At 47.4% G+C, this 115343-nt stretch carries 109 protein-coding genes (1 of these 109 running past the window's edge); 69 read left to right on the forward strand and 40 right to left on the reverse strand.

Translation table 11 applies throughout. The features are described from left to right. Positions 1-221 precede the first annotated feature (221 nt). The 7 genes from KNO87_RS09435 to dnaA all read right to left on the reverse strand — a co-directional run bounded on the left by KNO87_RS09435 (position 222) and on the right by dnaA (position 10017). Positions 222-1211 (reverse strand): HD-GYP domain-containing protein, encoded by a 990-nt coding sequence (locus KNO87_RS09435; protein WP_214795767.1) that lies wholly within the window; start codon positions 1209-1211, stop codon positions 222-224. A 57-nt stretch (positions 1212-1268) separates the two neighbouring features. Beyond that, positions 1269-3839: a DNA gyrase subunit A gene (gyrA, locus tag KNO87_RS09440; RefSeq protein WP_214795769.1), complete on the reverse strand. Its 2571-nt coding sequence runs from the start codon at positions 3837-3839 to the stop codon at positions 1269-1271. A gap of 22 nt (positions 3840-3861) precedes the next feature. Beyond that, positions 3862-5790, reverse strand: a complete 1929-nt coding sequence (gene gyrB / locus KNO87_RS09445; RefSeq protein ID WP_214789921.1) for a DNA topoisomerase (ATP-hydrolyzing) subunit B — start codon at positions 5788-5790, stop codon at positions 3862-3864. 49 nt (positions 5791-5839) lie between these two features. After that, positions 5840-6958 (reverse strand): DNA replication/repair protein RecF, encoded by a 1119-nt coding sequence (gene recF, locus KNO87_RS09450; protein ID WP_074034078.1) that lies wholly within the window; start codon positions 6956-6958, stop codon positions 5840-5842. A gap of 1 nt (position 6959) precedes the next feature. Further along, positions 6960-7175: a S4 domain-containing protein YaaA gene (gene yaaA, locus KNO87_RS09455; RefSeq protein ID WP_015880213.1), complete on the reverse strand. Its 216-nt coding sequence runs from the start codon at positions 7173-7175 to the stop codon at positions 6960-6962. Positions 7176-7300: 125 nt separating this feature from the next. After that, positions 7301-8440, reverse strand: coding sequence for a DNA polymerase III subunit beta (dnaN, locus tag KNO87_RS09460; protein WP_026824743.1), 1140 nt, complete (start codon positions 8438-8440; stop codon positions 7301-7303). Between the two features lie 197 nt (positions 8441-8637). Beyond that, positions 8638-10017 (reverse strand): chromosomal replication initiator protein DnaA, encoded by a 1380-nt coding sequence (gene dnaA / locus KNO87_RS09465; protein WP_214789923.1) that lies wholly within the window; start codon positions 10015-10017, stop codon positions 8638-8640. Between the two features lie 764 nt (positions 10018-10781). Here dnaA and rpmH point away from each other — a divergent pair. The 4 genes from rpmH (at position 10782) to KNO87_RS09485 (ending at position 13028) form a co-directional block, all read left to right on the forward strand. Next, the gene (rpmH, locus tag KNO87_RS09470; protein WP_015880216.1) at positions 10782-10916 is read left to right on the forward strand and encodes a 50S ribosomal protein L34; all 135 of its coding nucleotides are present in this window, start codon (positions 10782-10784) and stop codon (positions 10914-10916) included. 154 nt (positions 10917-11070) lie between these two features. Then, positions 11071-11415 (forward strand): ribonuclease P protein component, encoded by a 345-nt coding sequence (gene rnpA, locus KNO87_RS09475; RefSeq protein ID WP_214700767.1) that lies wholly within the window; start codon positions 11071-11073, stop codon positions 11413-11415. A gap of 105 nt (positions 11416-11520) precedes the next feature. Next, the gene (gene yidC, locus KNO87_RS09480) at positions 11521-12381 is read left to right on the forward strand and encodes a membrane protein insertase YidC (protein ID WP_214696490.1); all 861 of its coding nucleotides are present in this window, start codon (positions 11521-11523) and stop codon (positions 12379-12381) included. A gap of 101 nt (positions 12382-12482) precedes the next feature. Further along, a complete protein-coding gene (locus KNO87_RS09485; protein WP_214795771.1) occupies positions 12483-13028 on the forward strand; it encodes an HdeD family acid-resistance protein in 546 nt (181 codons plus the stop codon). 17 nt (positions 13029-13045) lie between these two features. On the opposite strand, the gene KNO87_RS09490 is transcribed toward KNO87_RS09485, so the two are convergent. Further along, positions 13046-13798: a nucleotidyltransferase domain-containing protein gene (locus tag KNO87_RS09490; protein ID WP_214795773.1), complete on the reverse strand. Its 753-nt coding sequence runs from the start codon at positions 13796-13798 to the stop codon at positions 13046-13048. 171 nt (positions 13799-13969) lie between these two features. Here KNO87_RS09490 and mnmE point away from each other — a divergent pair, with 171 nt between their 5' ends. The 5 genes from mnmE (at position 13970) to KNO87_RS09515 (ending at position 19756) form a co-directional block, all read left to right on the forward strand. Beyond that, entirely contained in the window at positions 13970-15349 is a 1380-nt protein-coding gene (gene mnmE / locus KNO87_RS09495; RefSeq protein ID WP_214789931.1) for a tRNA uridine-5-carboxymethylaminomethyl(34) synthesis GTPase MnmE, read from the forward strand. A gap of 15 nt (positions 15350-15364) precedes the next feature. Beyond that, a complete protein-coding gene (mnmG, locus tag KNO87_RS09500) occupies positions 15365-17251 on the forward strand; it encodes a tRNA uridine-5-carboxymethylaminomethyl(34) synthesis enzyme MnmG (RefSeq protein ID WP_214795775.1) in 1887 nt (628 codons plus the stop codon). Between the two features lie 4 nt (positions 17252-17255). After that, positions 17256-17972, forward strand: a complete 717-nt coding sequence (gene rsmG / locus KNO87_RS09505; RefSeq protein WP_214795777.1) for a 16S rRNA (guanine(527)-N(7))-methyltransferase RsmG — start codon at positions 17256-17258, stop codon at positions 17970-17972. 80 nt (positions 17973-18052) lie between these two features. Further along, entirely contained in the window at positions 18053-18937 is an 885-nt protein-coding gene (gene noc, locus KNO87_RS09510) for a nucleoid occlusion protein (RefSeq protein ID WP_074034050.1), read from the forward strand. A 36-nt stretch (positions 18938-18973) separates the two neighbouring features. Continuing rightward, positions 18974-19756, forward strand: coding sequence for a ParB/RepB/Spo0J family partition protein (locus KNO87_RS09515; RefSeq protein ID WP_074034048.1), 783 nt, complete (start codon positions 18974-18976; stop codon positions 19754-19756). Here the strand turns inward: KNO87_RS09515 and yyaC are convergent. After that, entirely contained in the window at positions 19729-20355 is a 627-nt protein-coding gene (yyaC, locus tag KNO87_RS09520) for a spore protease YyaC (protein WP_214795779.1), read from the reverse strand. The genes KNO87_RS09515 and yyaC overlap by 28 nt on opposite strands. 170 nt (positions 20356-20525) lie before the next feature. Between yyaC and KNO87_RS09525 the strand changes: the two genes are divergently transcribed. From KNO87_RS09525 to KNO87_RS09615, 19 genes are all read left to right on the forward strand, one after another. Next, positions 20526-21467 carry a mechanosensitive ion channel family protein gene (locus KNO87_RS09525; protein ID WP_214789939.1) on the forward strand — a complete coding sequence of 314 codons (942 nt, stop codon included), beginning with the start codon at positions 20526-20528 and terminating at the stop codon, positions 21465-21467. Next, the gene (locus tag KNO87_RS09530; protein WP_214696523.1) at positions 21457-21660 is read left to right on the forward strand and encodes a DUF951 domain-containing protein; all 204 of its coding nucleotides are present in this window, start codon (positions 21457-21459) and stop codon (positions 21658-21660) included. The genes KNO87_RS09525 and KNO87_RS09530 overlap by 11 nt, the downstream gene beginning before the upstream one ends. Before the next feature lie 153 nt (positions 21661-21813). Beyond that, positions 21814-22914: a redox-regulated ATPase YchF gene (gene ychF, locus KNO87_RS09535; protein ID WP_214795781.1), complete on the forward strand. Its 1101-nt coding sequence runs from the start codon at positions 21814-21816 to the stop codon at positions 22912-22914. A gap of 131 nt (positions 22915-23045) precedes the next feature. Continuing rightward, the gene (rpsF, locus tag KNO87_RS09540; RefSeq protein WP_074034039.1) at positions 23046-23333 is read left to right on the forward strand and encodes a 30S ribosomal protein S6; all 288 of its coding nucleotides are present in this window, start codon (positions 23046-23048) and stop codon (positions 23331-23333) included. A 37-nt stretch (positions 23334-23370) separates the two neighbouring features. Further along, entirely contained in the window at positions 23371-23880 is a 510-nt protein-coding gene (gene ssb / locus KNO87_RS09545; protein ID WP_015880231.1) for a single-stranded DNA-binding protein, read from the forward strand. A 43-nt stretch (positions 23881-23923) separates the two neighbouring features. Continuing rightward, positions 23924-24154 (forward strand): 30S ribosomal protein S18, encoded by a 231-nt coding sequence (gene rpsR / locus KNO87_RS09550; protein WP_015880232.1) that lies wholly within the window; start codon positions 23924-23926, stop codon positions 24152-24154. Between the two features lie 151 nt (positions 24155-24305). Continuing rightward, positions 24306-26297 (forward strand): DHH family phosphoesterase, encoded by a 1992-nt coding sequence (locus tag KNO87_RS09555; protein WP_214789944.1) that lies wholly within the window; start codon positions 24306-24308, stop codon positions 26295-26297. Continuing rightward, on the forward strand, positions 26294-26737 hold the full coding sequence (gene rplI, locus KNO87_RS09560) for a 50S ribosomal protein L9 (protein WP_214696532.1): 444 nt from the start codon (positions 26294-26296) through the stop codon (positions 26735-26737). The genes KNO87_RS09555 and rplI overlap by 4 nt, the downstream gene beginning before the upstream one ends. A gap of 17 nt (positions 26738-26754) precedes the next feature. Continuing rightward, the gene (gene dnaB, locus KNO87_RS09565; protein ID WP_015880235.1) at positions 26755-28107 is read left to right on the forward strand and encodes a replicative DNA helicase; all 1353 of its coding nucleotides are present in this window, start codon (positions 26755-26757) and stop codon (positions 28105-28107) included. Positions 28108-28265: 158 nt separating this feature from the next. Further along, positions 28266-29555, forward strand: coding sequence for an adenylosuccinate synthase (locus KNO87_RS09570; protein WP_214789946.1), 1290 nt, complete (start codon positions 28266-28268; stop codon positions 29553-29555). A gap of 121 nt (positions 29556-29676) precedes the next feature. Further along, positions 29677-30387 carry a response regulator YycF gene (yycF, locus tag KNO87_RS09575; RefSeq protein ID WP_214696534.1) on the forward strand — a complete coding sequence of 237 codons (711 nt, stop codon included), beginning with the start codon at positions 29677-29679 and terminating at the stop codon, positions 30385-30387. Positions 30388-30390: 3 nt separating this feature from the next. Beyond that, a complete protein-coding gene (walK, locus tag KNO87_RS09580) occupies positions 30391-32232 on the forward strand; it encodes a cell wall metabolism sensor histidine kinase WalK (protein WP_214795789.1) in 1842 nt (613 codons plus the stop codon). Next, positions 32232-33614 carry a two-component system activity regulator YycH gene (yycH, locus tag KNO87_RS09585; protein ID WP_214795791.1) on the forward strand — a complete coding sequence of 461 codons (1383 nt, stop codon included), beginning with the start codon at positions 32232-32234 and terminating at the stop codon, positions 33612-33614. The genes walK and yycH overlap by 1 nt, the downstream gene beginning before the upstream one ends. Beyond that, positions 33601-34425: a two-component system regulatory protein YycI gene (locus KNO87_RS09590; RefSeq protein WP_214795793.1), complete on the forward strand. Its 825-nt coding sequence runs from the start codon at positions 33601-33603 to the stop codon at positions 34423-34425. Before yycH ends, KNO87_RS09590 begins: the two co-directional genes overlap by 14 nt. A gap of 13 nt (positions 34426-34438) precedes the next feature. Then, positions 34439-35230 (forward strand): MBL fold metallo-hydrolase, encoded by a 792-nt coding sequence (locus KNO87_RS09595; protein ID WP_214795795.1) that lies wholly within the window; start codon positions 34439-34441, stop codon positions 35228-35230. 51 nt (positions 35231-35281) lie between these two features. After that, positions 35282-36541, forward strand: a complete 1260-nt coding sequence (locus tag KNO87_RS09600; protein WP_214795797.1) for a S1C family serine protease — start codon at positions 35282-35284, stop codon at positions 36539-36541. 37 nt (positions 36542-36578) lie between these two features. Further along, positions 36579-36740: a CxxH/CxxC protein gene (locus KNO87_RS09605; RefSeq protein WP_214789962.1), complete on the forward strand. Its 162-nt coding sequence runs from the start codon at positions 36579-36581 to the stop codon at positions 36738-36740. 83 nt (positions 36741-36823) lie between these two features. After that, complete coding sequence (gene rlmH, locus KNO87_RS09610) at positions 36824-37303, forward strand: 23S rRNA (pseudouridine(1915)-N(3))-methyltransferase RlmH (RefSeq protein WP_015880244.1); 480 nt, start codon at positions 36824-36826, stop codon at positions 37301-37303. A 73-nt stretch (positions 37304-37376) separates the two neighbouring features. Next, complete coding sequence (locus KNO87_RS09615; protein ID WP_214795799.1) at positions 37377-38144, forward strand: hypothetical protein; 768 nt, start codon at positions 37377-37379, stop codon at positions 38142-38144. A 241-nt stretch (positions 38145-38385) separates the two neighbouring features. Here the strand turns inward: KNO87_RS09615 and KNO87_RS09620 are convergent, their stop codons facing one another. Then, complete coding sequence (locus KNO87_RS09620) at positions 38386-38964, reverse strand: NAD(P)H-dependent oxidoreductase (protein ID WP_214696558.1); 579 nt, start codon at positions 38962-38964, stop codon at positions 38386-38388. Between the two features lie 178 nt (positions 38965-39142). On the opposite strand from KNO87_RS09620, the gene KNO87_RS09625 reads away from it, so the two are divergent. The 6 genes from KNO87_RS09625 (at position 39143) to KNO87_RS09650 (ending at position 44588) form a co-directional block, all read left to right on the forward strand. Then, positions 39143-39685: a TetR/AcrR family transcriptional regulator gene (locus KNO87_RS09625; RefSeq protein WP_214789964.1), complete on the forward strand. Its 543-nt coding sequence runs from the start codon at positions 39143-39145 to the stop codon at positions 39683-39685. Between the two features lie 91 nt (positions 39686-39776). After that, complete coding sequence (locus KNO87_RS09630) at positions 39777-40331, forward strand: GNAT family N-acetyltransferase (RefSeq protein WP_214795801.1); 555 nt, start codon at positions 39777-39779, stop codon at positions 40329-40331. A 171-nt stretch (positions 40332-40502) separates the two neighbouring features. Then, positions 40503-40748 (forward strand): acyl carrier protein, encoded by a 246-nt coding sequence (locus tag KNO87_RS09635; RefSeq protein WP_214795803.1) that lies wholly within the window; start codon positions 40503-40505, stop codon positions 40746-40748. Then, entirely contained in the window at positions 40745-42151 is a 1407-nt protein-coding gene (locus KNO87_RS09640) for an AMP-binding protein (protein ID WP_214795805.1), read from the forward strand. Before KNO87_RS09635 ends, KNO87_RS09640 begins: the two co-directional genes overlap by 4 nt. A gap of 49 nt (positions 42152-42200) precedes the next feature. Next, positions 42201-43652, forward strand: coding sequence for an MBOAT family O-acyltransferase (locus tag KNO87_RS09645; RefSeq protein ID WP_214795807.1), 1452 nt, complete (start codon positions 42201-42203; stop codon positions 43650-43652). Positions 43653-43673: 21 nt separating this feature from the next. After that, positions 43674-44588: a hypothetical protein gene (locus KNO87_RS09650; protein ID WP_214795809.1), complete on the forward strand. Its 915-nt coding sequence runs from the start codon at positions 43674-43676 to the stop codon at positions 44586-44588. Positions 44589-44596: 8 nt separating this feature from the next. On the opposite strand, the gene KNO87_RS09655 is transcribed toward KNO87_RS09650, so the two are convergent. Then, positions 44597-44854: a hypothetical protein gene (locus KNO87_RS09655; RefSeq protein ID WP_214795811.1), complete on the reverse strand. Its 258-nt coding sequence runs from the start codon at positions 44852-44854 to the stop codon at positions 44597-44599. Between the two features lie 73 nt (positions 44855-44927). On the opposite strand from KNO87_RS09655, the gene KNO87_RS09660 reads away from it, so the two are divergent. After that, positions 44928-45422, forward strand: a complete 495-nt coding sequence (locus KNO87_RS09660; protein WP_214796183.1) for a peptide-methionine (S)-S-oxide reductase — start codon at positions 44928-44930, stop codon at positions 45420-45422. A 19-nt stretch (positions 45423-45441) separates the two neighbouring features. Here the strand turns inward: KNO87_RS09660 and KNO87_RS09665 are convergent, their stop codons facing one another. Both KNO87_RS09665 and KNO87_RS09670 read right to left on the reverse strand, forming a co-directional pair. Next, a complete protein-coding gene (locus KNO87_RS09665) occupies positions 45442-45684 on the reverse strand; it encodes a hypothetical protein (protein ID WP_214795813.1) in 243 nt (80 codons plus the stop codon). Between the two features lie 20 nt (positions 45685-45704). Beyond that, a complete protein-coding gene (locus tag KNO87_RS09670; protein ID WP_214795815.1) occupies positions 45705-46337 on the reverse strand; it encodes an HNH endonuclease family protein in 633 nt (210 codons plus the stop codon). A 281-nt stretch (positions 46338-46618) separates the two neighbouring features. Between KNO87_RS09670 and KNO87_RS09675 the strand changes: the two genes are divergently transcribed. The 3 genes from KNO87_RS09675 (at position 46619) to KNO87_RS09685 (ending at position 49519) form a co-directional block, all read left to right on the forward strand. Beyond that, a complete protein-coding gene (locus KNO87_RS09675; RefSeq protein ID WP_214795816.1) occupies positions 46619-47812 on the forward strand; it encodes a DUF4317 domain-containing protein in 1194 nt (397 codons plus the stop codon). A 14-nt stretch (positions 47813-47826) separates the two neighbouring features. After that, on the forward strand, positions 47827-48255 hold the full coding sequence (locus KNO87_RS09680; protein ID WP_214795818.1) for a hypothetical protein: 429 nt from the start codon (positions 47827-47829) through the stop codon (positions 48253-48255). Positions 48256-48436: 181 nt separating this feature from the next. Next, positions 48437-49519, forward strand: coding sequence for a prenyltransferase/squalene oxidase repeat-containing protein (locus KNO87_RS09685; protein ID WP_214795820.1), 1083 nt, complete (start codon positions 48437-48439; stop codon positions 49517-49519). 54 nt (positions 49520-49573) lie between these two features. Here KNO87_RS09685 and KNO87_RS09690 read toward each other — a convergent pair whose 3' ends face one another. Then, positions 49574-51019 carry a DEAD/DEAH box helicase gene (locus tag KNO87_RS09690; protein WP_214795822.1) on the reverse strand — a complete coding sequence of 482 codons (1446 nt, stop codon included), beginning with the start codon at positions 51017-51019 and terminating at the stop codon, positions 49574-49576. A gap of 150 nt (positions 51020-51169) precedes the next feature. Between KNO87_RS09690 and KNO87_RS09695 the strand changes: the two genes are divergently transcribed. From KNO87_RS09695 to KNO87_RS09725, 7 genes are all read left to right on the forward strand, one after another. After that, a complete protein-coding gene (locus KNO87_RS09695; RefSeq protein ID WP_214795824.1) occupies positions 51170-52243 on the forward strand; it encodes an alpha/beta hydrolase in 1074 nt (357 codons plus the stop codon). Beyond that, a complete protein-coding gene (locus KNO87_RS09700; RefSeq protein ID WP_214795826.1) occupies positions 52240-55014 on the forward strand; it encodes a glycoside hydrolase family 3 protein in 2775 nt (924 codons plus the stop codon). The genes KNO87_RS09695 and KNO87_RS09700 overlap by 4 nt, the downstream gene beginning before the upstream one ends. A 136-nt stretch (positions 55015-55150) precedes the next feature. Then, positions 55151-56521, forward strand: coding sequence for an alkaline phosphatase (locus KNO87_RS09705; protein WP_214795834.1), 1371 nt, complete (start codon positions 55151-55153; stop codon positions 56519-56521). Between the two features lie 108 nt (positions 56522-56629). Then, positions 56630-57295, forward strand: a complete 666-nt coding sequence (locus tag KNO87_RS09710) for an HAD family hydrolase (RefSeq protein ID WP_214795836.1) — start codon at positions 56630-56632, stop codon at positions 57293-57295. A 61-nt stretch (positions 57296-57356) separates the two neighbouring features. Then, complete coding sequence (locus tag KNO87_RS09715) at positions 57357-57851, forward strand: LURP-one-related/scramblase family protein (protein ID WP_214795838.1); 495 nt, start codon at positions 57357-57359, stop codon at positions 57849-57851. A gap of 13 nt (positions 57852-57864) precedes the next feature. After that, positions 57865-58407 carry an NUDIX hydrolase gene (locus KNO87_RS09720; RefSeq protein ID WP_214795840.1) on the forward strand — a complete coding sequence of 181 codons (543 nt, stop codon included), beginning with the start codon at positions 57865-57867 and terminating at the stop codon, positions 58405-58407. A 182-nt stretch (positions 58408-58589) separates the two neighbouring features. Next, positions 58590-60980 (forward strand): carbohydrate binding domain-containing protein, encoded by a 2391-nt coding sequence (locus KNO87_RS09725; protein ID WP_214795842.1) that lies wholly within the window; start codon positions 58590-58592, stop codon positions 60978-60980. A 47-nt stretch (positions 60981-61027) separates the two neighbouring features. On the opposite strand, the gene mprF is transcribed toward KNO87_RS09725, so the two are convergent. After that, positions 61028-63520, reverse strand: coding sequence for a bifunctional lysylphosphatidylglycerol flippase/synthetase MprF (gene mprF / locus KNO87_RS09730; protein ID WP_214795844.1), 2493 nt, complete (start codon positions 63518-63520; stop codon positions 61028-61030). Between the two features lie 171 nt (positions 63521-63691). Here mprF and KNO87_RS09735 point away from each other — a divergent pair, with 171 nt between their 5' ends. The 4 genes from KNO87_RS09735 (at position 63692) to KNO87_RS09750 (ending at position 66578) form a co-directional block, all read left to right on the forward strand. Next, positions 63692-64240 (forward strand): bifunctional transcriptional activator/DNA repair enzyme AdaA, encoded by a 549-nt coding sequence (locus KNO87_RS09735; protein ID WP_214790016.1) that lies wholly within the window; start codon positions 63692-63694, stop codon positions 64238-64240. After that, entirely contained in the window at positions 64237-65130 is an 894-nt protein-coding gene (locus KNO87_RS09740) for a DNA-3-methyladenine glycosylase family protein (protein ID WP_214795846.1), read from the forward strand. The genes KNO87_RS09735 and KNO87_RS09740 overlap by 4 nt, the downstream gene beginning before the upstream one ends. After that, a complete protein-coding gene (locus tag KNO87_RS09745; RefSeq protein ID WP_214795848.1) occupies positions 65117-65599 on the forward strand; it encodes a methylated-DNA--[protein]-cysteine S-methyltransferase in 483 nt (160 codons plus the stop codon). The genes KNO87_RS09740 and KNO87_RS09745 overlap by 14 nt, the downstream gene beginning before the upstream one ends. Before the next feature lie 115 nt (positions 65600-65714). Then, positions 65715-66578 carry a DegV family protein gene (locus tag KNO87_RS09750; protein ID WP_214795850.1) on the forward strand — a complete coding sequence of 288 codons (864 nt, stop codon included), beginning with the start codon at positions 65715-65717 and terminating at the stop codon, positions 66576-66578. A 26-nt stretch (positions 66579-66604) separates the two neighbouring features. Here KNO87_RS09750 and KNO87_RS09755 read toward each other — a convergent pair whose 3' ends face one another. Further along, positions 66605-67147 (reverse strand): histidine phosphatase family protein, encoded by a 543-nt coding sequence (locus tag KNO87_RS09755; protein ID WP_214795852.1) that lies wholly within the window; start codon positions 67145-67147, stop codon positions 66605-66607. Positions 67148-67175: 28 nt separating this feature from the next. Then, positions 67176-67637 (reverse strand): DUF2691 family protein, encoded by a 462-nt coding sequence (locus KNO87_RS09760; protein WP_214795854.1) that lies wholly within the window; start codon positions 67635-67637, stop codon positions 67176-67178. Between the two features lie 193 nt (positions 67638-67830). On the opposite strand from KNO87_RS09760, the gene KNO87_RS09765 reads away from it, so the two are divergent. From KNO87_RS09765 to KNO87_RS09775, 3 genes are all read left to right on the forward strand, one after another. Then, the gene (locus KNO87_RS09765) at positions 67831-69330 is read left to right on the forward strand and encodes a malate:quinone oxidoreductase (RefSeq protein WP_214795856.1); all 1500 of its coding nucleotides are present in this window, start codon (positions 67831-67833) and stop codon (positions 69328-69330) included. A gap of 239 nt (positions 69331-69569) precedes the next feature. After that, positions 69570-69932, forward strand: a complete 363-nt coding sequence (locus tag KNO87_RS09770; protein WP_214795858.1) for a hypothetical protein — start codon at positions 69570-69572, stop codon at positions 69930-69932. 13 nt (positions 69933-69945) lie between these two features. Next, positions 69946-70659, forward strand: coding sequence for a hypothetical protein (locus tag KNO87_RS09775; protein WP_214795860.1), 714 nt, complete (start codon positions 69946-69948; stop codon positions 70657-70659). Positions 70660-70720: 61 nt separating this feature from the next. Here KNO87_RS09775 and KNO87_RS09780 read toward each other — a convergent pair whose 3' ends face one another. The 4 genes from KNO87_RS09780 to adhP all read right to left on the reverse strand — a co-directional run bounded on the left by KNO87_RS09780 (position 70721) and on the right by adhP (position 73954). Continuing rightward, positions 70721-71635, reverse strand: a complete 915-nt coding sequence (locus tag KNO87_RS09780) for a methyl-accepting chemotaxis protein (RefSeq protein ID WP_214795862.1) — start codon at positions 71633-71635, stop codon at positions 70721-70723. Positions 71636-71748: 113 nt separating this feature from the next. Then, complete coding sequence (locus KNO87_RS09785; protein ID WP_260569981.1) at positions 71749-72276, reverse strand: CarD family transcriptional regulator; 528 nt, start codon at positions 72274-72276, stop codon at positions 71749-71751. A 108-nt stretch (positions 72277-72384) separates the two neighbouring features. Then, entirely contained in the window at positions 72385-72810 is a 426-nt protein-coding gene (locus KNO87_RS09790) for a MarR family winged helix-turn-helix transcriptional regulator (RefSeq protein WP_214790032.1), read from the reverse strand. Between the two features lie 112 nt (positions 72811-72922). Then, positions 72923-73954 (reverse strand): alcohol dehydrogenase AdhP, encoded by a 1032-nt coding sequence (gene adhP, locus KNO87_RS09795; RefSeq protein WP_214790034.1) that lies wholly within the window; start codon positions 73952-73954, stop codon positions 72923-72925. A gap of 194 nt (positions 73955-74148) precedes the next feature. On the opposite strand from adhP, the gene KNO87_RS09800 reads away from it, so the two are divergent. The 4 genes from KNO87_RS09800 to KNO87_RS09815 all read left to right on the forward strand — a co-directional run bounded on the left by KNO87_RS09800 (position 74149) and on the right by KNO87_RS09815 (position 77236). Beyond that, positions 74149-74889, forward strand: coding sequence for a hypothetical protein (locus KNO87_RS09800; RefSeq protein WP_214795864.1), 741 nt, complete (start codon positions 74149-74151; stop codon positions 74887-74889). 109 nt (positions 74890-74998) lie between these two features. After that, positions 74999-75745 (forward strand): methionine ABC transporter ATP-binding protein, encoded by a 747-nt coding sequence (locus KNO87_RS09805; protein WP_214790038.1) that lies wholly within the window; start codon positions 74999-75001, stop codon positions 75743-75745. Continuing rightward, complete coding sequence (locus KNO87_RS09810; protein WP_214790040.1) at positions 75738-76400, forward strand: methionine ABC transporter permease; 663 nt, start codon at positions 75738-75740, stop codon at positions 76398-76400. The genes KNO87_RS09805 and KNO87_RS09810 overlap by 8 nt, the downstream gene beginning before the upstream one ends. 20 nt (positions 76401-76420) lie before the next feature. Beyond that, a complete protein-coding gene (locus KNO87_RS09815; protein ID WP_214795866.1) occupies positions 76421-77236 on the forward strand; it encodes a MetQ/NlpA family ABC transporter substrate-binding protein in 816 nt (271 codons plus the stop codon). Between the two features lie 31 nt (positions 77237-77267). Here the strand turns inward: KNO87_RS09815 and KNO87_RS09820 are convergent, their stop codons facing one another. The 3 genes from KNO87_RS09820 to KNO87_RS09830 all read right to left on the reverse strand — a co-directional run bounded on the left by KNO87_RS09820 (position 77268) and on the right by KNO87_RS09830 (position 79479). Further along, positions 77268-78104, reverse strand: a complete 837-nt coding sequence (locus KNO87_RS09820) for an aldo/keto reductase (protein WP_214795868.1) — start codon at positions 78102-78104, stop codon at positions 77268-77270. A gap of 78 nt (positions 78105-78182) precedes the next feature. Further along, positions 78183-79145: an HAAS signaling domain-containing protein gene (locus tag KNO87_RS09825; RefSeq protein ID WP_214795870.1), complete on the reverse strand. Its 963-nt coding sequence runs from the start codon at positions 79143-79145 to the stop codon at positions 78183-78185. After that, positions 79132-79479 (reverse strand): PadR family transcriptional regulator, encoded by a 348-nt coding sequence (locus tag KNO87_RS09830; RefSeq protein WP_214790047.1) that lies wholly within the window; start codon positions 79477-79479, stop codon positions 79132-79134. The genes KNO87_RS09825 and KNO87_RS09830 overlap by 14 nt, the downstream gene beginning before the upstream one ends. Positions 79480-79607: 128 nt before the next feature. On the opposite strand from KNO87_RS09830, the gene KNO87_RS09835 reads away from it, so the two are divergent. After that, on the forward strand, positions 79608-80009 hold the full coding sequence (locus tag KNO87_RS09835) for a hypothetical protein (RefSeq protein ID WP_214795872.1): 402 nt from the start codon (positions 79608-79610) through the stop codon (positions 80007-80009). Positions 80010-80047: 38 nt separating this feature from the next. On the opposite strand, the gene ahpF is transcribed toward KNO87_RS09835, so the two are convergent. The 4 genes from ahpF to KNO87_RS09855 form a co-directional block, all read right to left on the reverse strand. Then, on the reverse strand, positions 80048-81571 hold the full coding sequence (ahpF, locus tag KNO87_RS09840; RefSeq protein WP_214795874.1) for an alkyl hydroperoxide reductase subunit F: 1524 nt from the start codon (positions 81569-81571) through the stop codon (positions 80048-80050). 11 nt (positions 81572-81582) lie between these two features. Then, positions 81583-82146, reverse strand: a complete 564-nt coding sequence (ahpC, locus tag KNO87_RS09845; protein ID WP_015880295.1) for an alkyl hydroperoxide reductase subunit C — start codon at positions 82144-82146, stop codon at positions 81583-81585. A 328-nt stretch (positions 82147-82474) separates the two neighbouring features. After that, entirely contained in the window at positions 82475-82891 is a 417-nt protein-coding gene (locus tag KNO87_RS09850; protein WP_214795876.1) for a very short patch repair endonuclease, read from the reverse strand. Between the two features lie 17 nt (positions 82892-82908). After that, positions 82909-83946, reverse strand: coding sequence for a PDDEXK family nuclease (locus KNO87_RS09855; RefSeq protein ID WP_214795878.1), 1038 nt, complete (start codon positions 83944-83946; stop codon positions 82909-82911). A gap of 104 nt (positions 83947-84050) precedes the next feature. Here KNO87_RS09855 and KNO87_RS09860 point away from each other — a divergent pair, with 104 nt between their 5' ends. Further along, positions 84051-85205: a DNA cytosine methyltransferase gene (locus KNO87_RS09860; protein ID WP_214795880.1), complete on the forward strand. Its 1155-nt coding sequence runs from the start codon at positions 84051-84053 to the stop codon at positions 85203-85205. Positions 85206-85295: 90 nt separating this feature from the next. On the opposite strand, the gene htpG is transcribed toward KNO87_RS09860, so the two are convergent. Beyond that, on the reverse strand, positions 85296-87164 hold the full coding sequence (gene htpG, locus KNO87_RS09865) for a molecular chaperone HtpG (RefSeq protein ID WP_214795882.1): 1869 nt from the start codon (positions 87162-87164) through the stop codon (positions 85296-85298). Positions 87165-87442: 278 nt separating this feature from the next. Between htpG and gloA2 the strand changes: the two genes are divergently transcribed. Next, complete coding sequence (gene gloA2, locus KNO87_RS09870; protein ID WP_214795884.1) at positions 87443-87823, forward strand: SMU1112c/YaeR family gloxylase I-like metalloprotein; 381 nt, start codon at positions 87443-87445, stop codon at positions 87821-87823. A 25-nt stretch (positions 87824-87848) separates the two neighbouring features. On the opposite strand, the gene KNO87_RS09875 is transcribed toward gloA2, so the two are convergent. Next, a complete protein-coding gene (locus KNO87_RS09875; protein ID WP_214795886.1) occupies positions 87849-88475 on the reverse strand; it encodes a TetR/AcrR family transcriptional regulator in 627 nt (208 codons plus the stop codon). A 123-nt stretch (positions 88476-88598) separates the two neighbouring features. Here KNO87_RS09875 and KNO87_RS09880 point away from each other — a divergent pair, with 123 nt between their 5' ends. Beyond that, positions 88599-89348, forward strand: a complete 750-nt coding sequence (locus tag KNO87_RS09880; RefSeq protein ID WP_214785485.1) for an SDR family NAD(P)-dependent oxidoreductase — start codon at positions 88599-88601, stop codon at positions 89346-89348. 32 nt (positions 89349-89380) lie between these two features. Here the strand turns inward: KNO87_RS09880 and rluF are convergent, their stop codons facing one another. Then, positions 89381-90091: a 23S rRNA pseudouridine(2604) synthase RluF gene (gene rluF / locus KNO87_RS09885; protein WP_015880301.1), complete on the reverse strand. Its 711-nt coding sequence runs from the start codon at positions 90089-90091 to the stop codon at positions 89381-89383. Positions 90092-90183: 92 nt separating this feature from the next. Here rluF and KNO87_RS09890 point away from each other — a divergent pair, with 92 nt between their 5' ends. Continuing rightward, the gene (locus KNO87_RS09890; RefSeq protein ID WP_214795888.1) at positions 90184-91008 is read left to right on the forward strand and encodes a hypothetical protein; all 825 of its coding nucleotides are present in this window, start codon (positions 90184-90186) and stop codon (positions 91006-91008) included. On the opposite strand, the gene KNO87_RS09895 is transcribed toward KNO87_RS09890, so the two are convergent. Further along, entirely contained in the window at positions 90974-91624 is a 651-nt protein-coding gene (locus KNO87_RS09895) for a C39 family peptidase (protein ID WP_214795890.1), read from the reverse strand. The two genes, KNO87_RS09890 and KNO87_RS09895, sit on opposite strands and share 35 nt — an antisense overlap. Before the next feature lie 73 nt (positions 91625-91697). Further along, positions 91698-93071: a YjiH family protein gene (locus KNO87_RS09900; RefSeq protein WP_214795892.1), complete on the reverse strand. Its 1374-nt coding sequence runs from the start codon at positions 93069-93071 to the stop codon at positions 91698-91700. Between the two features lie 260 nt (positions 93072-93331). On the opposite strand from KNO87_RS09900, the gene KNO87_RS09905 reads away from it, so the two are divergent. From KNO87_RS09905 to KNO87_RS09925, 5 genes are all read left to right on the forward strand, one after another. Beyond that, complete coding sequence (locus KNO87_RS09905; protein ID WP_214795894.1) at positions 93332-94324, forward strand: LLM class flavin-dependent oxidoreductase; 993 nt, start codon at positions 93332-93334, stop codon at positions 94322-94324. Positions 94325-94463: 139 nt separating this feature from the next. Then, positions 94464-97634: an EAL domain-containing protein gene (locus KNO87_RS09910; RefSeq protein ID WP_214795896.1), complete on the forward strand. Its 3171-nt coding sequence runs from the start codon at positions 94464-94466 to the stop codon at positions 97632-97634. 2 nt (positions 97635-97636) lie between these two features. Continuing rightward, positions 97637-98392: a P-loop NTPase family protein gene (locus KNO87_RS09915; RefSeq protein ID WP_214795898.1), complete on the forward strand. Its 756-nt coding sequence runs from the start codon at positions 97637-97639 to the stop codon at positions 98390-98392. Further along, on the forward strand, positions 98380-99231 hold the full coding sequence (locus KNO87_RS09920; RefSeq protein WP_214795906.1) for an MBL fold metallo-hydrolase: 852 nt from the start codon (positions 98380-98382) through the stop codon (positions 99229-99231). The genes KNO87_RS09915 and KNO87_RS09920 overlap by 13 nt, the downstream gene beginning before the upstream one ends. Before the next feature lie 5 nt (positions 99232-99236). Beyond that, positions 99237-99668: a GNAT family N-acetyltransferase gene (locus KNO87_RS09925; RefSeq protein ID WP_214795908.1), complete on the forward strand. Its 432-nt coding sequence runs from the start codon at positions 99237-99239 to the stop codon at positions 99666-99668. 25 nt (positions 99669-99693) lie between these two features. Here the strand turns inward: KNO87_RS09925 and guaC are convergent, their stop codons facing one another. From guaC to KNO87_RS09960, 7 genes are all read right to left on the reverse strand, one after another. Beyond that, positions 99694-100677, reverse strand: a complete 984-nt coding sequence (guaC, locus tag KNO87_RS09930) for a GMP reductase (protein ID WP_214795910.1) — start codon at positions 100675-100677, stop codon at positions 99694-99696. A gap of 200 nt (positions 100678-100877) precedes the next feature. Then, on the reverse strand, positions 100878-102938 hold the full coding sequence (locus KNO87_RS09935) for a PAS domain S-box protein (protein ID WP_214795912.1): 2061 nt from the start codon (positions 102936-102938) through the stop codon (positions 100878-100880). A gap of 112 nt (positions 102939-103050) precedes the next feature. After that, positions 103051-104235, reverse strand: coding sequence for an MFS transporter (locus KNO87_RS09940; protein ID WP_214795914.1), 1185 nt, complete (start codon positions 104233-104235; stop codon positions 103051-103053). Positions 104236-104389: 154 nt separating this feature from the next. Further along, entirely contained in the window at positions 104390-106399 is a 2010-nt protein-coding gene (locus KNO87_RS09945; RefSeq protein WP_214795916.1) for a catalase, read from the reverse strand. A 132-nt stretch (positions 106400-106531) separates the two neighbouring features. Further along, positions 106532-107185, reverse strand: a complete 654-nt coding sequence (locus KNO87_RS09950) for a hypothetical protein (RefSeq protein WP_214795918.1) — start codon at positions 107183-107185, stop codon at positions 106532-106534. A gap of 45 nt (positions 107186-107230) precedes the next feature. After that, the gene (locus KNO87_RS09955; RefSeq protein WP_214795920.1) at positions 107231-108433 is read right to left on the reverse strand and encodes an NAD(P)/FAD-dependent oxidoreductase; all 1203 of its coding nucleotides are present in this window, start codon (positions 108431-108433) and stop codon (positions 107231-107233) included. A gap of 99 nt (positions 108434-108532) precedes the next feature. After that, entirely contained in the window at positions 108533-112039 is a 3507-nt protein-coding gene (locus KNO87_RS09960) for a lamin tail domain-containing protein (protein ID WP_214795922.1), read from the reverse strand. Between the two features lie 373 nt (positions 112040-112412). On the opposite strand from KNO87_RS09960, the gene KNO87_RS09965 reads away from it, so the two are divergent. The 3 genes from KNO87_RS09965 to KNO87_RS09975 all read left to right on the forward strand — a co-directional run. Next, positions 112413-113174 (forward strand): alpha/beta hydrolase, encoded by a 762-nt coding sequence (locus KNO87_RS09965; protein ID WP_214795924.1) that lies wholly within the window; start codon positions 112413-112415, stop codon positions 113172-113174. 129 nt (positions 113175-113303) lie between these two features. Beyond that, positions 113304-114959: a glycoside hydrolase family 13 protein gene (locus KNO87_RS09970; protein WP_214796185.1), complete on the forward strand. Its 1656-nt coding sequence runs from the start codon at positions 113304-113306 to the stop codon at positions 114957-114959. 54 nt (positions 114960-115013) lie between these two features. Beyond that, positions 115014-115343 carry the 5' portion of a hypothetical protein gene (locus KNO87_RS09975; protein ID WP_214790099.1) on the forward strand. It continues 9 nt past the right edge of the window, so only the first 330 of its 339 coding nucleotides appear in the window; it begins with the start codon at positions 115014-115016; the stop codon falls past the right edge of the window.

The raw sequence follows: 115343 nt of genomic DNA on the forward strand, positions 1-115343 counted from the left end.
GATATAGCTCTTAAATTGACGAAGCTTGCGCTTCATTCAAAAATTGTAAAACTTATTTTTGCCTCATCGTTCAGTTTTCAAAGTTCGTCTTCCGCTCTTAGCGACTCATTTATAATAGCACCTGACTTTATATCCGTCAACTATAAAAATAAAGTTTTTTAAAAAAGAATAAATAAAGACGATTCCTATTATTTTCGATGCAAGGAATCGCCAGTTATCTCTTATTGAAACGATATAATTTTTACTTCGGCCAACCGTGATAAATCATATTCTATCCTGTCTGTATCTTCTATAATGACAGGTCGCTCAATACGATTCGTGTAGGCGTGAATTTTCCCCCGCACTCCACTACTTAATAAAACGGGTCGACCGATTTCATAAAACCCGAGCAATGTAGCGAGAAGCGTCAAAGCTTCTTCATCATAGGCTTTGTTTTGCCACATATAGAAGTACGCCTCTTCTGGTGAAAGTGGTTTCCGAAACGTTCGGGGTGCCGTTAACTGACAAAAACGGTCCGCGACAATAAATAAAGGCGACGCGGGATTCAACTCACGCTCGGTTAGACGGTTTGGGAACCCAGACCCATCTAAACGTTCGTGATGCTCGGTGATCAATTGATAGACACGTCCCCGTAATGTTTGATTACTCGGAAGCATGGCAGCTGAGACGAGTGGATGTTGGTATAGTAGTTCGCGTTCCATTTTCGTGAAATAACGCATATGAGACCATTTTCTAATTTTAGCGTAACTCGCATCTGCAAAATAAGAAGCAATTCCATAATCAAATTGAAGTTGATGTTCATCGCCTCGGTACTTTGATAATGTGCGAGCAACGAGTGCTCGATAGATCGCATGGTAGATGACATGGTTTTTTCGCAATGGTTGATGCGTAAAAAAATGTACGACTGCCGAAAGCGGCAGTTCTTGACGAAATAGTTGATGAACGAACTCTAGACCTTCATATGGGTTCGGGGCGATTCGCTCTTCCCACTGATTATAATGTTTCTCATATTGAAGAACCTGTTCACAAAGACGCCTTTCCTCTATAGAAGTAAAGATTGTTTGTTCAACTGGTGCGACATCAATGGCTTCAATCTTTAAGAAACGGAGTAAACGCAAATGTTCATTTGTTAAATGAATTCCTGCCTCTAAGGAAGAAACGGGTGACAATAACGTCATGCCAACATGTACAGCGGATAAGTTCAAACGCACGCGAATCCCTCCTATATATGAAAAAGGTCGAACGGAAACACCGTTCGACCTTTCGTCTTACTCATTCACATCAGACGATTCGTCGGTTTCAGGTGCTTCATCCTCAAACCCATTCTCCAAATCGACTGCTGATTCCTCTTCTAACTCATCTTTTTTCAATTTTGCGATTGTCGCTAAACGATCGCCATCTTCAATGTTCATCACTTTCACACCACGTGTGCTACGGCCCATCTGAGAGATGGTTTGCGAATCGATACGAATGGCAACGCCATGTTCAGTCATCAACATGATGTCATCATCTTCATCAACGACACGCATTCCCACGACCGTTCCGCGATCTGTTTTAATTCCGATGATTCCGGAACCACCACGACCTTGTGTACGGAACTGCTCCATGGCTGTACGTTTTCCAAATCCTTTTTCCGTGATGATCAAGACGTCTTGCGTCGTACGAACGATTTCCATTGAGACGACCAAATCATCGTCTTTCTTCAAACGAATCGCGCGCACACCACGTGCCGTACGTCCCATCGATCGAACTTCTCCTTCGAGAGGGAAACGGATTGACATTCCTTGGCGTGTGACAATCAACATTTCATCATCGCTCTTCGCCAAGCGGACGGTAACGAGCTCATCTGTTTCATTCAAGCTGATGGCACGAAGACCATTTTTGTTGATTCGGGCGTATGCCGAGAGTGGCGAACGCTTAATCAAACCTTCTTTCGTAATGAAGACGAGAGACAATTGTTCGTCTGCCACTTCTTCTTCCGATTCGTTCTGCGCATCTTCTGCTACCGTTTGGTTTGCCAGGTAACTGTTGAAATCGACAGGAATCATCGTTTCGACTTTTTCACCTTTATCAATTTGAAGCAAGTTGATGATTGGCATTCCTTTTGCGGTACGACTCATCTCAGGAATTTCGTATCCTTTGAGGCGGAAGACACGTCCAAAGTTCGTAAAGAAGAGAATCGTGTCATGTGTTGACGCGGACAGCAAACGAAGTACGAAGTCTTCATCGTTCGTCCCCATCCCTTGTTTTCCACGTCCACCACGACGCTGTGCGCGATATGAATCGGATGGAATTGATTTAATGTATCCTTCACTCGTAAGCGTGATCATCATGTCGCGAACTGGGATCAAATCCTCATCCTCAAGTTCAATGATATCCGTACGAATCACGGTACGACGTGCATCACCATATCGCTCTTTGATTTCAAGCAACTCGTTACGAATGATATCAAGGAGTAATTCCTCATCACCAAGAATCGCACGGAGTTCCTCAATCAATGCTTTCACTTCGCGATATTCGCCTTCGATTTTTTCGCGTTCCAAACCAGTCAATCGTTGAAGACGCATATCTAAAATCGCTTGCGTTTGCTCAGTAGAAAGTCCGAAGCGGGCAATCAACTTCTCACGCGCCTCGTCACCAGTACGTGTACTACGGATGATAGCGATGACTTCATCCAAGTGATCAAGTGCAACACGAAGTCCTTCCAAAATGTGAGCACGTGCCTCTGCTTTATCCAAATCAAATTGTGTACGACGACGTACGACTTCTTTTTGGTGTTCGATATAATAGTAGATTGCTTGTTTAATGTTCAACGTTTTCGGACGACCGCCTACGAGTGCAAGCATGTTCACCCCAAATGTCGTCTGCATCGGTGTTTGCTTATACAAGTTGTTTAAAATCACACTCGCATTCGCATCTCGACGAACTTCGATAACGACACGCATTCCGTTACGATCGGATTCATCACGTAAGTCTGTGATTCCTTCGATTTTTTTATCACGTACCAAATCCGCAATTTTCTCAACGAGACGTGCCTTGTTGACTTGATATGGGATTTCATGAACGAGGATTCGTTCACGGCCGTTTTTCAACGTTTCGATTTCGGCTTTCGCACGCATCGTAATCGATCCACGTCCAGTCTCATACGCACGACGAATTCCACTACGTCCCAAAATCTCTCCCGCTGTCGGGAAGTCAGGACCTGGGATGTGCTGCATCAATTCGGCGATGGTGATGTCCGGGTTATGAGAAAGAGCCAACACTCCATCGATGACTTCATTCAAGTTATGTGGAGGCACGTTCGTTGCCATCCCGACTGCAATCCCGCTCGTCCCGTTGACAAGGAAGTTCGGGAAGCGAGCCGGAAGAACGACCGGCTCTTTTTCTTCACCATCGAAGTTCGGTTGGTAATCGATTGTGTTTTTGCCGATGTCTCGTACGAGTTCCATTGCAATTTTAGACATACGTGCCTCGGTATAACGCATCGCAGCGGCCGAGTCGCCATCGACTGAACCGAAGTTCCCGTGACCGTCGACTAATTCATAACGATAACTGAAGTCTTGAGCCATACGAACCATCGTTTCGTAAACGGCTGAGTCACCGTGTGGGTGATACTTACCGATAACGTCCCCGACGACACGCGCCGACTTCTTATGTGGCTTGTCCGCGCGAATCCCGAGCTCGTTCATCGCATACAAAATACGACGGTGAACCGGCTTCAAACCATCTCGCACGTCCGGAAGGGCACGTGATACGATGACGCTCATCGCATAGTCCATGAACGACGTTCGCATCTCTTGGCTAATATTTATATCCTTGATATTTTCTTGTTCTGCCATTCGTTATTGCCTACCCTTCTTATTAAATATCGAGGTTCTTCACGTAATGGGCGTGAGATTGAATAAAGTCACGGCGTGGTTCGACGTTGTCACCCATGAGCGTTTCAAAGATCTCATCTGCCTCAATCGCATCTTGAAGATCGACGCGAAGCATCGAACGCGTTTCTGGGTTCATTGTCGTATTCCATAACTGTTCAGGATCCATCTCTCCAAGACCCTTGTAACGTTGAACGCTATAACGTGCATTTTCAGGAAGTTGTGCAAGTGTCGCTTGCAACTCTCGCTCGTTTTGAACATAGATCGTTTCTTTACCGTGCTTCACACCATAGAGCGGTGGTTGAGCGATATAGACGTATCCACTTTCCACAAGTGGACGCATATAGCGATAGAAGAACGTCAACAACAGCGTACGAATGTGCGCTCCGTCGACATCGGCATCGGTCATGATGATCAGTTTATGGTAACGCGCTTTTGATAAATCGAACTCATCTGCAATCCCTGTTCCGAGAGCCGTGATGATCGTCCGAACTTCTTGGTTAGCCAAAATCTTATCAAGACGTGCTTTCTCGACGTTGATGATTTTTCCTCGAATCGGCAAGATTGCTTGGAAGTGACGATCACGACCAGATTTCGCCGAACCACCCGCTGAGTCACCCTCAACGATGTATAGTTCAGATTTCGAAGCGTCTTTCGACGAACAGTCAGCCAATTTCCCTGGTAATGAACTGACTTCGAGAATACCTTTACGACGTGTCATCTCACGTGCGCGTTTCGCAGCAAGGCGTGCGCGTGCTGCCATCAATCCTTTGTCGACGATAAGACGACCGACTGATGGGTTCTCGAGCAAGAATTGTTCGAACGTGTCACTGAATAACGTATCTGTCGCCGTACGAGCATCGGCATTTCCCAGTTTCGTCTTCGTCTGTCCTTCAAATTGAGGAGACGGGTGTTTGACGGAGACAATCGCCGTCAATCCTTCACGGACATCATCTCCTGAAAGACTGCCGTCGGCCTCTTTCATCAATCCGAACCGCTTCGCATAATCATTGATTGAACGTGTGAGCGCTGTTTTAAATCCAGTCTCGTGCGTTCCACCTTCATGTGTCGGGATGTTGTTCGTGAATGAGTAGATGTTGCTTGCGAAACCTTCGTTGTACTGAAGGGCAATCTCTACTTCAATCCCGTCTTTTGTACCATGTACATACACAGGCTCTTCATGAATCGATGCTTTTGAACGGTTCAAATGCTCTACGTAGGACTTGATTCCACCCTCGTAGTGATAATTGCGTTCAATCGTCTCATCGCTACGATCATCTTTTGCGACAATCCGTAGCCCTTTGTTTAAGAAGGCAAGCTCACGAAGACGTGTTGCCAACAAATCGAAGTCATACTCGAGCGTTTCTTGGAAGATATCGCCGTCCGGGAAGAAGCGGACAGTCGTTCCTGTCGTATCTGTCGTCCCGACGATTTCGAGTTCGCCTTGCGGAACGCCACGTTTGAACGATTGATAGTACACATTTCCGTCGCGACGAACGAACACTTCAAGTTTCGTCGATAGTGCGTTAACAACCGACGCCCCTACACCGTGTAGACCACCTGAAACTTTGTATCCACCGCCGCCGAATTTACCGCCAGCGTGCAATACCGTGAAAATAACTTCAACGGCAGGTCGACCTGTTTTCTTTTGGACGTCGACTGGAATCCCGCGTCCGTTATCTTCAACAACGATTGAGTTTCCTGGCTCGACCGTTACTGTGATCGTGTCACAATAACCAGCAAGCGCCTCATCAATCGAGTTATCGACAATCTCCCATACCAAATGGTGGAGACCACGAGAGCTTGTGGAACCGATATACATACCTGGACGTTTACGGACAGCCTCTAAGCCTTCAAGAACTTGAATCTGATCGGCGCCGTACGCTTGCAATTCTTTTTCGTTTTCATTACTCATCGGTTATTTTCACCTACTATACATGATTTGGTGTTCCTTCTTACCACGATTACACGGATTCTGTTTCGACTTCGCCTTGTTTCACGTGAAACACTTTGGCTTGTTGAATGGTTTCGTGTGCGATTCCATCAATATTTGTTGTCGTCAAAATCGTTTGTACTTTTCGTCCCATCGTATCGAGTAGATGGGTTTGGCGATGATCGTCAAGTTCAGATAACACATCGTCTAATAACAAAAGAGGATATTCGCCCACTTCTTCATGAATCAATTCAATTTCAGCTAGCTTCAATGACAAGGCAGCCGTTCGTTGCTGACCTTGTGAACCGAACGTTTGAACGTTTCGATCGTTTACGTACAATTCAAAATCGTCACGGTGCGGACCAAATAAGGTCACACCTCTTCGTCGTTCGTTCTCTCTTATTTTATCAAACTTTTGACGATACGTTTCAAACATCTGTTCTTTTGAGAAACGTTCTTTTTGGAACGTGTCAGAAACGTATTGAATCGTCAGTGTTTCTAACTCTCGTGTAATCCCTGAATGAATCGGATTGGCCCATTTTTCGAGTTGATCAATGAAATGATAGCGCCTCATCACAATTTTCACGGCGAGTTCAATCAATTGGTCCGTCAACACTTCAAGTAACGTCTCATCCCCACCCTTTGTGGATAACTGCTTTAATAAGGCGTTTCGTTGTTTTAACGTTTTCAAATATTGATTGAGCTCGTGTAAGTACACGGGACTGACCTGACCGATTTCCATATCTAAAAATCGCCGTCTCCCTTGTGGACTGCCTTTGACGATGGCTAAGTCTTCAGGGGCGAACAAGACGACGTTAAATGCGCCGACATAGTCACTGAGACGACGTTGTTCTAAATGATTGAGCTTTGCTTTTTTTCCTTTAGGAGAAAATGAGAGACTCTGCACCGATTCGCCGGTACGCTTATGAATCCGTCCTTCGATACTTGCGGCATCAGCTTCCCAACCGATCAATTCTCGGTCTTGTGTCGTCCGATGCGATTTTGCGAGCGCAAGTACGTAAATCGATTCGAGAAGATTCGTTTTTCCTTGGGCATTCTCACCAATTAGAACATTCGTCTGTTCTGAGAAATCTAGCTCGAGGGTTTCGTAGTTGCGATAATTTTGCAATCGGATCGACTTTAAATGCACGTCAGTTTCCCTCGATTTGATATTCACCGAAGCCTTCGACTTCGATCGTATCTCCATCTCTCAATTTACGGCCACGGCGTTGATCCTGTTCACCGTTCACTTTGATCATGACATCTTCTAAAAAGAACTTTGCTTGTCCCCCACTTGAGATGATATCTGCTAATTTTAAAAATTGTCCGAGTGTCACATACTCGGTTGTAATCGACACTTTTTCCATGTCGTCACTTCCTTTCTCACATGCTGATCTGAAAAAATCGCCATACATATTAGTTTATCGAAAATCGTCGAATAAGGCAAAAAAGGGATGACAAGGTCAGACACCTCATCATCCCTATCCGCTGCTTACGATGTGCGGACTGGCAAAATCAGTTGAAGAACGCTATCCTGTTCAACCGGTCGTAAAATGAACGGTCGCATCGAACCCGTGAATTGGATTTCGATTTCAGATGCATCGAGCGCACGAAGCGCATCCATTACAAATTTAGAATTGAAGGAGATTTTCAATTCTTCCCCTTCAAGCGATAAAATGCTGACACGCTCAGACACTTTACCGACTTCAGGTGAATGTGAAGATACTTCTACTGCTGTTGTATCTTCCGCCACAAATTTAATAACGTTGTTTCGATCGGCACGTGCCAAGAGTGACGCACGGTCGATGGCTTGCAAGAATTCTTTTGCATTCATGCGGACCGCTGTACGATATTCTTCCGGAATGAGACGTGACGTGTCTGGGTACGCACCATCTAACAAACGAGAGAAGAACGAGATATTTTTCATTCGGAACAAAATCTGCTGATCCGTCAGTACGATTTCAATCGGCAACTCTTCACGGTCGAGTAATTTAGCCAATTCGTTGAGTGAACGACCTGGGACGACGACGTTTTGGAACGTTAAGTCGTTATCTGTCTCAAAGCGGGCACGACGAAGTGCCAAGCGGTGGCTGTCTGTTGCCACACATGTGAGGAAGCCTTTCTCAGCAGAGAAGTTGACTCCCGTTAGAACAGGGCGCGTTTCTTGCGATGAAACAGCGAAACTTGTCTGACGGATGATCGTCTTCAAGAGATCAGCTGGTAGATAGAAACGACGGTCACTCGCAAGTTCTGGGAGACGAGGATATTCGTCCGGGTCGAGACCGTTTAAGTGGAATTCTGCTTGGCCAGACTCAATTCGTGTCATAAAATTCGGTGACACTTCGAGTGTAACTTCGTTCGTCGGCAACTTTTTCACGATTTCTCCTAAGAAGCGTGCGTTTAACACGACACTCCCAGCGCGTTGAATCTGAATGAGTTCGATTCCACCTTCTTCGATTGGGATCAAACGTTCAATCGAAATTTCGGTATCACTTCCTGTCAGTGTTAAACCATCTGCATGTGCTTCAAGTTTTAACCCTGTCAAAATTGGAATAGTCGTTCGTGAAGCCACAGCTTTTGATACGTCTTGTACGGCTTGCATGAATACATCTCGTTGAATCGTTAAATGCATGTGGATAATTCCTCCTAAGGTGAAATGAGTCATTTTACTAATGATAATAATAGTATTAATTAAGTCATAATAGTAATAAGGGCTGTGGATACTGGGGATAAGTCCCCTTAAGCATACGTACAAAGCCATTTAGCCTGTGAATAACTTGTGGATAACTAAGGTGGTTTATCCACAGGATATCCACAGAGAATCCGTTATTAGTTTGAAAGCGCCTTTTTCAACGTTTGAATCGTCTCTTGCATTTCCACATCATTTTTCAGAAGCGTACTAATTTTCTCATGCGCATGAATAACAGTCGTATGATCACGCCCTCCGAACTCTTCCCCAATTTTCGGCAATGAACTCTCTGTCATTTCTCGAGACAGGTACATTGCGATTTGACGTGGGAATGCTAACGTTTTTGTGCGTTTTTTCGAGTTCAATTCTTCTACTTGAATGTTGAAATGTTGACCGACAACTTCTTGAATGTCACGAATGACAATCTTCTTCGCTTCTTGGACTGGCATGATATTATGAAGCGCTTCTGCTGCTACGTCTGGGTCGATTGGTCGCCCAACTAGTTTTGCGTAAGCGACAACGCGTGTCAATGCCCCTTCTAGCTCACGGATGTTCGTGTCGATTTGATTTGCGATATAAAGCATGACCTCGTTTGAAATATCGAGACCTTCAGCAGTCGCCTTTTTACGGAGAATCGCAATCCGAGTTTCAAGGTCAGGTGGTGTGATGTCCGTAATGAGTCCCCACTCGAAACGTGAACGCAGACGATCTTCTAACGTCGGGATTTCTTTAGGTGGTCGATCACTTGAAATGACGATTTGTTTCTGATCATTGTGTAGCGCATTGAACGTGTGGAAAAACTCTTCCTGCGTTTGTTCTTTCCCGGCTAAGAACTGAATGTCATCAATGAGCAATACATCGATATTCCGATAGCGATTGCGGAATTCCCCAGTTTTGTTGTCTCGAATTGAGTTAATGAATTCATTCGTAAATTTTTCAGACGAGACATATGCAATGCGCGCTCCTGGTTTTTGAGCTTTTACATAATGACCGATTGCATGCATCAAATGCGTTTTGCCGAGTCCGACTCCCCCATAAATGAATAGTGGGTTATATGCACGTGCCGGCGCTTCAGCGACAGCTAGTGATGCGGCGTGGGCAAATCGGTTCCCCGATCCGATGACAAACGTCTCAAAGATGTATTTGTCATTCAGCTGTCCGAGATCCCCTTCCTCTTTTGAAGGTAATGGTAAGGGCTGTTCTCTTGTTTCCGTCACGGCAATGGATTCGTGTGACGATCCATCAGCTGGAGCATACTTGTGTGCTTGAGATTCTTCAATAAAATGAATTTCGAGCTTGTTGTTCGTAATTTCTTCGACCGTATCTTGTAAAAGTGACAAGTACTGTCGCTCTAACCATGTAACGATAAAACTGGCAGGTGCGGACACAACGAGTGTCGTTCCCATCAATGATATCCCTTCGGTTGATTTCAACCACATGTCAAAACTAGCTTTTGGAGTTCGTTCCTCTTCTTCAATTACAGATAAGACGTTTCTCCAAATCTCGCGAGCATTCTTCAATGAAAGACCTCCTTTACTCACATGTTTGGTAAAACTTATTCACACGATATACACATACACTATTTTATAGTAGAAACTAGGGTTATCCCCAGAGAACAAAAACTGTGGATAAAGTTATCCACATGGTGTTCATTATGGGGATAACACTTATCCACAGCATGTGTATATCTTGGAATCACGAATTGTTCATCCACAAGTTTGTGCACATTCAGTTTAGCAAAATAAAATAGACGTGGCAATGCTTTTTGGTATTTATCCACAGATAAAGAAAAGTATCCACACCCACTTATCCACACGCTGTGTGTTTTGTGGATAACCTGTGGATATGTTGTGGATAAAGACATTATGAGAGATAAGAGAGTGAAAAAGTTATGCACAAAAGAGGAGGAAGTGAAGGGAAGAAAAGTTTTTGTAAAAGAAGAAAATGAAAAAATGAAGAATTCGGATGTGAAAAAAGAAGAGTTATTCACATATAAATGTGGATAACTTCGTGAATATGTGGATAAAATGGCTCAACATCGCTATTTATAAAGACCGTTTAAGAAATACGTAAAGGTTTCGTATCAATCTGGATTCATATAAGCTGTTCTAGACAAAGTTGAACCATCCCGAATGATGCCTCTCGATCACGTAATCTATCTGATTCGAAAACCGTTCGAAAATACATTGACAATTGTTGATTCGATTTATATAATCTTAAAGACTGCCTTAAATGAAACTATAACTTGCTAATAGAGCGTTAATCTTGAGGAGGTGCTGTAACCATGAAACCAACTTTCAACCCTAACAACCGTAAGCGTAAGAAAGTCCACGGATTCCGTGCACGCATGGCGACTAAAAACGGTCGCAACATTCTTGCTGCTCGTCGTCGTAAAGGCCGTAAAGCCTTGACTGTATAATTTCGAATGAAGATTGCCCGGGGATCCTTTCCTCGGGCAATTTTTTAGTTTGTCACAGAAACGTAGCATTTCATGGATTCTCCCTCGTTCAAATGATGTGGATATGATATGATGTTAGTTGACGATTTTTGAAGCGAAGGATGGAGTGAGAATTTTGAAAAAAGAATACCGCCTGCAAAAGAATGAAGAGTTCCAAGCGGTGTTTCGCGAAGGACGCTCCGTGGCCAATCGTCAGTTTGTCGTCTACACGCTCAAAGCGGATCAAGCGCATTTCAGAGTGGGTCTTTCTGTCAGCAAAAAGCTTGGAAATGCTGTGGAACGAAACCGCATGAAACGATTGATGCGTGAGTCGCTTCGCTTGCTCGAACCGAACGTTGCGCCGAATGATTATGTCATCATCGCTCGGAAGCCTGCGACTGCACTGACGCAGTCGGAAGTGACCGAGAGTTTGAAACACGTATTCAAACGGTCAAAAGTTTGGCAAAAGCAAGGCCGGTGACCATGACAATCTGAATTTGTTCTCTCATATAATTAGAGTCTTATAAGATTGCCCGATCGACGTGTGCGTTAAAAAAGAATTGATAAAGAAAGCGTAGGAGGAACTATGAGCAAAAAGCTAAAATTAGGATTACTCGCTGCCATGACTGCGGTCATTATGCTGATGGCAGGCTGTGTGGATCCGTCTACCATCCAAGCCGAACCAATTACGGCTGACACAGAAGGTTTCTGGGCGAAGTACTTTGTATGGCCGCTCGCATGGCTTTTGAAGGAAGTTGCTTATTTAGTCGGTGGCCCTTGGCAATATGGGATTTCAATCATTATCGCAACGATTATCGTTCGTTTATTGATTCTCCCGCTCATGATCAAACAAACGAAGAGTATGGGTGCCATGCAAGTCTTGCAACCTGAAATGTTGAAGCTTCGTGAGAAGTACAGCTCAAAAGACCAAGAAACACAACGTAAACTCCAAGAAGAGATGATGAAACTTTATCAAGAATACCAAATCAACCCGCTCGCAGGGTGTTTGCCAATCTTGATTCAAATGCCGATTCTCTTCGCATTCTATGATGCGATTCGTCGTACACCTGAGATTTTCGAAGCGGACTTCTTATGGTTCGACCTTGGTGCTCCGGATCCGACGTTCATCTTGCCGATTTTAGCGGCAATCTTGACGTTCGTTCAACAGAAAATCTCAATGGCGGGTCAAGAACAAAACCCACAATTGAAGATGATGCTCTATATCTTCCCGGTCATGATCTTCATCATGTCGATCAACCTTCCAGCCGCCCTTTCATTGTACTGGGTAGTCGGTTATATCATCTCGATCATCGTCACGATGGCAATCATGCTCCCGATGCGTGAGAAGATGAAGGTAGCAGCAGAAGCAAAAATTGCCGCGAAAGAAGCAGAGCGTGCAGCACTTGCTGAAGAAGAGAAGAAAAACAAAAAGAAAAAACGTAAATAATCGTTAAGCTGGGTGTCATCTGACACTCAGCTTTTTTTGTAGGGTTGTAGTTTGATGAGACGGGAATAATGAAAGAAACGGGTAAACGGAGGTGTAGAAACATGGAGGCATTTATTCATCGTGTAGAACGTTCGACGTTATGGCAAGCAATCATTTACTTTGTGCTCGGTGTTCTTATTCTACTGTACCCTCGATTTTTCTTTGACGTCATGGTGTACGTGATTGCGGGATACTTGGCGATCATGGGCGTATGGATGATGTTTCAAGGGGTTCGTAGACGACAGGGTGGGTTACCACCGGCTTTCTTTATGGGTCTCATCTATTTGATTTTGGCAGCGGTCGTCTTTTTCTTCGCTGAGACGCTAGCTAGTCTTCTCCCGATTTTAATCGGAGCACTGTTCTTATTTGGAGGAATCATTCGCCTCATTCAGGCACTCGGTTACCGCCAATCGATGGCAGGACGATGGCTCTGGTTTTTAATTGGAAGTATATTATGGATTGGCGTCGGGATTCTTATGCTCACGAATCCGTTCAGTAGCCTACTTGTCTTATTCCAACTGTTCGGTGGAATCCTCATCGCCATTGCAATTCTAGAACTATTCCTCTACTTCACGATTCGTTCGACGAAACGACAAGCACGTTACTAAAAAACAAACCGTCCTTTTTAAGGGCGGTTTGTTTCTCGTTGAAGCAACTGTTCCATAAACGGTCCGAACACGTTGTAGCCTGATAATGATTGGAAGAAAGGTTGTTCTTCTTTGAGTCGCTCGATATAGAGTCGAGCGGCGTTTTCATGATTCATTGGGGTCAATTGTTCATAAAACAAGCGTAAGTCGATTTCGTTTCGTTGTGATACGTCTTTTAAACCAAGTGAGGCTCGATCGGGTGTATAGTGCGCGGCCAAAACGTACGCGAAATGAACCATCCCTTGCCGCAGCATCTCGGTTGCCCAGATGTCATTGCCACGACTTCGTGATTTCGTATATTGGAAAAAGAACCAAACGGTGTCGAAGGCATGATCACTTGTCGACTCTTCTTCAATCTGTAACGAACTTTCATGTGCAGTGAGGAGCAGGTGCGGATCATAGAGGATATGGATCGAGTCTTGATGATTCAACGTCTCTTTTGTGACCGTAAACATGTCGAGGTGAAGAAAATCATCGAATACCACAATGAGTTGAGGGGCGACTATGAAGATGTCGTCTTTCAACAGAACAGGTCGATACGAACGAAGGTGATCGAGTCGTCTCGATAAAAACAATTCTTCCTGATCTGCGTGTACCATCACGTAAAGGTCGATATCTGAATGCTCATCGGCTTCTCCACGACCGAATGAGCCTTTCATAAAAATCGCTTGAACCGCTTCATCCCGTTCTAATCGTTCCGTGATGATTTGAATCGCTTCTAGTTGCTTCATGTGTATATCCTCTCTTCTCTGTCAATATATTCCTTTATTGTACGAAAATAATGATAGGAACTGCAATGACTTCATCGACGGGTGAACTCTTTCGTTCAAGTCGAATATCGTGTATAGTAGGTTCGTTATGCATATGATAGAAGAAGATGGTTTAGGTTTGGAGGGAGAAAGATGCTAGAGTTTGACACGATTACAGCGATTTCGACGCCGATGGGTGAAGGTGCCATTGGCATCGTCCGATTATCAGGCGATTTGGCGGTCGAAACGGTGAACAATGTGTTTTCTGGAAAAGACTTAACAACGGTCGATTCACATACAATTCATTACGGTACGTTAAAGCGTCCTGACACGGGCGAAGTCGTCGATGAAGTCATGGTCAGTATCATGCGGGCGCCGAAGACGTTTACACGAGAAGATGTCGTCGAAATCAATTGTCACGGAGGCGTCGTTGCGGTCAATCGTGTCCTTGAACTCATTCTCGACCAACCCGACATCCGCTTGGCAGAACCGGGCGAGTTCACAAAACGCGCCTTTTTAAACGGTCGAATCGATTTGTCACAAGCAGAGGCGGTCATGGACTTGATTCGGGCGAAAACCGATCGGGCGATGAACGTCGCGATGTCTCAAATGGAAGGTCGGCTGTCACGACTCGTCCGCGAACTCCGTCAACAATTGCTCGAGACGATTGCGGCAGTCGAGGTCAATATTGATTATCCAGAGTATGACGCGGAAGAGATGACGCAAGCGATCGTCGAAGAGAAAGCGGGCGAAGTCAAACGTATCCTCGAGGAGTTGCTCGAAACGGCGCGACAAGGGAAAATCTTGCGTGAAGGCTTGGCTACGGCGATTATCGGACGACCGAACGTCGGGAAGTCCTCGCTCATGAATACGCTCGTGCAGGAGACGAAAGCGATTGTCACTGAAATTGCCGGAACGACACGTGACACGATTGAAGAATATGTCAACGTGAAAGGAGTCCCACTCAAATTGGTGGACACTGCCGGTATTCGTGAGACGGAAGATATCGTTGAACGCATCGGTGTAGAAAAATCAAGGAAGGCGTTGGAAGCGGCGGACTTGGTCCTTCTCGTCTTGAACGGGCATGAAGGATTGACGGTCGAAGATGAGGCGTTGTTTGAGGCGGTCAAAGGGATGAATGCGATCATCATCATCAACAAGACAGACTTGCCACAAAACATGGATTCTTCTAAGCTAGAGAAACTAGCGGCAGGACGTCCGATCGTGGCGACGTCGCTCTTACTAGATGAGGGAATCGATGCGCTTGAAGCGGCAATCGCGAACCTCTTCTTTGCAAAAGGCGTCGAGTCACAAGATATGACATATATCTCAAACGCTCGACACATTCAGTTGATCAAACGAACGATTGGTCAAATTGATGAGGCGCTCGGTAGTGCTGTCATGAATATGCCGATTGATATGGTCCAAATCGATTTACGTCGAGCGTGGGATACGCTCGGTGAAATCAACGGAGATACCGTACAAGAGAGCTTGATTGACCAGCTCTTTTCACAGTTTTGTCTTGGGAAATAATAAGGAGGAACAAATATGGCTTATACGGCAGGCGAATATGACGTAATCGTCATCGGGGCCGGACACGCAGGGATTGAAGCGGCACTCGCATCAGCTCGAATGGGTGCCAAAACAGCGATGCTGACAATGAACCCTGATATGGTCGGGTTCATGTATTGTAACCCGTCAATCGGCGGACCGGCGAAAGGAATCGTCGTACGTGAAATCGATGCGCTCGGCGGAGAGATGGGGCGTGCGATTGATGCGACGTACATCCAAATGAAGATGCTTAATACGTCGAAAGGTCCAGCGGTACGTGCGTTACGTGCACAGGCGGACAAATTCCAATACCAAAATCATATGAAGAAAGTGCTAGAAGACGAGCCGAATCTATTGCTTCGTCAGGCACTTGTCGAACGATTGCTCGTTGAAGATGGAGAAGTGCGTGGCGTGGTAACGAACACGGGTTCAGAATATCGCGCGAAAGCGGTCATCGTCACGACAGGAACGTTCATGCGAGGTCAAATCATCATCGGTGAATTGGCATACGAGAGTGGTCCAAATAACCAAATGCCATCGGTCGAGCTGTCGAAACATTTAGAAGAACTCGGTCTCGATTTGGTTCGATTCAAAACAGGGACTCCGCCGCGGATTGATGGGAAGACCATCGATTACTCGAAGACTGAGGTTCAGCCGGGGGATGAGAACCCATCGTTCTTCTCGTACACGTCGACTGATTTGAATCCGATCGAACAAATCCCATGCTGGCTCACGTATACGAGTGAGCGCACGCACCAGTTGATTGATGAGAACTTACACCGTTCACCGATGTATTCAGGTGCGATTAAAGGTACAGGGCCGCGTTACTGTCCATCGATTGAAGATAAAGTCGTACGTTTCAATGACAAACCGCGTCACCAAATCTTCTTAGAACCAGAAGGGCGCGACACAGAAGAAGTATACGTTCAAGGTTTCTCGACGAGTATGCCAGAAGACGTTCAACACCAAATGCTTCGGACGATCCCGGGTCTTGAAAAGTCAGAGATGATGCGTCCTGGTTATGCGATTGAGTACGATGCGGTCGTACCGACGCAACTTTGGCCGACCCTTGAAACGAAAGCAGTCCCTGGACTCTTTACAGCGGGACAAATCAACGGAACGAGTGGCTACGAAGAAGCGGCAGGACAAGGAATCATGGCAGGGATCAACGCTGCATGCAAAGTGCTTGGTAAAGACCCTGTCATCCTTGATCGTTCCCAAGCATATATCGGTGTCTTGATCGATGATCTGGTGACGAAAGGAACGAACGAACCATATCGTCTCCTCACATCACGTGCCGAGTATCGCCTCTTGTTACGTCACGACAACGCGGACTTACGCCTCAGTGACATCGGACACAAAATCGGCTTACTTTCAGAGGAACGCCATGCACATCTCAATGAGAAGCGTGAAGCGATTGAAAAAGAAGTAAAGCGACTCGCCTCACTTGTCGTCAAACCGACACCTGAAGTGAACGCGATGCTTGAATCAGTCGGTGCACATCCGTTGAAAGAAGCGACGCATGCCAACATCTTGTTGAAACGTCCAGAAGTGACGTATGAGGCGCTCATGACGGTCGTCCCATCCATGGCCGAGCTGTCGTTCGAAGTAAAAGAGCAAGTCGAAATTCAAGTGAAGTACGAAGGCTATATCTCAAAACAACTCGAACAAGTCGAGAAGATGCGGCGCATGGAAGAAAAACGAATTCCAGAGAACTTGGATTACGATGCGATTGGCGGTCTTGCGACAGAAGCGAAACAAAAATTAAAACAAGTTCGTCCACTTTCGATCGGACAAGCGTCACGAATCTCGGGCGTAAACCCTGCAGACGTGTCAATCTTGCTCGTCTATATCGAACAAGGACAATATGCGACGGTGGAGTGAAACGATGAACGAATCTCAATTTATTGAAGCGTTACGGGCTAAAGGATTTGAACTGAACGAGACACAACTCGCTCAGTTCAAGCGCTACTTCGAGATGCTCGTTGAATGGAATGAAAAAATGAATTTGACGGCCATCACGGACCAGGAAGAAGTGTATTTGAAACACTTTTACGATTCGCTCAGCGCAGCGTTTCACTTCGACTTCACGCAAGTCGAAACGGTATGTGATGTAGGGGCGGGAGCGGGATTCCCGAGTCTTCCCCTTAAGATTTTATTCCCTCACTTACATGTCACAATCATTGATTCATTGAATAAGCGCATCACGTTCTTGAATGAGTTGGCTCTTGCCCTCGGACTTGAAGGTGTCGCTTTCCATCATGGTCGTGCCGAAGAGTTTGGGAAAAATAAAAAATTCCGCGAACAGTTTGATGTCGTCACAGCGCGAGCCGTTGCCCGCATGACAGTGTTGGCTGAGTATTGCCTGCCGCTCACGAAAGTGGGTGGAAGCTTTGTCGCGCTTAAGGCGGCTAAAGTTTCTGATGAGATGAAAGACGCTAAAAATGCGTTGGCTGTTCTAGGTGGGAAAGAAAAAGCGACACACCAGTTCCTATTGCCAGGAGAGATGAGTGAGCGTAATATCGTAGTTGTAGATAAACTACGAAAAACGCCCGGGAAATATCCGCGTAAAGCGGGGACGCCGGCGAAAGAGCCACTTATCTGATGATGTCGTTTCACGTGAAACAAAAGCAGATTCCAGTGGTGGAGTCTGCTTATTTTTTTACATAAAAGGGGTGCCCGACGTTGAAGAATAGATTTGCGAAATTGTTCGGTGTGAATCGAAAAGATGAAGTTGCCGTGACGCAGATTGCGGAAGTTCGAGCGGACGACACGGTGCAGGAGCTCTCGTTGTCACGGTTGCGTCCGAACCGATATCAACCACGTAAAGTATTCGAACCGGCAAAAATTGAAGAGTTGGCAACGACGATTTCGGAACATGGACTGCTTCAACCGATCGTGGTTCGAAAGGCAGACGGGGACTGCTATGAAATCATCGCAGGGGAGCGCCGTTTCCGAGCCGTGAAATCGCTTGGCTGGTCGGCGATTCCGGCAATTGTTCGCGATATGGATGATGATACGACGGCTGCGCTCGCATTGATTGAAAACTTACAACGTGAGCAGTTGAGTCCGATTGAAGAGGCGGAGGCGTATGACCGGTTGCTCGCCTTGAACGGATTGACGCAAGATGCGTTAGCGAAGAGTTTAGGGAAGAGCCAGTCTACGATTGCGAACAAGTTGCGACTGTTGAAATTGCCTGAGGACGTGAAGCAGTCGCTTCGTGATCGTCGCATCAACGAGCGACACGCCCGTGCACTCTTGCCATTAAAAGAAGAGGGGTTACAGCTCCAAGTGCTCGTGGAAGTGCTGGAACAAGATTACAACGTCAAAGAGACTGAGGAACGAGTCGCCTTTTTGACAACACCAATCGAAGAAGAAAAACGTAAGCCGAAAAAGCAACGTCGTCGAACGAAGAGTTTTGCGCGTGATACACGAATCGCCATCAATACGATTCGTGACTCAATCGATTTGATTGGGAAAACAGGGATTGATGTCCAAACTGAAGAAGTAGACGAAGAGGAATTTGTTGAAATTCGAATTCGCATCCCGAAAGCGCGGCCTCAAAAATGAGTCCGTGCTTTTTCATACGATGAAGGAGGTTTGTAGATGGAACGATTAGCATTAAAATTCATTCGCCCAAACCCGAACCAACCCCGGAAACAATTTGAGGTGGAGAAACTGGAAGAGTTGCGCCAGTCGATTGAACGGTATGGCGTTCTGCAGCCGATTGTCGTACGAAAAGCGACCGGTTACTATGAAATCATCGCTGGGGAAAGACGATTCCAAGCGGCAAAACTTGCCGGGAAAGAAGACATTCCCGCTCTAGTCGTCACGGCGGACTCGGATCGCGTCATGGAGTTGGCCTTGATTGAAAACATTCAACGTGCCGACTTGAACGCCATCGAAGAAGCCGTCGCCTATGAACAATTGATGCAGACACTCGGCCTGACACAACAACAGTTGGCAGACCGGGTCGGGAAAAGCAGAAGTCATGTGACGAACAGTTTGCGTCTGCTTCGTTTGCCGAGCGCGGTTCAGCACGCGGTCATGGTCGGTGATTTGACGATGGGTCACGCACGGGCGATTACAGGCATGAAATCAGAACAAGCGATGGAACAGATTGCAAAAAGAGTGATTGCCGAACATTGGACGGTAAGGCGGCTCGAGCGTTACTTACAAAAAGAGCGCACAGCAAAAAAGACGCTGAAGCAATCGAACGCAGATATCGAAGCGGTCGAAGCAGTGCTTGCAGAGCGTCTTCAAATGGATGTGTCGATTCGTCCTCGCCGAAAGGGCGGGGTCTTAGAATTAAAGTACTTTTCACAAGACGATTTAGAACAACTACTTACGCTGTTGTCTCCTCAAGACTTTGACTCGTCCCGTGACTGACGAAGCCTTGTGATCGCGGCTTCTTCTTGATGAAGGCGTCCGATGCGTGAATCAAAATCGACAAAGCCTTCCGTGATGAAGCGTGCGAGTTCGTATACGAGATGGAGACGTGTGTTTTGTAGAATCATCATTTCCATGAACCCGCTTACGTTTACGACGGCTTTGATATTATAAGCGCCGACTGCAGGGAGTTCTTTTTGGACGCCTGCACCTGGGGCGAGTGGTCCTTCGGAGAAGAAGATATAGCCAACGCTCGACAAACGTCCGAGACAGGCATCGATGGCGATGATGAGCGGTTGATGGAAGCGCGTTTGAATCTCATGTAACGTCTCCACTAAGTTGAGCGCGTGTACGGGTTTCGTCAACGTACCGTATACGTGTAAATTACGAATGCGACGCTCTTCTAAAAACGTTCCGACGAGTGGACCAAGAGAATCACCGGTCGAACGATCCGAACCGATGCAAACAAGGACAATGGGGCGATGGGTTTCATTGACCAACTGTTCATGAAGCTGGTCCGCAAGTAATCTGGATCCACTCCGTTCAGTGTGTTCAATGAAGAAAGAGTATGGTTTATGAGGTTTTAGGCGAAACGGCATGAATCTCATCCTCTCTTCTGAGCTGCCTATTCCTAGTTGCAGTTAGGGGATTGATCTCGTATTAACCCATTCCCAAAAGTGGAAAACTTCTAAACTTCCGAATGCGGCGTTTGAGAAAAGTCGTGAAATATGTTTTGATGATTTAGAATCTACGACTTTGAGGTGAAAAGATGGCTTCGCAAAATACAGAAAAAGATTTAAGCACGGTGGCAGACGAAACGATGGATAGCGTGAACCAATTCGTGGAGTACTTTAAAGATACAGACATGTGGATTGGCTTGGGGATTAAGCTCGCTGGGGTAGCGCTCATCATTCTTGGTTTATACATTGCGACAAGAATTTTGACGACGATGGTCGAACGCGTGTTTACGCTTCGGAAAATAAAAGAGCATGACATTGTCGCTCAACGTCAAAATGAAACGTTATTAAAACTCGCACAAAACACGATTCGTTACGTGATTGGGTTGATCATGGTCCTGACGGTGCTCGGACAGTTCGGCGTCAATATCGCCGGTTTGATCGCATCGGCCGGGGTCGCAGGTCTTGCGATTTCATTCGGTGCACAAAGTTTGGTGAAGGACGTCATTACGGGCGCATTCATCATTTTTGAAAACCAATATAAAAATGGGGATTATGTCAGTTTGAATCAACAGGTCGAAGGAGTCGTCATCGAGGTCGGCATTCGAACGACGAAACTAAAAGGGTTGAACGGACAAGTTTCTATCATTCCGAACGGACAAATTATGCAAGTGACGAACTATTCGCTTGAAAATAGTGTGGCGGTTGTCGATGTCGGTGTCGCCTATGAAGAGGATATGGAGCGTGTCGAGTCGGCGATTAAAGAGATCGCAAAAGAAGTTGAGGCGAAATATCACGACCTCTTCATCGAACCGATCACACTCGCCGGTGTACAATCACTTGGAGCTTCAGAAGTCGTCTATCGCTTGATGGCAGAAGTACCACCGACTCAACACTTCGCAGCTGGACGGATTTTGCATAAAGAATTGAAGGCAGGATTCGACCAACGAGGCATTGAAATTCCGTACCCACGGACGGTCATGTTACCGCCGAACCCAGCTCCTAAAGGAGGAGAAGCAGAAAATGCACAGTAAAACTTATGCGTTGAACGATGTTGTGGAAATGAAAAAGCCACATGCCTGCAAGACGAACCGCTGGCAAATCACGCGTGTAGGGATGGACATTCGCATCAAGTGTCAAGGTTGCGGAGCAAGTGTGCTCATGCAACGCCGAGACTTTGATAAGCGATTCAAGAAAGTGCTTGAGCAAGGGAACGCCGCAGAATAAGCGGCGTTTTTCTTTAGGTTATGAACGTGAGTTGCGGTTTAATCGTGGACTAACTATAATTGTGAAGGATGTGACGGTGTGGTGTACTGAAGGTACCCACTCCACAGACGGCTTAACATTTCCCGGGAAACACCGGATGAGGAGGAACTACTAGTGGGATTAACAGCAGGAATTGTCGGATTACCAAACGTCGGGAAATCGACTTTGTTTAATGCGATTACACAAGCAGGAGTCGAAGCGGCTAACTATCCGTTCGCGACAATCGACCCGAACGTCGGAGTCGTAGAAGTACCAGATGCGCGCCTTGATCGTTTGACGGAACTCGTCAAACCGAAAAAGACGGTGCCGACAGCGTTCGAATTTACAGATATCGCTGGAATCGTTAAAGGAGCATCAAAAGGTGAAGGGCTCGGAAACAAATTCTTGGCGAACATTCGCGAAGTCGATGCGATTTGCCAAGTCGTTCGTTGTTTTGAAGATGAGAACATCACGCACGTCGCGGGACGCGTCTCACCGATTGACGACATCACGACGATCAACCTTGAATTGATTTTAGCTGACCTAGAGTTAGTTGAAAAACGTATCACACGTGTTCAAAAAATGGTCAAATCAAAAGATAAAGGTGCCGCGCAAGAACTTGAGGCACTCGAAATCGTGCAAGCTGTCTTAGAAGCAGAACGTCCTGCCCGTGTCGCAGAACTCACGGATGACCAGTTAGCAATCGTGAAACACTTCCAATTGTTGACGATGAAGCCAATGCTCTATGTGGCGAACGTGAGTGAAGACGAAGTGGCAGACGCGGACTCAAATGAATACGTTCAAGCAGTTCGTGACCATGCGGCAACAGAAGGTGCGAAAGTCATCGTCATCTGTGCGCGTATCGAAGAAGAAATTTCAGAGCTCGAACCGGAAGAACGTCTCGAATTCTTACAAGATCTCGGTATTGAAGAGTCAGGGCTCGATCAATTGATTCGTGCGGCGTATTCGACACTTGGTCTTGCGACGTACTTCACGGCAGGTGAGAAAGAAGTTCGCGCTTGGACGTTCAAACAAGGAATGAAAGCACCACAATGTGCCGGTGTCATTCACTCTGACTTCGAACGTGGCTTCATTCGTGCCGAAGTCGTGGCGTATGAAGATCTTTCTGCAGCTGGCAACATGACGACGGTGAAAGAACAAGGGAAACTTCGTTCGGAAGGTAAAGAATATGTCTTCCAAGATGGCGACGTTGTCACATTCCGATTCAACGTATAAGTTGATTTACGGAAACGTGTTGTAAAAACCAAGGAAGTTTGATAGTATATTATGACGTGAGTAAAACAATTGTTTGCTCCTTGCTCCTACAAACCGGTAGGAGCCGTTAGTCCAAGAGGAGGTGAAAGATAATGCGTAAATACGAACTTCTTTACATTATCCGTCCATCAGTTGATGAGGAAGCGAAGAAAGCTTTAATCGAGCGCTTCAACAACGTCATCACTGAAAACGGTGGTACTGTTGAAAAAACAACAGACATGGGTAAACGTCGTTTCGCTTATGAAATCAACAAGATGCGCGAAGGACACTACGTTCTTCTTAACATCGTTGCTGAACCTAAAGCGATCCAAGAAACAGAGCGTCTCATGAAGATCTCTGACGACGTTGTCCGTCAAATGACAACAAAAGACGAGCGTTAATCCTTAACGTCTCGTATCGTGAAAGGGGAGCTTGGAGATGATTAACCGAGTTGTGTTAGTTGGTCGATTGACTCGCGATCCGGAAATGCGTTATACGCAGAGCGGAATCGCCGTAACACGCCTTACTCTCGCTTGCGATCGTCCATTCGCTGGACAAGATGGGAAGCGCGAGACGGACTTTATTGATTGCGTCGTTTGGCGCAAACAAGCAGAGAACGTAGCACAATACTTGAAAAAGGGCAGCATGGCCGGCGTTGACGGTCGCCTTCAAATCAGTAGTTACGAAGGACAAGATGGCCAACGTCGTTACCGGGCAGAAGTAGTCGCCGACAGCGTACGCTTCCTTGAACCACGCGGAGCCTCAGGGCAACGTGAGCAAGCACCATCTGGAGATGTCTTCGGTGGTGGTGAATCAAGTGGATCAGGATGGGGCGCAGGAGCTGCTTCGACTTCATCTCAGTCCTCGAATTCGAATAAAGGTTTTGACGCAGATCCGTTCTCGGGTGGCGGCAAAATCGACTTGTCAGATGATGATCTGCCATTCTAATCATCATTGACAACCAAAACTAACTTATAAAGGAGGTCTTCACATGGCACGTCGTCCAGGAGGTCGTCGTCGTCGTAAAGTATGTTTCTTTACGTCGAACAACATCACTCATATCGATTATAAAGACGTAGAATTGCTCAAACGCTTCGTTTCGGAGCGTGGTAAAATTCTTCCACGTCGTGTGACTGGTACTTCAGCGAAATACCAACGTCCACTTACTGTCGCTATCAAGCGCTCACGTCAAATGGCTTTGCTTCCATACGTTGCAGAGTAATGTTTGACGAACGGCTTATCCTTTTGGATAAGTCGTTTTTTTGTATTTTACCTCGTTTGTAAGTGTGTAAGTGAAACCGACGAATATGGTATGATAGAGCAGAAACCTTTACGATTCCATGGGTGAACATTACTCATTTTAGGAGGCATACATGCACAGTGGTGAAGCAATAACATCCGTGAAGAACCAATACGCGCGGCACATGATTCCATATGTGATTGGATTTTTTGTCTCGTTTGGATTGGCGTTCTACAGCATTGTGGCAGCAATCACCCTGTTTATGGGCACGCTGATCTTTTATATCTATCAGCAAGTGACGATGCGACGGGAACGTAAAAATTGGGAACAGTATGTCCTCTCACTCTCTCATCAAATCGAGGAGGTCGGGAAAGAAGCGTTGACGACGATGCCGATCGGGATTTTAGTCTTTGATCAAGACCGACGCATCAGTTGGTTTAACGAACAATCGCGATTGATCTTCGAACTCGATATGGCGATTGGTGTACCGCTCGATGCGCTCCATTCCGCATTCGATGAATTGATTGAAGAAGAAGAGGATGAAGCCACGATTGAAGTGGGTGACCGCGTCTACCGTGTCTATTACAATCAAACACATCAAACACTATATTTGTTTGACATGACCGAAGAAGCGGAGATTGAGCAAAAGTATGTTCAAACACAAACGGTCATTGGTATTTTGTATTTAGATAACTATGACGAGATGTCGACTGCGGTGGATGAGCAAGTGCGCAGTGACGTGAATCGTCGTGTGACGGTGCTTCTCAACCAATGGGCGCAGCGACATCATGTCTACATGCGCCGTACGGCAGCAGACCGCTTTTTCCTCGTCATGAACGAGCGGACGTTATCCGAACTTGAAAACAATCGTTTTTCGATTTTGGATGAAGTGCGCGATGCGACGAAGGAACAAAAAATTCCGTTGACGTTATCGATTGGAATTGGATGTGGAGAGACGACATTGACGGAGCTCGGTAATTTATCGCAATCGAGCCTCGATCTCGGACTAGGTCGCGGTGGTGACCAGGCCGTCGTCAAACGTCATAACGGAAAAGTCCGCTTCTTTGGAGGAAAGACAAATCCGACGGAGAAACGGACGCGCGTCCGGGCACGTGTCATCTCGAACTCGATGCGTGATTTGATTCGGGAGTCGAGCCGCGTCCTCATCATGGGACATAAAAATCCAGATATGGACTCGCTCGGAGCTTCCATCGGGATCATGAAATTGGCTGAGTTTGTCGGACGTGAGGCGTACGTAGTGATGCCGTCAGGTGAGACGAGCATCGGTATTCAACGGCTCGTTCAAGAAGTGGAGAACGATGACTCCTTATATAGTCAGTTCTTGACCGAATATGAAGCACAGCCGCTCATCGACGAACAGACACTCCTTGTCGTCGTCGACACGCATCGTCCTTCACTCGTCATTTCAAAGGATATCTTGTATCGGGCGGAGCGCGTCGTCGTAATCGACCACCATCGTCGCGGGGAAGAATTCATCGAGGACCCGGTCCTGGTGTACATGGAGCCTTACGCCTCATCGACATGTGAGCTCGTCACGGAGTTGATCGAGTATCAGGCGGGAAGTCGCAAGCTCTCGATTCTCGAGGCGACGTCACTTCTTGCAGGAATCATGGTCGATACGAAAGGCTTTACGCTCCGCACAGGTTCACGTACGTTCGATGCGGCGTCCTACTTACGCATTCAGGGAGCTGACACGGTGCTCGTGCAGCACTTCATGCGTCAAGACCTCGATGCCTATATCGAGCAGTCACAGATTTTGAAAAACACCGAGATTTACGCAGATGGTATGGCGATTGCGGTCGCTTCTGACGACGAGGCTCATCATCAAGTATTGATTGCCCAGTCGGCAGACCAATTGCTCAATATGGAAGGTGTCAAAGCCTCGTTCGTCATCGCGATTTTACCAGATGGGCGAACGGGCATCAGCGCTAGGTCGCTTGGTGACGTCAACGTCCAAGTCATCATGGAAATGCTCGATGGGGGCGGACATTTGACGAATGCGGCGACACAACTCGAGATGAGTCGCGAACAAGCAAACGTCTTGTTAAAAGAGGCGATTGATCATTATTTGACAGATGATACTGAAGGAGAGGAATTAGAATGAAAGTCATTTTGAAAGTAGATGTAAAAGGGCAAGGGAAAGCTGGAGAAGTGAAGAACGTAGCCGATGCTTACGCAAAAAACGTCTTGTTCAAGAAAAACTTGGCGGTTGAAGCGACACCTGGAAACTTAAAAGCGTTCGCAGCGAAAGAGCGTCGTGCCGAAGAAGCGGCAGAAGAAGAGTTGAAAGAAGCGCAACAACTCAAAGCGAAACTTGAAAAAGAGACGATTGCCGTTACGACGAAAGCCGGTGAAGGTGGACGCGTGTTCGGATCGGTCACGAGCAAACAAATCGCAGATGCCCTCAAATCGATGGGCTACAAAATCGATAAGCGTAAAATCGAGCTCGAGCACCCGATCAAGGCGCTCGGTTTCACAAAAGTGCCAGTGAAGTTGCACCATGACGTCGTCGCGACGTTGAACGTACATGTACAAGAAGCCTGAAGGTGAGGTAGAGACGGATGAGTGATGCGATTCAAGTCAATACACCACCACATAGCGTGGAAGCGGAGCAAGCCGTCTTAGGGGCGATCATCCTCGATTCGGACCGGCTGATCACGGCCTCAGAGCGGGTCGACCCGGACGACTTTTATCGCGTCAGCCACCAACGCATCTTTGAAGCGATGTTAAAGATCAATGACCGGGGTGAACTTGTCGACTTGGTCACGCTCAGTTCAGAGCTTCAGGCACAAGGCATCTTAGACGAAATCGGCGGCCTCAACTATTTGGCTGAGGTCGCGGAATCGGTCCCGGCCATCGGGAACATCGGCTATTATTTGAATGTCGTCGACCAAAAAGCAGCACTTCGTCGCCTGATTCGAACGGCGACAAATATCGTTTCAGATGGTTATGAGCGCCAAGATGAGGTCGATTCTGTCCTCTCAGATGCAGAACGGAACATTTTAAAAGTATCGCAACGTAAGGGGCAATCGAGTTTCCATCCGATTGGTTCCGTCCTATCGGATGCCTATTCGACGATTGAAAAGCTGCATCAGTCGAGCGGTGAAATCACCGGTATTGCGACAGGGTTTACCGATTTGGATAAGATGACGGCCGGTTTCCAACGAAACGATTTGATTATCGTGGCCGCTCGTCCATCTGTCGGGAAGACCGCATTCGCCTTGAACATCTCGCAAAACGTTGCCGTCCGTACGGGTGAGAACGTCGCCATCTTCAGTTTAGAGATGGGTGCGGAACAGCTCGTCATGCGTATGTTGTGTGCGGAAGGGAATATCGATGCCCAACGCCTTCGGACCGGTCGTCTTGAAGCGGAAGACTGGGGTCGCTTGTCACTTGCGATGTCATCGCTCTCCCAAGCGGGCATCTATATCGACGATACGCCAGGTCTTCGTGTCAACGAGATTCGGGCGAAATGTCGTCGCTTGAAGCAAGAACATGGTCTCGGGATGATCATGATTGACTACTTGCAGCTCATCGTCGGGAACGGGAAGCCGGGCGAGAACCGCCAACAGGAAGTTTCCGAAATCTCGCGTACGCTCAAAGCGATTGCGCGGGAACTCCAAGTACCCGTCATCGCCTTGTCGCAGCTCTCACGTGGAGTAGAGAGCCGTCAAGACAAGCGCCCGATGATGTCGGATATCCGTGAATCGGGAGCGATTGAGCAGGATGCCGATATCGTTGCCTTCCTCTATCGTGATGACTATTACGATAAAGAGAGTGAAGACGCCAATACGATTGAAATCATCATTGCGAAACAACGTAACGGTCCGACCGGCACGGTCAAGCTCTCCTTTCGGAAAGAGTACAACAAGTTCGTCAATATGGAGACACAAGCCTTTGCGCCACCGATGTAACGTCGGTGGTGTCTTTTTTTGTATAGGTCAGTCGTAAAATAACGAACGAATAGTTACATGTTGTATAAAACGTTCGGTATTGGATTGACTTTCTTGCTTTTCAAGTGTACACTTACGGATGGTTTGAACAGAACGTTGATTAATAAGGAGGATTCATTATGTCATCAGTAGTCGTAGTGGGAACGCAGTGGGGCGATGAAGGGAAAGGGAAAATCACCGATTTCTTATCGAAACAAGCCGAAGTCGTCGCGCGTTATCAAGGGGGAGACAACGCTGGTCACACGATCGTCTTCAATGATACGAAATATAAACTTCACCTCATTCCGTCGGGTATCTTCTATTCGGATAAGACGTGTGTCATCGGGAACGGAATGGTCGTCAACCCGAAATCACTCGTGACGGAACTTGCTTACTTACATGAACGCGGTGTGAGCACGGACAACCTCCGTATCTCGAACCGGGCGCATATCATCTTGCCGTATCACCAACTTCAAGACCGTTTAGAGGAAGATGCAAAAGGTGATGCGAAAGTCGGGACGACACTTAAAGGAATCGGTCCAGCATACATGGACAAAGCGGCACGCATCGGGATTCGTATCGCGGACCTTCTCGACAAAGAAGTGTTTGCGGAGAAATTAAAGACCGTTCTCGAATTGAAAAACCGCATGTTCGTGAAAATGTATGAGGTCGACCCAGTCGAATTTGATGATATCTTTGAAGAGTACTACGCGTATGGCCAACAGTTCGCGAAATACGTGTGTGATACATCTGTCGTCTTGAACGATGCGCTCGACGAAGAGAAGAAGGTTCTCTTTGAGGGAGCACAAGGTGTCCTTCTCGATATCGACCACGGAACGTACCCGTTCGTCACATCGTCGAACGCAGCGTCTGGTGGTGTATCAAGTGGTGCCGGAATCGGCCCATCGAAAATTCATCACGTTGTCGGCGTCTGTAAGGCATACACGTCACGCGTCGGTGACGGTCCGTTCCCGACACAACTCGATGATGAGATTGGTCATACAATCCGTGAAGTCGGGAAAGAATACGGAACGACAACAGGCCGTCCACGTCGTGTCGGCTGGTTCGACTCGGTCGTCGTCCGTCACTCACGTCGTGTCAGCGGGATCACAGATCTTTGCCTCAACTCAATCGATGTATTGACAGGTCTTGAGACGCTCAAGATTTGTACATCGTATGAGTACGAAGGAAAGCATCTTGACGAATACCCACCGAACTTCCGTGTCCTTGAGAAGTGTGTACCAGTGTACGAAGAACTTCCTGGCTGGACAGAAGATATTACGGGCGTCCGTAACTTCGACGATCTTCCAGAGAATGCGAAGCGTTACGTGCGTCGCATCGAAGAATTGACGGGTATTGAGTTATTGACCTTCTCGGTCGGACCGGCTCGTGAGCAGACGGTCATCTTGCGTGACATTTACGAAGCATAAGAAAGGGAGCCATCGCGGCTCTCTTTTTCATTTCCACGGAAATGGACCACGCTTTCTAAGCTGTATAAAAAGAGTTACAATGTAGGCATGTACGTTTAATGATAAGAGGAGGACTCACTGAATGGATCGTACGATTTTAGTGGTAGATGACGAACAACCAATCGCAGATATATTGAAGTTTAAACTTGAAAAAGAAGGTTATCAGGTGCATGTCGCCTATGACGGCGAAGAAGCGCTCGTGAAAGTGGAAGAGATTCAACCGGATCTCATCTTACTCGATATCATGCTTCCGCTCAAAGACGGTATGGAAGTATGCCGTGAGGTACGCAAGAAGTATGACATGCCAATCATCATGTTGACGGCGAAAGACTCAGAGATCGATAAGGTGCTCGGGTTAGAGCTTGGTGCGGACGATTACGTCACGAAACCGTTCAGCTCACGTGAGTTGTTGGCTCGCGTCAAAGCGAACATGCGACGTCATGCGACAGCGCCGGCGCCTGAAGCAAAAGGGGCGAACGCAAACGATATCGTGATCGGCGACTTGACGATTCACCCGGACTCGTACATGGTGACGAAACGGGAAGAGAAGATTGAGCTGACGCATCGCGAGTTCGAATTGATTCATTACCTCGCGCAAAATATCGGCCAAGTGATGACGCGTGAGCATTTGCTCCAAACCGTATGGGGCTATGATTACTTCGGGGACGTTCGTACCGTGGATGTCACCGTACGCCGTCTTCGCGAAAAAGTAGAAGACAACCCATCGACACCGACGTATATCATCACACGTCGCGGAGTCGGGTATTATTTGAAGGCAGGAGAAGAAGATTAAACGATGAAACGGACGAACTTCTTTAAATCAATCCAGTGGAAGCTCGTCGTCATCTATGCGCTGCTCATTCTCGTTGCGATGCAAGTCATCGGCGTGTACTTTGTGCGTTCTTTGGAACGGCAATACATCAACAACTTCTCGCAGTCACTCGTCGACCGGGCGAACCTACTGAGCTATAACGTCAGTGAGGGGATCGCCGCGAACGAGAGTGACTCGACCACGGACCAGCAGTTGAACCAGTTACTGGATCAGCTGCTGTCTGACTTTACCGAGAGCACGACGCTAGCTGACGACATTCGAGAAGTCCAAATCATCGACACGAACAGTGTCGTACGGGCGACCTCGAACCAAAATAATCAAAGTCTCGTCGGACAACGGACGGCGAGTACGTTTATTCAAAAATCATTCGCGACAGGCGGCGCACAAGAGACGCTCGTCTATGAAGATTCGAATGATCGGATGCGCGTCGTCGCCGTTCCAGTCAAATCGGAAGTAGACGGGACCACAATCGGCATGATCTATATCGAGGCATCGATGCAATCCATCTATAACCAGATGGAACAAGTCATCCGCATCCTCGCAACAGGGACGGTCATCGCATTGATCATCACGTCCTTCCTCGGTATCCTGTTATCTCGAACGATCACACGACCGATTGCCGATATGCGTCGGCAAGCCGTCGAGATGCGAAAAGGGAACTTCTCGCGGAAAGTTAAAGTGTACTCGGATGACGAGGTCGGTCAACTCGCATATGCGTTCAACGAATTGACAGACGAGTTGATGGAGGCGAACGCAACGACGGAAGCCGAGCGTCGCCGATTGACGAGTGTCCTCGAGAACATGTCGGACGGTGTGGTCGCGACCGACCGTTCGTTACGGGTCATTTTAATGAACGACCAGGCACGCGATATGATCGGGGTCGACGAAGAAGAGGCGATGGGAATGAATTTACAAAGCCTCCTCGCGTTCGAAGAAGAGATTGTCATCCCGGAGGATGGGACGATGCCGGCGAAACTGATTGACCTCAGTACGGATGAGGAACTGTTCCTCGTCCGAGCCTATTTCTCACCGATTCAAAAACATAGCGGGCCGATCACAGGTCTCATCGTCGTCTTGCACGACGTCACCGAACAAGAGCAGGTCGAACAAGATCGCCGTGAGTTCGTCGCAAACGTCAGTCACGAGTTGCGGACACCGCTCACGACGATGCGCAGTTACTTGGAGGTCCTTGCAGAAGGCGCCTATCAGGACGATGAGTTGGCACCGCGTTTCCTAGAGACGACGCAAAACGAGACGGAGCGAATGATTCGCCTCGTCAACGACTTGTTGCAACTCTCGAAGATGGACAGTAAAGAATATAAGATGCAGAAAGTGAAGTTCGACTTCGTGCAGTTCTTTAACGACATCATCGACCGTCACGAGATGACGAAAGGTGACGCGATTCAATTCCGCCGGAAACTGATGAAACGCCGCGTGTATGTGCATGCCGACCAGGATAAGATGACACAAGTGATTGATAACATCATCACGAATGCCATCAAGTTCTCGCCGGAGGGCGGTACGATCACGTTCCGGACGATGCTTCGGGCGAAACGCCTCGTCATCGGCATCAAGGATGAAGGGGTCGGGATTCCGAAGTCGAACTTGAAGAAAATTTTCGAACGCTTCTATCGTGTCGATAAGGCGCGGGCGCGTAATATCGGTGGAACCGGACTCGGTCTATCGATTGCCAAAGAAGTCGTATCCGCTCACGGTGGGGACATCTGGGCAGAGAGTGAATTTGGCTGCGGCACGACGATTTACTTCACGATTCCGTTCGATACGATTGTGGAGGTGAATGATTGATGAAACGGTTTACGATTGCAAAGCCAGAACTGTGGAAGTCGTTGCTTTTGCTCACGTTAATCGTCACGTCGATTGTTCAAACCATCATTTTGTGGGATTATCATCCCACCTATCAGTCAGTCCAATCGGAGACACAGCTGACGACGGTGGACGAATCATTACAACGCCGGGCGAATCAAGTCGTCATTCCGGTGCAGGCGGTCGTTCATGACAACAACGCCGTCTTCGCTTCGAAGAACACCCCGAAGCAGTTGATGCGGGTCATTCGGGATACGTTTGAAGCGAGTGAGTTCAAACCGCTCGCCGCGAAGAATATCCCGAGCTTTTACACAGATATCAACGAAGGGCTCGAGTTGATTTTACCGGAAGCTTACTATGCGGATACGCTCAGCTACATGTTGCCGGGCACGTACAGTCTGTCTGGGAAGATTCCGCAGCGTGTGCTCATCTACATGGACGACAATGCGTTTACTATCCGGACGATCATGAGTGACCAATCGATTTGGGAAGGGAAGTTGACGAAGGTTGGAAACGGCGACGTGAACAGTCTGTTCTTGAAAAACTCGGGTCGCACGATGAAACGGGTGACGTATACGGATGAACGCGTGAACTACATCCCGGTCGTCGGACCAGAGATGAATGAGTTGTTCGCGTATGACGTATCGTCGATTCAAATCGATGCGCGTCTCGACTGGATGCGGGACACGTTCTTCCCAGGCGACCCGAACGTCCAAGAAGTCGATCCGGCAAGTTCGGTCGGTGCATTGACGAATGGTGTCAGCGTAGCAGAATATGACGCGAAGCTGAACGCGAGTCGCTATCGGAACTTGTCTCGGAACAGCACCGAGCGTGAAACGGCACTCGGGTTGGATTCGATTGTCGAATTCGTGAATTTCCATGGTGGATGGGTCGACGAGTCTTCGGAGAATCAAGGACTCTCGCTTCGTTTCGATGCGATCACACCGGCGAACAAAGGCTTTGAAACGACCGTATTCCGTTTTCATGTGAAAGGATTCCCGGTCTTTAGCCAACGTGAGGCGTTTATAAACAATGACGCCATCGACTTATCCACATTGCGTGTGGAAAACGACGGGGCACAAGTCCGATCGATCACACGACATCACTTAGAGATTGACCGCTTGATCACAGTCGGCACGACGCAGCTGGCTGACGCAGAAGAAGTACTCGGTACACTTATCAATTCTGGACGGTTTGAGAACGTGACCGAGATTCGAATCGGTTATGAGATTGAATATAACGAAGATACGAGCCGATATGTGACGTTCTCACCGAATTGGTTCGTACGTGAAGCCGGACGTTGGGTCCCATACAATCAGTCAGAAGATTGGACAGAAAGGATGATGTATCGTGGATTGGAGTAAAGCGAAAACGATTTTAATCTTCGCCTTCCTCGCCCTGAACATCTATCTGTTGTTCCAATTGGTGACCGAAACATGGGCGACTGAAGTCGTGACGAATGACAATACGTCGATTGCACAAATTTTAGATCAACGAAATGTCGACCCGGCAAAATTGCCACGAATGGGTCGGGATATCGGATATTTGACGGGGTCGTCTGAAGAGATGTCGGCCGCGATGATCACGAAAAATCGTGATGCCCAACTGGCGACGACGCTCGACAACATGCAACTCGAAGTCGAACTGAAGCAGCCGGTGCCGCTCGATGCAAAAGATTTGAGAACGACCGCTTCGACGTTCGTGGCAGAATATGTCCCGTTCGGAGAAGAGTATGCATACTGGCGATATGATGAAAAGACGAGACAAATCGCCTTCGTCCAAACGTTTGAAGACAATAAGATTTTCTCGGCACCCGAAGTCGAGGGAGATTCGGAGATGTATATCGGACCATCCCTCATCTTGATTCAATTGAATGAGGAATATGAAGTGACGGATTATAAACAACGTCACTTGAAAGACATCTCATCAAAACCGCAGGACGATCTCGTGTTAACGGCCAGTGAAGCCATCTCTCAACTCGCGTCACGGAAGTATTTCCAACCGAACCAAGAGATGCGGGCCATCAACACAGGGTTTTATAGCTTACCACTCGACAGCTCTGGCGGTTTGATTATCATGCCACCGCTCTGGTCGATCGCGATCGACGATCATGTGTATTTCGTCAATGCCATCGATGGGACGGTAGAGCGCGTCGAGTTCGAAACGAAAGAATGAAAGGAGTGGTGGTGTGAGTTTACAGTATAGTGTGTTAGCGAGCGGATCGACTGGGAACGCCCTCTATATCGAGACGGAACGGACGAAGCTGCTCGTCGATGCCGGATTGACCGGGAAAGCGATGCAACAACGCATCGAAGCCATCGGTCGGTCGTTTGATGGGATCGATGCACTGCTCGTCACCCATGAGCACTCCGACCATATTAAAGGTGTAGGGATATTGGCACGAAAGTATAACTTACCGATTTATGCGAATGCGAAGACGTGGGAAGCGATGGAATCACTCATCGGAAAGATTGACCCGGCTTTGAAGTTTCATATCGAGGTAGGGGACGTGAAGCAGTTCGGTGATATTGAAATCGAGACGTTCAACGTGAGTCACGATGCAGCAGACCCGATGTTTTATCAGTTTGCCCACGACGGGAAACGCTTGGCCCATATCACCGATACCGGCTACGTCTCAGACCGGATGAAAGGGATTATCCGCGGAGCTGACGACTTTATCTTTGAGTCAAACCATGACGTCTCGATGCTGCAGATGGGACGTTACCCGTGGAGCGTCAAACGACGTATCCTTGGGGACTATGGTCACGTCTCGAATGAGGATGCGGCGATTGCGATGAGTGAGGTCATCGGTGACCGGACGAAACGGATCTATTTGGCCCATTTAAGCAAGGACAACAATATGAAGGAGCTCGCGCAAATGAGCGTCTCGCAAACACTCGGCATGCGGGACGTCGACTTAGGTCGCATTAAATTGTGCGATACGGACCCGACAATCCCCACTTCGCTCGTTTCTTTATAAGGAAACTTGGGAAAAGACAGTTATCACACTGTCTTGAAGGGGGGACGCGTCGTGAACGAAGAGAGACACCATGAGTATGAACCTCAAGACGTCGAACCTGAAGCACACGAAGCAAAAGAAGAAAAACCGACGTATCCGTCTCGTAGTGAATGGCGTCCGAAGCAAGAAGAGTACGTACGCCACAAGCCGAGACCGAATATAAAACCGTTGTTACTCGGAGGGGTTGGCGGATTCTTAGGAGCGGCTTTGTTTTTTGTCACAGTAATGCTCTGGGATTCGCCGACCTCTCGTTTTGTGACGAACGAACTGACCCGGACCGAGCAAGCCGTGACCGTCACCGAATCTGACGTCACGACCGCTGTCCTCGGGGCGAAGACGTCCGTCGTCAGCATTACGAACATCCAGCGTGCCTTCACCTCAGACTCGCAGTGGGAGGCGGGCGCAGGCTCTGGCGTCATTTATAAAGTCGAAGGGAACACGGCGTATATCGTCACGAACTTCCACGTCATCGAAGAGGCGGATGAAATCAATATCGCCTTCTCCGACGGTCAGATTGCGTCAGCGACCATTTTAGGTGAGGACCCGCTCAATGATTTGGCGGTCGCGGAAGTCGAGCTGCCGGACAATATCGATGCGAAACCGATCGTGCTTGGCGATTCCACCGTGCTACAGGCCGGTGAGACCGTCATGGCCATCGGAAATCCGCTCGGTGTCTTCTCAAACTCGGTCACCCGTGGTATCGTCAGTGGTGTCGAACGGACGGTGCCGGTCGATACGAATAGCGACGGCTTGATGGATTACAACGCAGAAGTCATCCAGACCGACGCAGCGATCAACCCAGGAAATTCGGGCGGTGCCCTTATCAATGTTCGTGGGGAGCTCGTCGGGATCAATTCGATGAAAATCGCCGAAGCGAGCGTGGAAGGGGTCGGCTTCTCGATTCCGGTGAACGTGGCGCTACCGGTCATTGACATGTTAGAGCGTGACGGCAAAGTGACGCGGGCCCAGCTCGGGGTCACGATTCAAGAAGTCATTGCGGTACCCGGTAACGTCCGGGAAGAATACGGCATCTCATTCGATCAAGAAGACGGCGTCTTCGTCGAAGAGGTGACACCAGGTAGTCCGGCTGAAGAGGCGGGACTCCGCGTCGGTGATATCATCACGCAAATCGGAGATCGGGAGATTAAACGATATGTCGATTTACGCGATGCGCTCTATCGAGACGCAACGGTCGGTGATACGATTACGATTGAGTATTTACGTCGCGGGGAAACGAGAGAAACCGATGCGACTTTAACTGAAGCAACATAAAGAAGCGGCGACGCTTCTTTTTTAAGGAGGAAAAACTGTGGAAAAAAAAGTATGCAAGGAACATGTTGAAATCGCTTTAGACATCATTGTGGATGAAACAGGGGAGTACCCGTTGTTAGAGGAATTATCCACAAGTGAACACGTGACATGTGAGTTCTGTGAAGCTGATGCAACATATGTTGTGTCAAGCAAAAACTAATTATCAACATGTGGATTTGTGGATAACTCTGTGGATAACCCTATGGATAACTCCAAAAAAACTGTGGAAAAAGGAAGAATTGGATGAATATTTCAATTATCACGGTCGGCAAACTAAAAGAAAAATATTTAAAGCAAGGAATTGCCGAGTATACAAAACGGCTCTCTGCCTACGCAAAAGTGCAGGAAATCGAGGTCTCAGACGAAAAAGCACCCGAGCATTTGAGTGAGGCAGATATGTTACTAGTAAAACAAAAGGAAGGCGAGCGAATTTTGGCGAAGATATCCCCGGACACGCACGTCATCGCCTTGGCGATCAAAGGGAAGCAGCGGACGAGTGAAGAGTTCGCTCGTGAACTCGATCAACTCGCAACGTATGGAAAGAGTAAAATTGCTTTCGTCATCGGGGGTTCGCTCGGTCTGTCGGACGATGTGATGAAACGAGCGGACGATACGATTTCGTTCTCGAAGATGACGTTCCCGCATCAACTTATGAAGCTCGTATTATGTGAACAGATTTATCGAGCATATCGGATCAATCGGAATGAACCGTATCATAAATAAATATTTTTCAAAGAGTCATGTAGAACATTGTTTTATACTTGTTCTAGATGACTTTTTTTAGGAGTTGAATCATATGGGTGTTTGGGGAGTGGCGATTTTATCGAATGATCTTGCCGAAGATATTCGGTTTAGCTATAAAGATTTACTAGGGGACGGCTATTCGAATGAACAAGCGAGTGAACGGGTCATTCAAGAACATATCGATGAATTAGATGACGAGGAAATGATACTTTTTTGGCTTTCCTTTGCACTTATTCAATGGAAACTAGGACGATTACAAGATCACGTAAAACAAAATGCTGTAGAGATTATTGACAGTGGAATCGAGCTAGAAAATTGGAACGATGATTTAAAGTTAAAGAAGAAAAGAGAGGCCGTTCTTCTTAAGTTAAAACATCAATTGAATCAGCCTCAGCCACTTGCTAAAAAGATTCCTAAGCGCTTTGTAGCGAATACGACGTTTAAATCAGGAGACATTGTCAGTTTTCAAATGGACTCTTCCGAATATATCCTGTTAAAAGTGATTGATATTATTGAGCAATGGACACGTGATCGGTACCCACTTTTTGAGATATACGATTGGCAGGGAAAAGAAATTCCTTCATTAGATGAAATCAGTACATTGAGATTAAAGACAGAACCTTATGATGACGATGAGGACATGCCTCGAAAAATTGCCGTGTATCAGTCTGGCAAAAGGGATCCATTCGTCAAACGGGCTAGTCTCATTGCTGAAGGTTTTCCTGTAACGAGTGATACGGAACCACCTTACACCTTATTATCTTGGAAAGGCCTGAATGCGTTTATTTGTGATATGCATCTAAATGGAAATGAAACTTGACTATGTAAAATGCATTAAGAAAATAGAGCGATAACTAAATGCGAATTTCACCATCAATCTCTTAAAAGGAATGACTTGAAGAAAGACTATCTCCAATTGAATTGCAATTAGCGGAGGGTGGTACAGGATTCATATAAAATTATCTAAGTTTGACCTCAAATTTATGTTGTTATCTGGTTATTAAAAAATTTGAGGCCATAGATGATATATGACTTACAAAAAGTTGATGGTGCACTACAGATTACACTAAGATACTCTTCGCTACTTTATCTAAAAATTTCTTTCTTCGACGATCTTTCCCGCTACTCGTAAATGAGCTGTTCACCCATTTCACATTTTTAAGTCCAATTCCTTTAAATGTTCCGCGAATAAGAGTCCCCTTAATGGGGTTCCCGGCTAAAAATCTTAAATACCACGTAGGCACTTCCGAAGTGGTAATGACAGTAGTCTTTTTTATATGAGTGAGTAATCCTTTCAATCCGGTAGATTCCTCTACATAGGCAAAATTTTTCAACATAACCTTGTCAAAAAAGCCTTTTAAAATAGCTGGTACATCAAACCACCAAACAGGAAAAATAAAAACTAATTCATCGCTATCGCTCAGCATCTTCTGATATTGGTTCACTAGTTGATCTCGAGATTGACCTTTCGAATAAAGAGATAAATCCGATTCATTTAAAACAGGATTAAATTGATCTTTATTTAAGTCAATGATTTGGTAGTCTTTTTTCTTGAGTACTAATTGTTCGATTGTTGTATCCATGATGGATTTATTGAAACTGCCATGCCATGGATGAGCCAAAATAATCGTTGTTTTCATAAGTGATCCTCCTAGTATGATTAGAATTTGAATAGATTAAATAAATTTGAGCATTTGATATTATTTGAACGATTGCTCAAATAATATACCTGCAATATAATGTTAGTGTAGACATTGCGTCAATACGTATTGAGGTATTCATACAAATCTCTCATTCTGTACAAATTAAGGAGTACTTATGCTAAAGCAAAAACCTGTAAATACGAATTCTAAGAGGTCAATCAATCTTTTAGTGGATACTATGTTGGAATTAATGCGTCGAACGAACTTTACGAGTATTACGATATCAGAACTTACTAAAACTGCGGGATTGGCGCGAAATACATTTTATGCTCATTTTGATACGAAAGAGGATGTACTCACCTATCACATGTATCAAATATTTAGGCATAGAATTCAACTTGCACTAACAGAAGCGGGACAGGAGCAACTTGATTTCGATACGTTGTATTTTGAGATATGGAGTGACAACCTCGAATTCTTGAATCTCTTAAAAGAAAATGATTTACTTCCGCTTTTGAATCGCTTTGAGGAACATTTTGATTTACTTTGTATAGATTTTCAAATTTATGAGAATTGCAATGTATCCGAAAAAGCGGAAGTGTATGCGAATGCGGTATACGCAGATTCATTAGCAAGTATTGTGAAAAGGTGGATGAAGACCGGTATGAAAGAAACACCACAAGAATTAAGTGACATTTTTAAAGAATTCATTAGGTGAACGTTTTTTTAAGTTTGCTTGGAATCGAAGTAGGAAATGAAGTGGCATATTGGGTTTCTTAAATAACTGATTAAAATGATAGGAGAGTTTTATGAACCACACCATCAGTCTTCTAACACATCAAATCGCTCCCGATTTTCTAACAACCTTTGAACGTTTTCAGGAAACGCATCGCATCTATGCTGTAGATCCGAGCGGTCAACTTTATCAAAAAGATGAGCATTATATCGATGAATGGGATAATGCGAAAAAACAACAGGTCGTTGAGATTCTCAACTACTACATCGATCGTGGCGGAGTTGTTGTGGCAATCCAAAAGGGCGAGACGTTACTTGGCTTTGCCGGACTAAATGGACAACCGTTCGGAACGGAAAGGCAATATCTAAACTTAGGTTTCATTCATGTGAGTCGTCCTTACCGAGGTCAGGGAATCGGGAAAGTGTTATTTGAACGTGTCTGTCAGGCAGCAATCGAACGAGGCGCGAAAAAGCTATACATCGGAGCGAACCCGGCTGTCGATACATATCATTTCTATGAAGCGATGGGATGCATAGTAGCCGAAGAAATCGTGCCAGAAATCTATAAAGCAGAACCACTCGATTTGCAACTTGAATATGTCTTATCGTCTCCTGAGACCACATCGTAACGATGTGGTCTTTTTCATGCATAAATCGCTCAACTCCAAGTTTTTTCTCCTATGAAGAATTGACCGATTTCGAAAAATTGTGATAGAATCACAAGGCAAATGATTATCATTATCAGTCAATAATAATAGATGAAATCGAACCGTTGGAGTGAACGTGAAAGGATGAATACAATGAGCACGCTTGAAGCATATAACATGGCATTTAAAAACGGATTGGAATTAGAGGACGATGTGGTTCTCGAGGACATGAAGCTCGGAGAATCGACGGAATGGGATTCGATTGGACACATGACGCTCATCGCAGAAATCGAGGATGCGTTTGACGTCTATATCGACTCGGATGAAATGACGGAGTTCCATTCGTATCAGTCTGGCATCGCGTTGCTGCAGCGCCTCGGTGTGGACATTAAATCATGACACTTTTTCAAACACTCGAGCAGTACACGGATCGTGAGGCGGTCTATGCGGACCGTTCTTACACTTACGGTGAGATGTTAGAGGTTGGCGACGCGATTAGTCAGGAAGTCGGCGAACGGTCGCTCGTCTTCTGTCTTTGTGCCAACCGAATCGAGTCGCTCTTCGGGTATATCGGTTTCATTCGGGGACATGTCGTACCCGTTTTGTTAGACGCGGATATCCCAGCCGAGCAATTACAGAAGTTGATGGAACGGTATCGACCGACCCACGTATGGGCACCGGAATCGAGAGACGATTTGGCGAACTCGTTGAATGCTTACTACGGTTACGGCGGCTACGCCTTGTTTGAAACAGGAGCACCAGTTCACCATGAACTTCATGATGAATTGGCCCTTCTGTTGACGACTTCAGGGAGTACCGGAAGTCCGAAATTTGTCCGCCTCACTTATAAGAATCTATCAGCGAACGCCACATCGATCATCGACTATCTCGACATCGATCAAACGGATAAACCGATCACGACCCTTCCGATGAACTATTCATATGGGCTCTCCATCATTAACAGTCATCTGTTGAAAGGGGCGACCATTATTCTGACAGACCGCTCGCTCGTTCAAAAAGAGTTTTGGGAGTTATGTCGTACCGAGCAGGCGACGACGTTCGGTGGGGTCCCGTTTCATTATGAGATGTTGAAACGGTTGAATTTTGAGACGTATGAACTTCCTAGTTTGAAGAAGTTGACGCAAGCTGGTGGGAAGTTAGATTCGAAGCTCGCACAGCACTTCGTGACGGTGTGTGAAGAAAAAGGGATACAATTTTTCATCATGTACGGTCAGACGGAAGCAACGGCCCGGATGTCGTATTTACCGGATCGGATGCATGCGGAAAAAGCGGGGAGTATCGGCATCGCCATCCCAGGTGGAGCGCTCTCATTACGAGACGAGGCCGGAAACGACATCAAAGATGCGAACGTGACGGGCGAATTGGTGTATCAAGGCGACAACGTGTCGTTCGGATACGCGACCTCGTTGGCCGATCTTGAGAAAGGTGACGACCATCAAGGTGTCTTGCGTACGGGTGACATGGCATATCGCGATGAGGATGGATACTACTTCATCGTCGGCCGAATCAAGCGCATGATTAAACTATATGGGAGTCGAATCAGCTTAGACGAAGTCGAGGCTCTCCTTCGAGAGCAAGGACACGACTGCGTTTGCGCTGGCGAAGACGACCAACTATACGTGTATACGTTACAGGATGACGTGGCGCAAATTAAAAAAATCATCAAAGATCAAATCAAGGTGAAAGGTGTTCGGGTAATGCAGATTGACGAGATTCCACGCAATTCGTTCGGAAAGATTCGTTATGCCGCATTGCCGAAGCGAGAACTTGTGACCACCTGATTGTCAGGAATCGGTACATCGTCAAGTTTCATAACATCAGGTGGTAAATATGACTTTTATTTCGGTTGAATTTCTCTTATTTTTAACAATCATTGTCGGAACGTACTACGTGGTCCCACATCGTTTCCGATGGATGCTCCTCCTCTTGGCGAGCTATGTCTTTTACGCCACGTTGAGCGTCCAATTCATTCCGCTTCTGTTGATCAGTACCGCCTTCACTTATGTGATTGGGATTCTGATTGAGAAGCAAGAAAAGAAAGAACAGAAGAAGCGGCTCATGTGGGTCGGTGTCTCGGTTCTCGTCTTCTTCCTCGGATGGTTCAAATATTTTAATTTCGTCAATGATTCGCTCCGTTCGTTCGCCGCATGGAGCGGATTTGATTATGATGTGCCGTACAAAGAAATCGTCTTGCCGTTGGCCATCTCGTTCTATACGTTCCAAGCCATCAGTTATGTCGTGGACGTCTCGCGAGGGAAGCAAAAAGCAGAGCGTCATTACGGCTATTTCTCGGTCTATTTCGCCTTCTTCCCGCAACTCGTGGCGGGGCCGATTGAGCGGGCGAAAAAGCTGCTTCCGCAACTGAAGACGGAACAACATCTCGATTACGACAATATCAGCTATGGGATTCAGCGTATCATTTGGGGATTCTTCAAGAAGACGTTGATTGCTGACCGATTGGCTCCGATTGTCGCAAGTGTGTTCAATAGCCCGGACCCGACCGGTTCAGAGATCGTCCTCGCGACGATGCTGTTCTCGATTCAATTATTCGCCGACTTCTCGGCGTGCAGTGATATCGCCATCGGTTGTGCAAGATTGCTCGGGATTCGGTTATCAGAAAACTTCAAGCAGCCACACTTCGCTGTATCGATTGCCGACTTCTGGAATCGTTGGCACATCACACTCTCGATGTGGTTACGGGATTATATTTTCATGCCGCTCGCGAAAGGGAAGAAGAAGCGCGAACAGATTTACGGTGCCATCCTTGCGACGTTTTTAGTGAGTGGCATTTGGCACGGTGCTGCATGGAACTTTGTCTTATGGGGACTCATTCATGGGATCTATCGTGTGTTCGGAGACCATACGAAACAGCAGCGTGAAAAAATGGCATCGTTGGTTGGGTTTGACCGCGTGCCGACACTGCATCGGTGGTGGAAAATCGCCATCACGTTCCAGCTCGTCTGCTTCTCTCGCGTCTTCTTTCAATCGCATTCGATGGCAGAGGCGTTCTCGCATGCCAAATTGTACGTGACGCCTACTTCATGGGCACTGTCAGGCATGATGCAGGCGATTCAAATGTTCTCGTTACTCGATTTGATTATCTTCCTCGTCGTCTTTGTCGTCGTTCACTTGTTCCAACATATTGAACGGACGAAAGGTTCGGCTTGGGATTGGATGGCACGTCAGTCTGCCGTGACGAGCGTGGCCATCAACTTGTTCTTGATTGTCTCGGCCTTCTTGTTTGGCGTGTCGGGGCAAGGATTTGTATACGGTGGGTTTTAAGATGCAAGGAAAGGAATTAGCATGAAGCGTTTAGGAATTAAAATCGTCGTTGTGTTACTCGTGATTATCGCCATCTTTATTCCCGTCAACGAGTTCGTGAAAGACTCGTGGGAGTACAATAACAATCGGGCCGTCCTAGCGTTTAAAGAAGACCCTCATCCTGTCGATATCATCAATTTGGGTACGTCTCATGCGATGTATGGGTATTATTTTAAACCGACCGGATTGTCGCATCTCGACTTGGCGTTACCGAGTCAACCGATTGAATATGACTTGAAGATGTTAAAAGAATACGATAAACACTTGAAACCAGGTGGGGTCGTGATTGTGTCCCTATCTCAAATCACATTCAGCAACTCAGATGTCGGTCGGAAGGCAAATTATTATCGTGTTTTGGACCGTGAAGACATCGAGCCGGTCAGCCTGTTTCAATATTATACGCATGAAGAGTTCCCTGCACTGAATAGTGGCAGTGCTTATGCCGCTATTTCCCGGGAAATCCGCGATTTTCGATTTGATGCGCACAAGCCATGGGAGAATGGCGGACTGAACTATTCCGAGCGTAAGTATGAGGAAGTGGCTGCCCAATATGAGAATGCTGTGAACAATCATGAGATTGAAAAGAACATGACGCATTTAAAAGACATCATCGACTATTGTGAGCAAAAAGGATATCGCGTTGTCTTGGCGATGGAGCCGGTACATGCGTCATATCATACGTATTTTGATGAAGAAGTCATGGAACGTCTCGTGTTTCAGCACCTAAAGAAGCTTGATTTAGATGTTCCGTTCCTCAATTATATGGGGGATGAACGATTCATTCATGAGCAGTCGTTCTTCCATAACCCGGACCATTTGAACGGTGATGGGCGGACGCTGTTGTCTTCGCTCGTTTATGAAGATTTGAAGCGATTGGGATATGTTCAAGAAAAATGATTTCGTATTCAATCAAAAAGGATACCCGCGAACGTCCATAATATCACTAGCATCGACAGAAACGAGACGAATACCGTCTTATTCGATACCCGTTGCTCCGCAAAGCGTCGAAATAGTCGTTCGAGGATGGTTTGACCTACAACGACCGCTAAAAAGATGATTGCCATTTCAGCGAATAGAGAAAAGTCGTTGCGAAAAATAAAGGTCATGGCAACAAAGAGGATGATGGAGCTGGTCAATGTGGTGAGAAAACGTTGTTTATTCAATCGAATCTCTCCCTTCTCTCATCATTACGTGTATGCTTTTAGAAAAGATTCAAATAGACGGGGAGTGATTCACATCGAAACGATCTATTTAGCCGGCGGATGCCTATGGGGTGTCCAGGAATTCGTGAAGACGTTACCTGGCGTTTTCTCAACCGAAGCGGGACGCGCGAACGGAACGACCGATACGTTAGACGGAGAGTATGACGGATACGTCGAATGTGTCAAAACAACGTTTGATCCAGAGTGTGTGAAGGTAGATGAATTGATGCACTATTTATTTGAAATCATCGACCCATATAGCGTCAATCAACAAGGAATCGATGTCGGGGAGAAGTATCGTACGGGCGTATACAGTGAGGAGTCACGGCACTTGATGGAGGCACAAGCGTTTATCGATCGACGCTCGGATGCGGAACGGATTGCCGTTGAAGTAAAACCGCTCACCAACTATGTGCGGAGTGCGGACGAGCATCAGGACCGATTGACGCGTTGTCCGGATGATTATTGTCACATCCCGAAAGACTTGTTAATGAAATATCGGAAAGACGAAACATCGCCAACCCCTTGATTCGGAGTTGGCGATGTTTTTACGTCCGCTCGAGAATGTTCACGAGCATCTGATGGATGACGTCATGATCGTTCGGGTCATGCAGTTGATATGGACTCCCCGGGAGCGTATACACATCTTTCGCTCCGACATATGTGATGTGGAGTGTCAAGGAACCATCTTCCTGACACGCCGTCGTCAATTCCAAGTCACCACTGATGACACCGACTTCTTCCGTCATAACACCGTGGGTTGCCTTAAAAATTGAAGTGATTTCGTTCATTGGAAGACTCCTTTTCTAACTTAATAAATACAAGCGTTGATGGCTGTCGTGAGTGCTGACTTCTCTGAAGATTGAAGGCTCAAGCCCCAACGACTCTTCGTCTCGACCCACATCTTCGCATACGCACAGCGAGCACCCGTGCGAGGGGGTTGCCATGTCGATGGATCTTGGTCTCCTTTTGAGCGGTTCGATGAAGCAGACACCGCAATCAATTGAGGACCGTTCAAGTCGTTCGCAAAGCTTTGACGTTTTGTCGTCGTCCAGCTGCTTGCACCAGAACGCCACGCTTCGGCGAGCGGGACGACGTGATCGATATCGAGGTCAGATGCTGACGTGAACGTGATCCCGTCATAGTAACTGTACCATGAGCCGGTCGTTACCGGACATTCATCGACGACCGAGTCAGCGTCCCGTTTCAAGACGATGTGACGCGTGTTACAACCGCTTCCTTGACTCGACCAGTGCGGGAAGAGGTCACGACTATACCCCGTCATTGATCCTTCATTTTTGACAGTGAGCGCATTCAGTTTCGTGAGCGCATCCGCTTTCGATGGGATGTTCGGTGGGAAAGCAGAGACCGGTGTGGCGTCAAATGACGCGGCCACCCAAACAAGCAATGTGACGAGTGCGACAGATATGAGTTTCTTCAACATATAAAGCCTCCTACTATGTATTTGGAATGAACACTTGTCGAAGCAAGTGGGCAACCTTTCATCAACCAAAAAGTGAGACAAACATCACGCAATAAATTCAACTTGATCATACACAGGACGATTTTGAAAAAGTGTGAAAATCTGCAAAATGATTAGAAAGACTATCGCAAATCCTTCTCTAGCATTAATGGATAATTCGGTGTTATTTCTTTGGAACTAGTGAGCGATCAGGACTGGTATAATGAATGACATGGATTGAGAGAAAAGAAGAGGTGGATGGAATGAACAAGAAAGAGATTGCGGCGATTCGTCGACAGTTTAAAGTGAATGCGACCAAATTAAAGATTGCTGACTTATATACGATTTACATCCGACAGGAAACGAATGAGATTTATTATGAAGAGTTGCGTCCGTTCCCGTTCTTAGAAGAAGAGCAGCAGGAGCTGTTTTTGACGAACTTCAAAAAAGTGCTCGGTGGAAAACTCGATGAAAAATTGTTCGAAGTGAAGTTCCAATATCCTGAGGAAGGTCAGGTCGACCATACGCAAGGATTGCTATATGAAGGACTTCGTACGGAAGAGACCGACGTATGGACGGACTACATGCAGCGCATCGCGTTGAAGATGGTGAAAGACACGCCATTTGAAAAAGACATGGTCGTGACGTTCATCCGAGGGAATTACAATAAGCCGACGAACCGATATTCGGAAGAGTCTGAGATTCACGCGAACGATGAAGTGTATACGACGAAATTCATCCTCGGCAGCATCAGCCCGACTGAACTTCCGAAAAAATCACTCGTCTTCGACTTCGTCGAGCGTGAATTTAAAGCCAGTCTGATTGTGAATCCAATCATCAAACTCGAGGCGCCAATCGGCGGCTTCTTATTCCCATGCTTCACGGATAATGCGGCCGATGTGAACCATGTCCTCTATTCGGCGCAAAAAGCGCATCAACCGGATATGACGTTCATCGAGAAAGTGCTGAACGGTTCGGAAATCGTTACAGCAGTGGAAGAGAAGGCGGTCTTTGAAGAAGTGGTCAAAGCGGTCATCGGGGAAGAGGTCAATTCTCGGACGCTTGCGACCGTTTACGATGAGATCAATCAAATCATTGTCGCGGAAGAAGAGAATGAACAGGAAGAAGAGAGGGTAGCGATGCTCGACTCCCGTGCCGTCGAGGTCGTCTTGCGAGCGAGCGGCGTGGAAGATGTAACGACAGAAAAAGTCGAGCAGGCGTTCAAGCAAGTCGTGGATGACACGAAGTACGAGATGAAAGCGACGAGTGTCGTTCCGAAGTATACATCAAAATCAATCAAGATCAATACAAAGGTCGCCAATATCTCCGTTAGTCCACAAGATTTGAAATACGTGAAGCAAGTGAACTATAAAGGGAAACCATGTTTGTTGATCGAAGTGGAAGAAGAGACGGAGATTGAAGGGTTCAAACTCATCTCTGAAGAGTCGCTAGACTGATCGGAGGAAACGCAATGCATCCGCTTGAGTTGATTGATCTACTAGTCGTGTTCGCCATCGTGGTTGTATTGGCTTTGCTGTCGTTTCAATTTCACGGGAAATGGCGCAGGCGTATACGGATTGTGACGGTATGTTGTGTATTGGCGTACGGAATATTCTATTCAGTTCGTCCTTATTGGGTGAATCAACAGGTGCAGGAAGAAAAAATAGTGCTCGAAGCGTATCTCAAGAATCGATATCCAACCGAAACCATCACCGTCCGCTCTATTCCTTATGGGAAGGACGGTTTTGAGAGTATGAATCCTCATACATTGTTCGTGAAATTTTCGACAGAACCGGATGCTGAGTACACATACCTCGTGAGTGGTGACGAATCGATTCATCAAACGAGCCACAGTTCAACCATCGACTCAAAATTTGATTTTCTCCACTTGGAAGACTGAGCCCAAACGACAGATTGGGCTCTTTTTTGACAATCGAGTGAGGAAGGTTGAAATTTATAAGTGTAATGGGTATGATGCATGTGAAAGCGTTTTCTATAAGTTAAAATATATCTTTGAAAACGTGTATTTTTTTTACGATTCAACGAAAGCGCTTTCGATAATGATATAAGGAGGCTTATCTATGTTGAAAATGAAGAATGCATTACTTGTTTTACTGAGTTTCATCGTGATTTTTTCAGCCCCGTCGTCATCGTTAGCGGTAACAGATACATCAACTGCTTCAAATAAGGCGTATAACTGGTTAAAGAGTCAACAATGTACAACTGGTTTAGTCGACAGTTTCTCGGATGCTCAACAAATCTCTTATACATATGATCAAGCGGTAGCAGCTATCGCTTTCTTAGTGAAAGGAGATACCGCAAGCGCTAAATCGGTCTTAGATACATTGAAGAATTTACAGACTGCTCAAGGTTCATGGTATACGGCATACTACTGCAATAACTTGTCTGTCCAAGAATTCAATCAACATGTCGGTCCTGTTTTATGGGTCGTGATGGCGATTGCCAAGTATGAAGTAGATACAGGGGATACGGTGACCTATCGTGATATGGCCATTCGTGCCATTGATTGGTCACTTCAGTTCCAACAAGCAGATGGTGGAATCAATGGTGGGCTCGACACAACAGGTAGTGTATTGACATGGGCTTCAACTGAGCATAACCAAGATGCTTACGCTATGCTCAAGCACTATGGCTACACGCAAGAAGCTACAAACGTTAAATCGTTTTTAGACACGAAAGTATGGCAAGAGGCAGAAGGATTCTTCTGGGCAGGTCGAAATGATCCGAACAATCCAATGGACACGAATGCTTGGGGTGTTCAAGCGCTTGGAACAACCGGTACACATCAATACGATCGTGGGTTGGACTATGTAATGAATCAACATCGCAACACACAAACGAAGCGTGTAAAAGGTAGCTCAATCACCATCAATGGTTTTGATTTTAACGGCGATAAAAACGATGTTTGGTTTGAAGGTCAAGGACAGATGGTCGTTTCATTTAAAATGGCAGGAAGAACTGCTGACGCTGACTATTTCCTAAATGAGATCATCAAGATTCAGGATTTCTACGGAACAGGTGGCGTTCCGTATTCGCTTCTTGGTACGAATAATGGATATTGGACAATGAAAAGTGTGGAGTCTGTATCAGGAACAGGTTGGTTAATTTATGCGATTGAAGGATTCAATCCTTTCCAACCATAAGGACATAAGAAAAGGACCTTGGAGTCATATCGACTTTAAGGTCCTTACACATGATTATTTACGAGCTTTGCTCACTTTAAGTTTTTTCCCTTTGACAGGCGTTGTCTCCATCGCTTGAAGGACGATTGAGCCTTTTCCGTTAAGGATATCGACGTACGTCATCTGGTCATTGATTGTGATGATGCCGATGTCGTCAGCGGATACGCCAGGGATTTTGGCGATTGTGCCGACGAAGTCGACAGCGCGAAGTTTTTTCTTCTTCCCGCCACTGAAGTGGAGTTTCATGATGTCCTGGTTGATGCGAGCCGTCTTGTTGTTTCGAACGACGCGTCGTCCGCTCAACTTTTGCTCAAAGGCATCCTGGTTAGCCGCGACTTCCGCTTCAGTCGGAGCATCAATCATCGGGATCTCGAATTGAACGTATGATTCGATAGCTCCGATGAGGCGTTCTTCCTGACGGGTCATGAGCGTGATCGCCGTTCCTTGTTTGCCGGCCCGTCCCGTACGACCCGTACGGTGCACGTAACTTTCCTTTTCGACGGGAACGTCATAGTTGATGACGAGTTCGACGTTATCGACATCGATTCCACGTGCTGCGACGTCTGTCGCGACGAGGTAACGGAAATTGCCCATCTTGAAGCCGTTCATGACGGCGAAACGGTCTTCTTGTTCGAGTCCACCATGGAGACGTTCAGCTGAATAGCCGGCTTTGTCGAGCTCGGCGTACACCGTGTCGACGTTCTCTTTCGTCCGACAGAAAATCATACAGCTGTCGGGGTTCTCAACGACCGTGATGTCTTGAAGCACAGCTAACTTCTCGTTCCGATGAACCGGGAGGAGACGGTGTTCGATTGTTGAAGCGGTCATGCCAGTCGACTCGATGGCGACACGTGCCGGAGCATTCATGTGCTTTTGGCAGAGACGTTCGATATCTTGTGGGAACGTCGCTGAGAAGACCATCGTCACGCGCTCATTTGGCAACTGTTGAAGAATCTTCTCGACGTCAGCGAGGAATCCGCGGTTGAGCATCTCATCCGCTTCGTCGATGATCAAGTATTCGATTCGGTCGAGTGAGAGGGTCTCGCGCTCGATGTGGTCCATGACCCGTCCAGGTGTACCGACAACGATATGTGTCTTTTGTTTCAACTCTTCACGCTGTTTCGAGAACGGCTCTTTCCCGTAGACGGCAGTCGCTTTGATTCGCTTGAAACGTCCGATGTTCGTCATGTCTTCTCGGACTTGAACAGCGAGTTCGCGTGTCGGCGTCAAGACGAGCACTTGCGGTTTGTTTTCGGCCCAGTCGATGAGCTCGATGACCGGAATCCCGAAAGCAGCTGTCTTTCCGCTTCCCGTCTGTGCTTTGACGATCAAGTCTTCGCGCTCGAGCGCACGTGGGATGACCTGTTGTTGAACTTCGGTCGGTGATTCGTATTTCATAATGCCTAACGCACGAGTAATCTCGTCGCTCAGGCGATAATCAGTAAATTGCTGTTTGTTCATGGGTAACCTCATTCTTTCGTGAAAACTTCTGCTTCAGAAAATTTCAATGTCTATTTGCAATACAGTCCATTATAGACCGAAAGACGGTAGGAAAGCGAATGTCACATAAAAATAGACTATATCAAAGGTTGATTGAAAGGAGTTTACATAGTGGGACACAGTTATGAACATCTCATTGATCGTCTGAATCAACATCAACAACTTACGAGATCAAATCATCTCGAAACCATCATCAAACCAATTCCAGATTCAGATCGTACCGGTGACCTCGATCCACGCGTGTTTGCGACACTTACCTCGAATCATTCAGATGACGAACCGGATGGCGAATTTAATCTCGAGGTGGCACGTGCCAGCATGGGTTGGCCGAACCGGGATCAGACGACGACTGCTATCAAAACCGAATATGTAAAGATTCCAAGTGAAGACGGAGACATCCCGGTCCGTCTGTATCGCCCACATCATACCGAACCAGTCCCAGCGATTCTCTTCTTCCATGGTGGCGGGTTCTTCGGAGGGACGCTCGAGACGGTCGAGAATCCATGTAAGTTGCTGGCGGAACGGGCGAACGCGGTCGTCATCTCTGTCGATTATCGTCTCGCCCCGGAGCACCCGTTCCCGGCCGGATTGAACGATTGTGATCGCGCCTTTGAATGGGTGTATGACAATGCGAGTGAGTTGAACATCCTGAAAGATCGAATCGGCGTCGCCGGTGACAGTGCCGGTGGCAACTTGGCGACCGCTTGCTGTCTGATGGAGCAAGAGCGCGGGACAGCGCGCATTCGTTACCAAGCGCTCGTCTATCCGGTCGTCAATCTAGGGTCGATTCCGACAGATGATTTTGAATGGACGCTCGATGCATATCATATTTCGCATCATCACGACTTGATTCGAGGTATCGTGCTCGCGCTCGCCGACACGGACTCATTTTTCAATGACCTCTATCTTCAAGGAAAGGCGGATGTCACGCATCCGCTCGTCTCACCATTATTCGCAGACGATGTCTCGAGTCTACCACCGACTTTGATTGTGACGGCCGAATACGATTACTTACGACTCGAAGGGGAGGCGTATGCGCGGAAACTGGCACGAGCGGGTGTCCCGACACGCCTCATTCAATATCGGGGTATGGATCATGCCTTCATGGACAAATTAGGAGACTACCCACAGGCAGAAGATTGTATGAATGAAATCGCAATAGGATTAAAGGAGCTGACGAAATGAAACAGTATACATTGGATTGGAAACGTTATGAGGAATTGGCCCGGCAAGCGGTCGCGGAAGGCGTCGTGTTAGTCAAAAACGATCAGAAGACGCTCCCGTTACAGCCTGGAACGAAGCTCGCCGTATTTGGTCGTAGCCAGTTCCATTACTATAAGAGCGGTACGGGCTCAGGTGGGATGGTAAACGTCGGTCACGTCACGACGCCGCTCGAGGCACTACGTGAAAATACGGATATTCAAATCAATGAATCGCTCTATTCGACGTATGAGGCATGGGTGAAAGAGAATCCGTTCGACCAAGGTGTCGGTTGGGCAGGTGAACCGTGGTCGCAACAGGAGATGGACGTAACGGACGAACTCGTTGAACAGACGGCACAAGAATCGGATATTGCGCTCATCATGATTGGACGCACGGCAGGAGAAGACCGTGACAACACGGCCGACCCAGGCAGTTACTTATTGACGGATATCGAACACGCGATGATCGAGCGCGTCACGAAACGCTTCAACAAAACGGTCGTCGTCTTAAATGTCGGGAACATCATCGACATGAAATGGGCAAATGAGCCGAGTGCGATCCTTTATGCATGGCAAGGCGGGATGGAAGGTGGAAAAGGACTCGTCGACGTTCTCGTCGGAGATGTAAGTCCTTCCGGGAAACTGACGGATACGATTGCTCGCTCGATTGAGGATTATCCGTCGACAAAGAACTTCGGTCATGCAGACAAAGGCATTTATCAAGAAGACATCTATGTCGGTTATCGCTACTTCGAGACGTTCGCGAAGGATGATGTTTTATACCCATTCGGTTTCGGTCTGTCTTACACGACGTTCAAAACGGAGGTCAAACAGACTCAAGAAGTCGATGGCATCCTAACGGTTGATGTGGAGGTGACGAACACGGGTGACTGTGACGGGAAAGAAGTCGTTCAGCTCTATGTCGAGAAACCGCAAGGGAAGCTTGGGAACCCGCTCCGGTCATTGGTGGCGTTTGAGAAAACATTGCTCCTTGAACCAAACGAACGCCAAACTCTTTCGTTTAGCGTCGACATGACTGACTTTGCGAGCTATGACGACTCAGGCGTGACGGGTCATGAATCGAGCTTCGTTCTAGAGGCAGGAACGTATCGGTTATACGTCGGAACGGATGTGCGTTCGGCTTCACTTGCTCTCGAAGTCGAGCAACAGGAGAAACGTGTCCTCGAGACGTTAAGTGAAAACATGGCGCCTGTCCTCCCGTTTGAACGGATGAGACCGATTCAAGGAGAACAAGGAATTGAAGTGGGCTACGAATCGACACCGCTTCGTGCCGTTGATGTTGAGACACGTTATTTGGAAGAACGTCCTGAGACGCGACCGTTCACAGATGACCAAGGCATCAAATTGAGTGATGTGTACCATGGAAAGGCGTCTCTCGACACATTCTTGGATCAATTGACGGATGAGGATTTGGCTACGATTGTCCGCGGACAAGGGATGAACTCACCACGTGTCACACCGGGGACGGCAGCTGCGTTTGGTGGCGTATCCGATCGATTGAACGAACTCGAGATTCCAGCGGCATGTTGTGCCGACGGTCCGTCAGGCATCCGTATGGATATCGGGACAAAGGCGTTCGCGCTTCCGAATGGGACGCTTTTGGCTTCCACGTTTAACGTCGACCTCGTCGAAGACTTGTTTGAGATGACTGGGCTTGAGATGCGTAAAAACCGGGTCGATACGTTGCTCGGACCAGGGATGAACATTCACCGTAACCCGTTGAATGGTCGAAACTTCGAGTATTTCTCAGAAGATCCGCATTTGACTGGAAAGATGGCGGTCGCTCAACTGAACGGCATGCATCGTGTCGGGGTGACGGGAACACTCAAGCACTTCAGTGCCAATAACCAAGAGGCGCATCGTCACGATATCGATTCGGTCGTCTCGGAGCGGGCGTTACGCGAGATTTATTTGAAAGGGTTCGAGATGGCGGTGAAAGAAGGACGCGCATCGTCCATCATGACGACATATGGTGCGGTCAACGGGATCTGGACGGCAGGATTATACGACCAAAACACGCGTATCTTACGTGACGAGTGGGGCTTTGAAGGCATCGTCATGACAGACTGGTGGGCAAAAGTGAACTTCCGTGAGGATGAGTCGGCCAACCGTCAAAATACGGCAGCGATGGTTCGCTCGCAAAACGACTTGTACATGGTCGTCGACCGTCCGGACCTCAACTCATTCGAGGACAATACCATGGCATCGCTCGAAGAGGGAATCGTCACACGGGGTGAGTTGTTGCGGAGCGCGCGGAACATTTGTTTATTCATCTTGAAATCACCGGCGATGGAGCGTCTTCTCGGAATTCATGATGGTTCGGTCGAGGTGCTCGGATTTGAAGATGAGACGAATCAACAAGACACATTCGAGTTGGACTATCAACATCTCGAGAACGGGGAGCGCGTCGATTTGTCAGGAATCGACACATCGACAGGCAGCACGCACGTCTTCGCCATCTCGGTCGACCAGACCGGAACGTATGACATCACGTTGACTGCTCGTTCGAACGCGGGAGAGTTGGCGCAGATGCCGGTGACGTTGTTTGCGAACAATATCCCGGGTGCGACGTTCACGTTTAACGGGACGGACGGAGAATGGGTGACGCAGACGAAGCAGGTCTTCTTCTTGAACCAGCATAACTATCTCCAACTCTATTTCGCATTGAGCGGACTAGAAGTAAAGGACGTGTCCTTCACCCTTGCAGATGAATTTAGTATGAAGAACGGCTGATCGATTCAAGGACGTCTCAATGAGGCGTCCTTTCTCTATTTACAAAAACCATACAGACCTGTATTCGTTCTGAAAATATATCTTTACAATCGTCCGTTACGCTACAGAAGTAGCAAACATTCGGGAGGGTTTACAGATGAAAAAGACAATGAAGAAGTTCGTTCCACTCGCGGTCGTTTCGACGCTTGCACTTGGGGGAATCGTTGGAGTTCAGCAACAAAATGAAGCAGAAGCCGCGAAAGATTCAAAGAATCATAAGGCGAAAAACGTCATCTTTATGATCGGGGACGGGATGGGCGTGCCTTATACGACAGCGCTTCGTTACATGAACGACAATGAAGAGACGGTGGAGATGGAGCCGACGGCCTTCGATTCACATTTGGTGGGTATGCAATCGACATATCCTGAAGACGACGCGGAGAACGTCACAGATTCGGCAGCCGCAGCGACGGCGATGAGTTCTGGTGTCAAGACGTATAACAACGCAATTGCCGTCGATAACGACAAAACAGACGTGAAAACGGTACTCGAACAAGCGAAAGAGAACGGCATGTCGACAGGACTTGTCGCCACGTCAGAAATCACGCATGCGACACCGGCATCTTACGGGGCACATGAAGAGCAACGTAAGAGTGAAAACGCCATCGCTAACGATTACTATGATGATTTGATTAATGGAGAACATAAAGTGGACGTCATGCTCGGAGGCGGAACGAAATTCTTCGAACGCTCGGACCGAAATATCGCCAAGCAGTTCCAAGAAGACGGCTACAGCTACGTCACGTCTGCTGAGGAAATGAAGCAAGACAATAACGAGCAAGTGCTTGGTCTCTTCGCAGAAGTTGGCATGGATAAGATGATTGATCGTGACGAGGAGCAACCAAGTCTTGCAGACATGACGACATCAGCACTTGACCGTTTGAAAGGGAATGACAATGGTTTCTTCCTTATGGTAGAAGGAAGCCAAATCGACTGGGCTGGACATGACAACGACGTCGTCGGTGCGATGAGTGAGATGAAGGACTTTGAGCAGGCGTTTGAGGTGGTGCGTGACTTCGCCAAAGAGAACGGTGAGACATTGGTCGTCGTAACAGCGGACCACTCGACGGGCGGTATTTCTATCGGAGCGGACGGGAACTACAACTGGGATCCGACGCCGATCCAAGCAGCGAAACGCACACCAGATTTCATGGCGAAAGAAATCGAAGGTGGAGCGGACGTGGAAGCCGTCTTACGTGAGAATATCGATTTAGAATTGACGTCTGAAGAGATTGCTTCTGTGAAGAAAGCGGCTGAGACGAATGACGTGACGGAAATCGACAACGCCATCGAGAAAATTTTCGATCAGCGTTCAGGAACGGGCTGGACGACGGACGGTCATACGGGTGACGATGTACCAGTATACGCATTCGGGCCACAACAAGAAAAGTTCGTTGGTATGAGCGACAATACCGATCAGGCAAAACGAATTTTCAACTTGTTGGAGAATAAAGGGAAAATCAAATAAGTAAGGGTATACGCTAAGACTACGTGGGAATTCCTGCGTAGTCTTTTTTTACGAAACAGTCGTATGATAGACAGACAAGCGATGATTCAATCAACGAGGGGGAAGCAGATGAAACACGCAGTGATTTTTGACATGGACGGAACATTGTTTCGGACAGATTTGATTTTAGAGTTGGCGTTGGATGAAACGTTTGAGTACCTACGAAAAAATGGCGAATGGGATGGGCCGACACCGATTGATCAATATCGGAACATCATGGGCGTACCGTTACCCGTCGTATGGGAGACACTGCTTCCGCAACACGGGGTACAGGTTAGAGAGGAGACGGACGTCTATTTCTTACGACGACTCATCGAAAACATTGAAAACGGGAATGGAGCATTATATCCGGGGGTACTCGAGCTGTTTGAACAATTGAAGCAGATGGGACATCCGATTTTCATTGCCAGCAATGGTTTGGTGGACTATTTGCAAGCCATCGTCACGCACTATGAATTGGATCGTTGGATCACAGAAACATATAGCATTCAACAAATCGATACGTTGGATAAGGGCGATTTGGTGGCTGAAATCGTGAAGAAGTATAAACTACAGAACGGCTTCGTGGTAGGTGACCGATTATCGGATATCATGGCTGCACGAGTGAACGGACTGACGTCGATCGGCTGTCGTTTTGATTTTGCACAAGAAGCGGAATTAAAAGAAGCGGACTATATTGCGAATCACTTGTCGGATGTACTTAAACTTGTATCAAAGGAGACAGTTTTGCGATAAGTGAATCGATTTCGAAGTTGGACTCGTACGTAAAGGACTACAAAAAATCGGAGGGATCATCATGCATACGCTCTACATGAAACAAAAAGTGTTAAGCTTACGCGGGCGCTTTACCATCAAGGATGCGGACGGACATGACAAATATTTCATCGAAGGTAGCTTTATGAAGTTTCCAAAGTCATTTGAAATCAAAGATACGAACGATCAGACGGTCACAACAATCACGAAAAAGACGTTCAGTTTCTTGCCAAAGTTTTTTGTGGAAGTGGATGGCACAGATATGATGACCATCTCGAAAGAATTTTCATTCTTTAAACCGAAATATTCGATCGATGCGGCCAGGATTGATGTCCAAGGGGATTGGTGGGACATGGATTTTGACGTGACGAAGAACGGACAATCCATCGGAAGTGTGCAGAAGAAATGGTTCTCGTGGGGAGACAGTTACGAGATTCGTGTCGAAGAACCGGAGATGGAACATTTGCTCATCTCCATCGTCGTAGCCATCGATTGCGCGAAAGCCGATCAAGCAGCGGCATCAAGTGCAGCAACATAAGGGAGAGTATCTAATGGAATTTTGGGATGTTTATACGGTCGACCGTGAAAAGACGGGCCGCACATGGCAACGAGGAAGTCGATTGCCAGAAAACGAGTATCATCTTGTCATCCACGTATGTATCTTTAACCAGAAGGGCGAAATGCTGATTCAACAGCGCCAACCGTTCAAGGATGGTTGGGCCAACATGTGGGATATCACGGTCGGAGGAAGTGCGACTGTAGGGGATACAAGTCAGCAAGCCGCGATGCGTGAGCTCGAAGAAGAGATTGGGCTCAAGCTTGATCTATCTCAGACACGACCGCATCTGACGGTCAATTTTGACGAAGGATTTGACGATATTTACCTTGTTGAAGCGGAAGTGGATTTGAATGAGTTGACGCTACAGGAATCTGAAGTGCAGGCTGTGAAATGGGCGGATGAGGCGACAATTCTTCAAATGATTCGACAGCATGAGTTCATTCCATACCATGAACCGATGATTCCGTTGCTGTTTGCGATGCGAGGACAATGGGGAGGAATCAATCATAAAGCTGCAGTGAAAGTGGATTCTTAAATGTGGGAAGCATCGACATGAGTCGGTGCTTTTTTATGTCATTTTGATTTCACTTCCGAAAAGTGGTTGAAGTTGGAATGGATAAAATTTTATAATGGTGTTAACGAAAGCGCTTTCGGAAATCGCTTTCAAAAAGAACGGTCTGAAAGTTTGCCATCCCTTATCCTGAAGGAGGACACATGATGAAGAAATGGGTTGCACTCGCACTCGGGACAGGTCTTGTCCTGTCATTGCCACAAGAGGTGCCGGCTGAAAAGAGTTCAAAAGCCGACGACGCCAAGTGGAAACTTGTCTGGTCAGATGAGTTTAGTAAGGCTGAAATCGATCACTCGAAGTGGAATTTTGAAACGGGGAACTGGATTGTCGACAAAGACGGAAATCCAGTCGCTGCCGGTTGGGGAAACAATGAGAAGCAATTTTATACGGACAAAAACGAAAACGCTTTCGTACAAGACGGGAAGCTTGTCATCCGTGCAAAGAAAGAACAAGCATCGGATCAATTCGGCACATATGATTACACATCGGCGAAGTTGACGACAAAGGGTACGTTCAGTAAGACGTATGGTCGTTATGAGATGAGAGCCAAACTCCCGACAGGAAAAGGGCTTTGGCCTGCATTTTGGATGCTTCCAGAAGAAGACCGCTACGGTGGTTGGGCCGCATCTGGTGAAATCGACATCATGGAGTCATGGGGCAGTCAGCCAGATAAAGTCGCTGGCACGATTCACTACGGGGAAACATGGCCAAACAACAAATACACGGGGAAAGACTATCACTTCGCAGAGGGTGACGGCATCGACAAATGGCATACATATGCGGTCGAGTGGGAGCCTGGTGAGATTCGTTGGTATGTAGACGGACAATTGTATCAGACGCAAAACGATTGGTATGCGAAAGAAGCAAACAAGGCTTCAAAATATAGTTATCCTGCGCCATTCGACCAAGATTTCTATTTGATTATGAACTTGGCAGTCGGTGGATGGTTCGATGGGGACGTTGACGAGACGACACCGTTCCCGGCAGAGATGGAAGTCGATTACGTCCGCGTCTTTGACTTGAAGAACGGGAAATATCGTGATGCTGTCGAACCGACATACTCGGATGAGGAAATCGTGTTACCAGAAGGTGCGAAACAACCTTTAGAAGACGGGAACCTTGTCTATGATGAAGACTATACAGAACCGATTACGACGGTGACAAACGGTGCACAGGCGCTCAACCCGACGTATTGGAACTATGTGGCGCTTCCTGACTTTGGTGGGGTCGGCTCAGTCGATGTGATTGATTTGGCAGGGTCGCGATTCGCCGACATTTCGATTGATCAGGCGGGAAGCCAGCCGTACTCGCATCAATTGATTCAAAACGTGTCACTTGGACAGGGCGGACACTATAAAGTGACGTTTGACGCCAAGGCGGACGCGGCGCGTTCGATTGCCGTTAAAGTTGGCGGTGGACCGGACCGAGGCTATGCGAAATATTCAGATGAAGGGTCATTTGATTTGACGACAGATGTTCAAACGTACTCGATGACATTCGATATGACAGAAGAGACTGACCTTGCGGCACGTCTCGAGTTCAATGTCGGACTGAGCACGTCTGGTGTCCAAATCGGGAACGTCCGTGTCGAGCAGACACCTCGTGAGGCGTTCGACCCGAATGCGACAAAACCGAAGCTTGGAGACGGAAACCATGTATATAACGGTACGTTCGATCAAGGTGCGATGGATCGCATGACGTATTGGACGTTCGACCCAGGTGTCACGAAAGGGACAGGAACAGTGGATCCAGTAGAGCGTCTCTTCCGTTTCGAAACGAACAAGAAAAAAGGAGCACCGGCAACATTGGTGCAACAAGGAATTCAATTGCAAGAAGGACATGAATACGTTCTCCGCTTCAAAGCACGTGCAGAGCGTGTAGACGGTCTTCAAGTCGGATTGAACGGTGCGAATGGGGATGCCTACCTTCCGCTTCAGCGTGTCGCTCTATCAGAAGCGTTCGATACGTATGAAATTCCGTTCACGATGGAAGCCGGAACGGACCTCATGAGCCAGCTTCAGTTCATTCTCGGTTCTGAAAAAGGTGTGATTGAGATCGATGATGTCGAATTGCGCGATGTCACGCCGATTTATATCGATCCATCTCCACTTAAAAACGGTGCTTTCACAGAAGGTCTCACAAACTGGGGCTCCTATGTACACTTTGACGCACAGGCTGCTGTCGAAGCGGTGAATGAGGCGGCGCGTATCTCGATTACGCAAGAAGGAAACGAAGCATGGAGTGTCCTTATGGAACAAGGTGGTCTTGAGTTACAACAAGACCAAACGTACGTCGTTCAATTCGATGCATCTTCTACAGTCGCTCGTTCATTCGAAGTGACGTTAGAGAATGCCGGGTACTATCGCTACTTGAGCGAAGTCGTTTCGGTCACACCGGAAACGAACACGTATACGTTTGAAGTGACGATGCCGGTGACGGATATGACAGGATTGAAGTTCTTGATGGGACGCACAGAAGGGTCACCACTTGGTGCGCATGACATCACGATTGATAACGTGAGTGTGACGTTGAAATAAGATGATACGCAAAACAGGAATTTCTCACGATGAGAAATTCCTGTTTTTTAGCGTTTCCGACTAATCAATCGCGCCGTTCGTAAAATCGACGGCAACAATTTACGACGTTGTCGGAATGCGAGATAACGCCCTTCCCAAGACGGTTTGAACTTTTGTTTAAACTGTCTCAGGCCGCTGAACGGATAAATATAACTGATGTTTTCGAAAATATCGGCGGCGACGCGCTCTGGCCAATGGGAGAATGTCTGCTCACCAACGGCGGCAAGTGGTGCCACGCCGAGTCCGACATGTTCATAGCCTTCCGCACGTGCCCATTCGATGATGTGAAGAATCAGCACTTCGATTGCTCCGGACGGCGCATCATTTTTCGAACGCATCAAATCGATTGAAATGGCTCCATTCCCTCTGAGCAACGAAATGAAGGCGACGACGACACCATCCGCATCTCGTAACAGAGCGATTGGATAACGTGTCAACGTTTCGTAGTCGAAGAAACCGAGAGAGAATCCTTTCTCGTTCCGATTTCCAATCCACTCATCTGAAATCTCTTTTAACTCCTCTAATAACAGGAGGCTTGGCTCACAGACGATCTCGAACGTGATTCCCTTCTTTTCGAATTGATTGTAAAGGGAGCGCATATTCGCACGCTTCTTACCCGACAACGAGAAGGTCGACACGTCAATCGTCGCCTCTTCCCCTAGCTTGAAGAACGTGAAGCCGGCATCATGAAGGCGTGGCATCCAATTCGGTGTGATTTGATAAAATAAAGGAATATATCCAATTCGGTCCGCATCCTCGATGAAACGTGTCAATAACGCAGTCGCGGCCTGTCGTTCCCCTTGAATGTCACCAAGGACGATCGCGTGGTTCCGCGCTGTCGCAAACAAGAGACATGCGTTTCCAGCTTCATTGATATAAAATCGTTTATCTGCCATATGGGCCAAGTCAAAGCTACTCGATGTGTGCTGTGTTGCTTGGAACTGTCTGATGCGATCTTCATCGTATGCTTCTCCGAGCGCCGGGCGTTTCCAACGGTCGAACAGAAGCAGAAGTGCACTTGCCACGAGTGACGTGAAGAGGAGAAGTAACACCGTCAACCAGCCAGCCTGATGGGATGTGAAAAATAAGTCATCGGTGCCGGCGAACGACTGTAGCAACAGGGCGTGTGAGCCGACGTATAGCAGGACATAGAACAAATTTCGAATGAGACGACCAGTCGTTAAAATGGAGCGATATCGGACGTGTCGTTTACGCGTCAACCAGACGAATGTCGCGAAACCGATGACGACGAATGTCTCAAATAAGTTCAAACCACGAGCGATGACGCCGATTGAAGCCCAGATGAATGCCGTGTTGAGTAACCAGAGCGTTCGCTTCGTCCGCACATACATGCCATAGACGGAAAGGAACATGAGTAATCCAGCACTCAATAAAAGAAGCGTCCCGATCCATTCGAACCAACGATTCACTTCATAGAGTGGTGTCACACTCGGGAGAAGTGTCTGGAACCAAATCAACAAACTGCTCATCAAGGCAATGAGGCTACCTGTTAAGCGCCCGATCTTTGCGAGCGTCCGTGAAACGATGCGCCAGACGACGGTCCCGATTTCATAAGAGGACCCAATGATTGGCCGATATTCGATTTGTTTGACGACCTGGTCTCCGAACGCGATGGCAGCTAAAAAGAGACCGATCAAAAACGGAACGACGAAATAGACGAACCGATAGATCATTAAAGATGAGAGAACGATGTCTTGATGAATCCCAAGCTGTGTCATCCCGACAAGATACAGTAAATCAAACGTACCGGCACCTCCGGGGACGAGTGAGACGACACCGACGACCGTGGCGACGATAAAGACTCCAAAGAGTTGCGTGAACGAAGCTGACCCGTCGAGTAACGATAGCGCATAGACGGCGACGAGTCCTGCCGTGACCCATTCCGCAAGTGAAGTCATCGTGTAACCAATCAAGGTGGACCAACCCACGTTTGATCGTCGTGACGTGACGAATAGATAGAATGGGAGCATCGCACTCACCGCAAGTAATACCGGCCAAATCCACGGTTTCGTCCCGACGAGTGCGCCTGCCGGGAAAATCCCGACGAGCACACCGATGGAAAGGATGGAAAGCCCACTGATGAGTGTCGGAGTCATCCAACCGATCGCGCGGAGCAAGCGTTTTGTGTCCGTATAAGGACGGTACAGGGAAGTACGAAGGGCAATCCCAATCACTCCACCGAATCCGAGCATCCCATTCATTGAGTTCGTGATCCATGCCGTTTGGACGACTTTTCGCTTCGGTAATTGAATGTGTAACGAGCGGAGCAGGAAGTAATCGTAGCCGGTCATCGTCAAGACAGCGAATCCGCCAAATAGGATGAGTGTGAACTGCTCCCATCCGGTCAATTGTTTCAATGTCGTGAAGGCGGTCGCGAGTGAGAGGTCTTTCAACTCTTGTCCGCTCTGGAATAAAATCAATCCGATTAACGCTATAGGGATGAGCCATTTTAATTGTTTCCATGAAAAACGAGTGCGCATGAGGTTTTCTCCTTATCTGTCATATGACTGACAGCGTCTTCTAACTAAATCGTACTATAGGATACGATTGAAATCTGTAAAACGTTTCAAATGAGGGGATTATAAGCGCAAGAAAAAGGACGAAATATTGTTTTTATCTTTGCTACAGTGAAATAAGAAAGGGGTGTGGAGATGCTGACATTTGAAGAAAAATGGACGAAAGTGCTCGCTTGTGACGCGACGTATGATGGACTATTTTATACAGCCGTGAAGACGACGGGAATTTATTGTCGACCATCGTGTCGTTCCCGCAAACCGAAAAAAGAGAATGTCGATTTTTATATGACAAGACAAGAGGTGGAAGCGAAAGGGTTTCGACCGTGCAAGCGATGCCAGCCAGAAGTCGAGCATGCCCCACACCGCGCGCTCGTCAAACAGGTGACGGTATATCTGATGGAACATTACAAGCAACCGATTCGTCTTGAACAGATTGCTGAGCATGTCCAGCTGAGTCCGTTCCATTTGGAGCGAACGTTCACCCAAGCGACAGGAGAAACACCAAGGCAGCTGTTGGAACGACTACGCATCGACAAGGCGGCTTATTTATTGCGAACGACTTCCATGAGCAATTTGACGGTCTGCTATGAGGTCGGGTTTCAAACGCCGTCGAACTTTTACCGAGTCTTTCGCCGAGTGAAAGGTTGTACACCGAATATGTATCGAAAAGGAGGGGACGTATGAACGATTTGTTACTAGACGTTCCGCAACCGTTTGATTTTAATGAATGTCTCGTCTTTTTAAGTCGGTCCGAGCAAGAGGTGCTACATGTCACGACGGACGAGGCGATTCAAAAGTTGATGCGGATCGGGGAGCGTCCCATCCTCGTCGAACTTTTAGAAGAGCAAGACCACATTCGCGTGGTGTTCCCGGTCGATGACGTTTCAGATACGGAAAAAGAATGCGTGGAACGTGAGGTACGTGACTGGTTAGACCTTGACCGTGATTTAACACCCTTTGAGGCGATGGGTGCAAAGGATGAATTGTTGGCACCATTAATCGAAGCGCATCGCGGGTTGCGGATGATTGGATTTCCAGATTTGTTCGAGGCACTCACATGGGCCATCATCGGGCAACAAATCACGTTATCCTTCGCCTATACAGTCAAACGTCGATTCGTCGAACGATATGGAGATCAGCGAGTCATCGGAGATCAGGTGTACTGGACGTTCCCACGTGCAGAACGAATCGCTTTGCTTGAGCCGGAAGCGTTGCGCGAGCTTCAGTTTAGTCGAAGAAAATCCGAGTATGTCATTGATATTGCACGGGAAATAACTAACGGAACGCTATCGAAAGCGTTGCTACAATCACAATCTTCAGCTGACATTCGTCAACGGTTACTTTCCATACGTGGCGTCGGAGCCTGGACGGCAGACTATGTATTGATGAAGTGTTTTCAGGACGCATCAGCCTTTCCCATCGCGGATGTCGGATTGCATCAAGCGATTCAACATCAATTAGGTACGCCTGAAAAGCCGACGATTGAAGAAGTGAAGCGATACGGGGAGCGCTGGCAAGGTTGGGAAGGATATGCGACATTCTATCTGTGGAGGTCATTATATGGAGACGTATAAATTAGACATGAAGACACCGATTGGCGTGATCGAAATCGTTGGGACAGAAACGGTCATTCAATCGATTCTATTCGTCGCACGAGAAGAGGCGCAATCGCCTGAATCAGGTATCCCAAATGTATTGCGACAGTGTAAGGAGGAACTCGCTGCCTATTTTCATGGCGATCGAATGACGTTCACGTTTCCGACTGAACAAACCGGTACAACGTTTCAGCATGACGTATGGAAAGCGTTACAAACGATCCCTTATGCGGAGACGGCTTCCTATCGCGAACTCGCCGAACGCGTAGAACGACCTGCGGCTGTCCGGGCGGTCGGGGCGACGAACGGTCGCAACAAGCTGAGCATTGTTGTTCCATGTCATCGTGTCATCGGGTCGAACGGGAAATTAACGGGGTATGCCGGCGGATTGTGGCGAAAAGAATGGCTTTTGCACCACGAGAAACAAGTCGCACATCAAACCCAGTAAAAAAACATTTCCCCCTCCAAATCTGCTACACTAAAGGAGGTCCTATCGTGACGTCGGAATCGACGAAGTTATAGGATGATTCCCGTCACTTATGGAGAAGGTTTTGGAGGAATGTATGATTAAATTACTAGCAGATTCAACGTGTGACTTATCGGATGCAGTGCTTGAACAGTACAACATCGGGGTCGCGCCGTTGATCATTACGATGAACAATATGTCTTATCAGGACCGGGTGGATATCCAGCCGGATGATTTTTACGGAATGTTGGAAGCGCTCCCGGAATTCCCGACGACGGCGATGCCGAGCCCGGCGACGTTCTTGAAGTTGATGGAAGATGCGGTCGCTTCTGGTCACGAAGAGATTTTATGCATCTGTATGTCGAGCGGCACGAGCGGCTCGTATCAGTCAGCCGTGATTGGAAAAGAGTACTTTGAAGAAGCGCATCCTGACTCGACTGTAAAGATTCACGTCGTCGATTCTCGTTCGATGAGTCACGGTAGTGGCTGGTTGTTGCTGAAGAGTGCGCAGATGCGTGAAGCGGGTGCGACGTTCGAACAGCTCGTCGATTTCAACGAGACGTATAAGACGAAAGTGAAACACTTCTTGTCCGTGGATGACTTGGACCACTTGATCAAGAGCGGGCGTATCTCAAATGCGAGTGCCATCATCGGGAAGCTACTCATGGTGAAGCCGATTATGAGCATGAAGGACGGCAAAGGTGCGATTGTTGCCAAGGAACGTGGTACACGTAAAGTGTTGAAGCATTATACGGACGAGTTCGTGAAGCGCGTGAATCCAGACATCACGAATTTCGTGATCATCGGGTACACATCAGATCAACGAATTGCCGAAAACTTAAAAGCGAAGATTGAAGCAGAAACAGATTTCACAGGCGAGATTTACCTCATGCAGATGGGGGTTTCGGTCGGGACGCACGTTGGTCTCGGTGCCATCTCGATGTTCTTCGTGGAGAAATAACAAAAGCCGTCTCATTGTGAGACGGCTTATTTGTTGATCCAAATATGTTCGAGGAATGGATTTTCATCACTGAAATCCAAGCGATAAACGTCTGGGTTACGCATCTTGCGCCATGTATCAAAGTCATATTGTGGGTCGAGATGTTGTAAGAGGAGCGCAAGTAAGTTGCCGTGTGTCACGAGTAATGTCGAACCATGTGGAGATTGAGCACGCTCCACGACTTGTAGGATACGATTCGTCGCCTCCATACCAGATTCAGCATCAGGCAATTTGAACGTCGGGTCGATGAACGACTGACGTAACGGCGTCAGCCAGTCTTCGAGCGGTTCGTGGGACAGGATGCGTTCTCGCAGTAACGGTTCACGTTCGATTGAGAGCTGATGCGCATCGGCGAGTGGCGTTACCGAAGCGACCGCTCGCGTGTAATCGCTGGAGATGATTCGGTCAATTGGAACCTCACGAAAGAAGTCACGGAGCAGGAGTGCTTGTTCGTGACCCGAGTCCGTCAGAGGTGCATCGGGTTCTTGACCGGTTGCGGAGCAGTGGCGAATCAGATAGAGCGTAGGCATAGTGGATTCTCCTTTTTGAAATGCTCAATTACCAGCAAGATAAGCGTGTCATCGAGTCATTATGACTTGTGATGTATGTGATTTCCTTAAATCCATGCAAAGATGCATTTTCGTAAAGGGAATTGAGCATCTCTTGGTCTTTACAGTAGATTGTGACGTCTTGACTGTCCGTCACTAATAGCACGAACTCGCACGTACTATGTAAAAAGTCTTCATACGTTACGATTTCCGAGGACATATCGCATTGAAATGCTTTGATATCAACGAAAATCAAATAGTGTTCATGCTGTTTGAGCAGTTCAGCGAATTGACGACCATCGATTACGGTCGAATCAAAAAACAACAGACAATCAAGTTGCCCATCTTTCACGATATACGATTCCTCATCAATTACTTTCCATCGGTATTGATCAAGAGGGATTGGACCCAAAATCGCCTGCAAAAACTGACCATATTGATTCGGTATTGTAAAACGTATGCCACGTCTCAATAGAACCCCTCCTTCGCTTTAAAGAATCATTCCGTTTTTCATAAAAAGTTTCAACACAAAAAATCATACATAACCCTTATCATTCATCACAAAAGAGTTATAATCGGTATAACGATTATAAAATATACGATTGAAGAATGGGGATTCTCCGGTTGTATAACAAAAAAATTCAGGGGATAAGGATGGGGTTTTCATGAGCAGTACGCAAACGAGAACAGACGTCATTTTGATTGGGGCAGGCATCATGAGCGCGACGCTCGGTTCACTCTTTAAAGAGCTCGTACCAGAGTGGAACATCAAAGTGTTCGAAAAACTCGATGCAGCAGGGGAAGAAAGTTCAAACGAATGGAATAACGCAGGTACGGGACACGCCGCACTGTGCGAATTAAACTATACAACGGAGAACGCGGATGGGACGATCGACATTTCCAAAGCGGTCAACGTCAACGAACAGTTCCAAATCTCGCGTCAATTTTGGGCGCATCTCGTCAAACAAGGATTGATTGAAAATCCAGGTGCCTTCATTCGCTCGATTCCACATATGAGTATGGTCCAAGGGGAGAAGAATGTCGACTTCTTGAAACGCCGTTTGGAAGCGCTCACAACGAATCCGCTGTTTGAAGGCATGGTTTTGTCGGACGATCCGAGTCAGTTACGGGAATGGTTCCCGCTCATCATGGACGGACGGACATCGGACGAACCGATTGCCGCGACGAAGATTGATTCGGGGACGGATGTGAACTTTGGTGCGTTGACACGTATGTTGTTTGACCATCTCACATCGAACGGGGTCGAGGTCAACTACGGCCATAGCGTCGAGGACGTCAAGCGTCTCGACAACGGTCTTTGGGAAGTGAAAGTGAAAGACTTGTCTGCGAACAAAATTGAGACGCATACGGCACCATTCCTCTTCATCGGAGGAGGAGGAGGAAGTTTGCCACTCTTACAGAAAACAGGAATCCCGGAGTCGAAACAAATCGGTGGGTTCCCGGTCAGTGGGCTCTTCCTCGTCTGTAAAAATCGTGAGGTCATCGAGCAACATCATGCGAAAGTCTACGGGAAGGCGAAAGTTGGGGCACCACCGATGTCGGTACCGCACCTCGATACGCGCTTTATCGATGGACGAAAAGAGTTGTTGTTTGGACCGTTCGCCGGCTTTACACCGAAATTCTTGAAAACAGGTTCGAATTTAGATTTGATTCGTTCAGTCAAACCGAACAACGTCATCACGATGCTTGCGGCAGGGGCAAAAGAGATGCCACTCACGAAATACTTGATCGAGCAGGTACTCTTGTCACACGACAAGCGCATGGATGAACTTCGTGAATTCATTCCGAATGCTAAGAATGAAGATTGGGAGATTGTCGTGGCCGGACAACGGGTTCAGGTCATTAAAGATACACCGCAAGGCAAAGGGACGCTTCAATTCGGTACAGAAGTCGTCAGCGCGGAAGATGGATCGGTCGCGGCACTTCTCGGTGCTTCTCCAGGTGCATCGACTGCCGTTCACGTCATGTTGAAAGTACTCGAACAGTGCTTCCCGCAACAGTTACCGGAATGGGAAGAGAAAATCAAAGAGATGGTTCCGTCTTATGGCTTGAAGCTTTCGGAACATCCTGACCTATTCAAGACGATTCATGAATCGACAGCGGTCACACTCGGTTTAGAAGAAAAAGATATGGTCCACAACTGAAGAGGATGAGGCGAGTATACAATCGTATGCTCGCTTTTTCTTTTGGGACTGTAAAAGGAGACGAAAAAAATGGGTATTTACAAAAATAGGAATATGAAAAGGAGGGAGACGTCATCGATCCGATTAAACTGAGCAAGTGGGAGCAGAAAAAATATGCACATTACTTAAAGCATCTGCGAACATACGATGATCACTTTGAGTATTGTATCATTCCAAACTATGAGGAGTATGCAACGGAATTGAAGACAGAGTCGATTCAACTCGCTGATTGTTTTGCTGTGCTGATGCGTCAGGACGATCACTATATCCTCGTCTCCATAGCGTTAGATGGAGAATGGGATCTCAAACGTGTGTTGAAATGGCTTGATCTCCACGAAGTGAGATTGTTTCATCCTACACAGGATACATTGATTCTATCGAATGTACAGGATGTGATGGATGCGGTCACATTTCGAGGGTATCCTCTCGTATTAATCGAGAAGGGGACGAACGTGTTATTCGTCGGTCCTGAATATCTAGAAGAAGTGACAGATGAATTTGAGCAGTATCATAAAATCACGAATACGGCGTCGGCAGAATCACTACAGATTGAAGATGAATAAGGAGCGGTGTCTCATGAATCAAAACGAGTTGAAAGAGTTTGTTGAGAAAGAGTTTGTGGAGGGCGTCACTACGAAAGAATATTTGCGACCGTTTGTCAGTAAATACAAATGGTCGAAACCGAATGTCTTTGTAGTTGGAATTAACCCAGCTACTTCGATTTTAAAAACAGATGTAAATTGTGATGTCAATCGATACGTTGATTTAATAACAAACAGAGAATCATTTTTAACATTTATCCATCAGAAAAACGTCGAAAAAGGAAAACAACCTTTTTCAAAAACGAGAATCGGACTAAATCATCTGGTGGAACATTTAGAAACGAAGTCGAATGGGAAGATTGAAGTGCTGGAGACGAATATCAATGCATATCCGACGAGCAATGCGAAACAACTAAAGGCGATGCCGCCTCAAATTAGAGAAGCTGGTCAGGAATGGTTTCGCAAACTGATGCTTGAGCATACCCCGCCTGTCGTCGTCGTGCATAGTCTGGATGCGACACGTGATTTGATGAAATGGTTAGAATCTGAAGAGATCCTTTTTCCGTTCGAGTACAATCGCTCGTATCGCCTTCAAGATTGGATTGACCTTGGTCCCATTCCGATTACCTATCCTTGTGGTGCGACAGATGTCGTATTTTGCACCAAACACTTGAAATACTATGGACGGAAGGGAAACGCGTTTCAAAAGTTAAGAGATGATGTATTGAACCAGTTTAAAGAAAGATGACAAAAACCGCTCATCCGAAGCAAGACGTGTTGTCTCTGCTTCAATTGAACGGTTTTTAGCGTTACACCATTTTAAGAAACGTCTTCGCCTGTTGCTCGAGCGTGGCGGCTGAATCGGCTAATTTTTCGAACTCCCGCACCGTCTGCTCGAGTTGTCCGGAGCTGTCTTGGACTTTATGAGAGATGCGCCCAATGCTCGTCGACACGTCATCGATGCGTTTGACGATCCCTTCGATGTTGGTATTCACTTCCGTAATGGAGAGGGATACTTTATTCGACAGGTTGCGTACTTCCGTCGCGACGACATTGAACCCCCGTCCATGTTCACCTGCGCGTGCCGCCTCGATGGCTGCATTGAGAGCGAGCAGGTTGGTTTGAGCAGCAATTTCGCGAATCGTCCGGACGATGTCTGTAATCGTCTTTGCCTCTTGTTGGAGCGCAAGCAAGTGCTCCCGATTTTGAATCGATTCGGCTTCGATTTGTTTAACGTTCTCTAGCACATGTTCCCCGTCCTGCTTTCCTAGCTTAGACTGAGCAGATAAATACTCCGATGTTTCTTGAAGGTCATTTGCCATGTGGAGGACATCCTGTTGACGAGACGTGATATCGGCCGCAATCTTAGATACACCGATGACACGCTGGTTCGTGTCATCGAAAATCGGCATATAAGTCGCCTCTAGCCAAACACTATGGCCATCGGCGGCACGTCGTTCGATTTTGTCGTGATAGCTTAACCCTTGCATCAGTTTCCGCCAAAACAGTTCGTACTGGGGACTGTTCGCAAACTCGGATAAGCAAAGGTCGCGATGGGGACGTCCCATCAGCTCATTGACTTCATAGCCCATCGTTCTTGCGAAAATCTCATTGACGTAAGCGACACGGCGATTTTCATCAAAACGAATGATGGCTAAATTATTTTCGATGGCCCGGACAACATGCGTATCGGTGACATGGGTCGTACTAGAGTGCAGTTGCATCCTAACATCCTCCCTATATCATTTGAGTTATTTTTATTAGGATACCCCATAATTGTAAAAATAAGTATATTATTGTGACAGAACAAAAAAAGACCGCTTCCGCGGGGAAGGGGTCAAGGTGTGAGTGTCGCCATGCTTTCATGTAAGTATTCAGATATGTTGCGCTCAATGTCGCTTTCTGAACGATTGAGAGCAAGTGAGATTTCTTTCACCAAAATGGTTTTGGCATTCTCTAGAATCTTACGATCTTGTTCGTATAGCTTCTTGTTGGCGTGGAGCGCTTCGATGTGTCGACGGCTCAGTGTATTGACGACTTGAGCGATGTCGTGACGATTTCCTGAATGGACGACATTTAAAAATTCCCGATTCCGGTTGTTCGAATGTGGATTCCATTCAACGCCAGGCGAACGGAACGACTCTAAAATTTCTAATGCTTCGTCTGCTTCGAGCAACGTCAACATCATCACATTGTCATTATCGACCGGAATACTGATCTGTAATTTCTGTGAGTTGTTGATCGGGTGAAGCGTATAGTACGATTTCGTTTCTCCTGCGACCGTTTTGTCCGAAATGTCGTCGATCCGACATACGCCATGGGTCGAGTAGATGATTAAGTCTCCAGCTTTAAACAAGTCGATCACCTCTTCCTTATCTATAAGCATAGTCATTCAGAAGGTGAAATGTCAACTAGGTTGACGTTTAGTGAAATGTATGCATATAAAAATCGCGGCGAGTTTAACCCGACGCGATTATAGTTTCCAGTCCATCCGTAGAATGGTTTTCAGTTGATCGAACGCCTCTTGTCCGATGCCTTCTTGAATCCGTTGCTCGAGTTGCGCTTTGAGCGTCTCGTTCTGTTCATAACAAGTATGGCCGAGTGGGGTCAACTCGATACATTTGTCCTTTCGATTTTGCGGATGGTCCGTCACAAGAACGAGCGCTTTTCCTTCCAAGTTCTTAATCAATTTATGAATCGCTTGCCGAGAGATGTGGACACTTCGCGTGACCTCGGCGATGGTCGTTTTTGATTGATAAAGTGTAGCGAGAATGTACCATTCCGAGTTTGAGATGTGGATGTCACTCTGCTCATTCCAGGATTGTTCACTCATGCGTCGAACTTGATCGTTTCGTTCTGTGAGTAAATCAAGTAGACGGGTTGACGTTGATGGAGTCAAATCAAGTCACTCCTCTTTCGTTTCCAGGTTTTTAGACGTTCCTAACTATACAAAAGCAACTATACCCCGTCAACGTCAATCTAGAACAAAACGAGGCACGTGGCCTCGTTTTTTACTGACAGTCTTTATTTTTGAAATCGATGACCATCCGCCCTTGAATTTTCCCTTGCTCCATTTCTTCGAACACGTCTTGAACCTCGTGAAGGCAGCGTTTATGGACGACTGGGACGACGAGTCCCTCGGCCCCGAATTGGAAAGCCTCCTCTAAATCTTTTCGTGTCCCAACAAGCGAGCCGACGACTTCGATTCCATCAAGAACGAGACGAGGGATGTTCAAGTCCATCGTTTCGGAAGGAAGACCAACCGCGACCACTTTCCCGCAAGCACGTACCGCGTTGACGGCTGAGTTGAAGGCGACTTTTGAGACAGCTGTGACGACCGCGGCGTGTGCTCCACCAAACTTCTCTTGAACAATGTCGGACGCATCTCCCTCGGTCGATGGATTGATGGTTAGATCGGCACCACTCTCTTTGGCGAGTTCAAGCTTATCATCGTTCAAATCGACGGCGATGACGTGCGCGTTGAAGACATGTTTCGCATATTGAATGGCCAAGTTCCCGAGACCACCACATCCGTAGATGACGACTGTCTCTCCAGGCTTCACGTCTGCCACTTTAATCGCCTTATACGTCGTGACACCGGCACACGTGATGCTCGATGCTTGTGCAGGATCCAAGCCCTCCGGCACTTTGACGGCATAATCGGCTACGACGATACTTTGTTCGGCCATGCCTCCGTCCACACTATAGCCGGCATTTTGAACGTTTCGGCAGAACGTCTCGCGTCCCGTCGTACAATATTCACAGCGACCACATGCATGATACATCCAGGCGATGCTGACACGGTCCCCGACTTTTAGGCTCGTGACATCGTCCGCGATTTGAGACACAATCCCGATCCCTTCATGACCGAGCACGCGTCCTTGCACATCCCCGAAGTCACCAGCCGCGACGTGAAGGTCCGTGTGACACACGCCACAGTACTCGACATCGACAAGCGCCTCACCCGCCTGTAATGGACGAATTTCTTTTTCGACGACTTCGATGTTGGCTTTGCTTGCTGAATTGACAACGACTGCTTTCATGTTTGAACACACTCCTTGTGAGAATTTAGCGACTCTGCCGAAACAACACTCTGAATCACACCGTCAGAATATCACAAAAAACAGAATGAAAGCGCTTTATTCTTGTATAGCATGTGTCTACGAGATGAACTTTTGTCACATGAAGATTTAGGGAAATAGAAATGGAAGAAGCAGATGAAAGGAGTCACATTTATATGACGCGAACAGAGTTATTCCACACATATAAATCGGAAATTTTGCAGTTATCGAATTTGGAGGAAGAGACGTTAAAAAGTGAACCGTTTTTGTTAGACCGTGATGAAAAAAAACAACTCGACATCTATTACGCGCCGTTCGAATACATCAACCCGGATGCGAAAGTCGTCATCGCGGGTATCACGCCAGGCTTCTATCAGATGCGTCAGTCGTTCGAGGCGATTCGCGACTTGAAGGATGCGACAGACGAAGAGGCGCTTCGAGCCGTCAAACAACGTGGCAGTTTTTCCGGTCCAATTCGAAAGAACTTGGTGACGATGCTGGATGATTTAGATTTGCATCGTCATTTAGGAATCGGGTCCTCCCTTGATTTGTTCGGATCAGCGAACCATCTCGTACAAAATACGGCGGTACTTCCTTACCCGGTCTTTTATAAAGGGAAGAACTATAACGGGTCGAGCCCGGATATGATTCGAACGGACCTGTTTCGACCGTATGTGGAAGGAATCTTCGCTGAAGAGATGGCACATCTTCAAGACGCACTTATTTTACCGATGGGCGTAAATGTGAGGCGAGCCGTGGAATTGTTGGTGGAGCGCGGTCTCTTGAATCAGGATCGCGTTGTGAGCGGGTTCCCACACCCCTCTGGTGGAAATGGTCATCGTCATCGCATCTTCGCCGAAAATCGAGATGCCATGAAACGACACATCGCCGAACATTTCAAGCGACATCCACTCTGAACCGCAGTGCGGTTCTTTTCATGTGAGCACATGACCTGACAGCGACTCTTTACTTCGCTAAAATGGTAAACGGTTGACTCACTCACGAGATGTAGAAAGGATGTCCGCCATGATCACATTGTCGTCCGTCCATAAGCGTTATGGACAAGAGATGGCCGTTCGCGATGTATCGCTTCACATTCGAAAAGGTGAGATTTATGGCATCATCGGCGCAAGTGGTGCCGGCAAGTCAACGCTTCTTCGATTGATGAATGTATTAGAACGACCCGATAGTGGAAGTGTCACAGTCGATGGCGACCAGTTGACCGAACTCTCCAATCGGGAACTACGCAAGAAGCGACATCGGATCGGTATGATTTTTCAACAATTTAATCTTGTCGCCAACAAGACCGTTTTTGATAATGTCCTCGACTCATTGAAGCTCGCGAAACGACCGAAGGCGTCATGGGAGGCACGTGTGATGGAATGTCTCCAGTTTGTCGGACTTGAAGCGTATCGAGATAAATATCCTGCGCAATTAAGTGGGGGACAGAAGCAACGTGTCGCCATCGCTCGGGCACTCGCAAGTGAGCCGAATGTCCTTCTCTGCGATGAACCGACGTCCTCCCTCGACCCGAATACGACGGCAGAAGTGCTTCGCGTCTTGCAATCGGTCAACGAACAACTCGGTGTCACCATCGTCCTCGTCACGCACGAGATGGATGTCATTCGTCAAATCTGTCATCGTGTCACCGTCATGGCAGACGGAGCCGTTCATGAGACGATTGAACAGGAACCGACAGGCGTAGTTGCCATCGATCAGAATCCAAGTTGGTTCGTCGAACAGCTACGGAAGGAGGGCGAACCGGATGCCTGAGATCTTGTTACGCTATCAGTCTGAAATTTGGCAGTCCATCGCTGAGACGTTCATTATGGTTGGGGTATCCATCCTCGCCGCCATCTTGGTCGGACTGCCATTAGGTACGTGGCTTTACCTCTCACGTAAAGGACAGCTGTTAGAGAACCAAATCGTCTTCTCCGTCCTCAACTTGGTTGTGAACATCGTCCGGTCATTCCCGTTCTTGTTACTCGTCGTGTTTTTGATTCCATTTACACGGCTGATCATCGGGACGGCCATCGGTACAGCGGCAGCGACCGTACCGCTCTCCATCATTGCTATCGCGCATTATGCGCGCCTCGTCGAACAGTCATTGATTGATGTTCCACGCGGTGTCGTTGAAGCGGCGCTCTCGATGGGGGCATCGGTGAAAGACATCATCTTCAAGTTTCTTTACGTCGAAGCCAGATCCGGTCTCGTCCTCGGGTTGACGACATCCATCATCAGCTTTATCTCGTACTCGACAATCATGGGGGTCGTCGGGGGCGGTGGCATCGGTGACTTTGCCATCCGTTACGGGTATCAGCAATTTCAGACAGAACTCATGCTCTATATGATTCTCATCATGCTCGTCTTCGTGCAGTTGATCCAATTCACGGGCACGACCGTGGCACGAATCATCGACAAACGCTAAACAGAAAGTAGGAAATGAATATGAAAAAATTGATGGCACTTTTTGCCTCACTCACACTCGTCCTCGCAGCATGCGGGAACGATACAGAAACACAAACGGAGCAATCGAACGAACCACAGACATTGAAAGTCGCATCACTCATCCCACCGATGACAGATATGCTTGAAATCGCAAAAGAACAGCTCGCAGAAGAAAACATCGAACTCGAAATCGTTGTCCTCGGAGACAATGTCCAACCGAACTCGGCACTTGCGGCGAAAGAAGTCGATGCGAACTTCTTCCAACACGTTCCGTACATGGAAGAGTTCAATCGTAGCAACGATGCGAATCTCGTTCCGATCGAACCAATTTACTTCGCGAACTACGGTGTATACGCGAAAAACTACGACAACATGGAAGACATCCCGGAAGGCGCGACAATCGCTATCGCTAACGACGTATCGAACATTGACCGTTCGCTCTCGCTTCTCGCACAGCATGACGTGATCGAGCTCGGGGAGAAAGAAGGCACGTACTACACACAAGCGGATATCACATCGAATCCGAAAAACTACAAGTTTGAAGAGGTCGACCTCTTGATGCTCGCTCGTGCGTACGATGATGTCGACGCCGTCTTGATGACACCGGCTTACGCGGCACCGCTCGGTTTGACGCCGAAGAGTGACGCACTCCTAACAGAAGGTGTCGAGAACGACTTCGCGATCACGCTCGTCGCACGTGAGGACAACCAGGACGACGAAGCCATCCAAAAACTTGGTGAGGCGCTCACGAGTGACGAAGTCCGTGCATTCTTAGAAGAAAACTATGCAGAAACAGCGATTCCGGCGTTTGAATAAAAAAGATTGAGCCTCGTCGGCTCAATCTTTTTTAGTATTCTTCGTATTCTCGCGGGTCTTGGTCATCGATGCGACCATCTGGCTTCGTCAACGCATTAAGTGTCTCCATCTCTTCCTCGGACAATTCGAAGTTGAAGACATCGAGATTCTCTTTCTGATGCAACTCGCTAGACGAGCGGGCGAGCGGAATCACACCGAGCTGGATATGCCAGCGCAAGATGACTTGAGAGACGCTCTTTCCTTTTTGTTTCGCGAGCTCTGTGATCTTCTCGTCATGGATGACCGTACGGGCGCGACTGAGCGGGCTCCAAGCCTCTGTGATGATACCACGCTCCTTGTCGGCTTGTCGTTGCTCGACTTGCGAGAAGTACGGGTGTAGCTCGATTTGGTTGATGACCGGTGTCTCTCCGGTCTCTTCAATCAAGCGGTCAAGGTGCTCCGGCATAAAGTTCGAGACCCCGATGGAGCGAATCCATCCGTTTTTCTTCGCCTGAATCAAGGCGCGCCATGCCTCGACGTACTTGTCTTGCTTCGGATTTGGCCAGTGCAAGAGGAACAAATCCCAATAATCGAGGTTTGCCCGATACAGGGACTCCCGAATCATCTCGAGTGCCTGGTCATAGTCATAATATTGCGCGCGCAATTTTGATGTTAAGAAAAGCTGCTCGCACGGGATGCCGGATTGGCGAACCGCTTCACCGACAGCACCTTCATTATCGTAACGAATCGCCGAATCGATGAGTCGATACCCGTTTCGGATCGCGCACGTCATCGCGTCGACGCCTGCCTCGCCTTTCAAATAAACCGTCCCGAGCCCAATCGCCGGAATCTCATAACCGTCATGTAACTTGATTGTTGGAATACCCATCAAATGCCTCCCCATTCAAAATCCATTCTCTTCTCCGCTATTCCACTTTCCTCGGAAATAAAACGTTTGAATGTGAGGTCAACGACGAAATGCTTTAATCAAACCTTCGACCAAATCGAGGATACATACGATGATGATGGTGAGTAAGACACCCCATACGCCCCAACGACTAATCGTTCCGATATCAATGTTGATTTGCTCAGCAATCAATGAGAGGGCATTAGAAGAAATCAAATCAGGTTGCAGTAAAATGAGCGCCGTGACGACAATCCATATGATATTGAAGAGCGCGTTCCATAAGGCGAGCGGCTTCGTCCAATGTCGTACGATCCATTTGTAAATGGCGATGGCGATGCCGAAGGCGGCCAAAGCGATGACGAGCGGTAAGAATCGATCCAAGACCGACGGATTGAGTAGAGGATAGGATTCGCCATCCGTGACGACGCGAATCAACTGTTCGGCGTTGACGTATAATACGACCATCAAAACGGTGGCGACAACATCAAACAGGATCGAACCAAAAGAGATTGAGGTCGAACGGGGTTTCACTTTCTTGAGTTGCTCAGGTTTCCAACTAGAGAAGGGGACTTCGCCCTCAGGTACGGCGCGTTCGATGATGAAGAATGTGAGGGTGATCCAAAATAGCGTCTGGACAACGACGTTGAAGATGGCGGCTACGATTTGAAGGAATGCTTGAATCAAGAATTGACTCCAAGACGTATCATCAATTGGGTTGGTCAAATAACCGATAATCGAGAGAATCGTGATGACCGTGACGGCAATCGGTAAGACGATCTTGATGATGTTCACATACTGTGTGAAGAGGGCGGGGCCGATGAGATAGAGCGGTCGGTTCGCATAGCGAGCAGCGAGAACATGAGGGTCGCCGAGCTGGCGCAACGCTTCAAATAAAGCCGTTTCAGACGGGTCATTTCCGGTCATGTCATCGATGGTCGACTCCAATTCCAGTGCGACGTCTTGACGCATCGACTCTGGTATTCGAGAGGTGACTTCATCGATATACACATCACGAAGATTCATGATCATTTCCTCCTTCGATTAAACGGGTTAACGTCTTCGACATGTTCATCCATTCCACATACAACTCATTCAAAATATCCATTCCGTCCCTACTGAGCACATAGTACTTGCGTGGTCGACTCTCCGTCGTATCCCAGGAACTCGTGACGAGTCCTTGCTTTTCAAGTCGACGCAAGAGCGGATAGAGCGTACTCTGATCGATGTTGATCTCGGCATCAAGTAACGCCTGAACGAGCGAGTAGCCATACTGTGGCGTCTTCAACTGACTGAGCACTGCAATCGTCAACGTGCCGCGCCGCAATTCTGTCACTAACGAGGCTTTTACATCGGACATTTCTTCGCCTCCTTCATTCGTTCTTCTTTATACTGTATATCATACATTATAAGTTATCATACATCAATGCGAATAAAAGATGTTGAGTCATTTCCTGATTTTGGGATAATGAAGAAGAGGTGATGTTCATGAAGTGGTGGTGGATGGTTGGAAGTATGGTGATGGTCAGTTTGTTGATCATCAATGCGCAGTGGTATGGGAATGCGGCGACATTTGGAGTGCCAATCGGATGGATGATCACAATCTTGGTCTTGGCCCAGTTTCGAAAGCCAACGTCGACTCGTTGGGTTGTGTTGTTTGGGGTGATCAGCGTAAGCATTGGAATCGTGTTATCCGTACCGGGTTATTCGGTAGCGGAAGCGAAAGAGACGTTGAATAAAACGTACGATGACGTGACGTACATGGAAAGCGTACCGACGACCGGGGCAGAATGGAACCCATTCACGCCTCGGGTAGGCTATCGGTTTGAGACGAGGAGAGGGGAATCGATCTTATTCATCCCGGATTCGGGGAAAACATTTGAACTGTAAAAAAAACTCGCCCTCTATGATGAGTGCGAGTCTTTTTGTTAGTTGCGAATCATATAGTCGAAGGCGCCGAGTGCGGCTGTCGCACCAGAACCCATCGAGATGATGATTTGTTTGTAGGCGCTGTTCGTGCAGTCTCCTGCAGCGAACACACCTGGGACGTTCGTCGCGCCATGACGGTCGACGACGATTTCCCCGAAGTTGTTGCGTTCGACCGAGTCGAGCCAGTCCGTGTTCGGGACGAGACCGATTTGGACGAAGACGCCTTCAAGTTCGACATGATGTGACTCGTTTGTCTCACGAGACACATACGAGATCCCGTTCACTTTGTCCGTACCCGTGATTTCTGTCGTCTGAGCGTTCGTGATGACAGTCACGTTCGGGAGGCTGTGAAGTCGGTCTTGAAGCACTTGGTCGGCCTTGAGCTCAGAAGCGAACTCGAGGACCGTCACGTGTTTGACGATACCAGCGAGGTCGATGGCCGCTTCAATCCCAGAGTTACCGCCACCGATGACCGCGACACGTTTCCCTTCGAAAAGAGGACCGTCACAGTGCGGGCAGTAAGCGACACCTTTGTTTTTGAACTCTGCCTCACCTGGGACGTTGACGTTACGCCAGCGTGCACCGGTTGAGAGGATGACACTCTTACTCTTCAAGACAGCGCCGTTCTCGAGTTCGATCTCGACGAGGTCATTTTTCTCAAGACGCTTCGCGCGTTGGAGGTTCATGACGTCGATGCCGTACTCTTTGACGTGCTCTTCTAGACTTGCGACGAGTTTTGGACCTTCTGTATAAGCGGTACCGATAAAGTTCTCGATGCCCATCGTGTCCATCACTTGGCCACCGAAGCGCTCCGCGATGATTCCGGTACGGATTCCTTTACGAGCCGCGTATACGGCAGCACTCGCACCAGCCGGACCGCCACCGACGACGAGGACGTCGTACGGGTCTTTGTCCGAGAACGCAGAGGCGTCAGGACCTGTGCCGAGTTTCGATAAGATCTCTTCGAGTGACATCCGACCGTTCCCGAACGATTCTCCGTTTAAGAAGACTGTCGGGACAGCCATGATCTCTTTCGCTTCCACTTCATCCTTGAACGCGGCTCCGTCGATCATCGTGTGGGTGATGTTCGGGTTGAGGACGCTCATGACGTTTAGCGCTTGTACGACGTCAGGACAGTTGTGGCAGCTGAGGCTGATGTATGACTCAAAGTGATACGTGCCTTCGATGTTTTGAATTTGTTTGATCGTGTCCGCATCGACTTTCGGTGCGCGCCCACTCACTTGGAGGAGGGCGAGGACGAGTGATGTGAACTCATGTCCGAGTGGAATCCCCGCAAAGACGATTCCTGTCTCTTCAGATGGACGATTCACGCTGAAGCTCGGTGTACGCTCGAGTGTCGCGCGTTCGACCGAGATGCGTGATGACATGCTGGCGAGTTCGTTGACGAGCTCGAGCATCTCGTTTGAGACTTTGTCTTCCCCAGCGCTCACACGGAGGACGACATCGCCCTCCATGAGCTGGAGATATTGGTCGAGCTGTTGTTTAATCGCTGCTTCTAACATGCAATCGCTCCTTACAATTTACCGACGAGGTCAAGGCTTGGGCGGAGTGTTTCAGAACCCTCTTCCCATTTCGCTGGGCAGACTTCGCCTGGATTGTTGCGTACGTATTGTGCTGCTTTGACTTTGTTGACGAGCGTGCTCGCGTCACGGCCGATGCCGCCAGCGTTGATCTCGACAGTTTGGATGACACCGTCTGGGTCGATGATGAACGTACCACGGTCTGCAAGGCCATCTTCTTCGTTCAAGACGTCGAAGTTGCGCGAGATGACGTGTGATGGGTCACCGATCATGATGTACTCGATTTTTCCGATTTTCTCAGATGTTTCGTGCCAAGCTTTATGTGTGAAGTGTGTGTCTGTTGAGACAGAGTAAACTTCTACACCGAGGTTTTTGAGTGTAGCGTACTCGTTTTGAAGGTCTTCGAGTTCAGTTGGGCAGACGAATGTGAAGTCAGCTGGGTAGAAGCAGACAACGCTCCATTTGCCTTTGAGATCGTTCTCTGTAACTTCGAGGAATTCACCTGTTTGGAATGCTTGTGCTTTGAATGGTAGTACTTCTTTGCCGATTAATGACATGGGTTATGTCCTCCTTGTTTTTTTACTCTAGCGTTTCTATCTCGACTAGAATAATTATAATGTAATACTAACTTCATATAACGAGCTAGAATTGTCAAGGCGTTTGCATGCTGTTGAAGTATTAGGAATATCAATGGATTATCCGAATTTGGCTTAATAAAAGGAAAGAAAACGATTACATATTTTTTTGGTTTATCTATTGTGATCAAATGATTTTAATCTAAGAATAATAGGAACAATAAATCTGAATTGTGCTTATACATTATCAATTAGAGACAGCCTAAAGAGAAAAATAAAAGAATTCAGTAATAATTATTACTGAATTCTTTTATTTTTTGAGGTTACTTTTTTCATTTACATAATAAATAATCGTAGTAACTACGTTCTCTAAATTATTGTTGATTTCATGTTCCCAAAAGCGAAGTATTGTCCAATTTTCTTCGATGTAATGCCGGGAAATTTCATTATCTCTTTCAGTATTACGTTGTATCTTCAGTTTCCAGAACTCCTGTTTTTTTGGAGGGAGCCGAAAGTGTTGGGGGCATCCGTGCCAAAAGCAAGAATCGATAAATACGACAATTTTTAAATTGGGAAACGCAATGTCCGGTGTACCGAACAGTGATTTAACATTTGTTTTGTAGCGAATTCCCTCTTTCCATAATCGTCTGCGAACTTTCATTTCTAAGTTAGTATTTTTAGATTTTACATACTTCATATTATTTTTTTTATTAGAATTGAAAGACATTTTCCCTCCATAAATTTTTAAAAAAACTGTGATATATATAATTTATGTTCAGAATTGAGATACTGTAAAACTTCCGATTTCCAATGTTCTTTATAATCTATCTTACCTATACTACTATTCTCCAATCCCCAAGCCGATCTTAATTTCGATTCGTTTATTGGGTCTTGCAAGTAATTAAAAATGAGTTCAATATTAGTAGATAAATTGTGAACGGAACGAGGTATTTCAAAATCTTTATTATCAAATGAAATTTTAATTTTTCCTCCGGCACTGAATATATCTCGAAGGTTGTGAGAATAAACTTGATATTCAGTAAGCCAATAAACAACAACTTTATGATACTTATTAGGATTTTTAAGACTTGAAATAATTTCAGGGAATAAAACATAAGCTTCTGTAACTAAAAATAATCTTTCGTTATAGTTCAATTCGTTATACGGTCGGATTGAAGATTGAAGAATTTGTTCCTCTTTTTTGCTCTCTATAAACCACTTAGAGTCATTTAAATTTTTTGCCTTAAAATAAGACTGAATCCACTGGATTTTTTGATCAGAGGTCGCTTCTCTGAAATCATTATAAGAATTTGCTTCCTTTAAAATAAATCCGTCATTTGTTGATGTGGTTTCCATGTCGATAAAAAAGCGAGGAGAATGAGTGACTTTAATGTCAATCAATGCCGAGCTATACTCACAAAATTTTACTGAAATAGAGTGATTGGAGATTTTTTTTCCGAAAAAAATGAAAACTTCACTTAAATTCTGTACGGAGGTAGATTCAAAAACACTATTCCCTAATGAAGTCCAATGCCCGGATTTAGAATATTTCACTTCTATGCCATATGTCATAGAATCTATAGTGATAATAATATCGGGGAAGGTTTGAGCGCCAGTTTGAGCTACCGAGATGTCGTTCGGTATTTTTTTTGCAATACTTTCCATTACTTTATACACTTCATATTCAAATTTTTCTCCCGAAATATTTGTATTGCTATACGTTTTACCTTCAATATATTTTCTTGTATTGGTTAAAAGTGTTTCTAAAGGTTTTAAACTCAATTAAAAGAACCCCTTTTAAGTTAGAATATAAACTTTTTTCTGTGTAATTTGATATACTGTAAGTTAACGATATTAACTGATAATAATGAGGAGATAATATGACTATGCATAGCTTTTATAATGCCCATCCTCAAGAGATAAATGTGTGGGAAAATGATGAAGTAACATTACCAAATAAAAAATATAAAGTATTATCTCTTTTTAGTGGGTGTGGAGGAATGGATCTTGGATTTTTGGGGGGTTTTGAATATTTAAATAAACATTACTCTCAAAATCCTTTCGAAATTAATTTTTCAAACGATATTTTTACTGCTGCAATTAAAGTTTACGAGCATAATTTGAAACACAAACCTGTAGAAAAAAGTATTATGGAGTTAGATATCTCTACACTCCCACAAGCGGATGTGGTAGTTGGTGGTTTTCCCTGCCAAGATTTTTCTTTAGCTGGAAAACGAAAAGGCTTATCTAGCGAACGTGGCAGACTGTACGAGTACATGATGAAAGTGGTTGAACACTCTAATCCGAAAGTTTTTGTGGCAGAAAACGTCGATGGAATTAGAATGAATAAGCGACAAAAAAATGAGAGTGAAAAAGCAAGTCTTGATACATCAGCGCTTGATATTATATTACAAGATTTTGAGGAAATTGGGTATAGAGTTCAATACAAGGTCTTGCATGCTGCTGATTTTGGTATACCACAAACACGGAAACGAGTAATTATAATCGGAGTTAGAAATGATGTGTTATCACCAGTGTTTTATCCCGCACCTACTCATGATCAAAATTATAAAGAATCTAAACTTTTACCATGGGTAACTTCTAGCGAGGCTATTGATGATTTGTGGGATAAAATTGATTCACCTGATGTATTAAATCACACTAGTAAAGACTATTCGCGAGCAAAGTTTTATCCGGGTAAAAAAATGCAAGGAAATATGAGAATTTCTGGAGATAAGCCATCTTGTACAATTCGTGCGGAACATCACGGAAATATTGAAGCTCATTATCGAACTTTATTGGCTGATCAAAATGATATGTCTGGGTGGAGACGTTTGTCTGTTCGAGAATGCGCACGTATTCAATCTTTCCCTGATGATTTCCATTTTAATGTTTCAGCCTCGTCAGCATATAAGATGATTGGAAATGCGGTACCACCAGTACTTGGGTGGCATATTGCAAAGGCGGTTCTCCATATTCTTAATACTGATGAGAAGAATATTCAAGAAGCTTCTGCTCAATTGAGTTGGATAAATTCTTAAATAGTTATGACATTTTTTATATTTTCTAGTCATATTTGTACAATAAAAATAGTTGAGACGACTTTATACCCGTCTCAACTATTTTTTACGTTATTCCGCCATTAACGCACACACCGCATTCGAATACGCTACCGGATCTTCAATCGGTAACCCTTCAATGAGGAGGGCTTGTTGATACAAGAGGTCTGTATATTGTTTCGCTTTCGCTTCATCTTCTTTATATACACGTTGGAGTGTCTGGAAGATAGAGTGGTCAGCATTCACTTCGAGCACTTTCTCCGCTTTCATGCCGCCGCCGTTTGGCATCGCATTCAGAATTTTCTCCATCTCGATTGAGACGTCGCCTGCGACCGTCAGACAGACAGGGTGCGACTTGAGGCGTGTCGAGGCACGCACTTCTTTGACCCGGTCCCCGAGCTCTTCTTTCATGAAGGTGAACAAGTCTTGGTTGTCTTCGTTGAGCGATTTCGCTTCCGCGTCATCGAGACCGAGGTCGCCGCTCGCGATCGACTTGAACTCTTTGTCGTCATACGACTGAAGCATCTTAATCGCGAACTCATCGATTTCTTCTGTGAAGTAGAGGATCTCGTATCCTTCTTCTTTCAAACGCTCCGCTTGTGGCAAGAGGTCGATGCGATGAATCGATTCACCTGTCGCGTAATAGATGTACTTCTGGTCTTCTTTCATCCGCTCGACGTACTCTTTAAGCGAGACGAGTTTCTTCTCATGAGAAGAATGGAAGAGAATCAAGTCTTTCAATTCATCTTTTGCTGCGCCGAACTGGTCATACACACCGAACTTCAATTGACGACCGAACGACTCATAGAACTTCTCATAGTCCTCACGCTCGTTTTGGAGCATCTTCTCGAGCATGCCTTTGATTTTGGACTTCACGTTCTTCGCAATCACGCGAAGCTGGCGGTCCTGCTGCAACATTTCACGGGAAATGTTGAGGGAGAGGTCTTCTGAGTCGACCATTCCTTTAACAAAACCGAAGTAGTCCGGCAAGAGGTCTGGTGACTTCTCCATGATTAGCACGCCGTTCGAGTAGAGCTCGAGCCCTTTCTCAAATTCTTTCGTGTAATAGTCGAACGGAACCGTTGACGGGATGTAGAGGATCGATTGATAACGAATCGTCCCATCGACGTTCAAGTGAAGATGCTTGAGCGGCTCATCAAAACCGTAGCGCTTCTCGTGATAGAATGCTTTGTAATCTTCGTCTGTCAACTCGCTCTTACGCTTCCGCCAAATCGGCACCATGCTGTTGACAGTCTCTTCTTCTTTATAATCCTCGTACTCTTCCGAGTCTTCTTTTTGACGATGTTTCGTCACATCGAGTTTGATCGGGTAGCGGATGAAGTCCGAGTGCTTCTTGATGAGCGAACGGATCTCATATTCTTCGAGGAATGACGAGTACGCATCATCTTCTGTGTCTGCTTTCAAATGGAGCGTGATCTCCGTACCGATGTCCGCCTTGTCTGTCGGCTCGATCGAATAGCCGTCTGTGCCTTCAGACTCCCATACGTATCCTTGCTCGCTATCAATCGAGCGAGTCCGAACGGTCACACGGTCAGCGACCATGAATGCAGAATAGAATCCGACCCCAAACTGACCGATGAGGCTATGGTCTTCTTCCATCTTCGTCGCCTGTTTCATGGCGAGCGAACCGCTTTTTGCGATGATTCCGAGGTTTGTTTCAAGTTCTTCTTCTGTCATCCCGATTCCTGTATCGCGAATCGTGATGGTCCGTGCCTCTTTGTCGAGTTCGATTTTGACGAAGTAATCGTCTTTGTTGAATTCGATGCTCTCGTCGGAAAGGGCGCGATAATACATCTTGTCGATGGCGTCACTCGCGTTCGAGATGAGCTCGCGCAAGAAGATGTCCTTATGTGTATAGATTGAGTGGACCATCAACTCTAAAATTCGTTTCGATTCCGTTTGAAACTGTTTCTTTGTCATGATCGTTCTCCTTTTCATCTCTTCATTTTGGCACTCTAACATAAAGAGTGCTAACACTATTGATTATCCTAAAAATTAGGAAGATGTCAACTGGATTTCAAGAAAAGATTGACGAGAAGGCTTGATTCGCATATAGTTGAGTACATGCGATGAGCTGGTCTATGTAAGACGGCGGACATTCCCTTGAGGAGCACGTTGTGGAGCGTGGTCCGTCGCGGTAGACTTTCGAGAGCACCTCTAGTGAGAGGTGCTCATTTTTTGTATACGGGGGTAGAAGGATGGACTTACATACGATTCATCACGTCGCCATCATTGCGTCGGATTACGATAAAGCCAAGCAGTTTTATGTCGAGGCACTCGGATTCGAAGTGATTCGAGAACACCACCGCCCGGAGAAGCAGGATCACAAAATCGACTTACGTCTCGGTACATATGAGCTCGAGCTGTTCATCAAACCAGACAGTCCCGAGCGTCCAAGTTTTCCGGAAGCATGTGGTCTTCGCCACTTGGCCTTCAAGGTCGAGGACATCGAGTCCGTCGTCGCCGAATTGAACGAACGTGGGATTATGACAGAACCGATTCGTTGCGATGATTTCACAGGGGAGAAGATGACATTCTTCTTTGACCCGGATGGCCTACCGTTAGAACTGCACGAATAAACCCCTTCGCGATGAAGGGGTTTTCTTATGCCCGAATGGAGGCGAGCAACATCTCTTTTAATGCGTTGATTTGCACAGCCGGTTCGATATCGTTCTCTAAATAACTGATATGCGACTTCAACATGATGTTGTTGCCGAATGTCCCGAATGCATTGATGATTGTAACAATTGTCACTTTCACATCGATATCTGGTCGAAACGAGCCATCACGCTTCCCTTCTTCAATCAACGGTTCAAGTGTCTGCATGATTCGTCGTTGTACGTCAATGTATGTCTCGATGCCAGGAAGGGGTGTGGCGACGAACGATGCATAGCTCTCGAACGCCTCACGAAAACGGGCGTGGTCCGTCCGCTCCAACTGCATCTCGAAAAAGTGGTTCAAGATGATCTCGAGCCGTTCATATGCGGTGCCTTCCTCATCCACAAATTGTTCAAATCGCTCGAGTGTCGGCTGTAGATTCTTGACGGCCGCTGCGACGATCAATTGGTCTTTCTTCGGAAAATAGCGAAACAGTGTCGCTACCCCAATCCCTGCCGCATTCGCAATGTCCTGCATTTGAACTTTCTCAAAGCCATTCTCTAAAAATAAGCGTTCGGCCTCATGGATAATCAGCTGGATTCGTTCTTCTTTGTTTTGTTGTCGTTTACTCAATTCCATCACCTCATTGTCTGTCATAAGTATATCGTCTTCGAGCAGTTTCGTTGAGATTAATGTCACATCCAATTATTATTATGATAGTTAGACTATCATAATTTAACGAATGGAGCTGGAACAATGCGTTTAGAGGGGAAAGTAGCGGTCATCACAGGGGCAGGAAGCGGTATGGGAGAGTCGACGGCACGTCTATTCGCCAAAGAAGGAGCGACGGTCGTCGCGACAGATATCAATGAACAAGGGGTACAAAGCGTAGTCGAGTCGATTCGTGCACAAGGTGGGGAAGCCATCGCGGTGAAGCATGACGTGACCTCACGTTCAAGCTGGGAAGACGTGTTTGCAGAAGTGGAAGCGACGTGTGGCAAATTGGATATCCTCATCAATAATGCCGGAATCGCACTCGCGAAACCGTTCTTGGAACAGACAGAAGAGGACTGGGCGCGCACGTATCGCATCAACATCGATGGGGTCATGTTAGGGACACAGTATGCGATTCCGCTCATGACAGAAAATGGCGGAGGATCGATCGTCAACATCTCCTCCATCTCAGCACTGACAGGTATGGCAGGTGCCGGGGCATACACGGCCTCAAAAGGTGCTGTCCGTTCTCTCACGAAAGCAGCGGCCGTCGATTACGGGAAGCAAAACATTCGGGTCAATTCTGTGCATCCAGGGTACATCGTGACACCGATGAGTGCGCCGCATATGGAACATCCGGACTATAAGCAGCACTTCTTGAATCAAATCGCCTTGCCGAATCTCGGACAAGCGGATGAGGTGGCAGCAGCCGTCCTCTTCCTCGCTTCGGACGAGGCGAATCATATTAGCGGGATCGAACTTCCGGTAGACGGTGGCGTAACGGCGAAATAAAAAACAAGCCTAGACGCGCGTCTAGGCTTATTTTAGTACCATTCTTTCGGTTCGTAATTCAATTCGCGGAACAACTGCTCACGCTCTTTTTTCGAAAGATCGCGCCATTGTCCAGGTGGGAGTTTCCCGAGCGTGATGTTCATGACACGCACACGTTGAAGACGGAACACTTCGTATCCGAGCGCCTCACACATCCGACGGATTTGGCGATTGAGTCCTTGTGTGAGGGTGATGTTGAAGTCGAATTTCGAGAGCGGACGTACTTTACACGGAAGTGTCTTCTGTCCAAGGATTTTGACGCCGGCTTCCATTTGTTCGACGAATTCCGGGGTAATCGGCTTATCGACCGAGACGATGTATTCTTTCTCGTGCTCGCCTTCTGCGCGAAGGATCTCGTTGACGATATCGCCATCGTTCGTCATGAGGATGAGACCTTCTGAGTCTTTATCGAGACGACCGATGTTGAAGATGCGGAGCGGATGGTTGACCATGTCGACCAAGTTCCCTTTTACTTTCTTCTCTGTCGTACTCGTGATCCCGACCGGCTTATGGACGGCGATATACACGTTGTTTCGTGCGACACGTGCGACCGAACCGTTGACGAGGACTTCATCCCCTGGTTTTACCTGGTCGCCGATTTTTGCTTTTTTCCCGTTGATGGTGACGCGTCCCTCTTCGACGAGACGGTCGGCTTGGCGACGGGACGCCTTGCCTGATTCACTGATGAATTTATTGATGCGCATGTGTACACGTCCTTTATTTGGCTTCGTCCTCTCACTATAACGTATTTTACAAACCGCCGAAAGCGGGAAACGAACGGGAGAGGAGGGATGACATGGAGGCGATACGACTGTTACAGGACGCAATCCGATTTCAAGAGGCCATCTGCGACACACCGTTTGGAAAGGGATTGATTCCGGAGGCGTCGCCTGTTCTTTGGTACGGTCGGCCTGGTCCGAATCAATGGCTGACCATCGGGACGAATCCGTCACGCGGCGAGTTTCTCCATCGAGACGGGACACCGAGAACGGGGAAACACCAAAAGTTCTATTGGCGGGAGACGCTCTCGTTGGAAGATTACCTCGGGAATGAAGAGGCGCTGCGACAAACGATTGAATGGGCATCAGCCTATTTCGAATCAGGTCGCGCGACGACGAGCTGGTTCGGAAAACAAAGTGGCGCCAAACTCGAGGCGCTGTTAAATGGGATGGGACGGTCGTTTTATGACGATTCGAACTCTGTCATTCACGTCGATTTTTTCAAGTTCGCCACGTATGAACAGATGGGGAAGATGAAGACCGGGCGGGACTGGATGGAGCATCCGACCTCGATTGAGTTATTGGAACGCACGATTACATATATTAAACCGACCCGATTGATTGTACTCGGACGGGATAACTGTCGTGCCTTCACTGGCTTCTCTACAACAGGACAACTCACGACATACCCTGCCATCACCTATGAAATCGGGCGCCATGCATCAGGTATCCCGATGATCGGACTTCATATGAAACCATCTGAAGTATTCGTCGGGCTCGGGAGTGGCCGTGATTCAAACGGACTACATTACGGGTCATATGCCAAGCGCGAGCATCTGTTACGAATCGGGCAAGCGATTGAAGCGATTATGGACGAGTGGCTGGCGGATGGACGCGCGTGATGCTTCCCCAGAAATTGAATTCGTTGAAGTCGATATAGCGCACGTCTTTTGAACGATTATCGAGCACGGCCAACAAGACGACGTCGGGAAATCCCCGTTTTTCAAACTGCAAATAGCCGATTCCCGTGACGGAATGATTTTTATAGAAGCCGTTCGCCATGTTCAATACAAACGGGCGACCTGCTTTCAGCTCACGCTCGAACGTCGACCATTTCCATAGATAGCGGGAACTGCCTCGACCAACGTATCCGTATCGCTTCCACAGTTTCGTGATGATGGTGGCGATTTGAGTCGGAGGTGTCCCTTTCTCGTCTTTGAAATGATGCATGAAGGCAATCTCGCGCACATCCTCTTGAATCTGCGTCACGTCATCTGGAATATTCCTATACCCATGGTCTCGATAGAAACGGAAGATGGCGGTGATGGACGTCAACGTACAATTGTTCTTTCCGTTCTCGAACTGTCGTTGGAGCAAGACGGGCACGCCTTCAATCTGTACAGAGCGCGCTAATGTCCAGCGTCCGTGATAACGATCGTTCACGTAAAGTTCTGGGTCGATGATGCCGGCATAGCCGTTGTTCGCGACCTCTAGTTGTCCTGCGAATGGGTGCTCCATCTCGGTCCACCTCCTTTTCTTTTAGTATACAAAGAACGCCCCATCTCATAAAAGAGAAAGGGCGTCGTTTTCGTTAAAAGACCAGATGTGCGATTCCGACGATAATCGGAAGCGTGATGAATGTACGTAACAAGAAAATCAAGACGAGATCGAGGAATGAGATTGGCAGTTTTGAACCGAGCAACAAGCCACCGACTTCTGACATGTAGATGAGTTGGGTAACCGATAATGTAGCGATAACGAAACGCGTCAACTCGCTCTCGATGCCGCTACCGAGTACAGCCGGCAAGAACATATCGGCAAAACCGACGACCATCGTCTGAGCAGCTTCTGATGCCTCAGGGACTTGCAGGAGCATCAGAATCGGTTCGAACGGCTTTCCGATGATGGTGAAGAAAGGTGTGTATTCGGCGATGACGACCGCAATCGTCCCGACCGCCATGACGACAGGAAGGACACCGATCCACATATCAAGGACGTTCTTGAAGCCGTCTTTCAGTGTTTCTAGGAAGCTCTTACTCGAACTTGATTTTTGTAGCGCTTGCGTCAACGCCCACTTGCTGAGTGACACGTTCGCCGGCACCTCTTCTTCCGGTTTAAGTTCTGTCTTCTCATAAGCCGTGTCTGCCTTTTTAGATAATGGATAAATCCGTGGCATGATGAGTGCTGCAACTAGTCCTGATAAAACGATCGCCCCGTAGTACGGTAAGAAGTATTGATCGAGCTCGACATACTGTAAGACGACGATGGTGAAGGTGATCGAGACGACGGAGAAGGTCGTCGCGATGATTGACGCTTCCCGTTTCGTGTAATAGCCTTCCTCATACTGTTTTGTCGTCAGTAGGATCCCGATCGTCGCATCTCCGACCCATGAAGCGAGCGAGTCGAGCGAGGCGCGCCCCGGCAAGCGGAAGAGTGGACGCATGATTTTCATCAAGAATGTCCCGACGAACTCGAGAAGTCCGAAGTTCAGCAATAAAGGTAATAACATACCGGCAAAGAAGAACGTCGCGAACAAGATTGGAATCAAATCAAAGAGGAGCAAACCACCCGTAAATTCCGAGGTGATCATCTCTGGTCCGAGAGTGAGTAGCGTCATGACGCCGGCGATAAAACCGATGATACGCATGATAAACCAAAACGGTGTCACGCTAAAGAGTGCGTTGATGGACGGTCGTTCGACCATAAAAGCAGGACGTGCCGTAAACAATAACAAAGATCCAGCGATTGAAATCCCCATCATGATGACGGCAAGTGTCGGAACGAACTCGCCAATCCATTCAATCAATAGATTGGATAAGAAGGCGACTGGAATCGTAAAGCCTTCCTCGGATGAGATTGGAACGATGAAAAACATAATCCCGATGAGCGATGGGACCAAAAACTTAAAAAAGTCCCGACCCGAAAAAGCATTATTCTTTTTGTCTGGTGTTGATGAACCATTCATGATGCATTCCCCATTTCCCCGAAGTGTTTGTGCTGTCTATGTATCCCCATTACACATCCAGCCCATATTAAAACGTATTTCTTTATCAGTATAAAAAATATGACCAGGTGCTATCAACATAATGCGTAAATTTTCAGAAAAATAGTTGTAGTACACTAGGCAAATCATTCGTATTCCATAGAGGCATTTAGTATGATGACGGCGAGTCCAACAAATTCAAGATATTTAGAAACTTCATTATAGAGATAGGAGAATACATCATGAGATTGAGTGTGTTAGATCAGGCACCGGTCACGTCCGGTCATACAGGCGAGCATGCGCTAGAGAGTGCGGTCGAGCTCGCGCAAGTCGCAGAAGAGTTAGGATATTACCGCATGTGGATGGCCGAGCACCATGGTGGCATGTCGTTCGCGAGTTCGGCTCCAGAAGTCATCGCGGCCTATCTAGCAGCGAAGACGAGCAAGATTCGTCTCGGTTCCGGTGGCATCATGATGATGCACTATTCGCCACTGAAGATGGCGGAAGTATTCAAGACGCTCAGTGCCCTTGCACCAGGACGCATCGATTTCGGTGTCGGACGTGCGCCAGGTGGTGACGCGAATGCCATCTATGCGATGTCACAAGGTCAAAAACCGATGATGGATGGACTTTATGAGAAGCTCGATACAACGCTTCAGCTGATTAAAGACGAGACGCCAGAAGAACGGTGGTACAAGAATACACCGGCTGCACCGACAGGCGTCACGTTGCCGGAAGCGTGGTTACTCGGATCGAGCGGGAACAGTGCGGTTCAAGCCGGGCGCATGGGTCTCGGTTATTCGTTTGCTCAATTTTTCAATGGCGAACTGAGTGCCGACACGCTCGACACGTATCGTCACCACTTTACACCGTCTGACTTTATGGAGAAGCCGGATATCAGTGTCACGTATTTAGTGACGACGGCAGAGACGGAAGAAGAGGCGGAATATTTGGCTCGACCATCTGACTTGTCGCGTCTCTTCTTGATGCGAGGACAGTTGAGACAGCTGTTGAGTCCGGAAGCGGCGCATGAGTATCCGCTCACAGAAGTCGACAAGATTCATATCGCCAACAATCGGGCCATTCACCTTGTGGGGACGCCGAAACAAATCGCGGAACAGTTACGCGATGAGTCGGAGCGATATGGCTTCGATGAGGCGATGATTTGTAGCATTCAGCATAAACAAGAGGATCGTTTGAACGTTTATCGCCTGTTGGCGAACGAATTGCTTTGATTCGATGAACACCTTCTCGGAATTGAGGAGGTGTTTTGTATTGGAACGAAAAACGTTTTCCCCTTTTTTCAAAGGTTTTCTCCATAGAAGCAGCGAAACCAACTACACTATAAGAAAAAGGATCAGGTGGAGGTATACGATGAAACGGATGAAAGGGGATCCGCATTATTTATTCGAACTGTTCACACGTTTATATCGGATGGTATTCCTCATGGAAGTGACAGATGTGGGATATCGATATGTGCAAGTGAGTGAACAGGGCAAACTGGCCTCCTCGCTTCCGAACGATGTGGAAGGTCGTTATTTACATGAGATGTACCGCTCAGAAGTAGCCAATGAATTAATCGAACATTATGACGCGGTCGTCGAGACGGGGGACCCGGTCTATTTCATGTCAAAAATGAACATCGACTCCAATACAGCTCGATTCGCTTCCTCCATGCTCGTACCAATCGAAGATGAGTCGGGTGTCGTACGCTATGTGCTCAGTTTGACGACGGATTTATCAGAAGAAGCGGAGATTAAATTGTTACGAAGCATCGAGCATATGGACTATTTGACGGGAATGCCGAATTTGATGAAAGTCAAATTGGATCTCGATCAATTGTTCGAGCAACAGAGTACGGAAGAGACAAGTGTGATGCGCCTACACATCAATCGTTTCAAGATGATGATGTCTCTCCAAGGGGTGGAACGATCGAACGAATTGATAAAAGACATCACGCGTCAACTGGCGAGTACGCTTCCTAAAGGCTCCATCATTGGTCGGGTGGACGGGGAAGATTTTGTCGCGGTCTTGCCACATGTTCCAATCAAGATGGCTTATATGTATGCCGAACATCTACTCGATGTGATTGCGGGCCATTCTTACCGAGTGGCTGATGCGGAGTTTCCGTTATCGAGTTGTATCGGTATCGGTTCGGGAACGTCTGACGCCGATCGCGTGATCATGAACGCTTCGACCGCTTTACTCGAGGCGCGTCAGACTGGCAATCAAACGATTCGTTTATATGAGCACGATGAGTATGTGCAGCGTTACATCGATGAGATTAGGATTGAGACGGAACTGGTGAAGGCGATCAAACAAGATGAACTATATATGGTGTATCAACCAAAAGTGTCGATGGACGGATCGATTCATTTTGAGGCGCTCATTCGTTGGAATAGTCCTGTACTCGGATTCGTTTCACCTGAAACGTTTATTCGCGTGGCGGAACAGTCACTCCTCATTGAGGACGTGACACAGTTTGTGATGAATCGAGTGTGCCAGGATGTATCAACTCATCCCGAACAGTTTGAAGGGCGTCGTGTTGCTGTGAATGTGTCTCCGAACTTGTTTCATGAGCATCATATGAATGAGTTAGTGATAATCGTTGCGTCTTACGACTTACAACCGGAGCAATTCGAATTTGAAGTGACGGAACACACGCTCATGCATGAACCGGTCGCTGCCATTAAAACGGTCGAATCGTTGAAGCAACAAGGATTCCGATTGGTGATTGATGATTTTGGGGTGAGTTATTCTTCTTTAAATTACTTGAAGCTATTCGAAATCGACGGGATTAAGATTGACCGGTCATTTGTTGCGCAACTCGACCAGGAAAATGGACTGAAAGAGTATGAAATCGTCAAACTGATTGTGTCACTCGCCAAAAAGTTAGACCTCGAAGTGACAGCTGAAGGTGTTGAGACGGAAGAACAGTATCGGATTTTGCGTCAACTCGGTTGTGATGAGATTCAAGGCTATTTCTTTAGCCGTCCGATGGCGCTCGAAGACCTAGGTGAGGCGCTTGAAATTTTATATTCTCACCAAACGGTCTTATCGAAAATTGAACAACCGTCACACTTACTGCATCCTGCACTCGACGAACGGGAAATGAAACGGCTAAAGGCCATCTTACGATTGGAGATTTTGAACACGCCCCAAGAAGAACGGTTTGATCGAATTTCTCGTTTGGTCGCCCAAACGTTGCAGATGCCGGTCGCCTTCATTTCCATCATGACAACTGACCAGCAATGGTTCAAATCTTGTGTCGGCATCGAACTCGGGTCTTCTCATCTCAAGCGGGAGCGGACGTTATGTAATCGGGTCGTCACATCGGAACGTTCGATGGTAATCGAGGATGTGGCGGCTGAAGAGTTTGAGAGTGACAGTCCATGGCTCGAACAAGTCGGATTCTATGCCGGGGTGCCGCTCCGGACAAAGCAAGGTCATGTCATCGGTACACTTTGCGTGGTCGATACTCAGGCGAGAACGTTCACGGAAGAAAACCTACATGCACTCGAGTCGTTCACGCACTGGGTCATGACAGAGATTGAGCATACAGAAGTGTCACGGCGACAAATCAAACGCCAACAAGTCGTGGAGTCATTATATGAAGCGACCGCACTTCGAATGCCGTTCCAAGACCAACTGGCACGTGTCCAAGAAATCTTATTAGAATGGGTCGGCTATTCGCATGCGGTGATTTTCTCGATCGAATCCTCGCATCGTCTCTTAGTGGAGAATGGGGTGTCACGTCTGACATGGGGGGAAGAAGAACTTCGTTCGCTCCATCAACTGACAACTGTCGGTTCACAAACCCTTCAAGAGGGTGAATTGATCGTAGATGGCATCGAATTCACAACGCTCGTCAGTTTTCCACTGACACATAAACATCAAGTGTTCGGATGGATCGTCTTATTGGCGGAGCAAGGGAATTTAAACGATCAACTCGACGAAGAAACCCTTCAAGAATTGACGGACACGATCCGGTTACTCGCGAGGTGGCTAGAGAACGGAATTCGAAAAGAACGGAAACAGCGTGAGATGATTCAAATTGCAACACAAGACCAACTGACGAAATTGTGCAATCGTTACACACTCATGACCGATTTATATAAACAGATGCAGCGCTCAAAAGTAGTCGCTTTACTGTTCATCGACGTAGATGATTTCAAGCGGATCAATGATCAATTTGGCTATCTCATTGGGGATGAAATGTTAATCGAAATCGCGCAACGGTTAAATGAATTCGTTGAAACGTTCGGAGGTCAGGTGTATCGATTTTCAGCTGATGAATTCGTTGTCGTGCAAGAGGAGAGTCCGATCGGGTTAAACGAGATAAATGACACTATTTCCCGGGGAATAGTCGCTTCAAATGGTGAGGAAGTTCGTCTCACCGTGAGTGTGGGCGTGGCTACGGTACAACCTGCATCCACCATCGACTCGATCCTCCAACAAGCCGATGCGGCCATGTACATTGCGAAGAACAATGGGGGAGACCAGTGGTTTCAATACGATGGATATTTAGATGATGAGGAGTTTTGAGCATGGGGAGATTATGGTTGATCGAAGGGTTACCGGGAAGTGGAAAGTCCACATTTGCCGAAAAGTTATGCGCGATGAAACAAGGTGTCTTTTATTCGGAAGTGGACGCCGCTCACCCTGTTGACGTGCATGATGTGTATTGGGTGAATGAACGACCTTCACACGGTACGATTCTCGAGGAAATCGAAGGTGGATGGCTCGTCCGTTATGAGAAAGGGGAGGAGCGCATCGGGACGGACGTCTATGAATTGCCGTTCCCGCTCCATACTCGAATCATGTGCGAACGATGGCGTCGTTATGTGAAGAGTTTCGAGCAGGAAGAAGGAGACGTCGTCTTTGAATGCGCATTGCTTCAAAACCCGTTTACAATCGGGATGGTCGCACAGGACGTTTCTTTAGAGGCGATTGACGCGTACGTTCAAGCGATTGCATCTATTTTAAAACCTATTGAACCGACAGTTGTTTATTTAGAGTTGAACGACGTCGCACGCATATTTCCAATCATCTATGACGAACGACCGATTGCATGGCAACATGGATTCGTCGAATATTATACGACTGGGGTCTATGCGTTGAAACGTAACCTTGCCGATGTATCGGGAACGGTTACGGTATTGGAAGAGAGGCAGCGACACGAGCTCGATTTACTTGATCGGCTACCACTTCGCCACATCCGGATCCAGAACGATGAGCGCTCTTCGTTTGAAGAATTAACAAAATTGATAGAAGAGGAGTCGAGTCGTTCATGCAAACCTTAATCAAACACTCGGAGCGCTTTTGGTATATGACGCCGGTCGCGCATACAGACCGTCCGATTCTTGGTGCCGTTGTGGGTGACACACATACGTTGCTCATTGATGCAGGTAACTCGGTAGCGCACACATCGCTCTTTTTAGATGAACTTCAAAAGCAAGGTCTTCGAGCACCGTCGATGGTCGCATTGACACATTGGCATTGGGACCACATCTTCGGTTTACCTGCCCTAGAAGGGGTTGTCTCGATTGCGAGTGAGGCAACGAAGCATGAGATGAAAAAACTCATTCCGTACGCTTGGGATGACGCATCGTTGAATGAACGAGTTGCTGAAGGGATTGAAATCGAGTTTTGCGCGGAGGCAATCCGAGAAGAATACGGTGATTCGCGAGACATTCAAATCGTTTTGCCGACACTGACATTTCAGGAATCGCTGACGCTCGACCTCGGTGGGGTTCACGTCGTATTGAAGTATGTCGGTGGTGACCATTCGAAAGATTCAATCGTCCTCTATATCGTAGAAGAACGTGTTTTATTTTTAGGAGATGCGCTCTATGCGAACTTGTATGCTCCGACATGGCGGATGACGCCTGAAGCGACACTTCGATTGTTAGACATATTGGAAACATTCGATGCGCAGTTCATCGTTTGGTCACACGGTGAGATGGTGAGTCGTGAAGCGTTCGCCGAGGACTGTCTCGCCTTACGTCGAATCGCCACCATTTCAAATGATTTCCCGGGAAATAATGAACGAATCAGCCGTGTCTATGCCGAACTCATCAATCGTGAGATAAACGAGGAAGAGCAGGAATTGATTACATTTTTTGTGAATGGGACGGTGTGAAATCCATGCATACGATTGTTCGCATCCATGAAGAAGACGAGTTGTTTCAACAGTTTTTGACTGGGAAGTTGCGTGAATATAACAATGTACATTCGTTGCATCACCGTGAGATTCGCGAGGCGGTCGTACCGGTCGTTCAGTTGAAAATTGAGCAGGAAGGACACGTGATCGCCGGATTGTACGGGAGTGTATATTGGGGATGGTTCGATTTAGATCGCTTATGGGTGGATTCGAACGTACAGGGACAGCGGCTAGGTAGTCGATTACTTGAAGAAGGGGAGACGATTGCGAGGTCACTCGGTGCCAAGCGTGTGAAATTAACGACGTTCTCGTTTCAGGCTAAATCATTTTATGAGCGCTTCGGCTATACGGTCGCGGGCGTGCTTCCTGATTACCCACCTGGATCAGACTACTATATGATGATGAAGGTACTGTAAAAGGCGACACGATGGTCGCCTTTTTTTAATACACTTTATCCCCATTGAAGATTGAGTTTTTCACCATGACATAGTCTACCGTGCGCAACGCTTCTAGACTGTCACCACCCGCATAAGAAATCGCCGACTGGAGGTCTTGCTCCATCTCGGTCAATGTATCTTGCAATGCCCCTTTGTGTTCGACAAACATCTTTTTCCCCTCGACGTTTTTTCGTTCCCCTTTTTGGAACTCAGAAGCCGAACCGAAATACTCTTTTAATTGTTTGCCGTCTTGCTCAAACGTTTCCCCTGGAGATTCGTCATGACCAGCGAACAAGGATCCAATCATGACCATCGAAGCGCCGAAACGAATCGATTTGGCGATGTCGCCATGTGTACGGATTCCCCCATCCGCAATGATTGGTTTTGTTGCCGCCTTGGCACACCAACGAAGTGCAGCCAATTGCCAGCCGCCCGTGCCGAACCCCGTTTTGATTTTCGTAATACATACTTTCCCTGGCCCGATTCCGACTTTCGTAGCATCCGCACCGGCATGTTCTAATTCGCGAACAGCCTCTGGCGTCCCAACGTTCCCCGCGATGACGAATGAACCCGGAAGGTGGTGCTTAATATGTTGAATCATTCGAATGACTGCATTCGAGTGTCCATGTGCGATATCGATTGTGATGAATTCTGGCGTATGGCCAGTCGATTGAAGCATCTCGATAAACGCATACTCCTCATCCTTCACCCCAACGCTGATGGAGGCATAAAGCCCCTTCTCATGCATGTCTTGGATAAACGCGAGACGCGTCTCAGGATTGAAGCGATGCATAATGTAAAAGTATCCTTTTTCGGCCAACATGAGTGCTACTTTTTCATCAATGATCGTTTGCATGTTAGCAGGAACGACCGGTAAGCGAAACGTGAAGCCACCGAGCTCGATGGTCGGATCACATTCCGAACGACTATCGACAATACATTTTGCAGGAATTAATTGAATATCTTCATAATCAAACACTTTATCCATATGTCACACCCCTATTTACGAACATTAATGTCTTTAACAATAAAAAACTTCGCCCATTCGGTAATATAACGCGAATAGCTCTCGAAGTCAAAGGTAAAATGGATAATAAACATCTAAAAATGAATAAATTTATCTTTTGATATGTTTAATGTTCGGTTTTATCTGTGATTTACTGATGTTTCACGTGAAAAAAGGATCACTTAAAGGTGATCCTTGGAAAGGGCATATTGATTTCTTCCGCCAGCTTTCGCCTCATATAGGGCGAGATCGGCGCGTTTTAACAATTGTTTAGTGGATAATCCTTTGACATATCGGACACCCCCGACACTCGAAGTGGTGATGAACGTATGATGATCGATTTCCCAAGGGCGTTGTAGCGCCTTGATGATTTTTTCTGCGACGCGATGGAGAGCAGATGCGTCGTTGTAGCGAATAAGAACAGCAAACTCATCACCGCCGAGTCGCGCGATCATATCTTGTTTTCGAAGAACCGACGTCAAACGACGCGCTAATTGTCGCAAGAGTTCGTCACCGACATCATGTCCGAACGTATCATTAATTTGTTTAAAACGGTCGACATCGAGGGCGAGGACGGCTAATTTCTCCTGTTCCAGTTCGCTTTGTCCAATCGCTTCTTCGAGATAGGCGAGGAAGTAGCGTCGATTCGGCAAATCGGTCAACGTATCGTGATACGCCAAATGCTTCAATTGCTTCTCGAGCGCCTTACGTTGCATGATTTCACGACTGACCGTCAAGTAGTGAAGAAGTTGACCCGATTCGTTGTAGATCGGTTGAATTTTTGTTTCGAGCCATACCCAGCGTTGGTCGGCATGGAAGTGACGGAATTCAAGCGTCAAGGAGACATCTTGCTCTTTCAATTCTTTTAATTGTTTACGCACGATATGGATGTCATCCGGGTGAATATAGTCAAGCGTATTCTTTCCTTCGTAGTAACCGGGCGCAAAACCGAGAATTGTCTGGTGGGATGGGGATGCATAACGAACAGCACCGTCCCGTTCTAACATGCAGACGAGATCACTCATGTTTTCCGTAATCAGTCGATATTGTAATTCGCTTTGCCTCAAAGCTTGCTCCATTTCACGCTTTTCCGTGACATCACGCAAAATCGTCAACACGGCCATCTGTCCCTCATAGTCGATAAGGAGACTACTGATGTCCATCTGTAGTCTGTCTCCGCCTGGCGTTACAATAACCATTTCCGTATCTTGTACAGGTCCCCCGAGTTCAAGGGAGGCGAGGCGTTTACGAGTGGACTGATGATACTCTTCCGCAATGAAAGAGAAGATAGACTCACTCTCGAGATATGTCTCCCCGATCGTGGCGAGCGCCATCTCGTTCGCATACAAAATCTTACCGTTTTGATGGACGATGATGCCTTCTGGAATCGTCTCAATGAGTTGACGATAGCGGCGCTCACTTTCAATTGTAGCGCGTTCGGCATTCTTCTCAGGAGTCAAATCGATGATGATCGCAAACAGTCCCGTAATATTACCGCCGACTTCGATCGGGATGTTCAACACGGACAAATCGAGCCGTTCCCCCGACTCATGAGTAGCGTAAATCGAATATTTATGAGGGATCCCGGACAAGGTGAACTGTAATCCTTTACGGACACGAGAACGTTCTTCTTCAGGGAGCCAATGAAGAAACGGTTGATGGAGCATCTCCTGTTCTGCATATCCAGTGATGGCTGTAACAGCTGGGTTGACCGATTTGATATTTAGATGATGATCGAGCACGAAAATCCCATGAGGCGAGTAACGTCTCAGTGATTCATGATGATCTTTTAAAATCGATAATTCAAGTTCGCGACGCTTTCGTTCTGTCACTTCGCGAACGACCGAGACGATATGGGTACAGGTACCCTCATCATTAAAAATAGGTGTTACTTCTGACTCGAAGTAATGAAGGGGAAGTGTTAACACGTCATCCGCTTCTACCGTATCTGTGTAGAACGAGTCAGCGAGACGATAATCTTCATAGACGACACTTTTTTTCGTTCGAATCGCTTCATCGTAATGCTTTTTAATGAGCGCGGCCGTATCGGCAGGGACGAGTTCTTCAATCTGCTTTCCGACATCTGCGTCCGACCACTTGATTGCGCGCTTTGCAGGTTCATTCACGAAGACATACCGATAAGCTGAACCATCGACTTCCATAAAGAACACATAGTCTGAAATTTTATCGAACGTCCGTAATAAAATCGATGCGTTGTATTGAAGTGTTTGGTCAGCTTTCATCTCGTCTCCCTCATTTCGTTCATTCTATTTTTTACACGTCATTTTTATCTTAACGTATCCTTCGGTAAAATGTGTGAACTTTCAAAAAAAGACAGGATGTGTAGACATCCTGTCAGGCAGCTTCTTTCAATTGTTTTTGTTCGCTTCGGCCGTTCATGAGGTAATACAAGAAAATGGTGAAGAGAACGACACCAGAAAGCATCAAGTACAACGTCGAAAACCCAGTCAATGGAATGAGTAAACCGATGAAGTATGGACCAAATCCGAGACCTGCATCGAGGGCGATGAAGAACGTCGAAGTGGCCATTCCCATCCGATGCGGTGGTGAGGCCTTGACGGCGATCGCTTGAGTACCGGACTGGATATTCCCGAATCCGAGTCCGATGAGAGCACCTGCGAGTAATAGCATCCAGCCACTGTTTGCTTGACTGAGCACGAGAAGCCCGATGGCGAAGATGGCGATTGCCGGATACATGACGACGTTCGCGCCGCGCGCATCCATCAACTTCCCTGTGATCGGACGCGACAATAGGACGGCGACGGAATAGACGAGGAAGAAGATACTCGCTGCTTCGATCAAGTCGAGTTCACTCGCGTAAAAGTTGATGTAGGATAAGACACTCGAGTAGCTGAGTGCGGCCATCCCGATGATGAGCGCAATCGGTAACGCCTTCGGTTCGACGAATGACTTCAATGTGAAGCCGCGAACGACTTCAGGAGCGTCTACTTCAGGTACGTTCACGAAGAACGTACTCGCTAAACTAATCAGTCCGATCACGAAACAAAGTCCGAAAATGACCGTAAAGCTCGTATATTGGCTAAGGAGCAACCCGACGAATGGCCCGATGGCTGTCGCCAGGGTAGAGCTCATACTGTAATAACCGATTCCTTCACCTTTTCGAGTCGCAGGAATGACTTGCGCTACGATTGTTCCGGTTGCGGTACTCGATAATCCCATCCCGAGACCGTGTACGAAACGAGTGAGTAACAAGAAACCGACGCCCCAATGGACGAAGTACAGCAAAATCGTTGCGGTGAAAAAGACGAGGCCGATATAAAGCGTCTTTTTCCGACCAATCGAATCGATGAGTCGACCGATAAACAGTCGTCCGGTCAGTGTCCCGATGATAAAGATGCCGGTGACGAGTCCTGCCTGGCTCGTCGTCGCCCCGTACGACTCGACGGCATGTACCCCGATGGTGACCATCAATAAGAAAAAGATGAGCGTCAGGAAGAAGTTGATGAGCGAGATGATCAGAAAGTCTCTCGTCCATAGTTTTTGGATAGGTTGATGCATCGAACACGACGCCTCCTTTTCTTCAAAATCGAATAGTTAATAAACATAACTAAAAGAGTATACCAAATCAAAACAGGATTGTCTGAGATGATGCATCCGATGGAGCGGACGAGCACAAAAAAACTCGACTCATAAATCGAGTCGAGTGAAGTCGTTAAGCGCGGTCCCAGAAACGGGCGGTCGCGATCCCGTCGATGAATGTATCGAATCCATCGAGGTTATGCTCGTCAAACGTGAAGACACCAGGCTGGTCTGTTTTCACGCGGCACGTTGCGAGTGCTTCTTTATGATGCACGTGCAGGGCGAGCGGTTTATAGTGCTTGTACGTATTTTCGATAAACTCGAGAACGTCGTCTTCGACATGGGTTGCGGCGCTCACCAAGAAAGCGGCATCGAAGAGGCTCGAGTCGACCGTGTCGTACGTCTCTTTTACTTTCAGGTCACCCAGCATATGGGCCTTCTTGCCGACGAGACTGTAGTTGACGTTGTGGTCGGCAAGCTTCTTCACCCATTGTTTCACTTGATTCGCATCCACATCACCGGCGAGAAGAAGGGCGACGCTCTTCGTATCCGGTTTTTTGATCGTATTCGCCATGGAGAGGGCGGGGGACGACTTGTCTGACTGGACCTCATTATTCTCTTCCGGCACTTGTACGCCTAAGTTGTCGGCGACGACCTCGGCAAGATGACGATCGATTCGGTTCAATAAATCGACAGCATTCTCTTTCACCATGTCGGACTCACACTTCCCGAGCTCGAAGCTGCAGGCGTCTTGAATATGTTGCTTCTCGACATCGGTCATGCTGTTATAGAAGAGCTTCGCCTGTGAATAGAAATCAAGGAAGCTGTCGCTGCGTCCCCGAATCTTATGTCCATCGACTTTCTCTTGGTAGTGCTCGAATCCACCTTGGTCGGCTGGTACGGGTTCTGGCTGGTTGTTGTTGAGCGCATTTTTATGATAGCTCGTCTGTCCTTTATGGACGGCCATTTGATGCATGCCATCACGCTGGTTGTTATGGAACGGACAAACCGGCTTGTTGATCGGGATTTGGTGGAAGTTTGGTCCACCGAGACGCGAAAGTTGCGTGTCCGTATAAGAGAATAGACGTCCTTGTAAGAGCGGGTCGTTCGAGAAATCAATCCCTGGGACGAGGTGTCCCGGATGGAACGCGACTTGCTCGGTTTCGGCGAAGAAGTTATCGACGTTTCGATTGAGCGTCATCTTCCCGACAAGTTTCACAGGGATTTCTTCCTCTGGCCATAGTTTAGTCGGGTCTAGAATGTCGAAGTCATAGTTGAACTCATCTTCTTCCGGGATGAGCTGAAGACCGAGTTCCCACTCTGGATAATCCCCTTTGTTAATGGCTTCATACAAGTCGACACGATGGAAATCGGCATTTTTCCCGACTGCTTTTTGGGCTTCGTCCCATACTTGTGAATGAACCCCGAGCTTCGGCTTCCAATGGAACTTGACGAAATGTGCCTTTCCTTCTGCGTTCACGAGACGGAACGTATGGACCCCGAACCCTTCCATCATGCGTAGACTGCGCGGAATCCCCCGATCACTCATCGCCCACATGACCATATGAGCAGTTTCGTGGTTTTGTCCGACGAAGTCCCAGAACGTATCGTGCGCGCTTCCCCCTTGCGGCACTTCCGTATGCGGTTCAGGTTTTACGGCATGGACAAGGTCAGGGAACTTGATCGCATCTTGGATGAAGAAGACAGGGATGTTGTTCCCGACTAGGTCGTAGTTTCCTTCGTCTGTATAAAACTTCGTTGCAAAGCCACGGACGTCACGCACCGTATCCGCAGAACCACGTGATCCTTGGACGGTCGAGAAACGGACGAATACCGGTGTCGTCTTCGAAGGGTCGTTCAAGAAATCGGCCTTCGTGATATCGGCGAGCGGTTCATATACGTGGAACTCTCCATGAGCACCGACGCCACGAGCGTGAACAATGCGTTCTGGAATCCGCTCGTGATCGAAGTGGGTCATCTTCTCCCGGAAATGAAAGTCTTCAATCAAGGTAGGACCACGACGCCCCGCTTTCAGTGAGAATTCATCTTCCGCCATCTTCAACCCTTGGTTCGTCGTCAAGCCTGCTTGTTGTTCGTTATCAATCGTATGTTGTTTTAATTGCTCTTCTTTCTTGTTCCCCATGTGATTGCCTCCCTTAAGTATGACTGACCGTCGTAAGTCGCGTTTTGACCTACTGTATCGATGTTCCCTAACGGAAATAAAAAAATCCCTCTTTTTCAAAAAAGAGAGATTTCACACAAATGGTCGATTAGCTTACAGTACGGCCCATACATGCTGTTTCAAGACGACTTGTTGCACGGATTTTGGGTCGAGATCATATTCATTGGAAACGATTCGCGTCACTTTTGACTTCACATCAGGATCGTCGGGATCTTGTTTTGTATATTGTTCTTGCCATAACGCCCAGATTTGAATCTCTTTGTCAGTCAGTTTCGTCGACCACTCTTTCTCACGCAGTTGCCAGCCGAACGACATCTCGTCTGTTTGACCGGGCTCGACCCAATCGGCAAGCGCATAGTCGCCTTCAGGAGCGAATACGGCTTCACCAAGTGTGGGGTCTGTCCCGATATAGGCGGCATCATCATAAAATCGTAGCAAGGCGGCTTGAAACTGATCGGACTGTCGAACTTCATCGATGACGTCGTGACTGATTGATTGAAGTTCATCCGTACTTGGTTCGCCATGAACGACGACATCGTATTCATAGCGGGTGACACCGTCGTCTTGAACAGGTGAACGTTCTTCAATTGTATATATTTCCTCGGACATAGAGACGTGTTCAGACTTTAATTGTGTAGTGGGCGTGGACTCGTGCGGCCAAAACCAGAGGGCGCAGCCGAGAGGAACGAGAAACACGACAAGTCGGCGAAACGTGTACACCCAATTTGCTTTTCTTTTTTTCTTCAATCCAAAAACACTCCTTCAATATGTAACAACCCCAAAGAATAGGGGTTACGTTCGATCTAGACGAACGAGATCGGCATCCGGATGGACTTGACCACGAACGAGGGCGCTCAGGATGTGAGAGCCGAGCATACTGTACACCGTCCCATTTCCCCCATATCCTAGTAAGTAAAACAAGTTCGGTCGATTCGGGTGTTCCCCGATGAACGGAAGCTGGTCCACCGATTCTCCAAATAAGGCGACCCAGGCGTAGTCGACTTCAAGGTCATACATCGGGAAGAGTTCAGCGATCTTCTCCTTCACTCGCTCAGCCCGATCATTCATGAGCGCCTCATTGTGAGGCGTCTCTGCTTTGTCTTCGTCGAGACCGCCAGCGATAATTCGACCATCCGGAGTCGTACGTAAATAGAGGTACGGTCGTTTCGTCTCCCAGATGAGTGCACGCCCTTCCCATTCGGTAAATTCAGCAATCGGATTTGTAGCGATGGCATACGAACGATTCAAATCGATACGATGAGAATCGAGTAGGGGAGCAGGGCCGTAGCCCGTCGCAAAGATGACTTTATTCGCTTTAAATGTTCCGTTTGAAGTGAAAACGAGCCAACCTTCACCGTCCGAAACGACTTCATCGACCGACGTCTCTTCAAAAATCGGTACGTGCTGTTTCGATAAGTGACGAATGATTTGACGGCTGAGCGTGAGTGGATTGACTTCAGCATCCCCTTTTGTGATCAATGCCGCGGGTTTCTCAAATGGGAAGCGTTCACGCAACGCCTCACGATCAAGCCATTCTACTTCAAAACCATGCTTCGAAAGCATCTCATACTCAAGTTTCAATTTGGCAACATCGGCCTCTTCGCTCGCAAAGCAAAGGCTATCCCGTCGAATATAGATCTCGGATGCGCTCACATCTTCCGCTACTTGATCGAGCGATTCAACGGCATCGAGACAAAGGCGATAGAAGCGTACGGCTGCTTCTTCGCCAATTTTTTCTGCAAGTTCGTGTAGCATGATGTCATTCGAATATTGAATGAGTCCCGTGTTCGCCGACGTGCTACCCGTTCCGACTTTCCGTCCATCCAGTACCGCAAAATCCACACCATCCTGTTGTAACGTATAGGCGGTCAACGTCCCGGACATACCGGCACCGATGACGAGCACGTCATAATGCTCTTTTTTCTCAGGTTTTTTCAATACGACGTCATCTGATTCGGTCGTCGGCCAATATAAGTCTCCGTTATACAATTCCATCGTTTCATCCTCCATGATTCAGCATCTTTCTTTTTATCCCCGCTTCAAGAGAGGTGAAACCCAAAAAAACCGCAGACGATGTGTCTGCGGTTCAACATGTTATTTCTTGATGATGATGGATGAAGAGGAAGCACCTTTCGTATACGTGATGCGTTGGACATTTTTTGCCCCGCGAATCTCGGCAAGGTTTTTCCCGTCAACGATGACTTCCTTCACTGTTGCGCCTTTGAAGTCGATGATGGCACCGGCTTCTTTTGGTTTCACTTGAACGACGACGTTTTTCAAAGCGTCACCCGTCAATTCCGTGAATGCACCACGAACGAAGATGCCGTTTTTGAAGTTCGTGCCTTTTCCAATCGTCACGCCGATGAAATCCTCTTGAAGGACGAGGCGAGCGGCCGGATGATTTTCTACCGCGTAACGTGTCAACTCGACTTCAGGTTCCGGTGTGAAATCGATTTGTGCGAGAACCGGGTCATGGTCACTGGCGCGACCTGACATCTCCGTGAAGTCCGCATTGACGTGAATCATGTCAATCTTTGTAGAAGCGGCCAAGCGGTTCGACACGAGGATATGGTCGAGCACTTGCGAGTTCCCTTGATAGACATATGAGTAACGGTCGACAGCAGGGACTTTCTCGACCATGTTCGTCATCAAGTCACCTTTGAAGATTTGAAGTGCATCTGAGAATTCGAAATCGTTGAAGTCTCCAAGAGCGACAACGTTCGCTTCTGGGTTCTTCGTCTTCACGTCCGCCACGAAGTTGTGGACGACTTCTGCGATCTTCTTACGTTGTACCTCACTTCCGAGCACGACCGGCTGTTGCGAACCGAAGAAGCCAGTGTCTCCACCTTTTGAGTTCCAGTGGTTCGCGATGACGATGACGTTCTCGCCTTGGAAGTCGAATTGAGCTGCTAACGGCTTACGTGAGCGATCGAACGCTTCATTCGTCGGGTCGATGCGTCCCGGGTTATGTGTCAACTTTCCGTTCTCGTATCCGACAGCCGTCGTCGCATCACCAGCAGGCATTCCATCCGTCAATGACACGCGCTCAGGGTCATACAAGAAGCCGACGCGGATGTTGGCATCCGGTGCGCCACCGTCTTGGTTGTTCTCTGGGTCGATGTTGACGTACTTATATGTTTTTCCACCGACAGCGACAATGTTGTCAATCAAGCGTTGATAGCTTTGGTCGGCGGCAGAACCTGCACCTTTGTCCTGTCCATCGTTGTCTTGTACTTCTGTCACGCCGATGATGTCAGGGCTGTTCAATTCGTTGACGAACGCTTTCGCCAATTTGAGTGCCTTCTCATCCGATGTTTCTTTGATGTTGTTCGAGAAGTTCTCTAAGTTGTACGAGGCAATCGTCAATTGATCTTCTTCTGCTTCGATGAACGTCTTCTCACGTTGCGCGTCCCCTTTGACGAAAGCAGCTTTCATGTTCTCGAGAGAGGCTTGGATCTTATAGTTACCGAACGAGTAGCCGACAACACCGACGATCGGTCCGTTGAAACGGTCACCTGTCGCGACATCGAAATCACGCGCTTCAGCGTTCGGTTCAAGACGGAACTGAATGCGTTCTGGGTTCGCGTCGTTCTTTTTCAATAAGACGCCACCATTGAACGTCTCCGTTGGTGTATCTTCGAGAACGGTCACCAAGTCACCGTATTCTTGAGGTCCGACCGATTTCAAGTTGTTCGTTTGAACGCGCATGCCTTCGAGGCTCTCCCAGAAGTCGATGGCGTCTTTTTCAGGGTTGAAGACGGCGAGGTTATCACTGTCGATAAACTCAGTCGGGAGGTTTGTCGCATCAATGGTAATCGGAGTCGGAAGTGTCACACCGCTCTCGAGCACTTCAACTTTCCCATTACGCGTATCGATTTGCGTCATCTTCATATCTGTCTGTTGACGATCGCTATATCCTTCAATCGCGTACTCACTTACTTTTCCGTTCACTTTGACGAGATCACCGACTTGAATGCCAGCGATTGAACGTCCACCGTAAAGGACAATCCCTTCAGATGTGCGTGCATCGTCATCGGCTTCCGTATCAGGAGTTTGAATGAAGTAATACGTCGTTCCGCTCGAGACGAAAGTAGATGTGACGATTCCTTCAACACCTTCAACCGTCTGACCGTTCATCGGAGCCGTGTGGTTCGCTCCTTGGATGTCGTGAATACGAATCTTGTCTGTGATCTTGTAAGAGAACGTGGAGACCGCGCTGAATGTATCTCCTGTTTTTACAACTGTCTTCAACGTCGTCGAGTTTTCGATGCGAATCGGGTTCTCATATCGAGTTCCGTTTTCTTTCGGATCAGAACCGTCGAGTGTATAGAAAATCTCAGCGTCTGCCGTCGTTGTCGAGAGCGTAACGTCTTGCGATCCAACGAACGTACCAGCACCTGGTTTTGCGACGGCAGGACGAAGAACAGACGTATCGATGACCGTATCCGCCGGGTCACGCGGGATGATTTGATAAACGTCGTCAAACTGTTGAACGATTCCTGTGATGGATGAATAGTTCACGTCTGTCTGCAAATCGAGGATGCCACGCTCGTCACGAACGATGAACTCCTTCGTTCCGTCCGTTGCTGTCAAGTTTTGGCCGCTACCTGTGAGCGTGACATTTTTGACAGTGACCAGCTCTGACTCAGCATCCTCATTGATTTGTTCGCCCGTCAACACTTGTGGGGCAGGGAGCGCCGCCGCTTGCTTCGATACGACGACCGCACTGTTCAATTGAAGAAGTTCACGATACGAACCGACGACACCCGTAACGACGACTTCATCCCCGACATTGACCGCAAGCGACGTTGGACGGATGGAAAGACCACCTGTCGCGTCTTGAATGGAGATCGTGTTCGCTAATTTTCCTGTGACGACTCCTTTTACCGTGACCGTCTCGTTTTCTGCTTTTGTCCGTGCATCAGCGATTGAAATCGGTGTGACCGGTGCAGGTGGTTCCGTCGTGCCGCCATCTCCGTACTCGACGCCTTGGAACGTGTGTGCTCCGAGGTTATCGAACGAGTCCTGTGGCGTCGATGTCCATTCAACCGAAGGATCGAAGGCATTGCTGCCATCACTATCGCCACGCGTCACTGTATCTTTACGAATGAGCGATTGGTCGGCAGTCGCCACGGTCGTTCCCCATTTTGTACCTGGGTCGAAGCCGAGTTGGCCGAAGACATCGAGAACCGTGTCTCCTTTTTTCAAGATGATTGTGTCATCACCGTTGAAGTTCGTGACAGCGCTCGTTGTATCCGATTTTGCTTTCAATGCTTCCGATGCACTGCCGTTCACGATGACATATGTAGCCCCTGGTTCGAGTGTTCCCGTCAGGTTCAATGTGTTTCCGGCAGTCGTGCCGCCGTTTGAATACAATTCAATTGTGTAAGCAGAAAGATCGATTGTCGCGTTTGTTCCGTTGAACAACTCGATTGCTTTGTTGTTGCTCGAACCTTCTACATATTCTGAAATGAAAAGGTCTGAAGCGTTCAACATCTCGGCGTACACGTTTGCCGCGATTGGCGTCATGCTGCTGACGATGAGTCCTGCTGACAAGGCGAGTCCAGTGACTGCCTTAAATGATTGTGTTGGTTTCCCCATGTGTAAGTCTCCCTTGGATGTAATTGTGTAATCCGATTTCCCCATCGTACGTTGTCATAAATTGATTATAAACAACCCTCCTTCACATCAAAAAAACTATGATAACGCTTACATTACTTTCCTTTTAACGAATCACTTGAAAAATTATTCGTGTATTGTCAAAAATGACAAACACATTTCCCAAGTTTTAAACTACATGTTAAACATAACCAAGCAGACGTCAGAACTCAATCCACTAAATACGAAGTTATGATTACAGTTTGATGACAAAGTAAAGGATCATTGAAGAACTTGACGATTACTCGGATAACTTTTACACTCTTCTAATACGAATTAATTGTATCGGTTAAGTGGGTATTAAAAGGAGGCAGTAATGAGAGCAATCAACTATCCAGTCATTCCTGGGGCAGGCGCATTTTATTATGAAGGAAACGAAATCGGTATTTTGCTTTGTCATGGGTTCAATGGAACGCCTCAAAGTGTTCAAGACGTCGGAATCGAATTGATGAAACAAGGATTTACCGTGTATGCACCGCGTTTAAAAGGACACGGGACAGACCCGGAAGATTTTCGATGTTCGACTCATCGATGTTGGTATAAGAGTGTGGTTGAAGGCATCGACCGATTACGTGAATCATGTCGGACGGTCATCGTCGTAGGGCAGTCGATGGGTGGGACGCTAGCGCTCAAGGCCGCCCTTGACGAAAAAGCAGATGCAATCGTGACGATTAATGCTGCGTTATCCGTACCGGGATATGCGTGTCATGCATCAGATACCGAGTGTCGCTTTATCGATGAAGACGCTCCGGATATCGCAGCAGAGGATGTGTACGAGATTGTCTATGACCGTGTGCCGACAAGAGCGATTCGGGAGTTGCTTTCATTGATTGATGAGGTGAGACCACAAGTCGGTTCGGTAAACGTCCCGACATACGTCATCCATTCGGCTGTCGACAACGTCGTGCCGCCAACCGACTCGATTTGGTTATACGATCAACTTCAAGGTACAAAAGAATATGCGGTGCTTCCGAACTCGTATCATGTCGCGACGATGGATCATGATTGGAAACACTTATCGAAGCTCATCACGACTTTTTGTGAACAAGTGGGGGCGCTTCATTCAAATGCAGTGTAAACTGCATTTTTTTGTGAGTTGATTCTTTGCAAACGCTTGCACTAATGCTATGGTAAATGTGAATCATACCTTATTGTAGGAGGCACGTGCCGTATGGAGACGTTGTTCAGCCAAACGAAACAAACAGAAATCAGTCGCGTATGGTGGAAAGAGGCGATTGCCTATCAAATCTATCCACGAAGTTTCAAAGATTCAAACGGAGACGGAATTGGGGATCTCCGTGGCATTATCGAAAAACTCGATTACTTAGAAGACCTTGGCATTGATGTGATTTGGATTTGTCCGATGTATAAATCGCCAAATGATGACAATGGATATGATATTAGTGACTATCAAGACATTATGGAAGAGTTCGGGACGATGGAAGATTTCGATGCGCTGTTAGAGGCGGTGCATGCACGAGGCATGAAACTGTTGCTCGACCTCGTCGTCAACCATACGTCGGATGAGCATCCGTGGTTCCTTGAGTCGAAAAGCTCCAAAGATAACCCGAAACGGGATTGGTACATCTGGCGAGACGGAAAAGACGGTGCGCCACCGAGCAACTGGGCAAGTATCTTTGGCGGCTCTGCTTGGGAATACGATGCGCAGACCGACCAGTATTACTTACACGTCTTTTCGAAGAAACAGCCGGATTTGAACTGGGAGAACCGTGAAGTCCGAACGGCCGTCTATGACATGATCAACTGGTGGCTCGATAAAGGCGTCGACGGGTTCCGTGTCGATGCCATCAGTCATATTAAAAAGATGCCAACAGGGACGATGCTTCCATCTCCGGACGGCAAGCCGGTCGTCACGGCGTTCTCGATGTATTCAAACATTGAAGGAATCCATGACTACCTTCAAGAGATGAAGCGGGAGACGTTCTCGAAATACGATATAATGACCGTCGGTGAAACGAACGGGATTGAACCGGAAGCGGCAGATCTTTGGATGGGGCCAGAAAACGGTGCGATGAATATGGCATTTCATTTTGACCATGTCGACATTATGCGACGGTCGCGACTCGCCCCACTCGATGTCGTCGAGTTGAAACGAATCTTCGATAAGTGGCAGCAAGGTTTACGCGACACAGGATGGAACGCGCTATATATTGAAAACCACGACATGGTGCGAGCGGTCTCGCTCGTCGGGGATGAGCAACACTACTGGCGGGAGAGTGCGACTGCGCTTGCGATGATGTATTTCTTTATGCATGGGACACCGTTCATCTATCAAGGACAAGAGATTGGGATGAAGAACGTGCCGCTCCCGTCCATCCATGACTACGATGACGTCGCGACGAAAAATGAGTACTTCGAACGAATTGCGAACGGGATGAGTGAGCTTGATTCGATGCAACAAGTGTGGGGCACGTCCCGTGACAACGTGCGAACACCGATTCAATGGGATGCGTCACCATATGCCGGTTTCTCGACGACAACCCCATGGATGCCGATTCATGAAGAGTACGAGACACTCAACGTTGAGGCGCAGAAACACGATCAACACTCGATTTTATCGTTCTACAAGGAGATGATTCGTCTTCGCCGGGCCGAGGATACGTTCACGTACGGTCGTTATCGTGATGTCTTGCCGGAACATAAGCAGGCTTTCGTCTACGAACGGACATTTGAAAATAATCGATTCTTCGTGGTCGTCAACTTGACCGCTAATCCGGCAGAAGTGATCATTCCGGAGATTGCGAGTGCGACGCTTGTCATGACGAATGAAATCGATCCGGAGACGATTGATACCGAGACATTTATGTTGCGACCATTCGCAGCACGTTTGTATCGTTTATGATAGAGGGGTACCTTCTTAGGAGGGTACCTCTTTTGAATATGAGGTGAGACGAGGATGCATACGGTTATATTTTCGAATGAGAACGAGTCAGTGCAGGTTGTGATTGCAAATGCCAATCGTGAACGATTAACTTTACGGATTGGGGAAAGTTGTAGTGTGATCGCTGTGACGGCGTATCTCGACTTTGCAGAGACGTTCGCGGAGGCTTTTCATTCTCTACAAGGATTAGCTACGCTTTGCGATATAGACGGAAACGAGGTCATCGACGTCAGCTTCTCACATCGGGGCGTCCGTATCGCGTTCCATAATCCCTTTCCGGAGAAGATGCTACAGACCGATCAAAGTTACATGACGGAAACGATGCGACAAATCGGGATCTGGAAT

Source organism: Exiguobacterium sp. s34 (genome assembly GCF_018617435.1).
In the GTDB taxonomy this organism is placed as follows: domain Bacteria; phylum Bacillota; class Bacilli; order Exiguobacteriales; family Exiguobacteriaceae; genus Exiguobacterium; species Exiguobacterium aestuarii.

Bases quoted from the DNA above. Each gene is read 5' to 3' on its own strand.
- ahpC (WP_015880295.1), bottom strand. From the start codon at position 82,146: ATGTCATTAATCGGCAAAGAAGTACTACCATTCAAAGCACAAGCATTC.
- rlmH (WP_015880244.1), top strand. From the start codon at position 36,824: ATGAATATTTCAATTATCACGGTCGGCAAACTAAAAGAAAAATATTTA.
- KNO87_RS09630 (WP_214795801.1), top strand. From the start codon at position 39,777: ATGAACCACACCATCAGTCTTCTAACACATCAAATCGCTCCCGATTTT.
- yycF (WP_214696534.1), top strand. From the start codon at position 29,677: ATGGATCGTACGATTTTAGTGGTAGATGACGAACAACCAATCGCAGAT.
- ssb (WP_015880231.1), top strand. From the start codon at position 23,371: ATGATTAACCGAGTTGTGTTAGTTGGTCGATTGACTCGCGATCCGGAA.
- KNO87_RS09830 (WP_214790047.1), bottom strand. From the start codon at position 79,479: ATGTCCGATGTAAAAGCCTCGTTAGTGACAGAATTGCGGCGCGGCACG.
- KNO87_RS09615 (WP_214795799.1), top strand. From the start codon at position 37,377: ATGGGTGTTTGGGGAGTGGCGATTTTATCGAATGATCTTGCCGAAGAT.
- KNO87_RS09860 (WP_214795880.1), top strand. From the start codon at position 84,051: ATGCATAGCTTTTATAATGCCCATCCTCAAGAGATAAATGTGTGGGAA.
- rpsF (WP_074034039.1), top strand. From the start codon at position 23,046: ATGCGTAAATACGAACTTCTTTACATTATCCGTCCATCAGTTGATGAG.
- KNO87_RS09710 (WP_214795836.1), top strand. From the start codon at position 56,630: ATGAAACACGCAGTGATTTTTGACATGGACGGAACATTGTTTCGGACA.
- KNO87_RS09940 (WP_214795914.1), bottom strand. From the start codon at position 104,235: ATGCATCAACCTATCCAAAAACTATGGACGAGAGACTTTCTGATCATC.
- KNO87_RS09635 (WP_214795803.1), top strand. From the start codon at position 40,503: ATGAGCACGCTTGAAGCATATAACATGGCATTTAAAAACGGATTGGAA.
- KNO87_RS09555 (WP_214789944.1), top strand. From the start codon at position 24,306: ATGCACAGTGGTGAAGCAATAACATCCGTGAAGAACCAATACGCGCGG.
- KNO87_RS09570 (WP_214789946.1), top strand. From the start codon at position 28,266: ATGTCATCAGTAGTCGTAGTGGGAACGCAGTGGGGCGATGAAGGGAAA.
- KNO87_RS09725 (WP_214795842.1), top strand. From the start codon at position 58,590: ATGAAGAAATGGGTTGCACTCGCACTCGGGACAGGTCTTGTCCTGTCA.
- KNO87_RS09960 (WP_214795922.1), bottom strand. From the start codon at position 112,039: ATGGGGAAACCAACACAATCATTTAAGGCAGTCACTGGACTCGCCTTG.
- KNO87_RS09690 (WP_214795822.1), bottom strand. From the start codon at position 51,019: ATGAACAAACAGCAATTTACTGATTATCGCCTGAGCGACGAGATTACT.
- rsmG (WP_214795777.1), top strand. From the start codon at position 17,256: ATGAACGAATCTCAATTTATTGAAGCGTTACGGGCTAAAGGATTTGAA.
- guaC (WP_214795910.1), bottom strand. From the start codon at position 100,677: ATGGATAAAGTGTTTGATTATGAAGATATTCAATTAATTCCTGCAAAA.
- gyrB (WP_214789921.1), bottom strand. From the start codon at position 5,790: ATGAGTAATGAAAACGAAAAAGAATTGCAAGCGTACGGCGCCGATCAG.
- KNO87_RS09915 (WP_214795898.1), top strand. From the start codon at position 97,637: ATGGGGAGATTATGGTTGATCGAAGGGTTACCGGGAAGTGGAAAGTCC.
- rplI (WP_214696532.1), top strand. From the start codon at position 26,294: ATGAAAGTCATTTTGAAAGTAGATGTAAAAGGGCAAGGGAAAGCTGGA.
- KNO87_RS09735 (WP_214790016.1), top strand. From the start codon at position 63,692: ATGCTGACATTTGAAGAAAAATGGACGAAAGTGCTCGCTTGTGACGCG.
- KNO87_RS09805 (WP_214790038.1), top strand. From the start codon at position 74,999: ATGATCACATTGTCGTCCGTCCATAAGCGTTATGGACAAGAGATGGCC.
- KNO87_RS09490 (WP_214795773.1), bottom strand. From the start codon at position 13,798: ATGAAGCAACTAGAAGCGATTCAAATCATCACGGAACGATTAGAACGG.
- KNO87_RS09515 (WP_074034048.1), top strand. From the start codon at position 18,974: ATGGAACGATTAGCATTAAAATTCATTCGCCCAAACCCGAACCAACCC.
- KNO87_RS09815 (WP_214795866.1), top strand. From the start codon at position 76,421: ATGAAAAAATTGATGGCACTTTTTGCCTCACTCACACTCGTCCTCGCA.
- ahpF (WP_214795874.1), bottom strand. From the start codon at position 81,571: ATGTTAGAAGCAGCGATTAAACAACAGCTCGACCAATATCTCCAGCTC.
- KNO87_RS09525 (WP_214789939.1), top strand. From the start codon at position 20,526: ATGGCTTCGCAAAATACAGAAAAAGATTTAAGCACGGTGGCAGACGAA.
- KNO87_RS09945 (WP_214795916.1), bottom strand. From the start codon at position 106,399: ATGGGGAACAAGAAAGAAGAGCAATTAAAACAACATACGATTGATAAC.
- KNO87_RS09715 (WP_214795838.1), top strand. From the start codon at position 57,357: ATGCATACGCTCTACATGAAACAAAAAGTGTTAAGCTTACGCGGGCGC.
- KNO87_RS09780 (WP_214795862.1), bottom strand. From the start codon at position 71,635: ATGCAACTGCACTCTAGTACGACCCATGTCACCGATACGCATGTTGTC.
- KNO87_RS09900 (WP_214795892.1), bottom strand. From the start codon at position 93,071: ATGAATGGTTCATCAACACCAGACAAAAAGAATAATGCTTTTTCGGGT.
- htpG (WP_214795882.1), bottom strand. From the start codon at position 87,164: ATGACAAAGAAACAGTTTCAAACGGAATCGAAACGAATTTTAGAGTTG.
- KNO87_RS09665 (WP_214795813.1), bottom strand. From the start codon at position 45,684: ATGAACGAAATCACTTCAATTTTTAAGGCAACCCACGGTGTTATGACG.
- KNO87_RS09920 (WP_214795906.1), top strand. From the start codon at position 98,380: ATGCAAACCTTAATCAAACACTCGGAGCGCTTTTGGTATATGACGCCG.
- yidC (WP_214696490.1), top strand. From the start codon at position 11,521: ATGAGCAAAAAGCTAAAATTAGGATTACTCGCTGCCATGACTGCGGTC.
- KNO87_RS09810 (WP_214790040.1), top strand. From the start codon at position 75,738: ATGCCTGAGATCTTGTTACGCTATCAGTCTGAAATTTGGCAGTCCATC.
- KNO87_RS09890 (WP_214795888.1), top strand. From the start codon at position 90,184: ATGGAGGCGATACGACTGTTACAGGACGCAATCCGATTTCAAGAGGCC.
- KNO87_RS09645 (WP_214795807.1), top strand. From the start codon at position 42,201: ATGACTTTTATTTCGGTTGAATTTCTCTTATTTTTAACAATCATTGTC.
- KNO87_RS09530 (WP_214696523.1), top strand. From the start codon at position 21,457: ATGCACAGTAAAACTTATGCGTTGAACGATGTTGTGGAAATGAAAAAG.
- KNO87_RS09755 (WP_214795852.1), bottom strand. From the start codon at position 67,147: ATGCCTACGCTCTATCTGATTCGCCACTGCTCCGCAACCGGTCAAGAA.
- KNO87_RS09800 (WP_214795864.1), top strand. From the start codon at position 74,149: ATGACGCGAACAGAGTTATTCCACACATATAAATCGGAAATTTTGCAG.
- KNO87_RS09620 (WP_214696558.1), bottom strand. From the start codon at position 38,964: ATGAAAACAACGATTATTTTGGCTCATCCATGGCATGGCAGTTTCAAT.
- KNO87_RS09740 (WP_214795846.1), top strand. From the start codon at position 64,237: ATGAACGATTTGTTACTAGACGTTCCGCAACCGTTTGATTTTAATGAA.
- mnmG (WP_214795775.1), top strand. From the start codon at position 15,365: ATGGCTTATACGGCAGGCGAATATGACGTAATCGTCATCGGGGCCGGA.
- KNO87_RS09625 (WP_214789964.1), top strand. From the start codon at position 39,143: ATGCTAAAGCAAAAACCTGTAAATACGAATTCTAAGAGGTCAATCAAT.
- KNO87_RS09965 (WP_214795924.1), top strand. From the start codon at position 112,413: ATGAGAGCAATCAACTATCCAGTCATTCCTGGGGCAGGCGCATTTTAT.
- KNO87_RS09485 (WP_214795771.1), top strand. From the start codon at position 12,483: ATGGAGGCATTTATTCATCGTGTAGAACGTTCGACGTTATGGCAAGCA.
- KNO87_RS09935 (WP_214795912.1), bottom strand. From the start codon at position 102,938: ATGAAAGCTGACCAAACACTTCAATACAACGCATCGATTTTATTACGG.
- KNO87_RS09880 (WP_214785485.1), top strand. From the start codon at position 88,599: ATGCGTTTAGAGGGGAAAGTAGCGGTCATCACAGGGGCAGGAAGCGGT.
- rluF (WP_015880301.1), bottom strand. From the start codon at position 90,091: ATGCGCATCAATAAATTCATCAGTGAATCAGGCAAGGCGTCCCGTCGC.
- KNO87_RS09765 (WP_214795856.1), top strand. From the start codon at position 67,831: ATGAGCAGTACGCAAACGAGAACAGACGTCATTTTGATTGGGGCAGGC.
- KNO87_RS09905 (WP_214795894.1), top strand. From the start codon at position 93,332: ATGAGATTGAGTGTGTTAGATCAGGCACCGGTCACGTCCGGTCATACA.
- gloA2 (WP_214795884.1), top strand. From the start codon at position 87,443: ATGGACTTACATACGATTCATCACGTCGCCATCATTGCGTCGGATTAC.
- KNO87_RS09775 (WP_214795860.1), top strand. From the start codon at position 69,946: ATGAATCAAAACGAGTTGAAAGAGTTTGTTGAGAAAGAGTTTGTGGAG.
- KNO87_RS09745 (WP_214795848.1), top strand. From the start codon at position 65,117: ATGGAGACGTATAAATTAGACATGAAGACACCGATTGGCGTGATCGAA.
- dnaN (WP_026824743.1), bottom strand. From the start codon at position 8,440: ATGCATTTAACGATTCAACGAGATGTATTCATGCAAGCCGTACAAGAC.
- KNO87_RS09675 (WP_214795816.1), top strand. From the start codon at position 46,619: ATGAACAAGAAAGAGATTGCGGCGATTCGTCGACAGTTTAAAGTGAAT.
- KNO87_RS09925 (WP_214795908.1), top strand. From the start codon at position 99,237: ATGCATACGATTGTTCGCATCCATGAAGAAGACGAGTTGTTTCAACAG.
- adhP (WP_214790034.1), bottom strand. From the start codon at position 73,954: ATGAAAGCAGTCGTTGTCAATTCAGCAAGCAAAGCCAACATCGAAGTC.
- KNO87_RS09680 (WP_214795818.1), top strand. From the start codon at position 47,827: ATGCATCCGCTTGAGTTGATTGATCTACTAGTCGTGTTCGCCATCGTG.
- gyrA (WP_214795769.1), bottom strand. From the start codon at position 3,839: ATGGCAGAACAAGAAAATATCAAGGATATAAATATTAGCCAAGAGATG.
- KNO87_RS09670 (WP_214795815.1), bottom strand. From the start codon at position 46,337: ATGTTGAAGAAACTCATATCTGTCGCACTCGTCACATTGCTTGTTTGG.
- KNO87_RS09700 (WP_214795826.1), top strand. From the start codon at position 52,240: ATGAAACAGTATACATTGGATTGGAAACGTTATGAGGAATTGGCCCGG.
- rpmH (WP_015880216.1), top strand. From the start codon at position 10,782: ATGAAACCAACTTTCAACCCTAACAACCGTAAGCGTAAGAAAGTCCAC.
- KNO87_RS09685 (WP_214795820.1), top strand. From the start codon at position 48,437: ATGTTGAAAATGAAGAATGCATTACTTGTTTTACTGAGTTTCATCGTG.
- KNO87_RS09720 (WP_214795840.1), top strand. From the start codon at position 57,865: ATGGAATTTTGGGATGTTTATACGGTCGACCGTGAAAAGACGGGCCGC.
- yycH (WP_214795791.1), top strand. From the start codon at position 32,232: ATGAAACGGTTTACGATTGCAAAGCCAGAACTGTGGAAGTCGTTGCTT.
- KNO87_RS09750 (WP_214795850.1), top strand. From the start codon at position 65,715: ATGATTAAATTACTAGCAGATTCAACGTGTGACTTATCGGATGCAGTG.
- KNO87_RS09910 (WP_214795896.1), top strand. From the start codon at position 94,464: ATGAAACGGATGAAAGGGGATCCGCATTATTTATTCGAACTGTTCACA.
- yaaA (WP_015880213.1), bottom strand. From the start codon at position 7,175: ATGGAAAAAGTGTCGATTACAACCGAGTATGTGACACTCGGACAATTT.
- KNO87_RS09640 (WP_214795805.1), top strand. From the start codon at position 40,745: ATGACACTTTTTCAAACACTCGAGCAGTACACGGATCGTGAGGCGGTC.
- yyaC (WP_214795779.1), bottom strand. From the start codon at position 20,355: ATGCCGTTTCGCCTAAAACCTCATAAACCATACTCTTTCTTCATTGAA.
- mnmE (WP_214789931.1), top strand. From the start codon at position 13,970: ATGCTAGAGTTTGACACGATTACAGCGATTTCGACGCCGATGGGTGAA.
- rpsR (WP_015880232.1), top strand. From the start codon at position 23,924: ATGGCACGTCGTCCAGGAGGTCGTCGTCGTCGTAAAGTATGTTTCTTT.
- mprF (WP_214795844.1), bottom strand. From the start codon at position 63,520: ATGCGCACTCGTTTTTCATGGAAACAATTAAAATGGCTCATCCCTATA.
- walK (WP_214795789.1), top strand. From the start codon at position 30,391: ATGAAACGGACGAACTTCTTTAAATCAATCCAGTGGAAGCTCGTCGTC.
- KNO87_RS09835 (WP_214795872.1), top strand. From the start codon at position 79,608: ATGAAGTGGTGGTGGATGGTTGGAAGTATGGTGATGGTCAGTTTGTTG.
- KNO87_RS09705 (WP_214795834.1), top strand. From the start codon at position 55,151: ATGAAAAAGACAATGAAGAAGTTCGTTCCACTCGCGGTCGTTTCGACG.
- dnaB (WP_015880235.1), top strand. From the start codon at position 26,755: ATGAGTGATGCGATTCAAGTCAATACACCACCACATAGCGTGGAAGCG.
- KNO87_RS09650 (WP_214795809.1), top strand. From the start codon at position 43,674: ATGAAGCGTTTAGGAATTAAAATCGTCGTTGTGTTACTCGTGATTATC.
- KNO87_RS09895 (WP_214795890.1), bottom strand. From the start codon at position 91,624: ATGGAGCACCCATTCGCAGGACAACTAGAGGTCGCGAACAACGGCTAT.
- KNO87_RS09825 (WP_214795870.1), bottom strand. From the start codon at position 79,145: ATGAATCTTCGTGATGTGTATATCGATGAAGTCACCTCTCGAATACCA.
- KNO87_RS09955 (WP_214795920.1), bottom strand. From the start codon at position 108,433: ATGGAATTGTATAACGGAGACTTATATTGGCCGACGACCGAATCAGAT.
- KNO87_RS09820 (WP_214795868.1), bottom strand. From the start codon at position 78,104: ATGGGTATTCCAACAATCAAGTTACATGACGGTTATGAGATTCCGGCG.
- KNO87_RS09850 (WP_214795876.1), bottom strand. From the start codon at position 82,891: ATGTCTTTCAATTCTAATAAAAAAAATAATATGAAGTATGTAAAATCT.